This is a genomic window from Microbacterium luteum, from assembly GCF_015277875.1.
Classification (GTDB): Bacteria; Actinomycetota; Actinomycetes; order Actinomycetales; family Microbacteriaceae; genus Microbacterium; species Microbacterium luteum.
In genome coordinates this window covers 1,546,484-1,655,827 of the sequence record NZ_CP063814.1, presented here as the reverse complement: position 1 = coordinate 1,655,827, position 109,344 = coordinate 1,546,484, and the positions used below count along the sequence as shown (strand labels likewise).

The 109,344-nt window shown below is 68.0% G+C and carries 128 protein-coding genes, 4 tRNA genes and 1 pseudogene (1 of these 133 running past the window's edge); 43 read left to right on the top strand and 90 right to left on the bottom strand.

Going from position 1 to position 109,344, the window contains the following annotated elements:
- Positions 1 to 226 precede the first annotated feature (226 nt).
- Positions 227 to 844, top strand: a complete 618-nt coding sequence (locus tag IM777_RS08230; protein WP_071043320.1) for a vitamin K epoxide reductase family protein — start codon at positions 227 to 229, stop codon at positions 842 to 844.
- A gap of 63 nt (positions 845 to 907) precedes the next feature.
- On the opposite strand, the gene ndk is transcribed toward IM777_RS08230, so the two are convergent.
- From ndk to ileS, 4 genes are read right to left on the bottom strand one after another with little or no spacing between them, the layout of a single operon-like run.
- On the bottom strand, positions 908 to 1,321 hold the full coding sequence (gene ndk / locus IM777_RS08225) for a nucleoside-diphosphate kinase (protein WP_071043319.1): 414 nt from the start codon (positions 1,319 to 1,321) through the stop codon (positions 908 to 910).
- Positions 1,322 to 1,720: a DUF4233 domain-containing protein gene (locus IM777_RS08220; protein WP_071043398.1), complete on the bottom strand. Its 399-nt coding sequence runs from the start codon at positions 1,718 to 1,720 to the stop codon at positions 1,322 to 1,324.
- Positions 1,713 to 3,068 (bottom strand): bifunctional folylpolyglutamate synthase/dihydrofolate synthase, encoded by a 1,356-nt coding sequence (locus tag IM777_RS08215; RefSeq protein WP_194385247.1) that lies wholly within the window; start codon positions 3,066 to 3,068, stop codon positions 1,713 to 1,715. The genes IM777_RS08220 and IM777_RS08215 overlap by 8 nt, the downstream gene beginning before the upstream one ends.
- The gene (ileS, locus tag IM777_RS08210) at positions 3,065 to 6,412 is read right to left on the bottom strand and encodes an isoleucine--tRNA ligase (protein ID WP_194385246.1); all 3,348 of its coding nucleotides are present in this window, start codon (positions 6,410 to 6,412) and stop codon (positions 3,065 to 3,067) included. The genes IM777_RS08215 and ileS overlap by 4 nt, the downstream gene beginning before the upstream one ends.
- A 503-nt stretch (positions 6,413 to 6,915) precedes the next feature.
- On the opposite strand from ileS, the gene IM777_RS08205 reads away from it, so the two are divergent.
- The 3 genes from IM777_RS08205 (at position 6,916) to IM777_RS08195 (ending at position 11,147) form a co-directional block, all read left to right on the top strand.
- Positions 6,916 to 8,235, top strand: a complete 1,320-nt coding sequence (locus IM777_RS08205) for an MFS transporter (RefSeq protein ID WP_228481029.1) — start codon at positions 6,916 to 6,918, stop codon at positions 8,233 to 8,235.
- Positions 8,236 to 8,334: 99 nt separating this feature from the next.
- Positions 8,335 to 10,899, top strand: coding sequence for a valine--tRNA ligase (gene valS / locus IM777_RS08200; protein ID WP_194385245.1), 2,565 nt, complete (start codon positions 8,335 to 8,337; stop codon positions 10,897 to 10,899).
- Complete coding sequence (locus IM777_RS08195) at positions 10,899 to 11,147, top strand: hypothetical protein (protein WP_194385244.1); 249 nt, start codon at positions 10,899 to 10,901, stop codon at positions 11,145 to 11,147. Before valS ends, IM777_RS08195 begins: the two co-directional genes overlap by 1 nt.
- A gap of 35 nt (positions 11,148 to 11,182) precedes the next feature.
- On the opposite strand, the gene IM777_RS08190 is transcribed toward IM777_RS08195, so the two are convergent.
- Together IM777_RS08190 and IM777_RS08185 are read right to left on the bottom strand one after the other, a co-directional pair.
- The gene (locus IM777_RS08190; protein ID WP_194385243.1) at positions 11,183 to 11,398 is read right to left on the bottom strand and encodes a hypothetical protein; all 216 of its coding nucleotides are present in this window, start codon (positions 11,396 to 11,398) and stop codon (positions 11,183 to 11,185) included.
- A complete protein-coding gene (locus tag IM777_RS08185; protein ID WP_194385242.1) occupies positions 11,398 to 12,018 on the bottom strand; it encodes a winged helix-turn-helix domain-containing protein in 621 nt (206 codons plus the stop codon). The genes IM777_RS08190 and IM777_RS08185 overlap by 1 nt, the downstream gene beginning before the upstream one ends.
- 406 nt (positions 12,019 to 12,424) lie before the next feature.
- Between IM777_RS08185 and IM777_RS08180 the strand changes: the two are divergent.
- Positions 12,425 to 14,162: pseudogene (locus IM777_RS08180) on the top strand (M3 family metallopeptidase).
- Between the two features lie 50 nt (positions 14,163 to 14,212).
- Here the strand turns inward: IM777_RS08180 and clpX are convergent.
- From clpX to IM777_RS08155, 5 genes are all read right to left on the bottom strand, one after another.
- Positions 14,213 to 15,481, bottom strand: coding sequence for an ATP-dependent Clp protease ATP-binding subunit ClpX (clpX, locus tag IM777_RS08175; RefSeq protein WP_071043310.1), 1,269 nt, complete (start codon positions 15,479 to 15,481; stop codon positions 14,213 to 14,215).
- A 160-nt stretch (positions 15,482 to 15,641) separates the two neighbouring features.
- Positions 15,642 to 16,313: an ATP-dependent Clp protease proteolytic subunit gene (locus IM777_RS08170; RefSeq protein WP_071043309.1), complete on the bottom strand. Its 672-nt coding sequence runs from the start codon at positions 16,311 to 16,313 to the stop codon at positions 15,642 to 15,644.
- A gap of 29 nt (positions 16,314 to 16,342) precedes the next feature.
- Positions 16,343 to 16,930, bottom strand: a complete 588-nt coding sequence (locus IM777_RS08165; RefSeq protein ID WP_194385241.1) for an ATP-dependent Clp protease proteolytic subunit — start codon at positions 16,928 to 16,930, stop codon at positions 16,343 to 16,345.
- A gap of 146 nt (positions 16,931 to 17,076) precedes the next feature.
- The gene (gene tig / locus IM777_RS08160; protein WP_194385240.1) at positions 17,077 to 18,453 is read right to left on the bottom strand and encodes a trigger factor; all 1,377 of its coding nucleotides are present in this window, start codon (positions 18,451 to 18,453) and stop codon (positions 17,077 to 17,079) included.
- 67 nt (positions 18,454 to 18,520) lie between these two features.
- Positions 18,521 to 18,594 (bottom strand) — tRNA-Pro (locus IM777_RS08155).
- Positions 18,595 to 18,726: 132 nt separating this feature from the next.
- Between IM777_RS08155 and IM777_RS08150 the strand changes: the two genes are divergently transcribed.
- A tRNA-Gly gene (locus IM777_RS08150) sits at positions 18,727 to 18,800 on the top strand.
- A gap of 96 nt (positions 18,801 to 18,896) precedes the next feature.
- On the opposite strand, the gene IM777_RS08145 is transcribed toward IM777_RS08150, so the two are convergent.
- Genes IM777_RS08145 through IM777_RS08135 form a run of 3 tightly spaced genes read right to left on the bottom strand, consistent with a single transcriptional unit; the run spans position 18,897 to position 20,921 of the window.
- A complete protein-coding gene (locus IM777_RS08145) occupies positions 18,897 to 19,493 on the bottom strand; it encodes a type II toxin-antitoxin system VapC family toxin (RefSeq protein WP_194385239.1) in 597 nt (198 codons plus the stop codon).
- 6 nt (positions 19,494 to 19,499) lie between these two features.
- Positions 19,500 to 19,652, bottom strand: coding sequence for a hypothetical protein (locus IM777_RS08140; RefSeq protein ID WP_194385237.1), 153 nt, complete (start codon positions 19,650 to 19,652; stop codon positions 19,500 to 19,502).
- Between the two features lie 45 nt (positions 19,653 to 19,697).
- Positions 19,698 to 20,921, bottom strand: coding sequence for a site-specific integrase (locus IM777_RS08135; protein WP_473743252.1), 1,224 nt, complete (start codon positions 20,919 to 20,921; stop codon positions 19,698 to 19,700).
- A 189-nt stretch (positions 20,922 to 21,110) separates the two neighbouring features.
- Between IM777_RS08135 and IM777_RS08130 the strand changes: the two genes are divergently transcribed.
- Genes IM777_RS08130 through IM777_RS08095 form a run of 9 tightly spaced genes read left to right on the top strand, consistent with a single transcriptional unit; the run spans position 21,111 to position 24,624 of the window.
- A complete protein-coding gene (locus tag IM777_RS08130; RefSeq protein ID WP_194385234.1) occupies positions 21,111 to 21,443 on the top strand; it encodes a hypothetical protein in 333 nt (110 codons plus the stop codon).
- 13 nt (positions 21,444 to 21,456) lie between these two features.
- Entirely contained in the window at positions 21,457 to 21,591 is a 135-nt protein-coding gene (locus IM777_RS17420; protein WP_272872952.1) for a hypothetical protein, read from the top strand.
- Positions 21,588 to 21,848 carry a hypothetical protein gene (locus IM777_RS08125; protein WP_194385233.1) on the top strand — a complete coding sequence of 87 codons (261 nt, stop codon included), beginning with the start codon at positions 21,588 to 21,590 and terminating at the stop codon, positions 21,846 to 21,848. The genes IM777_RS17420 and IM777_RS08125 overlap by 4 nt, the downstream gene beginning before the upstream one ends.
- On the top strand, positions 21,845 to 22,585 hold the full coding sequence (locus IM777_RS08120) for a helix-turn-helix domain-containing protein (protein WP_194385231.1): 741 nt from the start codon (positions 21,845 to 21,847) through the stop codon (positions 22,583 to 22,585). The genes IM777_RS08125 and IM777_RS08120 overlap by 4 nt, the downstream gene beginning before the upstream one ends.
- Positions 22,582 to 22,857 carry a hypothetical protein gene (locus IM777_RS08115; protein WP_194385230.1) on the top strand — a complete coding sequence of 92 codons (276 nt, stop codon included), beginning with the start codon at positions 22,582 to 22,584 and terminating at the stop codon, positions 22,855 to 22,857. The genes IM777_RS08120 and IM777_RS08115 overlap by 4 nt, the downstream gene beginning before the upstream one ends.
- Positions 22,854 to 23,303 (top strand): helix-turn-helix domain-containing protein, encoded by a 450-nt coding sequence (locus tag IM777_RS08110; RefSeq protein WP_194385228.1) that lies wholly within the window; start codon positions 22,854 to 22,856, stop codon positions 23,301 to 23,303. Before IM777_RS08115 ends, IM777_RS08110 begins: the two co-directional genes overlap by 4 nt.
- A 3-nt stretch (positions 23,304 to 23,306) precedes the next feature.
- Complete coding sequence (locus IM777_RS08105; RefSeq protein WP_194385226.1) at positions 23,307 to 23,525, top strand: hypothetical protein; 219 nt, start codon at positions 23,307 to 23,309, stop codon at positions 23,523 to 23,525.
- Positions 23,522 to 23,938: a hypothetical protein gene (locus IM777_RS08100; protein ID WP_194385224.1), complete on the top strand. Its 417-nt coding sequence runs from the start codon at positions 23,522 to 23,524 to the stop codon at positions 23,936 to 23,938. Before IM777_RS08105 ends, IM777_RS08100 begins: the two co-directional genes overlap by 4 nt.
- Positions 23,935 to 24,624, top strand: coding sequence for a hypothetical protein (locus tag IM777_RS08095; RefSeq protein WP_194385222.1), 690 nt, complete (start codon positions 23,935 to 23,937; stop codon positions 24,622 to 24,624). The genes IM777_RS08100 and IM777_RS08095 overlap by 4 nt, the downstream gene beginning before the upstream one ends.
- Positions 24,625 to 25,074: 450 nt before the next feature.
- Here the strand turns inward: IM777_RS08095 and IM777_RS08090 are convergent, their stop codons facing one another.
- Positions 25,075 to 27,225: a phage tail tape measure protein gene (locus IM777_RS08090; protein ID WP_336510691.1), complete on the bottom strand. Its 2,151-nt coding sequence runs from the start codon at positions 27,223 to 27,225 to the stop codon at positions 25,075 to 25,077.
- Between the two features lie 622 nt (positions 27,226 to 27,847).
- Positions 27,848 to 28,384 (bottom strand): gamma carbonic anhydrase family protein, encoded by a 537-nt coding sequence (locus tag IM777_RS08085; RefSeq protein ID WP_071043306.1) that lies wholly within the window; start codon positions 28,382 to 28,384, stop codon positions 27,848 to 27,850.
- A 161-nt stretch (positions 28,385 to 28,545) separates the two neighbouring features.
- Between IM777_RS08085 and IM777_RS08080 the strand changes: the two genes are divergently transcribed.
- Positions 28,546 to 29,031, top strand: coding sequence for a Dps family protein (locus tag IM777_RS08080; RefSeq protein WP_071043305.1), 486 nt, complete (start codon positions 28,546 to 28,548; stop codon positions 29,029 to 29,031).
- A 75-nt stretch (positions 29,032 to 29,106) separates the two neighbouring features.
- Here the strand turns inward: IM777_RS08080 and IM777_RS08075 are convergent, their stop codons facing one another.
- From IM777_RS08075 to IM777_RS08060, 4 genes are all read right to left on the bottom strand, one after another.
- Entirely contained in the window at positions 29,107 to 30,603 is a 1,497-nt protein-coding gene (locus tag IM777_RS08075; RefSeq protein ID WP_194385219.1) for an amidohydrolase, read from the bottom strand.
- Between the two features lie 91 nt (positions 30,604 to 30,694).
- Positions 30,695 to 31,705 carry an Fpg/Nei family DNA glycosylase gene (locus IM777_RS08070; protein ID WP_071043301.1) on the bottom strand — a complete coding sequence of 337 codons (1,011 nt, stop codon included), beginning with the start codon at positions 31,703 to 31,705 and terminating at the stop codon, positions 30,695 to 30,697.
- On the bottom strand, positions 31,705 to 32,250 hold the full coding sequence (locus IM777_RS08065; RefSeq protein WP_071043300.1) for a ribose-5-phosphate isomerase: 546 nt from the start codon (positions 32,248 to 32,250) through the stop codon (positions 31,705 to 31,707). The genes IM777_RS08070 and IM777_RS08065 overlap by 1 nt, the downstream gene beginning before the upstream one ends.
- 23 nt (positions 32,251 to 32,273) lie before the next feature.
- Positions 32,274 to 33,485: a ferrochelatase gene (locus IM777_RS08060; RefSeq protein ID WP_390178082.1), complete on the bottom strand. Its 1,212-nt coding sequence runs from the start codon at positions 33,483 to 33,485 to the stop codon at positions 32,274 to 32,276.
- 126 nt (positions 33,486 to 33,611) lie between these two features.
- On the opposite strand from IM777_RS08060, the gene pepN reads away from it, so the two are divergent.
- The 4 genes from pepN to IM777_RS08040 all read left to right on the top strand — a co-directional run bounded on the left by pepN (position 33,612) and on the right by IM777_RS08040 (position 39,485).
- Positions 33,612 to 36,158 (top strand): aminopeptidase N, encoded by a 2,547-nt coding sequence (gene pepN, locus IM777_RS08055; RefSeq protein WP_071043298.1) that lies wholly within the window; start codon positions 33,612 to 33,614, stop codon positions 36,156 to 36,158.
- Positions 36,159 to 36,227: 69 nt separating this feature from the next.
- Positions 36,228 to 37,328 (top strand): mechanosensitive ion channel family protein, encoded by a 1,101-nt coding sequence (locus IM777_RS08050; RefSeq protein WP_194385218.1) that lies wholly within the window; start codon positions 36,228 to 36,230, stop codon positions 37,326 to 37,328.
- Positions 37,328 to 37,795 carry a globin gene (locus IM777_RS08045; RefSeq protein WP_194385217.1) on the top strand — a complete coding sequence of 156 codons (468 nt, stop codon included), beginning with the start codon at positions 37,328 to 37,330 and terminating at the stop codon, positions 37,793 to 37,795. Before IM777_RS08050 ends, IM777_RS08045 begins: the two co-directional genes overlap by 1 nt.
- Positions 37,796 to 37,820: 25 nt before the next feature.
- Positions 37,821 to 39,485: an FAD-binding dehydrogenase gene (locus IM777_RS08040; RefSeq protein ID WP_194385216.1), complete on the top strand. Its 1,665-nt coding sequence runs from the start codon at positions 37,821 to 37,823 to the stop codon at positions 39,483 to 39,485.
- A gap of 5 nt (positions 39,486 to 39,490) precedes the next feature.
- Here IM777_RS08040 and IM777_RS08035 read toward each other — a convergent pair whose 3' ends face one another.
- Positions 39,491 to 40,162, bottom strand: a complete 672-nt coding sequence (locus tag IM777_RS08035; protein ID WP_194385215.1) for a DUF8185 domain-containing protein — start codon at positions 40,160 to 40,162, stop codon at positions 39,491 to 39,493.
- Between the two features lie 58 nt (positions 40,163 to 40,220).
- Here IM777_RS08035 and IM777_RS08030 point away from each other — a divergent pair, with 58 nt between their 5' ends.
- Positions 40,221 to 41,120 (top strand): acyl-CoA thioesterase, encoded by a 900-nt coding sequence (locus tag IM777_RS08030; protein ID WP_194385214.1) that lies wholly within the window; start codon positions 40,221 to 40,223, stop codon positions 41,118 to 41,120.
- 12 nt (positions 41,121 to 41,132) lie between these two features.
- Here IM777_RS08030 and IM777_RS08025 read toward each other — a convergent pair whose 3' ends face one another.
- Genes IM777_RS08025 through ssb form a run of 4 tightly spaced genes read right to left on the bottom strand, consistent with a single transcriptional unit; the run spans position 41,133 to position 44,450 of the window.
- Positions 41,133 to 41,621, bottom strand: coding sequence for an acyl-CoA thioesterase (locus tag IM777_RS08025; RefSeq protein ID WP_071043289.1), 489 nt, complete (start codon positions 41,619 to 41,621; stop codon positions 41,133 to 41,135).
- A complete protein-coding gene (gene ettA / locus IM777_RS08020; RefSeq protein ID WP_071043287.1) occupies positions 41,614 to 43,293 on the bottom strand; it encodes an energy-dependent translational throttle protein EttA in 1,680 nt (559 codons plus the stop codon). Before ettA ends, IM777_RS08025 begins: the two co-directional genes overlap by 8 nt.
- 56 nt (positions 43,294 to 43,349) lie before the next feature.
- A complete protein-coding gene (locus IM777_RS17235) occupies positions 43,350 to 43,892 on the bottom strand; it encodes a DUF6993 domain-containing protein (protein WP_228481026.1) in 543 nt (180 codons plus the stop codon).
- A 36-nt stretch (positions 43,893 to 43,928) separates the two neighbouring features.
- Positions 43,929 to 44,450, bottom strand: coding sequence for a single-stranded DNA-binding protein (gene ssb / locus IM777_RS08010; RefSeq protein WP_071043286.1), 522 nt, complete (start codon positions 44,448 to 44,450; stop codon positions 43,929 to 43,931).
- Positions 44,451 to 44,675: 225 nt separating this feature from the next.
- Here ssb and IM777_RS08005 point away from each other — a divergent pair, with 225 nt between their 5' ends.
- Positions 44,676 to 44,927 carry a hypothetical protein gene (locus IM777_RS08005; protein WP_194385213.1) on the top strand — a complete coding sequence of 84 codons (252 nt, stop codon included), beginning with the start codon at positions 44,676 to 44,678 and terminating at the stop codon, positions 44,925 to 44,927.
- A gap of 18 nt (positions 44,928 to 44,945) precedes the next feature.
- Here the strand turns inward: IM777_RS08005 and yczR are convergent, their stop codons facing one another.
- On the bottom strand, positions 44,946 to 46,373 hold the full coding sequence (yczR, locus tag IM777_RS08000; RefSeq protein WP_194385212.1) for a MocR-like transcription factor YczR: 1,428 nt from the start codon (positions 46,371 to 46,373) through the stop codon (positions 44,946 to 44,948).
- Positions 46,374 to 46,434: 61 nt separating this feature from the next.
- Between yczR and yczE the strand changes: the two genes are divergently transcribed.
- Positions 46,435 to 47,055, top strand: coding sequence for a membrane protein YczE (gene yczE / locus IM777_RS07995; RefSeq protein ID WP_194385211.1), 621 nt, complete (start codon positions 46,435 to 46,437; stop codon positions 47,053 to 47,055).
- Here yczE and IM777_RS07990 read toward each other — a convergent pair.
- A complete protein-coding gene (locus IM777_RS07990; RefSeq protein WP_071043278.1) occupies positions 47,015 to 47,227 on the bottom strand; it encodes a methyltransferase in 213 nt (70 codons plus the stop codon). The genes yczE and IM777_RS07990 overlap by 41 nt on opposite strands.
- A gap of 62 nt (positions 47,228 to 47,289) precedes the next feature.
- Between IM777_RS07990 and IM777_RS17415 the strand changes: the two genes are divergently transcribed.
- The 6 genes from IM777_RS17415 (at position 47,290) to IM777_RS07965 (ending at position 49,682) form a co-directional block, all read left to right on the top strand.
- Positions 47,290 to 47,415 carry a hypothetical protein gene (locus tag IM777_RS17415; protein WP_272872951.1) on the top strand — a complete coding sequence of 42 codons (126 nt, stop codon included), beginning with the start codon at positions 47,290 to 47,292 and terminating at the stop codon, positions 47,413 to 47,415.
- Positions 47,412 to 47,678 (top strand): hypothetical protein, encoded by a 267-nt coding sequence (locus IM777_RS07985; protein WP_194385210.1) that lies wholly within the window; start codon positions 47,412 to 47,414, stop codon positions 47,676 to 47,678. Before IM777_RS17415 ends, IM777_RS07985 begins: the two co-directional genes overlap by 4 nt.
- A gap of 128 nt (positions 47,679 to 47,806) precedes the next feature.
- A complete protein-coding gene (locus IM777_RS07980; RefSeq protein WP_194385209.1) occupies positions 47,807 to 48,664 on the top strand; it encodes a tyrosine-type recombinase/integrase in 858 nt (285 codons plus the stop codon).
- A gap of 8 nt (positions 48,665 to 48,672) precedes the next feature.
- Positions 48,673 to 48,745, top strand: a tRNA-Arg gene (locus IM777_RS07975).
- A gap of 320 nt (positions 48,746 to 49,065) precedes the next feature.
- Positions 49,066 to 49,335, top strand: a complete 270-nt coding sequence (locus IM777_RS07970) for a hypothetical protein (protein WP_194385208.1) — start codon at positions 49,066 to 49,068, stop codon at positions 49,333 to 49,335.
- Between the two features lie 149 nt (positions 49,336 to 49,484).
- Complete coding sequence (locus IM777_RS07965) at positions 49,485 to 49,682, top strand: hypothetical protein (protein ID WP_194385207.1); 198 nt, start codon at positions 49,485 to 49,487, stop codon at positions 49,680 to 49,682.
- Here the strand turns inward: IM777_RS07965 and IM777_RS07960 are convergent.
- Both IM777_RS07960 and IM777_RS07955 read right to left on the bottom strand, forming a co-directional pair.
- Positions 49,679 to 50,029, bottom strand: a complete 351-nt coding sequence (locus tag IM777_RS07960) for a tyrosine-type recombinase/integrase (RefSeq protein ID WP_194385206.1) — start codon at positions 50,027 to 50,029, stop codon at positions 49,679 to 49,681. The genes IM777_RS07965 and IM777_RS07960 overlap by 4 nt on opposite strands.
- Positions 50,030 to 50,039: 10 nt before the next feature.
- Positions 50,040 to 50,579 (bottom strand): tyrosine-type recombinase/integrase, encoded by a 540-nt coding sequence (locus tag IM777_RS07955; RefSeq protein ID WP_194385205.1) that lies wholly within the window; start codon positions 50,577 to 50,579, stop codon positions 50,040 to 50,042.
- Positions 50,580 to 50,951: 372 nt separating this feature from the next.
- Between IM777_RS07955 and IM777_RS07950 the strand changes: the two genes are divergently transcribed.
- Both IM777_RS07950 and IM777_RS07945 read left to right on the top strand, forming a co-directional pair.
- Complete coding sequence (locus IM777_RS07950) at positions 50,952 to 51,152, top strand: hypothetical protein (protein ID WP_194385204.1); 201 nt, start codon at positions 50,952 to 50,954, stop codon at positions 51,150 to 51,152.
- Between the two features lie 114 nt (positions 51,153 to 51,266).
- On the top strand, positions 51,267 to 51,770 hold the full coding sequence (locus IM777_RS07945; RefSeq protein ID WP_194385203.1) for a hypothetical protein: 504 nt from the start codon (positions 51,267 to 51,269) through the stop codon (positions 51,768 to 51,770).
- Between the two features lie 116 nt (positions 51,771 to 51,886).
- On the opposite strand, the gene IM777_RS07940 is transcribed toward IM777_RS07945, so the two are convergent.
- From IM777_RS07940 to IM777_RS07870, 15 genes are all read right to left on the bottom strand, one after another.
- Positions 51,887 to 52,315: a serine O-acetyltransferase gene (locus IM777_RS07940; RefSeq protein WP_194385202.1), complete on the bottom strand. Its 429-nt coding sequence runs from the start codon at positions 52,313 to 52,315 to the stop codon at positions 51,887 to 51,889.
- A 19-nt stretch (positions 52,316 to 52,334) separates the two neighbouring features.
- Positions 52,335 to 54,872: a right-handed parallel beta-helix repeat-containing protein gene (locus tag IM777_RS07935; RefSeq protein WP_194385201.1), complete on the bottom strand. Its 2,538-nt coding sequence runs from the start codon at positions 54,870 to 54,872 to the stop codon at positions 52,335 to 52,337.
- Positions 54,873 to 55,005: 133 nt separating this feature from the next.
- Positions 55,006 to 55,413, bottom strand: coding sequence for a hypothetical protein (locus IM777_RS07930; RefSeq protein ID WP_194385200.1), 408 nt, complete (start codon positions 55,411 to 55,413; stop codon positions 55,006 to 55,008).
- Positions 55,410 to 55,598 (bottom strand): hypothetical protein, encoded by a 189-nt coding sequence (locus tag IM777_RS07925; protein ID WP_194385199.1) that lies wholly within the window; start codon positions 55,596 to 55,598, stop codon positions 55,410 to 55,412. Before IM777_RS07925 ends, IM777_RS07930 begins: the two co-directional genes overlap by 4 nt.
- A 47-nt stretch (positions 55,599 to 55,645) precedes the next feature.
- Positions 55,646 to 56,047, bottom strand: a complete 402-nt coding sequence (locus tag IM777_RS07920) for a hypothetical protein (protein ID WP_194385198.1) — start codon at positions 56,045 to 56,047, stop codon at positions 55,646 to 55,648.
- Entirely contained in the window at positions 56,044 to 56,319 is a 276-nt protein-coding gene (locus IM777_RS07915; RefSeq protein ID WP_194385197.1) for a hypothetical protein, read from the bottom strand. The genes IM777_RS07920 and IM777_RS07915 overlap by 4 nt, the downstream gene beginning before the upstream one ends.
- Positions 56,319 to 56,816, bottom strand: a complete 498-nt coding sequence (locus IM777_RS07910; RefSeq protein WP_194385196.1) for a hypothetical protein — start codon at positions 56,814 to 56,816, stop codon at positions 56,319 to 56,321. The genes IM777_RS07915 and IM777_RS07910 overlap by 1 nt, the downstream gene beginning before the upstream one ends.
- On the bottom strand, positions 56,809 to 57,234 hold the full coding sequence (locus IM777_RS07905) for a hypothetical protein (RefSeq protein WP_194385195.1): 426 nt from the start codon (positions 57,232 to 57,234) through the stop codon (positions 56,809 to 56,811). Before IM777_RS07905 ends, IM777_RS07910 begins: the two co-directional genes overlap by 8 nt.
- Positions 57,234 to 58,052, bottom strand: a complete 819-nt coding sequence (locus IM777_RS07900; RefSeq protein ID WP_194385194.1) for a hypothetical protein — start codon at positions 58,050 to 58,052, stop codon at positions 57,234 to 57,236. The genes IM777_RS07905 and IM777_RS07900 overlap by 1 nt, the downstream gene beginning before the upstream one ends.
- The gene (locus IM777_RS07895; protein ID WP_194385193.1) at positions 58,049 to 58,216 is read right to left on the bottom strand and encodes a hypothetical protein; all 168 of its coding nucleotides are present in this window, start codon (positions 58,214 to 58,216) and stop codon (positions 58,049 to 58,051) included. Before IM777_RS07895 ends, IM777_RS07900 begins: the two co-directional genes overlap by 4 nt.
- Complete coding sequence (locus IM777_RS07890) at positions 58,216 to 58,758, bottom strand: hypothetical protein (protein ID WP_194385192.1); 543 nt, start codon at positions 58,756 to 58,758, stop codon at positions 58,216 to 58,218. Before IM777_RS07890 ends, IM777_RS07895 begins: the two co-directional genes overlap by 1 nt.
- 20 nt (positions 58,759 to 58,778) lie before the next feature.
- Complete coding sequence (locus IM777_RS07885; protein WP_194385191.1) at positions 58,779 to 59,657, bottom strand: hypothetical protein; 879 nt, start codon at positions 59,655 to 59,657, stop codon at positions 58,779 to 58,781.
- Positions 59,654 to 60,841 carry a hypothetical protein gene (locus tag IM777_RS07880; RefSeq protein WP_194385190.1) on the bottom strand — a complete coding sequence of 396 codons (1,188 nt, stop codon included), beginning with the start codon at positions 60,839 to 60,841 and terminating at the stop codon, positions 59,654 to 59,656. The genes IM777_RS07885 and IM777_RS07880 overlap by 4 nt, the downstream gene beginning before the upstream one ends.
- Before the next feature lie 15 nt (positions 60,842 to 60,856).
- Positions 60,857 to 61,699, bottom strand: coding sequence for a hypothetical protein (locus IM777_RS07875; protein WP_194385189.1), 843 nt, complete (start codon positions 61,697 to 61,699; stop codon positions 60,857 to 60,859).
- The gene (locus IM777_RS07870; RefSeq protein ID WP_194385188.1) at positions 61,696 to 62,898 is read right to left on the bottom strand and encodes a hypothetical protein; all 1,203 of its coding nucleotides are present in this window, start codon (positions 62,896 to 62,898) and stop codon (positions 61,696 to 61,698) included. The genes IM777_RS07875 and IM777_RS07870 overlap by 4 nt, the downstream gene beginning before the upstream one ends.
- A gap of 187 nt (positions 62,899 to 63,085) precedes the next feature.
- Here IM777_RS07870 and IM777_RS07865 point away from each other — a divergent pair, with 187 nt between their 5' ends.
- The gene (locus IM777_RS07865; protein WP_135950160.1) at positions 63,086 to 64,492 is read left to right on the top strand and encodes an IS1380 family transposase; all 1,407 of its coding nucleotides are present in this window, start codon (positions 63,086 to 63,088) and stop codon (positions 64,490 to 64,492) included.
- A gap of 122 nt (positions 64,493 to 64,614) precedes the next feature.
- On the opposite strand, the gene IM777_RS07860 is transcribed toward IM777_RS07865, so the two are convergent.
- The 22 genes from IM777_RS07860 to IM777_RS07755 all read right to left on the bottom strand — a co-directional run bounded on the left by IM777_RS07860 (position 64,615) and on the right by IM777_RS07755 (position 79,238).
- Complete coding sequence (locus IM777_RS07860) at positions 64,615 to 66,120, bottom strand: phage tail tape measure protein (protein WP_194385187.1); 1,506 nt, start codon at positions 66,118 to 66,120, stop codon at positions 64,615 to 64,617.
- 6 nt (positions 66,121 to 66,126) lie between these two features.
- Positions 66,127 to 66,378 (bottom strand): hypothetical protein, encoded by a 252-nt coding sequence (locus IM777_RS07855; RefSeq protein ID WP_194385186.1) that lies wholly within the window; start codon positions 66,376 to 66,378, stop codon positions 66,127 to 66,129.
- Positions 66,379 to 66,452: 74 nt separating this feature from the next.
- The gene (locus IM777_RS07850) at positions 66,453 to 66,869 is read right to left on the bottom strand and encodes a DUF7426 family protein (protein ID WP_194385185.1); all 417 of its coding nucleotides are present in this window, start codon (positions 66,867 to 66,869) and stop codon (positions 66,453 to 66,455) included.
- A 69-nt stretch (positions 66,870 to 66,938) separates the two neighbouring features.
- Positions 66,939 to 67,706, bottom strand: a complete 768-nt coding sequence (locus tag IM777_RS07845; protein ID WP_194385184.1) for a phage tail tube protein — start codon at positions 67,704 to 67,706, stop codon at positions 66,939 to 66,941.
- The gene (locus IM777_RS07840; RefSeq protein WP_194385183.1) at positions 67,703 to 68,122 is read right to left on the bottom strand and encodes a phage tail terminator protein; all 420 of its coding nucleotides are present in this window, start codon (positions 68,120 to 68,122) and stop codon (positions 67,703 to 67,705) included. The genes IM777_RS07845 and IM777_RS07840 overlap by 4 nt, the downstream gene beginning before the upstream one ends.
- The gene (locus IM777_RS07835; protein WP_194385182.1) at positions 68,119 to 68,463 is read right to left on the bottom strand and encodes a hypothetical protein; all 345 of its coding nucleotides are present in this window, start codon (positions 68,461 to 68,463) and stop codon (positions 68,119 to 68,121) included. Before IM777_RS07835 ends, IM777_RS07840 begins: the two co-directional genes overlap by 4 nt.
- A 9-nt stretch (positions 68,464 to 68,472) precedes the next feature.
- Entirely contained in the window at positions 68,473 to 68,796 is a 324-nt protein-coding gene (locus tag IM777_RS07830; protein WP_194385181.1) for a hypothetical protein, read from the bottom strand.
- Entirely contained in the window at positions 68,796 to 69,161 is a 366-nt protein-coding gene (locus IM777_RS07825) for a hypothetical protein (RefSeq protein WP_194385180.1), read from the bottom strand. Before IM777_RS07825 ends, IM777_RS07830 begins: the two co-directional genes overlap by 1 nt.
- A gap of 21 nt (positions 69,162 to 69,182) precedes the next feature.
- Positions 69,183 to 69,371 carry a hypothetical protein gene (locus IM777_RS07820; protein ID WP_194385179.1) on the bottom strand — a complete coding sequence of 63 codons (189 nt, stop codon included), beginning with the start codon at positions 69,369 to 69,371 and terminating at the stop codon, positions 69,183 to 69,185.
- Positions 69,372 to 69,384: 13 nt separating this feature from the next.
- Positions 69,385 to 70,308, bottom strand: coding sequence for a phage major capsid protein (locus tag IM777_RS07815; RefSeq protein ID WP_194385178.1), 924 nt, complete (start codon positions 70,306 to 70,308; stop codon positions 69,385 to 69,387).
- A 19-nt stretch (positions 70,309 to 70,327) separates the two neighbouring features.
- On the bottom strand, positions 70,328 to 70,693 hold the full coding sequence (locus tag IM777_RS07810) for a DUF2190 family protein (RefSeq protein WP_194385177.1): 366 nt from the start codon (positions 70,691 to 70,693) through the stop codon (positions 70,328 to 70,330).
- Positions 70,693 to 71,958 carry a head maturation protease, ClpP-related gene (locus IM777_RS07805; RefSeq protein WP_194385176.1) on the bottom strand — a complete coding sequence of 422 codons (1,266 nt, stop codon included), beginning with the start codon at positions 71,956 to 71,958 and terminating at the stop codon, positions 70,693 to 70,695. Before IM777_RS07805 ends, IM777_RS07810 begins: the two co-directional genes overlap by 1 nt.
- On the bottom strand, positions 71,955 to 73,394 hold the full coding sequence (locus tag IM777_RS07800) for a phage portal protein family protein (protein ID WP_194385175.1): 1,440 nt from the start codon (positions 73,392 to 73,394) through the stop codon (positions 71,955 to 71,957). The genes IM777_RS07805 and IM777_RS07800 overlap by 4 nt, the downstream gene beginning before the upstream one ends.
- A gap of 17 nt (positions 73,395 to 73,411) precedes the next feature.
- Positions 73,412 to 75,136 (bottom strand): terminase, encoded by a 1,725-nt coding sequence (locus IM777_RS07795; protein ID WP_194385174.1) that lies wholly within the window; start codon positions 75,134 to 75,136, stop codon positions 73,412 to 73,414.
- A gap of 14 nt (positions 75,137 to 75,150) precedes the next feature.
- Complete coding sequence (locus IM777_RS07790; protein WP_194385173.1) at positions 75,151 to 75,684, bottom strand: hypothetical protein; 534 nt, start codon at positions 75,682 to 75,684, stop codon at positions 75,151 to 75,153.
- 90 nt (positions 75,685 to 75,774) lie between these two features.
- Complete coding sequence (locus tag IM777_RS07785; protein WP_194385172.1) at positions 75,775 to 75,954, bottom strand: hypothetical protein; 180 nt, start codon at positions 75,952 to 75,954, stop codon at positions 75,775 to 75,777.
- Positions 75,951 to 76,259 (bottom strand): hypothetical protein, encoded by a 309-nt coding sequence (locus IM777_RS07780; protein ID WP_194385171.1) that lies wholly within the window; start codon positions 76,257 to 76,259, stop codon positions 75,951 to 75,953. The genes IM777_RS07785 and IM777_RS07780 overlap by 4 nt, the downstream gene beginning before the upstream one ends.
- Positions 76,256 to 76,525, bottom strand: coding sequence for a YegP family protein (locus tag IM777_RS07775; protein ID WP_228481021.1), 270 nt, complete (start codon positions 76,523 to 76,525; stop codon positions 76,256 to 76,258). Before IM777_RS07775 ends, IM777_RS07780 begins: the two co-directional genes overlap by 4 nt.
- Complete coding sequence (locus tag IM777_RS07770) at positions 76,522 to 76,875, bottom strand: HNH endonuclease (protein WP_228481019.1); 354 nt, start codon at positions 76,873 to 76,875, stop codon at positions 76,522 to 76,524. The genes IM777_RS07775 and IM777_RS07770 overlap by 4 nt, the downstream gene beginning before the upstream one ends.
- Before the next feature lies 1 nt (position 76,876).
- Positions 76,877 to 77,065, bottom strand: a complete 189-nt coding sequence (locus IM777_RS07765; protein ID WP_194385170.1) for a hypothetical protein — start codon at positions 77,063 to 77,065, stop codon at positions 76,877 to 76,879.
- Positions 77,066 to 77,541: 476 nt separating this feature from the next.
- Complete coding sequence (locus IM777_RS07760) at positions 77,542 to 78,357, bottom strand: tyrosine-type recombinase/integrase (RefSeq protein WP_194385169.1); 816 nt, start codon at positions 78,355 to 78,357, stop codon at positions 77,542 to 77,544.
- Between the two features lie 449 nt (positions 78,358 to 78,806).
- On the bottom strand, positions 78,807 to 79,238 hold the full coding sequence (locus IM777_RS07755; RefSeq protein WP_194385168.1) for a hypothetical protein: 432 nt from the start codon (positions 79,236 to 79,238) through the stop codon (positions 78,807 to 78,809).
- Between the two features lie 60 nt (positions 79,239 to 79,298).
- On the opposite strand from IM777_RS07755, the gene IM777_RS07750 reads away from it, so the two are divergent.
- Positions 79,299 to 79,457, top strand: coding sequence for a hypothetical protein (locus tag IM777_RS07750; RefSeq protein WP_194385167.1), 159 nt, complete (start codon positions 79,299 to 79,301; stop codon positions 79,455 to 79,457).
- 5 nt (positions 79,458 to 79,462) lie between these two features.
- On the opposite strand, the gene IM777_RS07745 is transcribed toward IM777_RS07750, so the two are convergent.
- The 15 genes from IM777_RS07745 to IM777_RS07675 form a co-directional block, all read right to left on the bottom strand.
- Positions 79,463 to 79,858: a hypothetical protein gene (locus IM777_RS07745; RefSeq protein ID WP_194385166.1), complete on the bottom strand. Its 396-nt coding sequence runs from the start codon at positions 79,856 to 79,858 to the stop codon at positions 79,463 to 79,465.
- A 40-nt stretch (positions 79,859 to 79,898) separates the two neighbouring features.
- Positions 79,899 to 80,783, bottom strand: coding sequence for a DNA-methyltransferase (locus tag IM777_RS07740; protein ID WP_194385165.1), 885 nt, complete (start codon positions 80,781 to 80,783; stop codon positions 79,899 to 79,901).
- Positions 80,780 to 82,075, bottom strand: a complete 1,296-nt coding sequence (locus IM777_RS07735) for a helicase-related protein (RefSeq protein WP_194385164.1) — start codon at positions 82,073 to 82,075, stop codon at positions 80,780 to 80,782. The genes IM777_RS07740 and IM777_RS07735 overlap by 4 nt, the downstream gene beginning before the upstream one ends.
- A complete protein-coding gene (locus IM777_RS07730) occupies positions 82,072 to 82,971 on the bottom strand; it encodes a hypothetical protein (RefSeq protein WP_194385163.1) in 900 nt (299 codons plus the stop codon). Before IM777_RS07730 ends, IM777_RS07735 begins: the two co-directional genes overlap by 4 nt.
- The gene (locus IM777_RS07725; protein WP_194385162.1) at positions 82,964 to 83,305 is read right to left on the bottom strand and encodes a helix-turn-helix domain-containing protein; all 342 of its coding nucleotides are present in this window, start codon (positions 83,303 to 83,305) and stop codon (positions 82,964 to 82,966) included. The genes IM777_RS07730 and IM777_RS07725 overlap by 8 nt, the downstream gene beginning before the upstream one ends.
- Positions 83,289 to 83,939, bottom strand: a complete 651-nt coding sequence (locus IM777_RS07720) for a hypothetical protein (RefSeq protein ID WP_228481017.1) — start codon at positions 83,937 to 83,939, stop codon at positions 83,289 to 83,291. The genes IM777_RS07725 and IM777_RS07720 overlap by 17 nt, the downstream gene beginning before the upstream one ends.
- A gap of 333 nt (positions 83,940 to 84,272) precedes the next feature.
- A complete protein-coding gene (locus IM777_RS07715) occupies positions 84,273 to 84,671 on the bottom strand; it encodes a hypothetical protein (RefSeq protein ID WP_194385161.1) in 399 nt (132 codons plus the stop codon).
- Positions 84,668 to 85,138: a hypothetical protein gene (locus IM777_RS07710; protein ID WP_194385160.1), complete on the bottom strand. Its 471-nt coding sequence runs from the start codon at positions 85,136 to 85,138 to the stop codon at positions 84,668 to 84,670. The genes IM777_RS07715 and IM777_RS07710 overlap by 4 nt, the downstream gene beginning before the upstream one ends.
- Positions 85,138 to 85,887 carry a hypothetical protein gene (locus tag IM777_RS07705; protein ID WP_194385159.1) on the bottom strand — a complete coding sequence of 250 codons (750 nt, stop codon included), beginning with the start codon at positions 85,885 to 85,887 and terminating at the stop codon, positions 85,138 to 85,140. The genes IM777_RS07710 and IM777_RS07705 overlap by 1 nt, the downstream gene beginning before the upstream one ends.
- Positions 85,880 to 86,839, bottom strand: coding sequence for a PDDEXK family nuclease (locus tag IM777_RS07700; RefSeq protein WP_194385158.1), 960 nt, complete (start codon positions 86,837 to 86,839; stop codon positions 85,880 to 85,882). Before IM777_RS07700 ends, IM777_RS07705 begins: the two co-directional genes overlap by 8 nt.
- Positions 86,836 to 87,006: a hypothetical protein gene (locus IM777_RS07695; RefSeq protein ID WP_194385157.1), complete on the bottom strand. Its 171-nt coding sequence runs from the start codon at positions 87,004 to 87,006 to the stop codon at positions 86,836 to 86,838. Before IM777_RS07695 ends, IM777_RS07700 begins: the two co-directional genes overlap by 4 nt.
- Entirely contained in the window at positions 87,003 to 87,383 is a 381-nt protein-coding gene (locus tag IM777_RS07690) for a hypothetical protein (RefSeq protein WP_194385156.1), read from the bottom strand. Before IM777_RS07690 ends, IM777_RS07695 begins: the two co-directional genes overlap by 4 nt.
- 117 nt (positions 87,384 to 87,500) lie before the next feature.
- Positions 87,501 to 87,935: a hypothetical protein gene (locus IM777_RS07685; protein WP_194385155.1), complete on the bottom strand. Its 435-nt coding sequence runs from the start codon at positions 87,933 to 87,935 to the stop codon at positions 87,501 to 87,503.
- A gap of 405 nt (positions 87,936 to 88,340) precedes the next feature.
- A complete protein-coding gene (locus IM777_RS07680; protein ID WP_194385154.1) occupies positions 88,341 to 89,102 on the bottom strand; it encodes a phage antirepressor KilAC domain-containing protein in 762 nt (253 codons plus the stop codon).
- On the bottom strand, positions 89,099 to 89,329 hold the full coding sequence (locus IM777_RS07675) for a helix-turn-helix domain-containing protein (RefSeq protein ID WP_194385153.1): 231 nt from the start codon (positions 89,327 to 89,329) through the stop codon (positions 89,099 to 89,101). Before IM777_RS07675 ends, IM777_RS07680 begins: the two co-directional genes overlap by 4 nt.
- A 122-nt stretch (positions 89,330 to 89,451) precedes the next feature.
- On the opposite strand from IM777_RS07675, the gene IM777_RS07670 reads away from it, so the two are divergent.
- The 6 genes from IM777_RS07670 to IM777_RS07645 all read left to right on the top strand — a co-directional run bounded on the left by IM777_RS07670 (position 89,452) and on the right by IM777_RS07645 (position 91,686).
- The gene (locus IM777_RS07670) at positions 89,452 to 89,739 is read left to right on the top strand and encodes a helix-turn-helix domain-containing protein (protein WP_194385152.1); all 288 of its coding nucleotides are present in this window, start codon (positions 89,452 to 89,454) and stop codon (positions 89,737 to 89,739) included.
- 96 nt (positions 89,740 to 89,835) lie between these two features.
- A complete protein-coding gene (gene orn, locus IM777_RS07665) occupies positions 89,836 to 90,459 on the top strand; it encodes an oligoribonuclease (protein WP_194385151.1) in 624 nt (207 codons plus the stop codon).
- Between the two features lie 37 nt (positions 90,460 to 90,496).
- Positions 90,497 to 90,572: transfer RNA gene (locus IM777_RS07660), tRNA-His, on the top strand.
- Complete coding sequence (locus IM777_RS07655) at positions 90,573 to 90,923, top strand: metallopeptidase family protein (RefSeq protein ID WP_071043274.1); 351 nt, start codon at positions 90,573 to 90,575, stop codon at positions 90,921 to 90,923.
- The gene (clpS, locus tag IM777_RS07650; RefSeq protein WP_194385150.1) at positions 90,920 to 91,216 is read left to right on the top strand and encodes an ATP-dependent Clp protease adapter ClpS; all 297 of its coding nucleotides are present in this window, start codon (positions 90,920 to 90,922) and stop codon (positions 91,214 to 91,216) included. The genes IM777_RS07655 and clpS overlap by 4 nt, the downstream gene beginning before the upstream one ends.
- On the top strand, positions 91,213 to 91,686 hold the full coding sequence (locus IM777_RS07645; protein ID WP_194385149.1) for a DUF2017 family protein: 474 nt from the start codon (positions 91,213 to 91,215) through the stop codon (positions 91,684 to 91,686). Before clpS ends, IM777_RS07645 begins: the two co-directional genes overlap by 4 nt.
- A gap of 32 nt (positions 91,687 to 91,718) precedes the next feature.
- On the opposite strand, the gene IM777_RS07640 is transcribed toward IM777_RS07645, so the two are convergent.
- The 6 genes from IM777_RS07640 to gatC all read right to left on the bottom strand — a co-directional run bounded on the left by IM777_RS07640 (position 91,719) and on the right by gatC (position 97,338).
- Positions 91,719 to 92,312, bottom strand: a complete 594-nt coding sequence (locus tag IM777_RS07640; protein ID WP_228481015.1) for a nucleoside/nucleotide kinase family protein — start codon at positions 92,310 to 92,312, stop codon at positions 91,719 to 91,721.
- Positions 92,287 to 92,607, bottom strand: coding sequence for a hypothetical protein (locus IM777_RS17230; protein WP_071043395.1), 321 nt, complete (start codon positions 92,605 to 92,607; stop codon positions 92,287 to 92,289). The genes IM777_RS07640 and IM777_RS17230 overlap by 26 nt, the downstream gene beginning before the upstream one ends.
- A 44-nt stretch (positions 92,608 to 92,651) precedes the next feature.
- Entirely contained in the window at positions 92,652 to 93,917 is a 1,266-nt protein-coding gene (gene dinB, locus IM777_RS07635; RefSeq protein WP_194385147.1) for a DNA polymerase IV, read from the bottom strand.
- Between the two features lie 66 nt (positions 93,918 to 93,983).
- Positions 93,984 to 95,513, bottom strand: a complete 1,530-nt coding sequence (gene gatB, locus IM777_RS07630; protein WP_194385146.1) for an Asp-tRNA(Asn)/Glu-tRNA(Gln) amidotransferase subunit GatB — start codon at positions 95,511 to 95,513, stop codon at positions 93,984 to 93,986.
- On the bottom strand, positions 95,513 to 97,027 hold the full coding sequence (gene gatA, locus IM777_RS07625) for an Asp-tRNA(Asn)/Glu-tRNA(Gln) amidotransferase subunit GatA (RefSeq protein ID WP_071043264.1): 1,515 nt from the start codon (positions 97,025 to 97,027) through the stop codon (positions 95,513 to 95,515). Before gatA ends, gatB begins: the two co-directional genes overlap by 1 nt.
- Positions 97,028 to 97,038: 11 nt before the next feature.
- Complete coding sequence (gatC, locus tag IM777_RS07620; RefSeq protein ID WP_194385145.1) at positions 97,039 to 97,338, bottom strand: Asp-tRNA(Asn)/Glu-tRNA(Gln) amidotransferase subunit GatC; 300 nt, start codon at positions 97,336 to 97,338, stop codon at positions 97,039 to 97,041.
- Positions 97,339 to 97,402: 64 nt separating this feature from the next.
- On the opposite strand from gatC, the gene IM777_RS07615 reads away from it, so the two are divergent.
- Complete coding sequence (locus IM777_RS07615) at positions 97,403 to 99,100, top strand: long-chain-fatty-acid--CoA ligase (RefSeq protein WP_228481013.1); 1,698 nt, start codon at positions 97,403 to 97,405, stop codon at positions 99,098 to 99,100.
- 33 nt (positions 99,101 to 99,133) lie between these two features.
- On the opposite strand, the gene ligA is transcribed toward IM777_RS07615, so the two are convergent.
- The 3 genes from ligA to IM777_RS07600 all read right to left on the bottom strand — a co-directional run bounded on the left by ligA (position 99,134) and on the right by IM777_RS07600 (position 103,783).
- Positions 99,134 to 101,392 carry an NAD-dependent DNA ligase LigA gene (gene ligA, locus IM777_RS07610; protein WP_194385143.1) on the bottom strand — a complete coding sequence of 753 codons (2,259 nt, stop codon included), beginning with the start codon at positions 101,390 to 101,392 and terminating at the stop codon, positions 99,134 to 99,136.
- A gap of 67 nt (positions 101,393 to 101,459) precedes the next feature.
- Positions 101,460 to 102,557: a tRNA 2-thiouridine(34) synthase MnmA gene (mnmA, locus tag IM777_RS07605; RefSeq protein ID WP_194385142.1), complete on the bottom strand. Its 1,098-nt coding sequence runs from the start codon at positions 102,555 to 102,557 to the stop codon at positions 101,460 to 101,462.
- Positions 102,558 to 102,619: 62 nt separating this feature from the next.
- Positions 102,620 to 103,783 carry a cysteine desulfurase family protein gene (locus tag IM777_RS07600; protein ID WP_194385141.1) on the bottom strand — a complete coding sequence of 388 codons (1,164 nt, stop codon included), beginning with the start codon at positions 103,781 to 103,783 and terminating at the stop codon, positions 102,620 to 102,622.
- Between the two features lie 64 nt (positions 103,784 to 103,847).
- Between IM777_RS07600 and glgX the strand changes: the two genes are divergently transcribed.
- The 3 genes in view from glgX to glgB are tightly spaced (at most 38 nt apart) and all read left to right on the top strand, a layout consistent with a single transcriptional unit that may run on beyond the window.
- Entirely contained in the window at positions 103,848 to 105,947 is a 2,100-nt protein-coding gene (glgX, locus tag IM777_RS07595; protein WP_194385140.1) for a glycogen debranching protein GlgX, read from the top strand.
- 38 nt (positions 105,948 to 105,985) lie between these two features.
- Positions 105,986 to 108,067 carry an alpha-1,4-glucan--maltose-1-phosphate maltosyltransferase gene (locus IM777_RS07590; protein ID WP_194385139.1) on the top strand — a complete coding sequence of 694 codons (2,082 nt, stop codon included), beginning with the start codon at positions 105,986 to 105,988 and terminating at the stop codon, positions 108,065 to 108,067.
- Positions 108,064 to 109,344, top strand: partial view of a 1,4-alpha-glucan branching protein GlgB gene (gene glgB / locus IM777_RS07585; RefSeq protein WP_194385138.1) — the 5' portion only. It continues 900 nt past the right edge of the window; the window shows 1,281 of its 2,181 coding nt (coding positions 1–1,281); its start codon is at positions 108,064 to 108,066; its stop codon lies off the right edge, out of view. The genes IM777_RS07590 and glgB overlap by 4 nt, the downstream gene beginning before the upstream one ends.

The window sequence follows — 109,344 nt, the reverse complement described above, 5'->3', positions numbered from 1 at the left end:
TGGGAAGGGGCGTCCCCGCGAACTCACTCGGTGTGTCGTCGCGCCCGGTCCAGCGGGTTCCGCGACGACGATAGGGCGTTCATCGCCCGAAGTCTTCTGTCGATGCCCGTGGCGGCGCGGCCGCCGTGCATCGCCGTTCATTATCGCACTTTCGCTCCGATAATGCGCGACCGCGGCCGCAGTCGGTCCACAGCAGACCCATAGCGGACGATGAGAGGGTCGCCGTATGGCTTCGCCCTTGTCGCACACCCGCCCGACCGGCCTGGCGATCTGGCTGATCATCGCGGGGGTGATCGGGTGGTTCGCCGCCTTCAACCTCACGGTCGAGAAGATCGAGCGACTGGCGGACCCGAGCGCGTCGGCGTCGTGCGACTTCAGCGTGCTGGTGCAGTGCAGCGCGAATCTCGACTCCTGGCAGGGCAGCGTCTTCGGCTTCTCCAACCCGATCCTCGGCCTCACCGGGTGGGTCGCACCGATCGTCGTCGGCGCGGCGATCCTCGCCGGAGCACGCTTCGCGCGTTGGTTCTGGTGGTGCTTCTGGGCGGGCATGGCGTTCGCGTTCGGGTTCGTCGTCTGGCTGATCGCGCAGAGCATCTTCGACCTCGGCACGCTGTGCCCGTGGTGCATGGTGACCTGGGCGGTGACGATCCCGTCCTTCTACGCGGTGACGACCCACCTGCTGCGGTCAGGCGTGGTGCCGGTTCCTGCGCGCGTGCGCAAGGCCGCCGCAGGCCTCATGGCCTGGGTGCCGCTGATGGCGATCCTCAGCTATGCGGTCGTCGTGCTGCTGGCACAGGTGCAGCTGAACGCCCTTCCGAACATCTTCCAGACGATCTTCGGCTGAGCTGCAGCGCGAAGGCGCCGATCCCCAGGGGGATGCGGCGCCTTCGTCGGGCTGAGGAGAGGGTCAGAACCAGATGGCGAGTTCGCGGGCCGCCGACTCGGGGCTGTCAGACCCGTGCACGAGGTTCTGCTGCACCTTCAGGCCCCAGTCGCGGCCGAGGTCGCCGCGGATCGTGCCGGGTGCAGCCGTGGTCGGGTCGGTTGTTCCCGCGAGCGAGCGGAACCCTTCGATGACCCGGTTGCCGGCGACCCGGATGGCCACGGAGGGGCCCGACATCATGAACTCGAGCAGCGGCTCGTAGAAGGGCTTGCCCTCATGCTCGGCGTAATGGCGCTCGAGACGCTCGCGCTCGGGCTCGACCAGGCGCAGGTCGACCAGCGCGTAACCCTTCGCTTCGATCCGGGCGAGGATCACGCCGGTGAGACCGCGGGCGACGCCGTCGGGCTTGACGAGGACGAGGGTTTCTTCGGTGGCCATTCAGTCTCCGTTCGTGGGGTCCGCGTCTGCGGCACGCGAGGCGTTCCGGCGGTCCAGCGCCGCCCCCTTGATGGTCGCATACGCCCACATCGCTCCGAAAATGAGACCGACCAGCACCAGCGCGGGAACGAGGAATCCGCCGAGGACGACGACGACCTGGAGGGCCCACCCCAGCACGATCCCGGCACGGTACCGCAGCAGACCAGCGGTGACGACCATCGCCAGTGCGACGACCGTGCCGCCGACGATCCCCCACCACGGCGGGATCGACCCCGGGAGGGCGCGCAGTCCGAACACGACCAGTCCACCGAGGAAGACGATGATCGATTCGAATCCGAGCACCACCGCCCCGAGCGACTCGGCCGCTCCTCGCGAACGCCTCACTCGGGGCTCACGCATCGGCGCCACCGCGCTTCCATCCCTCGGCGACCGATACCGCGATCGCTTCGCCGGCGAGCACCACCGAGCCCGCGATGACCACTGCACGCTGAGCGGACTCGACCGCCCAGGCCCGGGCCTCGTCGGCGGCGGACGGAAGATCACCGTGCACGGTGACGTCCAGCCCCGCGGCCTCCGCGAGATCAGCCAGGGCATCCGGGTCACCGGCGCGGTCCGAGGCGGGCGCGGTCACGAAGACGCGCGTGGCGATCGGTGCGAGGGCCGCGACGATGCCGGCGGCATCCTTGTCGGCGAGCACGCCGAGCACCACGCCCCACTCCTCGAACGCGAAGGACTCGCGCAGCGCGGTGGCCAGCGCTGCGGCGCCGTGAGGGTTGTGGGCCGCGTCGACGAGCACGGTCGGCGCGGTGCCGAGCAGCTGCAGCCGGCCCGGAGAGGTGACGACGGTCAGCGCCTCGGCGAGCACGTCCTCCGCGATCGCCCGTCCGCCGGCACCGAGAAGCATCTCGACGGCGGCGATCGCCAGAGCGGCGTTTCGCCCCTGATGCGACCCGTACACCGGCAGGTACGCCCCCTCGTAGCGTCCCGCGAGTCCCTGCACGGTCAGCTGCTGGCCACCGACGGCGAGCCGAGCCTCGGTCAGGGCGAATTCGCGACCCTCGAACGCGACCCTGGCACCGCGCGCGATGGCCGCGGCGCGGATGACCGCCTCCACCTCGGGGTCCTGCCGCGCGGAGACAACCAGCGCGCCGTCCTTCACGATCCCGGCCTTCACGGTCGCGATCTCGGCCGGGGTCTCGCCGAGGCGGTCGGCGTGGTCCATGCCCACCGGAGTGAGCACAGCCACGTCGCCGTCGGCGGTGTTGGTGGAGTCCCACGAGCCCCCCATGCCGACTTCGATGACCGCCACGTCGACGGGGGCATCGGCGAAAGCGACGAACGCGAGCACCGTCAGGAGCTCGAAGAACGTCAGCGGGTCCTCCCCCTCGGCGACGAGTTCGGCATCGATCATCCCCACGAAGGGATCGATCTCGTCCCAGGCGTCGGCGACGGCCGCGTCGTGGATCGGCTCACCGTCGACCAGGATGCGCTCGGTGAAGCGGTCGAGGTGGGGACTCGTGAACAGGCCGGTGCGGAGCCCGTGCGCACGCACGAGCGCCTCGATCATGCGGGCTGTCGAGGTCTTTCCGTTCGTGCCCGTGATGTGCACCACGCGATAGGTGCGCTGCGGATTGTCGAGCAGGTCGAGCACCCGCTGAGTGCGCTCGATCCGCGGCTGCACCCATCGCTCGCCGGCGCGGTCCAGAAGCGCCGCGTAAACGGCGTCCGCTCTTTCCCGATCGGTCATCGAATCGCCTCCATCCGGGAAACGCGGACCGTGACGACGCCGGCGTTCGCATAGGTGCCCGCGGTCACGGTGGTCTCGAACTCCATCGACGATCCGGTCGCGGTGTCCCCGAGGACGTGCTCACGGGCGAGCGTCTCGCCGGCGACGTCGGCGATCTCGAACGCCGACTCCACCTTGGCCAGATCGCCCGCGTCGGCGAACAGCAGCTCCAGGCGGATGCGGTCGCTCACCTCGAATCCTGCCGCCTTGCGGGTCTCCTGAACAGCCCTGATCATGTCGCGGGCAAGCCCCTCGGCCTCCAGCTCGGGCGTCGTGACGGTGTCCAGCAAGACGAAGCCGCCGTCGGCCAGCAGCGAGATGGCCACGCCCTCGGCGACGCCTCCCGCCTCGAGCGTGAGGTCGAACTCGCCGCTTTCGAGCGCGATGCCGTCCACGACCACCGCGCCGTCGATCTCCTCCCAGACCCCGGCTCTGGCGCCAGCGATGACGTGTTGAACGCGTTTGCCCAGTCGCGGGCCGGCGGCTCGGGCGTTCACGCTCAGCCGACGGCTGATGCCGTACCGCTCGGCGACGGCCTCGTCGAGCTCGATCAGTTCCACGGCCTTGACGTTCAGCTCGTCGCGCAGAATCGCCTCGAACGGCACGAGCGCGACGGCGTCTCGCACGACGACCGTCAGCGCCGCGAGCGGAAGCCGCACGCGAAGCCCCTCGCGCTTTCGCAGGGCGTTCGCCGCGCTCGAGACCTCGCGCACGGCATCCATCGCCGAGCGGATGTCGGCCGCCGGGGCGAAGGCCGAGGCATCCGGCCAGTCCTGCAGATGCACGCTGCGTCCGCCGGTCACGCCCTTCCAGACGTGCTCCGACACCAGCGGCAGCAGGGGCGCCGCAACCCGCGCGAGGGTCTCGAGCACCGTGTACAGCGTGTCGAAGGCGTCTCTGCTGGCGGGATCGTCGGTCACGCCCACCCAGAACCGGTCCCGCGAGCGGCGGATGTACCAGTTGGTCAGCACCTCGGCGAAGTCACGCAGGCGCGCGGCCGCCGTCGTGGAGTCCAGTCCCTCGAGATCGTCGGCGACGCCGCGCACCAGGTCGCCGGTGAGCGCCAGAATGTATCGGTCGAGCACGTCGGTGCTGTCGGTGCGCCACGTCGCCTCGTATCCGCGCGCCCCGCTCGCGTTGGCGTAGGTGGCGAAGAAGTACCAGGAGTTCCACAACGGCAGCAGGAATTCCCGCACGCCGGCACGGATGCCCTCCTCGGTGACGACGAGGTTCCCGCCGCGCAGCACCGGACTGGACATCAGGAACCAGCGCATGGCGTCCGAACCGTCGCGATCGAAGACCTCGCTCACATCGGGGTAGTTCCGCAGCGACTTGGACATCTTCTGCCCGTCGCTGCCGAGCACGATGCCGTGACAGGAGACCCCGGTGAACGCGGGGCGGTCGAACAGCGCACACGAGAGCACGTGCATCACGTAGAACCAGCCGCGGGTCTGCCCGATGTACTCGACGATGAAGTCGGCGGGCGCGTGCTCGTCGAACCACTCCTGGTTCTCGAACGGATAGTGCACCTGCGCATACGGCATCGAGCCCGAGTCGAACCACACGTCGAAGACATCCTCGATCCGGCGCATCATGGACTGCCCGGTCGGGTCATCGGGATTCGGCCGCGTGAGGTCGTCGATGTAGGGCCGGTGTAGGTCGACCTCGCCCGCCTCGTTGCGCGGCAGCGCACCGAAGTCGCGCTCGAGCTCATCGAGCGAGCCATAGGCATCGACGCGCGGATACTCGGGGTCATCGCTCTTCCAGACCGGGATCGGCGAGCCCCAGTACCGGTTGCGGCTGATCGACCAGTCCCGCGCGCCCTCGAGCCACTTTCCGAACTGCCCGTGCTTGACGTTCTCGGGTGCCCAGGCGATCTGCTGGTTGAGCTCCATCAGCCGGTCCTTGATCTGGGTCACGCGCACGAACCAGCTCGAGACGGCCTTGTAGATCAGGGGGTTCCGGCAGCGCCAGCAGTGCGGGTAGGAGTGCTCGTAGCTGGCCTCGCGCAACAGGCGGCCGCCATCGCGCAGCAGGCGGATGAGCGGACGGTTGGCGTCCATCCAGAGCTCGCCGGCCACATCCGTCACGTGCGGCAAGAAGCGACCACCCTCGTCGAGCGAAAGGAGCGTCGGGATGCCGGCGGCCTCCGAGACACGCTGGTCGTCTTCACCGTAGGCCGGGGCCTGGTGGACGATGCCGGTTCCATCGCTGGTGGTGACGTAGTCGTCGACCAGGATCTGCCACGCGTTCTGAGTCCCCCAGGTCTCGGCATCCGCGTAGTAGTCGAACAGTCGGTCGTAGGAGACGGCAGCGAGCTCCGAGCCCAGGACGCTGCGCGAGACCGCCGCGCGGGCATCCTCGACACTCTCGTAGCCGAGGTCCTTCGCGTAGCCGGCGAGCAGGTCTTCGGCCAGCAGGTATTCGTGCGCGGTCGCCTCGACCGCGTCATCCGGCGCTCCGCCCGACGCGCGGTGCACGTCGGCCGCGCCGTTCGGACCACCCGGAACGACCACGTACCGGATGTCGGGACCGACCGCGAGCGCGAGGTTCGTCGGCAGGGTCCACGGGGTCGTCGTCCAGGCGAGCGCCCGGACCGCGGTGAGCCCGAGAGCTTCGGCCTTCGCACCGACCAGCGGGAAGGTCACCGTGACCGAGGGATCCTGGCGCATCTTGTAGACGTCGTCGTCCATGCGCAGCTCGTGGCTCGACAGCGGCGTCTCGTCGCGCCAGCAGTACGGTAACACTCGATAGCCCTCGTACGCGAGCCCCCTGTCGTAGAGGCTCTTGAAGGCCCAGAGGACCGACTCCATGTAGCCGGCGTCGAGCGTCTTGTAGCCGCGTTCGAAGTCGACCCAGCGCGCCTGGCGGGTGACGTAGTCCTCCCACTCCCTGGTGTACGTCAGCACCGACTCGCGAGCCTTCGCGTTGAACGTGGCGATGCCCATCGCCTCGATCTCGCTCTTCTCGGTGATGCCGAGCTGCTTCATGGCCTCGAGTTCCGCGGGCAGCCCGTGGGTGTCCCATCCGAAGACGCGATCGACTCTCTTGCCGCGCATGGTCTGGAAGCGCGGGAAGAGATCCTTGGCGTAGCCGGTGAGGAGGTGACCGTAGTGAGGTAGTCCGTTGGCGAAGGGCGGGCCGTCGTAGAAGACCCACTCCGGCGCACCGTCGCGCTGCGCGATCGAGGCCCGGAAGGTGTCGTCTTCGGCCCAGAAGGCGAGGGTCTGCTGTTCCAGGTCGGGGAATCGCGGGCTCGGCTGCACGTCGGCGGCCGGGCCGAAGGAGGATCGGGGGTAGGTCATCGCACTCTCGCAGGTTCTCGTCCTGCGGGGACGATCCACCCGTCGGGAGAACCGCGGTACCACCCCGCGTGCCGCTCGACCCGCGTGTCGCGAGCCGGGGCCACTCTCACAGCGGCTGTGACGGGCCTGACCCGCTCGGTTCTAGTGATCCCGCCGCACGATCGTGCGCGAACGGCGGAACGTTCTTCCGAGGACTCCCCGGTGATGGCCGGATCGATGTCTGTTCGGACATTCTACGCCGATCGGCGGCCCGCGTTTCGTCTCGTCGCTTCGCTCCTCGCTCAACGACCCAGGAGGGCGACCCGCGTTTCGTCTCGTCGCTTCGCCCCACGCTCAACGACCCAGGCGGGGCCGCCCGCGTATCGTCTCTTCGCTCAACGACCCGGAGGCGCGGCTTCTGGTCGTTGAGCGAGCGGAGCGAGACGAAACGCGGGTGAACCCTCCCGGACGCCGATCCTCTCCCCCGATGCCGCCTTTCTGGACTCGTGCCACAATTGACGCTCGTGACATCCTCCCCCGCATCCACAGCTCCGACCTCCACTCCGCGCCGCGTGGCGTGGGCCTCGATGGTCGGCACGTCGCTCGAATCGTTCGACTTCTACGTCTTCGCGTACTTCTCCGCCTTCTTCCTCGGCCCGCTCTTCTTCTCGCCGCTCGGCGAGTTCGGGGCTACGCTCACGTCGTTCCTGACGATCGCGCTCGCGTTCGTCGTGCGCCCCATCGGCGCGGTGCTCTTCGGCTACATGGGCGATCGCCTGGGGCGGCGCGCGACTCTGCTGTGGACCATCGGCATCATGGGCGTCGCGACGGGCCTCATCGGGATGCTGCCCACCTACGCGCAGGCCGGATGGCTGGGTGCGGCTCTCCTCATCGCGCTCCGCATCGCACAGGGCCTGTCGCTCGGCGGCGAGTGGGGCGGATCCATCCTCATCGCGACCGAGCACTCCTCCCCCGTGCGTCGCGCGTTCTTCGCGGCCATCCCGCAGCTCGGCTCACCGGTCGGGTCCATCCTCTCCGCCACCGTGTACATCGTGATGACCCAGGTGCTCAGCGCCGAGGATCTCGCAGCGTGGGGCTGGCGCGTCCCGTTCCTGCTGGCCATACCGCTCCTCGCCGTCTCGCTCTACCTGCGTCTGACGATCACCGAGACGCCGGTCTTCCGCGACGTGGTCGCCGAGGGTCGCCGCGACCGGGTGCCGTTCGTGACGATGTTCGCCCGGCGTCCGCTCGCGATCGTGGTCGCCATCGGCGCGGCACTGCTCGGCATCGGCTCCTACTCGCTGATGAACACGTACACGGTCAACTACGGTGTCGCCCAGCTCGGATTCGCCTACCAGGACCTTCTGGTCGCCACGACCATCGGCGGTCTGCTGCAGCTGGTCACGATCCCTCTCTTCGGGTGGTGGTCCACCCGCATCGGGTCCGCCCGTGTGGTGATGTGGGGCGCACTCGGCACACTTCTGATCACGTTCCCGATGTACTTCCTGCTGCAGTTCGCCACCTTCCCGATCCTCGTGGGCACGATGATCATCGGCGGCATCCTGCCGACGATGGCGTGGGCGGCACTCGGCGGACTCATGAACGACCTCTTTCCCGATCACTTCCGCTACTCGGCCCTCTCGCTGTCGTACGCCATCGCCGCGACCGTGAGCGGATTCGTGCCCGCGCTCACCCTCGCCCTGGGCGAGGCCACCGCCTATGCGTGGTGGCACCCCGGGATCGTCCTGGCGATCATGTCGGCGATCACGCTGCTCGCAGCATGGGTCGCGGCCCGGATGCCGACGGCGGCGCACGTCGCGGCTCCCGAGCCCGTTCAGGTGTGACTCGGCCTCAGCGAGGGGCCGTCCTGCGTCGGTAGACTGTGCGCACCCGCACATTCAGGCACGCTCACACAGTGCCGCCCATACCGCGCAAGGAGCACCATGGCCGAGATCCCCGACAAGCCCGCCCTCGAAGGTCTCGAAGACAAGTGGGATGTCGCATGGAACGCCGCGGGAACGTACCGGTTCGACCGCGCGCGGGCCGCGGCTGCCGGACGCGGCGGGGTGTACTCGATCGACACACCCCCGCCGACGGCGTCGGGAAGCCTCCACATCGGCCACGTCTTCAGCTTCACGCACACCGATATCACGGCGCGATACGAGCGGATGCGCGGCAAGGCCGTCTTCTATCCGATGGGCTGGGACGACAACGGCCTGCCCACCGAGCGCCGTGTGCAGAACTACTACGGCGTGCGGTGCGATCCCTCCCTCCCCTATGACGCGTCGTTCACGCCGCCGTTCGAGGGGACGACGAAGACGATCAAGCCCGCCGACCAGGTGCCGGTCAGCCGCCGGAACTTCATCGAGCTCTGCGAGCGTCTCACCGTCGAAGACGAGAAGCAGTTCGAAGCGGTGTTCCGCCAGCTCGGACTGAGCGTGGACTGGGATCAGACCTATCGCACGATCAGCGACGACACGATCCGCACCAGCCAGCTGGCGTTCCTGCGCAACATCGAGCGCGGCGAGGCCTATCAGGCGCTCGCACCCACACTGTGGGATGTCGACTTCCGCTCCGCGATCGCGCAGGCCGAGCTCGAGGACCGGGATCAGCAGGCGTCCTACCATCGCATCGCCTTCCACAAGAGCGACGGATCGGGTGACGTGCACATCGAGACCACGCGCCCGGAGCTGCTGCCCGCGTGCGTGGCGCTGGTCGCACATCCGGATGACGAGCGCTACCGGCCGCTGTTCGGCTCGACGGTGCGCACCCCGCTGTTCGACGTCGAGGTCCCGGTCCTGCCCCATCCGCTTGCACAGCCCGACAAGGGCTCCGGCATCGCCATGATCTGCACCTTCGGAGATGTCACAGACATCATCTGGTGGCGCGAACTCGACCTTCCGAACCGCACGATCCTGGGCAAGGACGGACGCCTGGTCGCAGAGGCCCCGGATGTCATCGTCTCCGACCGCGGCACGGCGGCCTACGCTGAGCTTGCCGGCAAGACCGTCTTCAGCGCGAAGAAGGCCGTCGTCGAGCAGCTCGAGGCCAGCGGCGAGCTCATGTCGGTGTCCGCGCCGTTCACCCATCCGGTGAAGTTCTTCGAGAAGGGCGACCGCCCCCTCGAGATCGTGTCGACGCGGCAGTGGTACATCCGCAACGGCGCCCGCGACGAGAGTCTCCGGGAGCGCCTGATCGCCTTCGGCCGCGAGATGTCGTGGCACCCCGACTTCATGCGCGTACGCTACGAGAACTGGACCGGTGGACTCACCGGGGACTGGCTCGTCTCACGTCAGCGCTTCTTCGGCGTGCCGATCCCGGTGTGGTACGGGCTCGATGCCGAGGGCGAACGCGACTACTCGCGTGTGCTCACCCCCGACCCGCAGAGTCTGCCGGTGGATCCGACCATCGACGTGCCCACCGGCTTCACCGAGGACCAGCGCGGGATGCCGGGCGGATTCGATGCCGAGCGCGACATCTTCGACACGTGGGCGACGTCTTCTCTCACCCCGCAGCTCGTGGGGGGCTGGGAGCGGGATCCCGAGCTGTGGGACCTCGTCTCGCCCTTCGACCTCCGACCGCAGGGCCAGGACATCATCCGTACCTGGTTGTTCTCCACGATGCTCCGAAGCGTGCTCGAGGACGACCGTGCGCCGTGGACCGATGCCGCCATCTCGGGCTTCATCGTCGACTCCGACCGCAAGAAGATGTCCAAGTCGAAGGGCAACGTGGTCACACCTGCCGACATCCTGTCCCGGCATGGTTCGGATGCGGTGCGATACTGGGCGGCTTCGAGTCGTCTCGGCGCCGACGCCGCCTTCGATCCGCAGAACCCGACGCAGGTGAAGATCGGCCGGCGCCTCGCGATCAAGATCCTGAACGCCGCGAAGTTCGTCCTGTCCTTCCCTGTTCCCGACGGCGCGCAGATCACCCACGCCCTCGACGCCTCGATGCTCGCCACTCTCGACGTCGTCGTCGCCGAGGCCACGCGCGCCCTCGACGCCTACGACCACGCGCGGGCGCTGGAGGTCACCGAGTCGTTCTTCTGGACCTTCTGCGACGACTACCTCGAGCTGGTCAAGGAGCGCGCCTATGACCGAACCGATGTCGGGCAGCCTTCCGCCGCGCTTGCCCTCCGCACGGCCCTGTCGACGTTGCTGCGCCTTCTCGCCCCGGTCGTGTCGTTCGCGACGGAGGAGGCGTGGTCGTGGTTCGAGGATGGATCCATCCACACCTCGGCGTGGCCCGAGACCGGCGACGGCGACGGCGACCCGGCGGTGCTCGCAGCGGTCGGGGCCGCGCTCATCGGCATCCGCCGAGCAAAGACCGAGGCCAAGGCGTCGCAGAAGACTCCGGTCACCCGCCTAGTTCTGGGGGCGCCTGCCGACCGGCTGGAGGCGCTGCGCCTGGCGGAGGGCGACCTGAAGGCTGTGGGACGGATCGAGGATCTGACCTATGTGGAAGCGACCGAGACCACGGTCGTCGAGATCGAGCTCAGGGAGGTCTGATGAGACTCGGAACACGATGGACCTCGGGAGAGGAACCGCCGGAGGCGGTCCCCGAGAGCCTGCGCGAGGGAATCGCGGGGGTGGATGCCACCATCCCCGTCGACGTCCTCGGCGCGCCGAGACCACGATGGACGCTGACATGGCTGGAGGGCAAGCCGATCGCCGAGCTGGCCAACGGCGTGCTCGTCGAGCTCGACGACGAGGGCAACGCCGTGGTGCGCCACGCGTCGGACGACGAGTCGCCCTGAGGCGCTCATCCGCCTGACGCGAGCGCTCACCACGCTCACCCGGGCGGGATGACGACGCCCGCGGACGCCTGAGCGCGCGCACGGAGATCGTGATGACGCGATTCGATCGCCACCGCTTCCGCGAAAGCGGCACGTTGCCGTCGCGCGATGCGCGCAGCCACGAGGGCGGCCAGGCGACGCGAGAAGCTCAGGAGCACGCGATCGACCGCGGTCGGTGCGGACGCGTGCGAGACCTCGACGAGAGTGGTCATCACGATTCCTTCAGATCGGTGAGCGGGAAGAGGTCGGCTCGGATGGAGACCAGTCGGACGCCCTCGCCGACCTGATCGCGATGGCGCTCGACGGCATCGTCGATCAGCTCCATGATCCGGTGCGACAGATCTCGCAGCTGCTCGGGCGTCAGACGAGCCGTGGCCGTGGAGACCATCGCTCCGTCCGCCCAGGCATCCTCCAGCGCGTCATCGGGCTTCATCACGAAGTCGAGCAGCCGCTCCTGCCGGTGGCGAAAGAATTCGCTCATCACCAGCTGCGTCGCGGACCGTTCGGAGGGCGAGGTGGCTCCGGCGGGGTTGGTGAACGACACTCCACCGATCGGTCGTTCCCACCACCGTTCGCGCGCCGATCCACGGTCGACGCACTCGCGGATGAGGTCGTGCTTCGCGAGCGCCCGCAGGTGATAGCTCGTCGAACCGGTTGACTCGCCGAGGTGTTCGGCGAGCGTGCTGGCGGTCTGCGGACCGTACTGGCTCAGAATGTCGTAGATCCGCACCCGGAGAGGATGGGCGAGCGCGCGGAGAGCACCGGCCTCGAGCACCCGGTCGTTGCTGTGGTGCGCCGGTGACCGGGTGACATCGGCCCTCTTGTCGTCCATGGCTCGAGCATAAAACCACCAAGACTTCTTTGCAAGCATCTCTTTGCAAATAAGTCTTGGTGAAGGGGTGCTGGCCGAATAGGGTGGATGAATGGTCCACGAGAATCCTCTGCTCTCCCCGTCCACGCTCCCCTATCGCCTGCCGGACTACGCACGAATCCGACCCGAGCACTATCTCGCCGCGTTCGAGCGGGCTTTCGCGGAGCACCTGCGGGAGATCGAGCAGATCGCGACCTCCGCAGCACCCCCGACCTTCGAGAACACCGTCGTGGCTCTCGAAGAGTCGGGACGCATGCTCGAAGACGTCGCTCACGCGTTCTACACCGTGGCATCAGCCGATGCGACGGCGCCCATTCAGCAGGTCGACGAGCAGTTGGCGCCGCTGATGGCCGCCCACGAGGACGCGGTGCGCCTCGATGCGCGCCTCTACGCGCGCGTGCGCGCCGTGCACGACCAGCTCCCACACGCTGACGCTGAGCCAGGAGGATCGCTACCTCGTGGAGCGACACCATCGGGAGATGGCGCACGCGGGCGCGGCGCTCGACGCAGGCGACAAGGCGCGGCTGTCGGAACTGAATCGGCGCCTGTCGGTTCTCACCACGACCTTCGAGAAGAACCTTCTGGCCGACACGAACGAGCTCTCCGTGGTCTTCGAGGATGCAGCCGACCTGGACGGGCTGTCCGAGGGTGAACTCTCCGCTGCGGCCGAAGCCGCCCGAGGACGCGGCCTAGACGGCGCCTACGTGGTGACGCTCACCCTCTTCACCGGCCACCCCTATCTGTCGTCGTTGACGAACCGCCACGCGAGGGAGCGGATCATGGCCGCGTCACGCAGCCGAGGTTCCCGCGGCGGAACGCACGACAACCGAGGCGTCCTGCGTGACATCGTGCGGCTGCGCGCCGAGCGCGCAGCGCTGCTGGGCTATCCGTCGCATGCCGCCTACATCACCGCCGACCAGACGGCCGGTTCCCCCGAAGCGGTCGAGGAGATGCTCCGCCGGCTCGCCGTCCCCGCAGCCCGGAACGCCGCGGCGGAGTATGCGGCGCTCCAGGAGATCGCCGACCGTTCCGACTCACCCCACCAGATCGCCGCACACGACTGGGCGTTCTACACCGAGAAGGTGCGCGCTGCGCGATACCACCTCGATCGAGCCGCTCTGCGGCCCTGGTTCGAGGCGGAGCGGGTGCTGAAGGACGGCGTCTTCCGTGCAGCTGAGGCCCTGTACGGTCTGTCCTTCCGGGAGCGCGACGACCTGGTCGCTTACCACCGCGATGCGCGCGTGTTCGAGGTGTTCGACGCCGACGGATCCGCGCTGGGTCTGTTCGTACTCGACCTTTACACCCGCGACAGCAAACGCGGGGGCGCATGGATGAATCCGATCGTCTCCCAGTCCGCGATGCGCGGCACGCATCCGGTCGTCGTCAACAACCTCAACGTCTCGAAGCCTGCAGCCGGCAGTCCGACTCTCCTCACCCTCGATGAGGTGACGACGCTCTTCCACGAGTTCGGCCACGCCCTCCACGGCCTGCTGGCCACCGTGACCTATCCGCACTTCGCGGGCACCAACGTCTATCGCGACTTCGTCGAGTTCCCGAGTCAGGTCAACGAGATGTGGATCTACTGGCCGGATGTGCTCGCGGCGTACGCACGTCATATCGACACCGGCGAGCCGCTCCCCGCGGAGATCGTCCAGCGCCTTCATGACTCCGAGGCGTTCAATCAGGGCTTCGAGACCAGCGAATATCTCGCGGCAGCCTGGCTCGACCAGGCCTGGCATCGATTGAGCAGCGGTGAGGCCGACGCCGAGATCGACGTCGCGGAGTTCGAGGCCGCCGCCCTTGCCGATATCGGACTCGACCACCCCGCGGTGCCCACCCGGTATTCGTCCGCGTACTTCGCGCACATCTTCTCGGGAGGCTACAGCGCCGGCTACTACTCGTACATCTGGAGCGAGGTGCTCGACGCCGACACGGTCGAATGGTTCCGCGAGAACGGCGGCCTGACCCGGGCGAACGGCGACCGGTTCCGCGCCCGCCTCCTGGGCGTCGGCGGGTCCAAGGACCCGCTCGAGGCCTACCGGGACTTCCGCGGCCGGGACGCCGAGATCACGCCGCTCCTGGCGCGCCGAGGCCTCATCGCCTGATACACGAGAGGACCCCACCGTTGCCGGTGGGGTCCTCTCGTCACGGAAGGTCAGGCGCTCTTGCGCTTCTCCCGCATGACCAGGGTGGGGGCCGCACCCTTCTCCACCGCGTCACGGGTCACGATGACCTTCTCCACGTTGTCGGCGGAGGGGATCTCGAACATGATCGGGCCCAGCACGTCTTCGAGGATGGCGCGCAGACCGCGCGCACCGGTCTTGCGCTCGACGGCGAGTTCCGCGATGGCCTCCAGCGAAGCGCGATCGAACTCGAGGGAGACGCCATCGAGCTCGAACATGCGCTCGTACTGCTTCACGAGTGCGTTCTTCGGTGCGGTCAGGATCTCCATGAGCGCCTCGCGATCAAGCGGCGAGACGGCCGCGACCACCGGGAGGCGACCGATGAACTCGGGAATGAGACCGAACTTGTGGAGATCCTCCGGGCGCACCTCTGAGAAGAGGTTCAGGTCGTCGCCCTTGGTGTGAAGCGGCGCGCCGAAGCCGACGCCGTGTTTGCCCACGCGCGAGGAGATGATGTCCTCGAGTCCGGCGAACGCCCCCGCCACGATGAACAGCACGTTCGTCGTGTCGATCTGGATGAACTCCTGGTGCGGGTGCTTGCGGCCGCCCTGCGGCGGGACGGACGCGACGGTGCCCTCCAGGATCTTCAGCAGCGCCTGCTGCACGCCCTCGCCCGAGACGTCGCGGGTGATGGACGGATTCTCGGCCTTGCGGGCGACCTTGTCGACCTCGTCGATGTAGATGATCCCGGTCTCGGCCCGCTTGGTGTCGAAGTCGGCCGCCTGCAGGAGCTTCAGCAGGATGTTCTCGACGTCTTCGCCGACGTAGCCGGCCTCGGTGAGCGCGGTCGCGTCCGCGACGGCGAACGGCACGTTCAGCCGCTTCGCGAGGGTCTGTGCGAGGTAGGTCTTGCCGCATCCGGTCGGACCGAGGAGCAGGATGTTGCTCTTCGCGATCTCGACCTCCTCGGCGCGCTGCTCCGCGGACTGGATGGTGCCGTGCGCTCGCACGCGCTTGTAGTGGTTGTAGACCGCGACAGACAGAGCGCGCTTGGCGTCCTCCTGCCCGACGACGTACTCCTCCAGGAATGCGAAGATCTCGCGCGGCTTGGGGAGATCGAAGTCGGCGACCTCGCCCGAGGACGACTCGGCCATGCGCTCTTCGATGATCTCGTTGCACAGCTCGACGCACTCGTCGCAGATGTAGACGCCGGGACCGGCGATCAGCTGCTGCACCTGCTTCTGGCTCTTGCCGCAGAAGGAGCACTTGAACAGGTCGGCGCTCTCTCCGATGCGTGCCATCCGGCTCCTCCTCAAACAGCGGGCCTCAGCCCCGGGTGTCCTTCGAGCCTAACCGTAGTCTGTGACATCGGTGGGAATTGCGACGGCGAATGTGCCGGAGACACCGAACGGACGACGCCCCGCCTCCCATCGGGGGCGGGGCGTCATCCGGACCGTCGCGTCAGGATGTGATCGCGGCGGGTGTGCGCTTGCGCGTGGTGAGCACCTGGTCGACGACTCCATACTCCAGCGCCTCGGAGGCGGAGAGGATCTTGTCGCGGTCGATGTCCTTGTTCACCTGCTCCGCCGTGCGGTTGGTGTGTCGGGCCATCGTCTCCTCGAGCCAGGTGCGCATGCGGAGGATCTCCGCGGCCTGGATCTCGATGTCGGATGCCTGCCCGTGACCGGCCTCCCCCACCGCGGGCTGGTGCATCAGGATGCGCGCGTTGGGAAGAGCCAGACGCTTGCCCGGAGCCCCCGCTGCCAGCAGCACCGACGCGGCAGAGGCCGCCTGTCCGAGCACGACCGTCTGGATCTCCGGCGAGACGTACTGCATGGTGTCGTAAATCGCCGTCATCGCGGTGAAGGATCCGCCCGGCGAGTTGATGTACATGATGATGTCGCGGTCGGGATCCTGGCTCTCGAGAACCAGGAGCTGCGCCATGACGTCGTCGGCGGACGCGTCGTCGACCTGCACGCCGAGGAAGATCACGCGATCTTCGAACAGCTTGTTGTAGGGATCCTGTCGCTTGTAGCCGTAGGCGGTGCGCTCCTCGAACTGCGGGAGCACGTAGCGACTACCGGGCATCTGCAGACCGGACGGGGCGGGGACGCCGTGTGTCGGGGTGTACATGTGCGGTTCTCTCTCTTTCGCCTGCGGACTCAGCTCGCGGTCCCGCCGCCGCCGGAGACGTCGGCGGCGTGCTCGCGGATGTGGTCGACGAACCCGTACTCCAGCGCCTCCGCGGCAGTGAACCACCGGTCCCGGTCGCCGTCGGAATTGACCTGCTCGACGCTCTTGCCGGTCTGCGAAGCGGTGATCTCCGCCAGGCGCTTCTTCATGTCGAGGATGAGCTGCGCCTGCGTCTGGATGTCGCTCGCGGTTCCGCCGAAGCCGCCGTGAGGCTGGTGCAGGAGGACGCGGGCGTTCGGCGTGATGTAGCGCTTGCCCTTCGTGCCGCTGGTCAGCAGGAGCTGCCCCATCGAGGCGGCCATGCCGATGCCGACGGTGACGATGTCGTTCGGCACGAACTGCATCGTGTCGTAGATCGCCATGCCCGCGGTGATCGAGCCACCGGGCGAGTTGATGTAGAGGTAGATGTCCTTCTCGGGGTCTTCGGCGGCGAGAAGGAGGATCTTCGCGCAGATCTCATTCGCGTTCTCGTCACGCACCTCCGACCCGAGCCAGATGATGCGGTCTCTCAGCAGCTTGTCGAAGACGCTCGTCGCGACAAGGGGTTCAGCGGCCATGTGTGCTCCTGATTCCTTGGGTCTGAGTCGAATCTACCGGCGCCCACTCGGCGCACCGCGCGTGTTCGCCGTGGGCAGATCGATCAGCGGACCGGACGACGAAAGGGCGGATGCCGCAGCATCCGCCCTTCATCACCCGAAGGCGATCACTTCGTGTCGTCGGCGTCCTCGGCGTCGGCCTCGGCGGCGCCGTCGACGATCTCCTCGGCCTCTTCGACCGCCTCCTCCTCGGCGGCCTCGTCGTCCTCCACCGCGATGAAGCCGGTGAGATCGACGGTGTTGCCGGCGGTGTCCACGACGGTGACCTTGCCGAGCGCGACGGCGAGGGCCTTGTTGCGAGCGACCTCGGCGACGACGGCCGGCAGCTGGTTCTGCTGCTGCAGGGCCTGCACGAACTCCTGCGGAGCCATGCCGTACTGAGCGGCCGACTGGACCAGGTACTGGGTGAGCTCCTCCTGCGAGACCTGGACCTCAGCCTGCTCGGCGATCGCGTCCAGCAGCATCTGCGTACGGAACTGCTTCTCGCTGGCCTCGGTCACTTCGGCGCGGTGCTCGTCGTCCTCGAGTCGGCTCTCCTGCTCCAGGTGCGCGTGGACCTCGTCCTCGATCAGCTGCGGCGGAACGGCGATCTCGACCTGCTCGAGCAGCTGCTCGACGAGCTTGTCGCGGGCCGCCGAGCCCTGCGTGAAGACGGACTGCTGCGAGACGCGCTCACTGAGGCTGTCGCGGAGCTCCGCGATGGTGTCGAACTCGCTGGCGATCTGCGCGAAGTCGTCATCGGCGTCGGGAAGCTCGCGCTCCTTCACCGCCTTCACCGAGACCGACACCTCGGCCTCCTGCCCGGCGTGGTCGCCGCCGACCAGCTTGGAGCGGAACGTGGTCTCCTCGCCGGCGGTGAGCGAGTCGATCGCCTCATCGATGCCCTCGAGGAGTTCCCCGGAGCCGACCTCGTACGACACGCCTTCGGCGCGGTCGATCTCGGCACCGTCGATGGTGGCGACCAGGTCGAGTTCGACGAAGTCACCGGATGCCGCGGGGCGGTCGACCGTCACCAGCGTGCCGAAACGCGAGCGGAGCTTGTCGAGCTCCTCGTCGATGGCGGCCTCGTCGACCTCGACGGCGTCGACCTCGATCGTCAGCCCCTCGTACGCGGGGAGGTCGAACTCGGGCCGCACATCGACCTCGACGTCGACCTCGAGGTCGCCGGAGAAGTCCTTCTCGGCGGGCCATTCGACCACCTCGGCGCTCGGACGCCCGAGGACGCGGATGCTCTCCGCCTCGACGGCCTGACGGTAGAACCCGTCGAGCCCCTCGCTGACGGCGTGCTCGAGCACCGCACCGCGACCGATGCGCTGATCGATGATCGGGGCCGGAACCTTGCCCTTGCGGAAGCCGGGGATCTGCACGTCTTTGGCGATGTGCTCGTAGGCGTGCGCGATGCTGGGCTTCAGTTCGTCGGGGGTGACCGTGATGTGCAGCTTCACCCGGGTCGGGGTCAGCTTCTCGACGGTGCTCGTGACCATGCCTGTTCGTTCTCCTCGCTGTCGACCGCGCGGTAGCGCGCGGCGGTTGAGTCTTGGTCGGTGGACGTCGGGGCGACAGGATTTGAACCTGCGGCCTCCCGCTCCCAAAGCGGGCGCTCTACCAAGCTGAGCTACGCCCCGGTTGGGTGCGCACACGCGAACGTGCGGCGATCGGCCCCGAGAAGTCTAGCCGACGCGAGGTCGACTCGCCTGCCGGTGTCCAGGCCACGACCGGATGTCGTCTAGACTGGTCACGCCGCGGCTTGCCGCTGCGGGGATGTAGCTCAATGGTAGAGCCTCAGTCTTCCAAACTGATGGTGCGGGTTCGATTCCCGTCATCCCCTCCACATCTTTATCCCCAGGTCAGAGCAGAAATCCTGCGCACCGTCCTTCGGGTGCTCGCCCGGCCTTGATGCCCGTTCGTGCCAGCCACGTGCCAGTAGTCATCGTCCGCCGCGGTGACGACGGCATGATCGGACGCGCGTCGCGTCCACCAATAGCGGTAGGTCTGCGGCCGGAACACGGCCGAATCCGGCGTCGGTAGTCACCAGCGCTCCAGCACCGACATACTGCGCGGTCAGGGAGTGCGCGGCGTCGTAGGACGCGAGCCCGTGCGCGGCCATGTGACGGGGCACGTCATCCGCGACCTCGTGCAACTCGACGCAGGCGTGAGGGAGCGTGGTCAGGAGCGCGTCCCACTCGTTCCTCAGCGACTTGGCGAGCCGCCCCGCCCTCCGCCGAACGCGCCCGTCATTCCTCATCTTGGGCCATCCGGCCTTGCCGTGTTGCTCCACGACGGCGATCTTGAACGCGACCTCCGCGAACTCAATCTCCAGGAGGCGGTTGTAGTAGACCACGACCTCCTCATTCACGAGCCGGAGCATGAACGCCCGTGAGGCGGTGTGGTGCTTCTCGGTGCTCACGAGCGCCTGGATCACGAACGACGTGTCGAGGGCGACTTCGGAGGGGATGACGAGCGCCGGGTCCTCGAATGAACGGACCTCCCGGACGAGCGCCGGGCGTCCCCGCGTGGGGGTCAATGCCGCCTATCGGGTGGAGGCGCGACGGACCGAGGAGGCCGAGACGGAGGTCTTCGTCTTGCTCATGGCCCGCGATGCGACCTGGACACGCTGGCCCTTCGCGACGGTGGCCTTGACCACGCGCGATTGCTTCGCCGCTTCGCCCAGACGCTTTGCCATGACTCGATGGTATCCGAGCGGGGGCGGTCGGCGGTAGAGCGAGAACTAGTGGCCTACGACCATCTCTAGGCTGAGCACGCCCTGGAGGCCCGTCACCCGCTCCGTTCCCGCGGGGCGCTCCTCCACGCGCGTCTGAAACGCCGCCCCCGCGAGCGCATCCATCCGGTCCGCGACGAGCACGCCGCGCTCCTCCGCCACGTGCTGATAGGTCATCGCCGCCGCCGTGGTGCGATGCCCGGCGCGGGCCATGAGTTCGCGCGTCGTCGCCCCAGCCTGCGCGGCGAGGGTGAGGCCAGCGTGCCGCACGTCGTGAACGTGGAACTGCGGGTGCCCTGCGGCCTTGCGCGCCTTCGCCCATGCCTGCTGGATGCCGCTGTGCGTGAGCGCCTCCCCATCGGGACGGGTGAACATGGGCGACTTCGGGAAGCCGCTCGTCGCGTCCAGGTGCTCGTCCAGGAGGAGGGCGAGGGTGCGGGGCACGGCGACGACGCGCTCCTCCCCCGTCTTGGTGGCCGTAACCGTGGGGATGCCGCGGACGATGGCGACCTGACGCTCGACACGGAGGAGCCCGTTGGCGTAGTCGCCACGCTGGAGCGCCACGAGTTCACCGAGGCGCAGGTGCGCGCCGAACATGGCGCGGATGGGCAGGTGGTAGCGCTCGGGCATCTTCTCCACGATGGCGGAGAGCACGTCGGGGGCCATGTAGGGGCGCTCGGGTGCGGACGCGATCCCGGCACCCTTGATCTGCGCCGGGTTGCTCCCGATCAGCCCGTCAGCGACGGCGGTGGCGAGGATGCTCCTCAGGAGGGCGTAGGACTGGCGCACCGCCGTCTCGCCTGACCCGCCACGGGCCTTCGCGGACGCCTGGAGCCCCTTCCGTGTCTTGGCGTACCAGGAGCGCACGACGGGCGGTGTGATGGAGTTGAGCGGCATCGGGGCGAGGGGTGCCAGGTGCCGACGCAACTGGTCCTCGTAGAGCGCGCGCGTCCGGGGGGCGAGTCTGCCCCGTGAACCACCGTTCGCGATCCACTCCTCCGCGTAGGGGCCGAACGGTGCGTCTCCGGCGCGGTGGTCGCGGTAGGTGCCCCGCATGCGGTCGGCACGGACTCCGGCGATGTGGTCGAGGGCGTCCCGCTTCGTCGCGAACGTCTGCGGTGCGGTCATGGGACGGCCTGCCGGGTCGGGATATCGGGCCTGGAAACGCCCAGACGGCAACTTTCTGACGTTCCCGAACGATGCTCGATTCGTCTTCTGCTTTGTGCCGCTCACCTGGGCTCCTCCTCCGCGACCGGTGACGGTTTATCACCTGTGACCTGCGGTTTCTTCCGCCAGTCTATCCCGTGTCCGTCCGTATCCGTGTGTTAGCGTTCATGCCACGGAGGGTCAGGCACTCTCCATCCATGCAGGGCAGGCCCCGGTGGAACCAGACGAAACCGTTTGCGATTCCCGGAGGCTCTCATGGCCGATCTTTCCCTCACCGTCCAGCGCGCGGCCCTGCTCCACGCGCTACGCACCTACCCCGTCGCCACCATCTCGGTTGACGACTACGCGCTCCTCCTCGGCATCGGCCGCGCGAAGGCATACGCCAATGTCCGCGACGGCAAGGTCCAGGTGTGGCGCGACAAGCGCTCCGTCGCCGTCATCACCGCGCCCCTGCTGGAGGCGCTCGGCTACCCCCTCACCCCTCCCGGCCCGCTGGCCGATGGTCACGGTGACTCGTCCATCGTGGGGGCCTACGCCTCGGCGCTCGGTGCCTCGGTGGACGACGTTCTCGCCGTCACCGCGGGCTGATCGGAGGCACCCGATGGAATCGACACCGACCCCGCACATGACCACCGCGACGCCGGGGCCTTTCGCCCCTCTGCTCGCGCTGATGGATCGCTTCGACGCTCACCTGGCCGAGTTCCAGGAGGCCGCGCGAAGGGAGGAGGCGGCATGACCGATGCGCGTCGTCGGATCGTCAAGACGCCGATCCCTACGCCCTTCATCGTGACCCGCGAGATGTGGGCGTGGGCGGAGGCTGAGGGCTACCCGCTCCCCTTCGTCCACCAGACGACCGAGGCGTTCGTGGCGTGGCACCGCGAGCGCGCGTCGAAGCGCTCCAGCCACCGCGTCGAATGGGCGGGGGCGTGGCGCAACTGGGTGCGTCGTGCGTGGGCACCCCGTCCTCTCAACCCTCCAGGAGGCCAGAGATGACCGATGCACGAGAGGGGTTCGCGCGCATCCCGGACTGGCTGTACCGGGAGGCGGTGCCCGCGCTCGGACTCACTCCGCGCGAGGTCGCCGTCTACGTCGTGCTCGTCGGCCGCTCCGACGCCGATGGGGTGTGCTGGCCGTCGCAGGACCTCATCGCCCATGAGGCGGGAATGTCCAGCCGTCGTGCTGTGCGTGACGCGCTGAACGCGCTTGCGGAGGCCCGTCTCGTCGCCGTGACGAAGGGGGTCGGACGCCAGGGCACGCGCTACCGGCTCATGCCGAAGCCGACGCTCCCGGACCTGGAGCCGTTCGTGGTGGAGTCCCGCAGGAATGGGGTCAATTCGTCCCCATTCGAGACGGCTGAGCGCGAGCAGGAATGGGGTCAGAACGACCCCGTAGATGCGCCGGAATGGGTACAAATCGACCCCACCAATGGGTACGAATCGTCCCCCGAAGTAGACACAGGAAGTAGACCCAATGAAGTAGACACATCTACCCCCACCGCGCTACGCGCGGCACCCCCCCAGAGGGGGGATGGAGCCGATGACGTGAATGCGGATGGTCAGGCTCGTCTCTCGGCTCTCCTCCCAGCGTTCAGCGTGCCGGATGAGCAACGACAGACGCCGACGCCTTCGCGCGCTCCTCGCGTCTCGGGTGCTCATCAGCACTCGTTCGATCCCCGATCCGGCTACTGCTCTGGATGCTCTGCACGTGACGACCGAGAGGAGAGCGCATGAGCGCCCCGACCACCTTCCCCGCCGACTTCGAGGTCACGATCCCGATGCGTCTCTGGGCTCGCGCTCGTGGGATGCGTCCCCGCTCCCGGTGGCTCGATGACCAGACCGAGAGGTTCGCCGCCTACTACGCGGACGGGCCGGAGGAATCCGCCGACTGGCCTGCCGAGTGGGCCGCGTGGGTCCTCCGCGCATGGTCCCAGCACACGCACCTGTTCAACCCCCGCGGCTACTGCATCTGTGGTCGCACCAACCGAGAGGAGGCGGCACGATGACCGCCAACAACAACACCACCACCGCCGACGAAGCCGCCGAGTACCTGCTCGGTGACAAGCCGCGCCGCTCCACCACAGCGCGCCGAGTGAGCCGCGCGACCCGGAAGCAGGAGGCGCTTTCCATGCGTCTCGCCGGGGCGCGCAACGACCAGATCGCGCAGACGCTGGGCGTCCACCCCCGCACCATCACCGCCTGGGTGTCGGACGCGATCAAGGACATTCCTCGCGAGGAGGCCGACGAGATGCGGCGTCTCGAACTCGACCGACTCGACGCGCTCCAGGCGGCGGTGTGGCGGAACGCGATGAAGGGCGACGCGCGGGCCGTGGATCGGGTCCTCGCGATCATGGATCGCCGCGCAAAGTACCTCGGCCTCTACGACGAGCAGGCGACGGGCCTGGAGCAGGTGGGGAGCCTCCTCGACCGGCTCGTGAACGGGGAGGGCTGAGCGATGGTCTACTCCCCGCCCCGCGAGTCCCCGTCGCTCGCGCTCGCTCTCCAGCGGCAACGCGACACACGCGGCCCGTACCACGAGGCCCTCCATCGGCTCTCGCCGAATGCGCGCGCCACCATCCACGCCTACACGCAGGCCCTGGCGGCGGAGGCGGCGGCACGTCGCGCCGAAGCGAACCGTCTCCGTGACGAACTGGGACGGGAGGGGCGGCGATGACCGCACGCACCTACGGCAGTGTCCACGAAGCCCTCCGCCGTGAGCGGGGCTCCGCAGTGGGGAAGCCCTGCGCGGCCCCCGGCTGCGGTCGCCCCGCCAACGGGTGGGGGCTCACGACACGGCCGACCTCGTTCAGCGCGAAGGCTGGCTCGGCGCTCGGCTACTCCACCGACCTCGATGCCTACGCCCCTCTCTGCGCATCCCACAACGCCCAGCGCGACCACGGCGGCGACTGGCACTCCTGCCCGCGCGGTCACGTCCGCCTGGTGTGGGGCACCACGAACGGCGGACACTGCCGCGGATGCCGCCGTGAGTGGAGCCGCGAGTACAACGCACGACAGAAGTCCCGCCGCCTGGCGGGGTCCACGCCCGAACCGGGCACCATCACCGAACAGAACGGAGGCCAGTCGTGACCGACACGGCCAGCAACATCTCTCTCGTCACCACCGCGCGCCGCGACCTCCTGAAGGTGGCGCAGACCCAGGACCCGCACCTGACGCCGGAGGGCCTCCGGGCACGCCAGCGCGCCGAGGTCGAAGCGATCCGGGCACGCCTCACCGTCGCCATGCCCGCCGAGCCCACCGCGCCCGACCGTCAGCCGGTCCTCGACGCGCTCGCGCCGAAGGGGGCCGACGACATCGCGCTCCAGGCTCACCAGTGGTCGAAGGTGCGTGCGCTCCTCGACGCCGGGCGTGACCTCCCGAGCATCATCCGGGACGCCGACCGTGTGCGGCTCGCCGCGATCCTCGACGCGCTGGAGACGATGCCCGAGGTCCTGGAGGACTCGCGCCCCGCCGAGGTCGTGGAGTTCATCCAGGGCGCGGTCTGGGATCGGCTCGTGCAGGTGGACCCTGCCGCCGAGCGCATCGCCGCCATCGAGCGCACGAACGCCCCAGCCGTCGCATGGCGCACCATCCTGGAGGGCCTCATCGCGACGGGTGAGATCCCGTTCGAGGGTCGCGTGCTCCTCAGCGAGGTCGATGCGGACGCGCTCACCCTTCTGGACGAGGGCGACTGGGAGGCGGTCCCTGCCGGTGCTCCCACGAACCTCGTCGCGTCGCTCGTGGAGGGCCTCGACCGGGCCACTGTGGACGCCTGACGCACCGCGACCACGCCGGAGGGGCGGGACCGGATCACCACCGGCCCCGCCCCTCACTCGTCCCTTGACAGTCTCCCCCCAGCGCCCCGTCGCGGGTGCTACTGGCACGAGGCTGGCACGAACGCCCGCGCTCGCAGTTCGTTGGCTCGACCCGAGGCCCGGCGTCCTGCCGCCCTGGGCTGGGGAAGCGCCCGCGCCGCGGATGACCGAGGGCCGAGTCGGACTGTCTGCTTATGAAGCAGGCGAGCGGCGTGCAGGCCGCGACTCCGAGCATGACCACGAACGCCGAGGGGCGGGATGGCCTGACCCTCCATCCCGCCCCTCGAACTCTGTGTGAGGCGCTCTCCGCCCGTCTGAGCACCTCAAACCGTCTCTAGGCCCTCTCACCCCACCCCGGCCCCGTTCGTCGTTCTGTGCGAGCCTCATGGCGTCCTGGAGGGTGCGAGTGTCCTACTTACCTCCGAATGGCGACCGCGGGGACCCGAGAGCCTCGAACAGCGCCTCCTCGGAGTCCAGAGACTGGTTCTCCGCCGCGTTGTACACGAACGTGTCGCCCCGGCCCTCCGAGACGGGGTAGCGGGCGATGAACTCCGAAGCCGTGTCGGGAACGCGAGCCATGTCCGACATCGCCGTCTCGACGCTCGGCGTCATGTGGTCGAGGCCCTGGATGAAGCCCTCGCCCACCCACACGCCCATCTGCCGCATGACCTTCGACGGGGACGCGATCCCGAAGATGCCAGCCACGGTGTCGATGATCCCGCCGAACGTGTCCTCGAACCATGCCGAGACGGATGCCCAGATCGACTTCAGCCCGTTCCACAGGCCCTGGATGATGTCCCGTCCGATGGAGTACAGCCACTGCCCGGCCCCGGAGAGGAGCCCGGTGATCGCGCCGGGGATGCCCTGGAAGAACGACACGACGTTGTTCCACACGTCCGAGATGATCCGCCCCACCCGGCTCCAGATCGAGTTCCACCCGTTCACGAACCCGGACGCGACCGACATCACCCAGGAGATGTAGCCCTGGAAGATGCCCCGCACGAGCCCGATGAACCCGTTCCACGTGTCGGAGATGAACTGCCCCACCCCGGCCCACAGGTCGTTCCACCAGGAGGCGAGCGCGTCACCGATGATCTGGAGCCCGAGCACGAAGTTGCTCCACGTGTCGGAGATGAAGCCGACGAAGCCCTCCCACACGCTCGTCACCCACGCACCGAACCCGGCCCAGAGGTCGTTCCACCATGCCGCGATGCCCTCGGTGACCTCCGTCAGCCAGGAGACGAAGCCGCCCCACACTTCGCTGATCCACGCGACCACCGTGTCCCAGTTCGCGACGAGGAGCACCAGGGCGGCGATGAGCGCGCCGATGGCGAGCACGATCCACGTGATGGGGTTCGCGAGGATGGCCGCGTTCGCCGCCCACTGCGCCACCGTGTAGATGCCCCACGCCACGGCCATCGCCCCGACCGCCGCCGCGACTGCGCCGAGCAGGGCCGGGTTCTCCGCCGCCCAGTCGAGGAGCGGCACGAGCGCCGGGAGGAGAGCACCCGCCACGGTCGTGACGACGCCCTCGAACGAGCGCTGGACCTGCTCCCACTTCGCCGCCACCGAGTCCCCGGCAGTGTCGGACATGGCCTGCATCGCGCCGCCCACGTCACCCAGCCCGCCCTCCATGTCGGAGAGGCTCGCGAGGAATCCTGGAATCTCGTTCGTGCCGAGGTCCTCCAGCGGGGTCCCGAACAGCGCGAGCGCCGCCTGCGACTGTGCCACCGGGTCCTCGATCCCGAGGAGGCCGTCCACGATCTGCTGGAAGCCCTCCGCGCCCGTCTCACCCCCGGCGAGAATCTTCGCCGCCATCTCCTCCGCGTTCAGCCCCATCGCCTCGTAGGCCGCGACGCTCGTGGCGCTCATGTCGGTGGAGCGGATCGACAGTTCCTTGATCGCGTCGCCGGTCTTGTCGATGCCGTACATGCCCTTCTCGGAGGCGGACACGAGAGCGCCCATCGCCTCCTCGCCGGAGAGCCCGATCTGCTGGAAGAACGGCCCGTACTCGTCCACGGCGTCCATCACGTCCTCACGCACCGCCGCAGGCACCTTCTGGAGCGACGCGGTGAGCAGGTCGAGGCCTTCCTCCGCGGACGACGCGAGCCCGGTGGAGAGCATCTGCCCCACCACCTGCGAGATGCGGTCAGCCTCGATGCCGAACGAGTCGGAGAGCATCTGCACGCCGGAGACGATCCCGCCGAGTTCCTCCACGGACGCCTCACGCATCCCACGGATCGAGGAGATGACCCCGGCCGTCGTGGCCTGCACGCCCTCCATCGACTCACCCCAGCCCGCCTGGTACGCCGCCGCCGCCGCGTCACCCGCACGCCGGGACTCCTCCTCGGTGAGCCCGAGTTGCGCGGCGACCTTCTGGTTCCCCGCCTCCACGTTCACCGCGTTCGCGAACGCCGCCCCGAACGCCGCCGCCGCCGCTGTGGCCGCGAGCGCTCCTGCCGCCGCCATCCAGCCGGGAATCTTCGCCCCTGCGCCCTTCGCGCCCTCCTCGAACTTCGACGTGTCGAGTTCCAGGTATCCGACGAGTGTGCCGATGTCCATTGCCACGATGGGCCCCTCCTCACGATGACCGTGAGCGCTCCGCGCTCCACGTGGCGGGGAGTCTACGGAGGTCGAGGAGAGGCTCAGCCAGGATGCAACGCCTAGGAGAATCTCGTGCTCGGCGTGTCGGGCGCACCCAACGGAGCCCTCGGTAGGAGGACGCTCCGTGCCGCGTTCTCCACAGGTGCGGGTGTGGCAGATGAGCCGTATCGGAGCGCGATGGAGGGGCTCTCGGCGTGCCATCTCCGTGCCACTAGGGGGTGATACGTGCCATAACTCGATGACACGGGCTGGCATGGAATGGACCTAGCGCCTGCGCGGTCCTGCGGGATTCCGGGGGTCGGCCACCACCCTCTGACCTATCTTCCAAACTGATGGTGCGGGTTCGATTCCCGTCATCCCCTCCACACCACTCCCCCCTCCGCCCATGCCGCGTCGGATCCGAGCCGCCCGCGCGGCACCGCTTCCGAGCCGCCCGCGCGGCGCCGCTTCCGAGCCGCCCGCGCGGCGCCGCTTCCGAGCCGCCCGCGCGGCGCCGCTCCGCAGTCACTTCCGGCGGGTGGTGGCCCTGTTCGACCCGCAGAAAGTGACTGCGGAGCGGAAGGGACCCGCGGGGCTCGGCTCAGCCGGCCGGGCGCGCGTCGCGGTGGGCGGCGAGGTGGGCGCGGTAGGTGTCCGCGTTCCGTCGGATCGCCGTCCGCTCCTCCTCCGTGAGCTCGCGCCGCACCTTCGCCGGCACGCCGGCCACCAGCGAGTTCGGCGGAACGACGGTTCCCTCCAGCACCACCGCTCCCCCGGCCACGAGACAGCCCGGGCCGATCTCGGCACCCGACAGAACGACGCTCCCCATGCCGATGAGCGACCCCTCGCCGACGGTGCAGCCGTGCACCACGGCGTTGTGTCCGACCGACACGTCGTCGCCGATGACGACCGGCCGGCCGGCGTCGACGTGCACCGAGACGTTGTCCTGGAGGTTGCTGCCCGCGCCGATCGTGATGGAGGCGCTGTCGCCGCGGAGAACCGCGTTGTACCAGACGCTCGCCTCCGGCCCGAGCGAGACCGAGCCGATGATGCGAGCGCCGGGGGCGACGAAGGCCGAGGGGTCGATGACCGGACGCAGCCCGGCCACGGTCAGGACAGAGCACTCTGAGGAGATCATGGGGCGAGGCTAGCGCGCGAGGTCGAAAGGGGTATGGATAGGCTCAGAAAAGCAAGCCCAGCCTGGGCTTGCTTGCGGAATACCCGACGCTGAGTAGCGTTGTCATCGACAGGGCGCAGAGCCGGCACACCCGCCGGAGCCGCCCGAATGGAGGCGACAACATGACGGACATCCAGACCACCCCGACCACCGCCGCCGACCCGACGGTCGCTGCCGGAACCGCACAGTTCCTCACCCCCGTCGCGCTCGGCTTCCAGGCTCTCGCCGTCAACGGCAAGCAGGCGCACTGGAACGTGCGCGGTGCGAACTTCATCGCGATCCACGAACTGCTCGACTCGGTCGTCGACCACGCGCAGGCGGGCGCCGACGAGGCGGCGGAGCGCATCGTCGCTCTGGGCCTGCCGATCGACGCGCGACTGGGCACCGTGGCGGAGAAGACCAAGGCGACCGCCGTTCCCGCCGGCTTCACGCAGTGGCAGGACATCATCCGCGCCGTGATCGCCGACATGGACGCTGTGATCGCCGACCTCCAGGCCGCGATCGACGGACTGGACGAGGTCGACCTCACCAGCCAGGACATCGCGATCGCCCTGAAGCAGTCGATCGAGAAGGACCGCTGGTTCCTCGTCGCTCACCTCGCTGAGTGAGATGACGGTCCTCGAAGCCCCCGGTGACACTCCTCGCCGGGGGCTTCGCTCATGCCGGCGGACGCCCCGCCGGGTTCACGCCAGGTGCGTGACGCGACCAGCCAGAACGGTGGCGGCGACCGTCGTCGCGCGCAGCTCCCATTCGTCGGCCGTCGCGGGATCGCGGTCGCAGACGACCAGATCCGCCACGGTGCCGGGCTGAAGCATGGACGGCGATGTCGAACCGCCCCGTGTCGAAGCTGCCATCGCGATCTCCGCCGAGACCCTCTCATCGGGCCGCCACGCTTCACGTCCATCACGGCTGCGGTGCACAGCCGATGCCATCGCGGCCCAGGGGTCCAGACGCGCCACCGGGGCGTCGGAGCCGAACCGAAGGTTCGCGCCGGCCGCCGACAACGAGCGCAGCGGATAGACGAGAGCGGTCTGATCACGCCACATGGCGTCGGTCATGTCGCGATCGTCGAGCGCGTGCTCCGGCTGCACACTCGCCGCGACACCGAGGCGTGCGAACCTGGCCAGATCGGCGTGGGCGACCAGCTGAGCGTGCTCGATCGTCCCCCGCGCCCCCGAGGCGGCGAACGCGTCCAGCGCGGCCGAGTTCGCGACGTCGCCGATCGCGTGGATCGCGCAGTCGATACCCGCTCCCGTCGCGCGCGTCATGAGGGCCAGCACCTCGTCGGGCGGGTAGTTGAGTGCGCCGACATTGCCCGGTTCTCCGGTGTAATGATGCGAGCAGGCCGCCGTCCTCGTGCCGAGCGATCCATCGGTGATCACCTTGAGCGGTCCGACCCGCACGAGGCCGCCGGATCCGGTGAGCTCGTCGCCGGTTCGGAGCCCTTCGCCGACGGCGCGCTCGAGGTGCTCGGGGTAGATGCCGAAATCCACGCGAAGGGCGTCGAACCCGCCCGCCACGCGGCGCTCCCACGCCGAAGCGTTCCATGCCATGTCGAGGTCGACGATCCCGACCACACCTCGGGAGGCGGCATCGGCGGCCATGGCGTCGACGGCGGCGTCACCGACCGCGGGGTCCACATCGTTGAGGCGCCGCGAGATCTCGAAGGCGGGCTCTTCCCGAACGAGACCGCTCTCGTCGGGGCGCATCCCCTCTCGCTCGAAGGCTGCGGAGTTCATCCAGACGCTGTGCACATCGGAATTGATGAGATAGGTCGGCACCGCACCCGTCGCCGCGTCGATCAGCTCCAGTGTCGGCGCGTCGCCCCAGAGCCCGTCGCGGAATCCGGTGCCGACGCGCCTTCCGTCGGAGAGCACCGGAGCCCACGCCATGATCTGCGCGGCATCCGCTGCCGAGGTCGCGACGTCGAGATGCTGACGCTGCGCGACGAGTGCCCACTGCATGACGTGCACGTGATGATCCCACAGCCCCGGGATGACCCACGCGCCGCCGGCGTCGAGGACTCGGCCGACGGGACGCACGGCGCCGGCGGGGGCGATGTCCACGATCACGCCGTCGGCCAGGAAGACATCGACCGGCCCCAGCGGGGCGAGGCTGCTCCCCGGTCCGCTCAGCCGGGCTGCCACGATGGTGTCGACACGGTCCCCGACGGCCGTCACCGATCACCTCTCGAGCTCACTCGTCGGGGGTGGCAAACGCGGGCACGCGAGACGGTCTGACGCACCCGGCCAGCCTACGCGGCGACACGGCTCACGCTTGACAGCGCGGACACCAGTAGAGCTTGCGACCGGCGGCCTCCTCGACCACGATCGCGGTTCCGCAGACCCGGCAGGGCAGACCCGCCCGATGGTAGACCCAATGCCGGTCGTCACGACTGGCCATCGCGCGACGGTAGTCCTCGGGCGCGAGGTCGTCCATCGTCATCATCTGGCCGGTCTCGACGCCGATGGCGAGCAGCCTCACCCAGTCGCGCCAAAGCGCTCGGACGATGTCCTCCGGCACCTCTCGACCGGGTGTGTGGGGATTCAGGCGGGCCCGGAAGAGCAGCTCGGCACGGTAGACGTTGCCGATCCCCGACACCACCGACTGATCCATCAGGAGGAGCCCGATCGCGGTCGGCTTGCGTCGCACGACCGAGACGAAGCGCTCTTCGCCGATCGCGGGGTCGTCCACCAGGGGGTCGGGGCCGAGCCGCGAGACGGTGGCCGCCATCTCCTCTCCGGTCTGGAGTGCGCAGGTGGTCGGGCCCCGCAGATCGGCGCAGACGGCATCGGTGAGCAGACGCAGCCGCACCTGCCCCACGACGGGTGGCGGCCAGGGGACATCGCCGTCGTCATCCAGCCCTGTTGTCTGCTCCGACATGCGAACGTGCACCCGAGTCCGCCGCGGTGCGCCGATCGACGAAAGCGAGTTCTCGCCGGCTCGGTCGAAGACGGGCATCTCGTCGCCATCGATCGCGGTGCCGCGCTGATTCGTCTGTCCCATGCGCCCGTTGGCGGACGCGATCGTGGAGTCGACGAGGATATCGCCGGCGAAGTCCCATGCCCCGTACATCCCGAGGTGCACTCGGAGCCACAGATCGTCGTCGAAACCGAGGAACATCTGCTTGCCGACGGCTCTCACCTCGTGCGGAACCCGCCCGTCGAGGACCGCCGCACCCTCGACGAACCTCCCTTGCGGGCTGGATGCCGCCACGGCACGGCCGACGATATTGCGGTCGAACTGTCGCGCGATGCGATGGACGGAATGCCCCTCCGGCATCAGCCGGCTTCGGGGTCGAAGGAACTGTCGTCCGCAGCGAGCACGTCGGGGGCGGCCTCATCGGCCCGCGGGTCGGGAAGCAGCGAGCCGTCCGCCTCGAACGCGGCGATCTGACCGATGCGGCGCACGTGGCGTTCGTCGTGGGAGAACGGGGTCGCGACGAATCGGTCGATGAAGGTCACGGCCTCTTCGAAGGTGTGCTGGCGTGCTCCGATCGCGATGACGTTGGCGTCGTTGTGTTCGCGCGCGAGCTCCGCGGTGGCGATGCTCCACACCAGGGCGGCGCGGATGCCGGCCACCTTGTTGGCCGCGATCTGCTCGCCGTTGCCCGACCCGCCGAAGACCACGCCGAGGGCCGGCACACCGGCGGCCTGGTCCGCCACGACTCCTTGAGCGGCACGGACGCAGAAGGCCGGGTAGTCGTCGAGCGGGTCATAGTCGATCGGACCGTGATCGACGACCTCGTGCCCCTCCGCGGCGAGGTGATGCTGCAGCTGCGTGGAGAACTCCAGGCCCGCGTGATCGGTGGCGATGTGGATGCGCATGGCGCCCATCCTATTGACGCCGATCACGGCGCGATGCCGGCCGCTGCCGGCTTGAAGCCGGCACGGACGTTCTCGCAGCATCCGGGGCGGCAGACGTCGTACCACGGACCGAGCGGCGTCTCATGCGGCCGATCGCCCGCCTTCGTTCCGGCCAGCCGTTCCTGGACGAGGTCGACCAGGCCGCTGACGTACGCCGGATCGACACCGGGGGTCTGGGACCGGATAGCGCGCAGGCCCGCCTCCTCGGCCGCCTCCATGGCCTCGGTGTCGAGATCCCACAGCACTTCCATGTGGTCGCTGACGAAGCCGAGAGGAACGATGACCACGGCTCTCGCCCCGCGGGCGGGGAGCTCCGCGATGACGTCGCACACGTCCGGCTCGAGCCAGGGCTGCGACGGCGGTCCGGAGCGCGACTGGTAGACGAGCTCCCACGGGATCCCGCTCGCGGCGGGCACAGCGGCGGCGACGGCGTCCATGACGACCTGAGCCACGGCGAGGTGCTGCGCGGCGTAGGCGCCCCCGTCGCCGAAGTCGACGTCCCGGGGCCCGGAACGCTGCGCATCGGCGGTCGGGATGCTGTGGGTGGAGAAGAGCACGTGCACGTTCTCGGGTGCGATGCCCTCGTCGGTGACGAACGTCGACACGGCCGCCTCGACACCGTCGACGAACGGCCGCACGAAGCCCGGGTGATCGAAGAACTGGCGCACCTTGTCGATCGTCACCCGCTCCCCCAGGCCGGTCTCGGTCAGCACGCGCGCGAAGTCCTCCCGATACTGACGACAGCTCGAGAAGGAACTGTAGGCGCTGGTCGCCAGCGCGAGCAGCGTGGTGTCCCCGGCCGCCGCGGCATCCTGCACGGCGTCTTCGAGGTAGGGCGCCCAGTTGCGGTTCCCCCAGTACACCGGCAGGTCGATGCCGCGTCGCGCCAGCTCCGCCTCGAGTGCCGCTTTCAGCGCTCGGTTCTGGGCGTTGATCGGGCTCACGCCGCCGAAGTGACGGTAGTGATGGGCGACCTCTTCGAGCCGCTCATCGGGGATCCCGCGTCCGCGTGTGACATTGCGCAGGAACGGGATGACATCATCCTGTCCCTCGGGTCCGCCGAACCCGGCGAGCAGGAGGCCGTCGTAGGAGACGGGCTCCTCGACGTGCTCCGGGCCGGAGGCGGCGAACGGTGAGGCGAACGGCACAGGACCGGACACGCCGGCGGGGTCGGATGCGGGAGAAGGCGTACTCACCCCACCATCCTCGCACCGCGCGAACACGCCGGATCCGCACCGCCGACTGGCGTAGGGTGGGAGGGTTGTCGCCGGCGCCAGCAGCGCCGCTCCGCGGCATCCACCCCAACCCCGGGAGCAGACTCAGTGCCAGGAGAGAACCTCACCCGCCTCGAAGCGCAGGAGCGCCGCGCGGTCGTCGACACCCAGTCGTACGCGATCACCCTCGACCTTAACCGGGGCGCCGAGGTCTTCGGCTCCCGCACGGTCGTGCGCTTCACGGCCACCGAAGGCGCATCGACCTTCATCGACCTGATCGCGCGCGATGTGCGCGAGATCACCCTGAACGGCCGGTCGATCGACCCCGCCGTGGCGTTCGCCGATTCGCGGATCGCGCTGGACGGGCTCGCGGCCACGAACGAGCTGGTCGTCGACGCCGACGGCGTCTACACGAACACCGGTGAGGGCCTGCACCGCTTCGTCGACCCCGTCGACGGCGAGGTCTACCTCTACTCCCAGTTCGAGGTGCCCGATTCCCGCCGCGTCTTCGCGGTCTTCGAGCAGCCCGACCTGAAGGCCGAGTTCCAGTTCACCGTGACGGCTCCGGCGGCATGGAAGGTCATCTCCAACTCCCCCACCCCCGAACCGGAGCCGGGCGACGACGGCACGGCGACCTGGACCTTCGAGCCCACACCGCGCATCTCGTCGTACATCACCGCGCTCGTGGCCGGTCCGTATGAGGCGACCTACTCGGAGCTGACCAGCGCATCCGGGCGCGTCATCCCGCTGGGGGTGTTCGCCCGCAAGAGCCTGTGGCAGCACCTCGACGCGGACTACGTGTTCGAGAAAACCCGCCAGGGCTTCGCCTACTACGAGGAGAAGTTCTCCTACCCGTACCCGTTCGCCAAGTACGACCAGATGTTCGTTCCCGAGTTCAACGCGGGCGCCATGGAGAACGCCGGCGCAGTGACCTTCACCGAGACGTACGTGTTCCGCAGCAAGGTCACCGACGCCGTCCGCGAACGTCGCGTGGTCACGATCCTGCACGAGCTGGCGCACATGTGGTTCGGCGATCTGGTCACCATGAAGTGGTGGAACGACCTGTGGCTGAACGAGTCGTTCGCCGAGTGGGCCTCGACGATCGCCACCGCCGAGGCCACCGAGTGGACGGCGGCGTGGACGACCTTCAACGCCATGGAGAAGACCTGGGCGTACCGCCAGGATCAGCTGCCATCCACCCACCCCGTCGTCGCCGAGATCAACGACCTCGAGGATGTGCAGGTCAATTTCGATGGGATCACCTACGCCAAGGGCGGATCGGTGCTCAAGCAGCTGGCCGCTTGGGTGGGGGTCGAGGCCTTCTTCGCGGGCGTCTCCGCGTACTTCACCAAGCACGAGTTCGGCAACACCGAGCTCACCGACCTCCTGGTCGAGCTCGAGGCCACCAGCGGCCGCGAACTGACGGCCTGGTCGAAGAAGTGGCTTGAGACCGCCGGCGTCAACACGCTCTCCCCCGCGATCACCGAGGGTTCCGACGGCACGATCTCGCGCTTCGCCGTCGTGCAGACCGCCCCCGCGGACTATCCCACGATCCGTCCGCACCGGCTGGGCATCGGCTTCTACAACCTCGACGGCTCCAGCCTCGTGCGCACGCATCACGTGGAGCTCGACGTGGACGGCGACCTCACGGAGGTGCCGGACCTCGTCGGCCAGAAGCGCCCCGATCTCGTGCTGCTCAATGATGACGACCTCGCCTATGCGAAGATCCGGCTCGATGAGCGTTCGCTGCAGACCGCGATCGACCATCTCTCGAAGATCAGCGATCCGCTCGCCCGCTCCCTCGTGTGGGGTGCAGCGTGGGACCAGACGCGCGACGCGGAAGCCTCGGCGAGCGACTACGTCGATCTCGTGCTGCGCAACATCGGCAGCGAGACCGAGTCGACGACGGTGCGCACCACCCTCGCCCAGCTGCAGCTGGCGGCGAACGCCTACGTCGCACCCGAGAAGCGCGAGATCACGCGCATCAAGGTCGCCGATGCGCTGTGGGATCTCGCTCTGGAGGCTCCCTCGGGAAGCGACAGCCAATTGCAGTTCGCCACGGCGTTCGCCGCCGCCGCGGCGACACCGTCGCAGTGGGAGAACGTGCGTGCGCTGCGCGACGGCGAGACCGCTCTCGAGGGTCTCGAGATCGACACCGACCTGTCGTGGCAGCTGCTGGTTTCTCTCGCTGCGGGTGCGGTCATCGACGTGCCGGACATCGAGCGCGCCCTCGCCCAGGACAACACGGCAAAGGGCGGTGAATTCGCCGCCCAGGCCCGTGCCGCCCTCCCCACGCCGGAAGCGAAGAAGGCCGCATGGGCTTCGCTGGTCGAGCGGGATGACCTGCCGAACACGATCGTGCGCTTCGCGGCCATGGGCTTCGTGCACCCCTCGGGTGCGGCACTGCTGCCGGACTTCGTCGAACCGTACTTCGCGATGCTCGACACCGTCTGGACCAGCCGCACGTACAAGATCGCCGAGTATCTGATCACCGGGCTCTATCCGAGCGTGCTCGCGTCGGTCGAGCTGCGCGACGCGACGCGCGCCTGGCTGGACACCCACTCGGATGCCCCGGCGGCTCTGCGCCGCATGGTCTACGAGAACCTCGCCGGTGTCGAGCGCGCGCTCGCGGTTCAGGAGCGCGACGCCTCGTGATCCCGCTCCGGTTGCCCCGGTGCTCGCCGCACAGCGAGCACCGGGGCATCCGTCGTTAGGATCGTCGCGATGAGCGCCATCGACTTCGCGCAGGACACGACCGAGCAGGTTCTGGAGACGGACCTGTGGACGGCTGTGCAGGCGTGGCTCTTGGAAGCCGGCACCCGCCTGCTGGCGGTGGCGGCGATCGTCGCGGTGGCCGTGGTCGTCGCGTGGATCCTGCGGATCATCATCCGAAGGGTGGTGGACCGCATCGTCCACGGCGCGAAGTCTCGCGCCAACGTGCTCGACACCCAGGCGCTGGAGAGGTCGCCGCTGGCCTCACTCCGACTCGTGCAGCGCACGCGCACCCTCGGCTCGATCCTGCAGAACATCGTCGGTGTGGCGGTGGTGATCGTCTCCGGACTGCTGATCGTGAACGTGCTCGCCCCGAACGCGCTGGGGTCCCTCACCCTCCTCACCGCCGCGATCGGAGCGGGACTGGGGTTCGGGGCGCAGAACATCGTCAAGGACGTGCTGAACGGCATCTTCATCGTCGCCGAGGATCAGATCGGCATCGGCGACGTGGTCGATCTCGGGCTCGCGACCGGCATTGTCGAGTACGTCAGCGTGCGCATCACCCACGTGCGCGATGTCCACGGCACCCTCTGGTATGTGCGCAACGGTGAGATCACGCGGATCGGCAACATGTCGCAGGGGTGGTCGCGCGTGGTCCTCGACATCGGCGTCGCGCGCGCCGCCGATGTCGACCGTGCCGAAGCAGTCATGCTCACGGCAGCGACCGACCTTGCAGAGGATCCGAAGTGGCGCACGCGCGTCATCGAGCCTCCCGAGGTGTGGGGTCTGGAATCGATCGGCGGCGATGCCATCGTCGTGCGCGTGGTCATCAAGACGCGCGCCGGCGCACGGGATGATGTCGGACAGGAGCTGCGCACACGCGTGCGGCGCGCGCTCGACGCCGACGGCATCGACGTTCCGCACCTGAGCACGGTGACCCTGACCGGCCCGGACGCGGCACAGCGCGTGCGCGGCGCGAACCCGCCCAAGACGAAGCCGAACCCGCTCGCACCCGCCACCGACGAGCTCCCCGCATCTCCGCGGTGGCGTTTCAAGCGAGGCGCCGACGCGCCTCCGACCCAGACGGCGGCGGACGACGAGGAGGAGAACTGATGACCGACCCCGCACCCGCCAGCTTCTACGACGAGATCGGCGGCCACGAGACCTTCGTGAAGCTGGTCGATGTCTTCTACGACGGTGTCGCGGGCGACGACGTGCTGCAGCCCATGTACCCCGAGGCGGATCTCGGTCCGGCGAAGGAGCGCCTCCTGATGTTCCTGGAGCAGTACTGGGGCGGCCCGACCACCTACGGGGAACGGCGCGGGCATCCGCGCCTGCGGATGCGGCACCGGCCGTTCCACGTCAATCCCGACGCGCGGGATCGGTGGCTGGCGCACATGCGCACCGCGGTGGATTCCCTGCATCTCGCGCCGCTGCACGAGGCCACGCTGTGGGACTACCTCGAGCGGGCGGCGCACGCGATGGTCAACACGTTCGAGCCGACCGGCATCGGCGCCGCCGCTGACGGTCGCGATCATGGCAACCTGTCGGTGACCGCCCAGGAGGACGCACCCTCCTGACGCGGGTCGAGGCGAAGGAGTCCCGATGACCGGAAACATGCAGCGCACCGACGTCCTGGTGATCGGATGGGGCCTTGCCGGCCTCGTCGCAGCCTCCGAGGCTCTCGCCGCCGGACGACATGTCACACTGATCGACCAGGAGCCCCGCTCCAATCTCGGCGGACAGGCGTGGTGGTCGTTCGGTGGGCTCTTCTTCGTGGACTCGCCGGAGCAGCGACGCATGGGAATCCGCGATTCCCCGGATCTGGCCCGACAGGACTGGTTCGGAACGGCGGGCTTCGACCGCGCCGAGGACGCGTGGCCACGGAAGTGGGCGGAGGCGTATCTGGAATTCGCCCACCGTGAGAAGCGCTCGTGGCTCCGGTCCAAGGGAGTGCGGTTCTTCCCCGTCGTCGGCTGGGCCGAGCGGGGCGGCTACGGAGCGACCGGCCCCGGCAACTCCGTCCCGCGCTTCCACATCGTCTGGGGAACGGGACCGGCTCTCGTCGCAGCCTTCCAGGCCGAGCTCGAGCAGGCAGAGGGCGAGGGCCGTGCCGTCATCCTCCCCCGCAGGCGAGTGCGCGAGCTCACCGTGGTCGAAGGCTCTGTCACGGGTGCCGCGGGCGACGTGCTGGCGCCCTCCGGTGCGGTGCGGGGCACCGCGACGTCCCGCGAGATCGTGGGAGAGTTCCAAATGGACGCGGCGGCGACCATCGTGGCATCCGGGGGTATCGGCGGAAACCACGACCTGGTGCGTCGCCGGTGGCCGGAGCGTCTCGGTCCCCCACCGGGGACGATGGTGACGGGTGTCCCGGCCTACGTCGACGGAGCCATGCTCGGCGTCTCCGAGACCGCCGGCGCACGCCTCATCAACGGCGACCGCATGTGGCACTACGTCGAGGGGGTGCAGAACTGGTCGCCGATCTGGCCGGGACACGGCATCCGCATCCTGCCCGGGCCCTCTTCGCTCTGGCTCGACGCGACCGGCCGCCGTCTGCCGGTGCCGCTCTACCCCGGCTTCGACACCCTCGGCACCCTTGCCCACCTGCGATCGACCGGTCACGACCACTCCTGGTTCGTGCTGTCGCAGAAGATCATCGAGAAGGAGTTCACCCTCTCCGGCAGTGAACAGAATCCCGACCTCACCGGAAAGGACATCAGCCTGCTGCTGCGCTCGCGCCTGGGCAGGGGCGCGAGCGGGCCCGTGCAGGCTTTCCTCGACCGTGGCGACGATTTCGTGGTCAGCCCCGACCTCGACGGCCTGATCGTGAAGATGCGTGAGCTTCCCGGCGGAGACGCGCTGGATTCCGCGCTCGTTCGTGCAGAGGTCGAGGGTCGTGATCGCGAGGTCGGAAACACCTTCACGAAGGATGCCCAGATCGCGATGCTGCGCTCCGCGCGCGCCTACCGCGGCGACCGGCTCGTGCGCACCGCATCACCGCATCGACTGCTGGACCCCGCAGCCGGTCCGCTCATCGCGGTCAAGCTGCACATCCTCACGCGCAAGTCCCTCGGTGGCATCGAGACCGACCTGTCCTCGCGCGCGCTCGGTGCCACCGGGGATCCGATTCCCGGCCTCTACGCGGCCGGTGAGGCGAGCGGTTTCGGCGGGGGCGGCGTTCACGGCTATCGCGCGCTGGAGGGGACGTTCCTCGGCGGGTGCCTCTTCTCCGGTCGCTCCGCAGGACGAGCGGCGGCCGCCGCGGTCTGAGGCGATCAGCGCGATCCGGTGGACCGAACGTCGGTCATGCCCACGCGGACCGGCCCCCGCACCACCACGTGGCCACGGTCGAGGGTGACACGCGTCCAGGGTCCGTTGATCAGCACGCGAGCCGCTTCTTCGCCACCGATGAATCCGAGCGCGAACGCGGCGAAAGCCGCGCCGAGGGGAAGCCCGCCGAGCGCGTCGTCCGGCTCGCCCCAGATCGTCGCCCGGACCTCGCGCACGATGTCCTCGCCCGGATCGACCGGCATCGCGTCCGCCACCGCGGCGATGCCGAACTGGGCGCGCGAGGCCAGCACCGACGCCGCCAACCCACCGTGGGCCTCCCACGATCCGCGCGGCGGCGAGACCCCGGCCCACGGCGCTGAGACGGCGGAGTCGGGCAGGATCAGCGCCGAGGAGGAGGCGTCTTCGCGATCGAGGGCGGACGCGTCCACCAGGAGATCGCACTCGAGTTCGGGATCGGCCTGAAGCATGCGCATCGCCAAGACCGTCGGGGTGCGGTCGAACAGTCCGCGCGGTGCGAGCGGGGCGGAGGTCATCACGAGCACGCCCGCCGACGCGCGAAGCCTCACCGCGCCATCGCCGAGGGCACGGGTGCGTCCGGCGAAGGTGAGGGCATCCGATGCGGCGTGCGGATCGGCAAGAAGAAGGCGCGGGGACATCCGACTTAGACTATCGACCAGCCGTGCTCCGACGGCGTGAACGGCATCCGGAGGCCCCATGACCGACGTCGCCCCGACCTCGCCCACCGCCGACCATGACCCGGTCGCGGCCATGCTGCACGTGCTGGACCTGTCGACGACGGCGGCCCGGACGACCGAGGACACCTTCACCGGCTCCTCCCTCGCTATGCCGCTCGGACGCGTGTTCGGCGGGCAGGTGCTGGCGCAGTCGATCGTCGCCGCGGAGCGAACCATCCCCGACGATCGCGCGGTGCACTCGATGCACGGATACTTTCTGCGACCCGGCGACTCCGCCCAGGGCATCACGTTCTCCGTCGATCGCATCCACGACGGCCGTTCCTTCTCCACGCGACGCACGCAGGCCTTCCAGGACGGTGTGCCCATCTTCTCGATGATCGCGTCGTTCCAGGTCGACGACCCGGGCTTCGAGCATCACGCGCCGATGCCGGAGGGTCTGCCTGGTCCGGAGGATCTGCCCCGCATCGAGGATCACCTTCCCGACGTCCACCCCATGTCCAAGAGCCTGTTCATCGATCGGCCGGTCGACCTCCGGCACATCCCCTCGCCGCTGTATCTGAGCGTCGAGGGCGAGCACAGCCCGAGCCAGGCGGTGTGGCTGCGGCTGCGACGTCCCATCGGCGACGACCCCCTGGTGCACCGAGCGGTCCTGGCCTACATGAGCGACCTGTCCATCCAGGAGTCCATCCTGCGCGCGCACGGCATCGCGTGGGCGACGCCGGGTCTGAAGGTCGCCAGCCTCGATCACGCCATGTGGTGGCACCGCTTCGCGCGCGTCGACGAGTGGCTGCTCTATGTGCAGGAATCCCCGAGCGCGCGCGGCGGCCGCGGTCTCGGCACCGGCCGGCTCTACACGCGGGACGGCGCCCTCGTGGCAAGCGTCGCCCAGGAGGTCATGGTGCGCGTCCCGGCATCGTGACGGGGGCGGGACTCAGCGCCGGTGGCCGAAGCTGATCGGATCACCCAGGAACGGCTCCCACGCGGACCTCTCGTCCGTCGAGAGCCGCATCGGACGGCCGGATGCGGCGTCCACCTTCACGACGACAGTCGTGGCCCGTGCGAACACCTGCGGCTCGGGGTCGGTGATCGGCCCGCACACCTCGTAGCAGACCTCGATGCTCGACCCGCCGAGTCTCCCGAACCAGATCTGCACATCCAGCGGCTCGCGTCGGTAGGGCACCGGCGCGAGATACTCGATCTCCTGTCGGGCGATGAGCGTGAGCACGCCGCTGTGCAGCCCGGAATCGAGCACGGCCGTCGACGGCGCGGTCTCGCCGGCATGCGGCAGCCAGAAGGCACGCACGCGCGCCTCTTCGAGGAGCTTCAGCATCGTCGCGTTGTTGACGTGATTGAACGCGTCGAGGTCGCCCCACCGTAGATGGATGGGGATGTGGAGCCGACCGCCGCCGGTCTCAGTCACGCGTGAGCTTGCGATACGTCGAGCTCGCCCGGTTGAGGGCGTCGGGCCCGAGACGCTCGAGCTTGTTCTGCTCGTAGGCCTCGAAGTTGCCCTCGAACCAGTACCACCGGTCGGGATCCTCATCGGTGCCCTCGTAGGCGAGGATGTGGGTGGCGATGCGGTCGAGGAACCACCGATCGTGCGTGATGACCACGGCGCATCCCGGGAACTCCAGGAGCGCGTTCTCGAGCGAGCCGAGGGTCTCCACGTCGAGGTCGTTGGTGGGCTCGTCGAGCAGCAGCAGGTTCCCACCCTCCTTGAGCGTGAGCGCGAGGTTCAGTCGGTTGCGCTCACCTCCGGAGAGGACGCCCGCCTTCTTCTGCTGGTCCGGCCCCTTGAATCCGAACTTCGACACGTAGGCACGAGAGGGGATCTCGGTCTTGCCCACGGTGATGATGTCCAGGCCGTCCGAGACGACCTCCCACAGCGACTTGTTCGGGTCGATGTTCGAGCGGGTCTGATCGACGTAACTGATCTTGACGGTCTCACCGACCTTCAGATCCCCGCCGTCGAGCGATTCCAGGCCGACGATCGTCTTGAACAGCGTGGTCTTGCCGACACCGTTGGGACCGATGACGCCGACGATGCCGTTCGGCGGCAGGCTGAAGGTGAGACCGTCGATGAGCGAACGACCGTCGAAGCCCTTCTGCAGCTTCTTCGCCTCGATCACGATGTTGCCGAGGCGAGGTCCCGGCGGAATCTGGATCTCCTCGAAGTCGAGCTTGCGGGTGCGCTCAGCCTCGGCCGCCATCTCCTCGTAGCGAGCCAGACGCGCCTTCGACTTGGCCTGACGGCCCTTGGTGTTCGAGCGGACCCAGTCGAGTTCCTCGGAAAGGCGTTTGGCGAGCTTCGCGTCCTTCTTGCCCTGGATCTCGAGGCGTTCGCGCTTCTTCTCGAGGTAGGTCGAGTAATTGCCCTCGTACGGATAGAGACGCCCGCGGTCGACCTCCGCGATCCACTCTGCGACGTTGTCGAGGAAGTACCGGTCGTGGGTGATCGCGATCACCGCACCGGCGTACTTCTGCAGGTGCTGCTCGAGCCACAGCACACTCTCCGCGTCGAGGTGGTTGGTGGGCTCGTCCAGCAGGAGCAGATCGGGCTTCTGAAGCAGGAGCTTGGTCAGGGCGACACGACGCTTCTCGCCTCCGGAGAGGTGCGAGATCTCGGCGTCGCCGGGCGGTGTGCGGAGGGCGCTCATGGCCTGTTCCAGCTGCGAGTCGAGATCCCACGCGTCGGCCGCGTCGATCTCCTCCTGCAACTGGCCCATCTCCGCCAGCAGTGCGTCGAAGTCGGCGTCGGGGTCGCTCATCAGCGCCGAGATCTCGTTGAAGCGGTCGAGCTTGGCCTTGATGGCGACGCCCTCCTGGATGTTCTCCAGCACGGTCTTGGTCTCGTCGAGCTCCGGCTCCTGCATGAGGATGCCGACGGTGAAGCCCGGGCTGAGCTTCGCCTCGCCGTTCGACGGCTGGTCGAGGCCGGCCATGATCTTCAGGATCGTCGACTTGCCGGCGCCGTTGGGGCCCACCATGCCGATCTTCGCACCGGGGATGAACGACATCGTGACGTCGTCAAGGATCAACTTCTCGCCCACGGCCTTGCGCGCGCGGACCATCTGATAGATGTACTCAGCCATAGCCGCTCCAGTCTATGCGGGTCCGCGAACCGCTTGCGCGCCGTAGCGGGACCTGCTCACCAGTCGATCGGACGCGTTGCACCGACCAGGCATCCCCCGTCGGGAAGCGCATCGACGACGACCGTGAACGGATCTCCCGTCGCCGGACCGACCTGTCCCACGAGGCATTCCTCGCCCCACGCGACCGAGAACTGGATGCTCTCAGCGGGGTTGCCGACCGTGGAGGTGTCCTCGGTGACCTGCATCGCGGACTTGTCGAAACCGGCGGCGGTGAGTGCGTCGATGTACGTCCTGCCGGCGACGGCACTCTCGCCCCCGGCCGCCCACACCTCTTCGACCACGAGGGTGAAGAACTCCAGGTTCTCCGCGGCGGTGCCCTCCGGACGGAGCGCCGGCTCCGCCGGTTCGGTGGGCGTCGGGGTCACCTCGATGGACACGGTCGGCGTCGCCGTCGGGCCCGGGTCCTCCGCGAGAGCGGTGCACCCGGTGAGCGCGACGACGCCGAACACCGCGAGTGCGGCGAGCGCGGTCCTGGCCGCGCCTCGCGTGGGCGTCACGGGCGGATGCAGGCGGCGGGAATCTCGCAGGCGCGGGGACACCCTGCCGAGTCTACGTGCGCCATGCTGCGCGCCCGGTCAGAACGGCGTGGCCTCCGCCTCGGGGGCCGGCGCACCCCAGTCCCCCGCCGCGCCGGTCGCCGGAGAGGCCGCGAGCGCTCCGTTCTCGGAGGAATCGCTCCCGCCCGGTGTCGCCGTCGTCCAGGTGTCCGATGCCTCGGAAGGTGTTCGCTCCGAAGTCGACCGCTCCTGGGGGCGGAACGACGTGACGCCGTAGCGGAGGTCGGGTCCGATCGCGTCGGCGTCGACCTCCGGCGACGTCCGCCATCCGTGCTCGGACTGCCACGAGCGCAGTCGCAGGCGCCCCGTCACGACGACCCTGCTCCCCTTCGTCAGGGACTGCGCCACGTGCTGGCCGAACTCCCGATACGCGGAGACCGTGTAGTAATTTGCGTCGACGTCGACGAAGCGACCGGCGCCGGTGTCGAACTTCCGCCTGCTCGAGGCGAGCCGAAAGCTGGTCACGGGCGTGCCGTCCGGGAGGTGCTTCGTCTCGGGTGGCGTGGCGAGGTTGCCCACCACGGTGATGGTGTCGTTCATGTCTCCTCCTCAGCGTGCGCGGGGGACTTCCCCACGATGTGAGCCGGCGGCCGCGTGCCCGACGACCGCCGGCACGACCAGCTTCACCGGCGCCGACGAGATGACGACCGTCCACCGGCTTCGCCGTGGACAGAGCACGGCGAGGCATCACCTGTGTAGGAAGGGTGAGCCCCCGATCGCGATGTCGGAGGTCGAAGCTACGTTCGAACTCGAGAGGAGAGAATCATGATCGTCCTGACCGACACCATCGCGCCGCACCTCACGCGACCCACCCCGCTGCGACTGCACCCGGCATCTTTCGGCCTGTGGCGTGTGCTCGACGCGCGGGGCAGGATCATCGGTCACCTCGAGCGCGTCGGAGACGACACGCTCGAGCGCTGGCGCGCACGTCGTCTCAACCCGCTGCGTCGAGAGTTCCAGAACCTGGGAGATTTCTGGTCACCCGACGACGCTCTCGAGTGCATCCGCTACGCATGACGAGGCCGCGTGCGGGCCTCACACGACGGTCGCGAGAGCGTCCACGCCGGCGTCCGGAGCGAGCCGCCGCACCTGCGGCCAGCGCTCCGCGAGAATGTCGGCCGCACGCACCAGGGCGTCGGGCGCACTCGTGAACGGGACCCGAAGGTGGCGGTCATGGCCACCCTCGATCGAGAAGCGCGGCCCCGCCGAGAGCAGAAGGCCCCGTGATCGCACATCCATCACCAACGCGGAGCTCAGCGGCGCATCCAGCCCGACCCACAACGAGACGCCTCCGCGCACCTCCGGCACGGCCCATTCGGGAAGCCGTTCGCGCAGCGCCGCCGTCACGGCATCGCGACCTTCCCCCAGCACGTGCGCCCGCTGGGTGACGATCTCGTCCAGGCGAGCGACGAGACGTCGAGCGATGTCCTGCTCCAGCTCCGGGGTGCCGAGGTCGCCCTCCGGCCGTGCCGCGACGAGTCGGCGCAGCAGCCCCACCTCGCCCCGGATCCATCCGACGCGCAAGCCGCCCCAGACGGTCTTGCCGACCGAGCCGATGCGCACGACGTGCGCGGGATCAGCGGCGCGGAAAGATCGCACGCCGGAACGGGGTTCCTCGATCCCGAGGTCCGCCGTCGTCTCGTCCACGATGAGGGTGGTGCCCGCTCGCTCGGCCTCGCGAAGGAAGACGGCCCGCTCCTCGTCGGACATCGACCGCCCGGTCGGGTTCTGGAAGTCGGGCATGAGGTAAGCGAGCATCGGCAGAGTGCGCCCGAAGGCCTGGGTCGCGCGATCGAGATCCCAGCCGTCGGACGTGGTCACCGGAACGCCGACCAATCGGGCTCCGGCGCGTCGGAAGGCGTCCGCGGCGTGCGGATACGTGGGAGTCTCCAGCAACACGCGGTCACCGCGCGTCACGAGCGTGCGCGCCAGAAGATGGATGGCGCTCTGCGCGCCGTTCGTGATCAGCACCTGCTCGGGATCGGTCGGCAGGCCGCGCTCGGAGTAGCGAGCCGCGATCCCGGCGCGCAGGCGCTCGTCGCCGACCATGTCGTAGCCGGATCGTCCGACAAGAGAGGCTGCGTCGGCCGCCGCCTCGGCGATCACCCCCGACAGCCCCGGCCACGCGGGCGGACTCGCCTGCTGCAGGTCGATCGCGCCCTCGTCGCCTCGAGTGTGGCCGGGGTCGTGTCGCCGGAGCGGCAAGGTGATCGAGCCGGATCCGCGCACGCTCGTGATGTGTCCGGACTCCCGCAGACTGCGGTACGCCGCCGCCACCGTGCTGCGGCTGAGGCCGAGCGCGTGTGCGAGCTCGCGCTCAGCCGGCAGTGCGGTTCGCGGAGCGATCCGGTTGTCCATGCACAAGAGCCGCACCCCGTCGGCCAGCGCTTCGTAGGCGGGCTCGCGCGACCGCCAGCCGCCGAGCGCAGATGACAGGGAACGTGCCGAGATCTTCGCATCCACGAAGCCACCCCTATCACATTGGCCCGTTTACCTCGAGCCAATCGAGGTATTGGATTGAGACATGACACGTCGCCTCGTGCAGCTCGTGGTGGGGCTGCTGCTTTACGGAGCCGGGTGCGCCCTGACCGTGCGGGCGGGCCTCGGCGTGGACCCGTGGACCGTCCTCGCCGAAGGTGTCTCCGGTCACATCGGCATCGGTGTCGGGGGGACGACGAATCTCATCGGACTCGGCGTGCTCCTGCTGTGGCTACCGCTTCGACAGCGACCCGGCGCCGGTACCGTGGCCAACATCGTTCTCGTCGGCACCTCCATGCAGGTCGTCCTCGACGTCCTGCCTCCGGCGGAGGGCACCCTGGGGCAGGTCGCCGCGTGCCTCGGCGGGATCGTGGTGGTCGCCGCCGCCTCCGGCCTCTACATCGGAGCGAACTTCGGTCCCGGTCCGCGCGACGGTCTCATGACCGGAATCCACCGACGGTGGAGGTGGCCCATCTGGCTGGCACGCGGCAGCGTCGAAGTCACGGTGCTTGCCGCCGGGTGGATGCTCGGCGGCACCGTGGGTGTGGGCACCGTGCTGTTCGCGGTGTTGATCGGTCCGCTCGTCCACGTCGCGCTACCGCTGACGGAGACCCGACGACGCGGCGTCAGTGTTCGCGGAACTGCGGCCAGTCCGACCCCGGCTTGAGATGGGCGTGCAGTGCGCTCTTCGCGACGTCCATCGTCGGGTAGGTGCCGATCGCCTCGTCTGCGCCGGCCATCGTGACGGTGTAGCCCGCGTCGTCCCGGCGAATGCTTCCCACCACGCCCGCGGGCCCGTAGGCGACCCACAGTCCGTGCATGGTCTCGGTCGTTGCCATGATGAACTCCTTCCGACGCCACCGACGGTACGCCCGTCATACACGGAACGGAAGGGGGTCGCGTGACCGATCAGAAGCGCCCCCGACAGGACTCGAACCTGCAACCACCGGATTACAAGGCCGCAGGTTCCGACGTCGTCCACGTCGACTTCGCCGCCCGCGCGGTCATCGCGGAGGTGGCGGGATGAGGATCGCGACCGAGGTCGTCAACCTCATCCCGACCAAGTCCGGACGCGTGCAGCTCGTCTGCCACATCTGCGGGCGCATCAGCGGCTCCCGCGACACGGCACGGTTCAGCGACATCCCGAACGGGTGGAGCATGGCCCCCTACCCCGCCGAATCCGTGCGCCCCGACGGGTCAATCGGAAGCCTCTACACATGCCCCACGTGCTGTGACCGTCGCGACTTCCCGATCATGACCCGCGCCTACATGCGCGACACCGCCGGCTGATCCGACAACGGGCATGCATCCCTCGCCCACACATGCCGTTAGGCGTACCTAATTTGTCTGAATCCACTTCCGAACCACGCTGGCTCTCCATAGTCTCGTCTCCACCATCTCGTTGGGGGGAGAGAGACATGGACGACGACGCCCTGCTCGACTACTGGGGTTCCTACCTGGCCGCATCCGGATCGACCAACAAGAGCATCCGAGAGCGACGCATCGCCCTCGCAGCCATGCTCCGCCGCACCGAACGCACACTCCTCACCGTCACCCGCCACGACCTCATCCGAGACCTCGGCCGCCCCGGCATCAAAGCCTCAACACGCTCCAGCTACAAGAGCACCTACCACGGGTTCTTCGCATGGATGCAGGAAGAGCAATTCCGCGCCGACAACCCAGCCGTACGCCTCCCGAAGGTCCGCGTCCCGAAAGTCGAACCCGACCCCGTCACCACAGACGACATCGAGTACCTCCTCGCGTCCGGCATCTATCGCCGCACTCGCATGTGGGTACTCCTCTACGCATATCAGGGCTTCCGCGCTCAGGAGATAGCCGCAGTGCACGGCACCCGATCCGTCGACTGGGACCGGCGGCGCCTCCTCTCCCTTGACGGGAAGAACGGCAAGGAGGTGTGGCGCCCGCTCCATCCCGTCGTCTGGGACCAGCTCGAAACCTGGCGCACGTCGGGGTGGCTGTTCCCCTCCCCGCGTGACCATGAGAAACACGTCACCGCGAACAACGTCTCCCGCGTCCTCTCCGCCGCTATGAAACGCGCCGGCATCGACCACCGACCCCACCAAATGCGCGCCTGGTTCGCCACCGAGATGATCGACGCCGGCACCCCGACCATCGTCGTCTCGGCCGCCATGCGCCACGGCGACACTCAGTCCATCGAACGCTACGTCCGCGTCAAGGACGAGTCGATCGAACGGGCCATGCTCGCGCTCCCCCGCATCACCGTTCCAGACCGATCCGGCCGCCGGGTAGCCTAGATCGGTCACCCCCCGTAGCTCAGTGGATAGAGCAGCGGCCTTCTAATCCGTCGGTCGGGCGTTCGAATCGCCCCGGGGGGACGGAAGCCACGGCAGGCTAGCGATCGCGTTATGAAGCCTGGCGCGATGCACCTCCGCCTCGAGTTCGTTTGCCGGCCAATCCTTCAACGACGCGGCGACCACATACTCGCTCTGGACCGTTTCGACAGGGCGCCCCATCTCACGCGCCGCCGCGCGCGCAGCAGTCCGCCATTCTTCGGCCTGTTCGTCAGATTCGACCACGTTCTGAGCGCTGCCCTGCAACCTGAGTTGTCGCTTGATCTCTTCGATGAGGTGTGCCACCCCGCCAGAGTAGTGCCCTCCTCTCGACCATCCCAGCGCAGGGACGCTACTCTTTCCGCATGGTAGAGCGGCAACAGGCTAAGTCATTCCCGATCAGCGTCACCGCTGTAGTCGCGCTCATCCTCGGCGTCGCGGCCCTGCTCCTCCTCCCGATCGCGGAAGGCATGCAGCCCATCGCGCTCATCCTCGCTGTCGCAGCAGTTCTGGTCGGTGTTGTCGGCGCGATCAACAGCGGGCGTCGCGGCGAGTCCGGCGCATGGCTTGGCTATGGCGGCGCCGCGCTGGGCGCGATCGCGGCCCTCATCATCGCCGTCACCCTGATTCTCTGACCGACCGCCCCCACTCGATCTCGCATGGACCCGCTTGATCTCCCGACCGTCGCCTGTCCGGCGTGTGGGACCGTGCTCGAGGATCCACGCTGGTGCCGTGCATGCAAACTCCCGGTGATCGTGTCAGTGGATGGTCGTAACCTCCACCCGTGACCGACTGGTACCCGCATCGGCAAGGCGTGAACGAACACATGGAACGCGTCTACCTCGCCGCAGGCACCGAACCCGAATGGGTGCGTGTACACCGCGACGGGATCGACATCACCGACCAACCCGACCTGTGGACCGATGAGGACCGGGCGCGCCGTGAAGCGTGGCTCGAACGACGCGCCCGATACGAGTCCTAGGCTGCCGCGCCAGCGAACACTCTCGCGGTGACGTGCGCACCGTGCTGGTCGAGTGTCAGGGGCCGGTGATAGTAGTGCGCCGTCGTCCTGATGTCGGCGTGCCCAGCGAACTCTTGCGCTTCATGCATCGGCACACCCGCGTCGACGAGAGCACTTACCGCCCCATGCCTGAGCGAATGAGGGTGCACGTTCTCCGGGAGCCCGGCACGCTTCGCGAGAGTCTTCACCCACACGTACGCTCCGTTCCTGGTCTGCTGGTTCCCCCGCTTCGTCACCACGATCGCCCCCACCGTGCGGCCACCGCGGGCACGTTCGATGATGCGCAGCAACGGCACCGGGACCGGCACGGTCGCTTCCTTACCACCCTTCCTCGTGACAGTCAGGGTCGTGTACCCGAGGTTGTCTTCCCGGGAGATCCTCGAGCCTGGCACCGCACGCCTCACTGACGCGCAGGCCGAGCATGCCCATGAGTGCGATCAACGCATGATGCGCCGGCGACGTCGCCTCAGCCGCGCGCAGCAGGCGACCCATCTCGTGCTTGTCGAGCCACGCGATCGTCGACCGGACAATGCTCCATTTCGGGAGCCGCACCATCCAGGTCGGGTCACGGTCGATCAGTTCATCCGCGGCCGCGAGCTTCAGGAACGACCGGACGGTCTGGAACCGGCGGCACGCGGAACGGGCTGTGTTGCCGCGCACGTTGATCTCGTCGTTCACGAACCGTTCGAGCGTGGACCGGCGGACCTGCAACGGGTCGATGTTGGCGGCGGCGCACCAGTCGAAGAAGATCCGCAGGTCTCCTTCGTAGAGCGCGAGGGTGCCGTTCTTGTAGTGGGCGAGGAAGTTGTCGCGCGCCTCGATCGCGAGCGGAGAGGCGGGCAGAGTACGATCGCTCATCAGCGACCTCCAATATCTAGCGTTGGATGTCGTCAGGCCCTCGCCCCGGTTGCCGCCGGCGCGGGGGCCGCTCCCATCTTCGGGAGAGAATTCATCCTAAGCACGCCCGCCGACACGTGGCGCCGAACCTACCCGCCAGGCCAGCTGTTCAGCACGCATGGCTGGCATCGATGCGTGCTATTCGCTCGAATGCACGCATTCCACCCAGCGCAGGCGACAGCGCCGACCAAAGACTGAAACGGCCCCGACGCTCCCTCTTTCGAGGGGAGGCGTCGGGGCCGTTCGTAAAACTCTTACCGTTGGGAAGGGTTCTGGTAGAATAGAGGGGAACCGGCAACCGCCGGGGACAACTCAACAGAGAGCGAGGCGCTTGTGAACAAGGACCTGAAGGTCCTGTTCCGGCGACTCGAAGCGCTGGGTTGGGTGATCCGCAAGACCAAAAAAGGTCAGTACGCGGTTCCTCCTGATCCGTCTCAGCGGCTTGTTCAGATCCACAACACGGCTCGGGGAAGCCGTTCGTGGGAGAACATGATGGGCCAGCTGAAGCGCTCCGGGTACATGGAGCGGGGCTAGAGCGGTTGGGGCAGTCACTTGGTAGGTGTGCTGCCCCAACCATACCCCGCACCTCTCGCTCTGATCATCAAAAATCAGGAAAAAATCAGAGAGAACATCAGAAAGGAGAATGACATGCAGACATGGCACGTCAGCGTCGAGTTCGTTGGCACGACCGCGTTCGACGAAGATGCACCCTTCGACATTGCGGAACAGCTCGGCGCGTACGACGCAGTCATGAGCGTGTCGTCGGACTTCACATCCGGTAGCGCACTCCTCACCATCGACGCGCCCACCGCTCTCGAAGCATCGACTGAGGCATCCCGTCTCACCGTTGACGCTTTGCGAGCATCCGAAGTTGAGGCAGAGGTCGTGTCCTTGCGGACACAGCGTCACGATGCATTCGAAGCGGATCTGCTTACCCCGATCTTCCCCGAGGTCGTTGGGTATGCAGAGATCGCTGAGATGGCCCACGTCACCCGTCAGCGCGCACGCCAGTTCGCGCAGACTTCCACCTTCCCGGAGCCTGTGATCGAGACAGCTCAGGGCCCGCTGATGGCGAAAGCTGCTGTCACGCGTTGGCTCGAGACTCGCAACACTCGCTCCGGCCGTCCCAGAAAGCTGGCCGCCACCGCGTAGATCCCCAACCGCTTCTAGCCCGAAGTGAGAATTTGAGGCCCCCGCCCTTGTACCCAGGGCGGGGGCCTTTCTCGTGTCTCCGGAGTTCACCTATCAGTGGGCAATAGGTGGGTGAATCAGTTGCGTGGCCGGTCAGCGATCTTCCGCGCAGGGACCCCGCCCCATACCTCCCAGTCGCCGGTGGACTTCGTTATGACCGCGTTGGCTGCAACGATCGTTCCCTGCCCGATCCTCGTAACGCCGTCTCCGCCGAGCACTTTTGCGCCGGGGAAAAGCACGGCGTCGTCACCGATCTCGATGTACTCCATCTTGGAATCGGCGGCCGGGAGGTGTCCGTCGCCGCGGCCGATCGTCACCTGATGGAAGATGCGCACTCGATCGCCGATCCTGGTGCGCGGATGAATCACCGTGCCGAGGCCGCGGTGGACCATACGGAACTGCTCGCCGACCTCCACCTCTGCAGGGAACTCGATGCCGTAGAGGAGCAGAAGTTCGCGCGCGATCCTTGAGCGTCGGCGGGCGACGAGACGTTCGGTGAGGTTCACACGCCCAGCATGCCACCCATCAAGCCGCCTCGTAGACGATCACGTCGTCCAGTCGCCATGCAGTGTCCGTGGCACTCCCGCAGGAGATCGCGGCGAACTGCGTCGGGAGCGCGTCGGGGTAGGTCATCGTGTCGACCGTGACGCCGTTTATCCGCAACTCGACAGCGCCCGTCCCGGCGTCCACGACACCCACCCAGACGGCGTCTCCCGGTGAGACGGGGAAGGAGGATGCTCCCAGGCTCGCCGTGCTGGCCACGATCGTCCGGAACCGTGCCGACATCACACCGCCGGTCGCGTTGATACGTGCACCGATTCCATGAGTTGCGCTATTCAGAGCGGTCCGGTTGGAGTAGATGTCCGCGACGATCCCGTCCGCGAGTGACGCGACAGCCTTGACCTGGATCGCCGCCCCGGCGACACCCGTCGGGAGGCCGATGACCGCAGAGGCTGGCTCTGCACCGGGACCGAGTTCGAACTCCGGCGTCACGGCGAACCGTGCCAGCCCGCTCCCGAACTGCCACGCAACTCCCGCGCCACCGAGCGCCGCATCAGAAGTGCGCGGATTAATTGCACCCGGGGTGCCAGTAAACGCGTCCGAGGTAAGCACAGTGAACTCCGGCTCCACCTCTCCCGCCCCGCTTAGCGTGCCTTCAAAATACGGCCAGAGCGACGTGCCCGGAGTGATCATCACACCGTCCACGTCGACGTCTGTCCCAGCGCCGGGGATGTCCGCGCCGACCGTGAAGTCGAGACGGTTTGCAGAGGCAGGGAGCACGACGGTGATGTGCACTCGCTGCCACTCGGTGGTGCATCGGAACCCGGTCGTTCCCCAAGATCGCGTGAGTCCGCCTGTGCCGTAGGCGCGAGCGGCCGTGCGGAGGACGGCGTTCGGGTTCGCGCAGCGAACCCACGCCGACAGCGTCCAAACCTTACCGCCGAGCGAGGCGTCCCCTGCGCGAGAGAAGACGCGGAGTCCGGCGGTGTTCGTGTTGATCGTGGTAGCCCGGAGGAAGGCCCCACCGAACGGGGTGTCTCCGACCACGCGCCGAAGGTTCGTCACATTCCCGTCGGCCACCACTCCGGTGATGTCAGTCTCGAACGACGGGTTCCCGGTAAGGTTCGTCATCGACGCGATGCTGGTCGACGTCAGGTTGTCGGAGATGCCGGAGCTGTCGAGTGTCTCTTTCTCGTTGAGAAGCCACCCGCCCCAGTTTTCCGTTACCCGGTTCTGACGAATCCACGGTGAAGCGCACACTGACTCCGCGCCGAGCAACTCCACACCGGCCCCGAAGTGCCCCTGGATCGTGTTGTTTACGATGCGCGGTTCGATCACATCACCGACTATCACGAGACCGCCCCGGTAGGTCGCGGCCTCGTCGTACCCATTCTCACGGACGGTGTTGCCGTCGAACTCCGGCCGTGTGAAAATCTGGGCTTCGATGGCGACGCCCGCACCGCTGTTCCGTTCGATGCGGTTGCCGCGGAAACGCCACCCCGCCCCTAGTCGCGCCGACGCCGGCGACCCGATCCCAGAGCCGACATTGTCGGTGATCTCGTTGTTCGTGAAGGTGTAACCGCCTGTGCCGGCGTGGCGTAGCAGCACACCACTCGATCCAGGCTCGCCGCCATTGCGCGTGATGACGCACATGTCGACGATGCCGTCCTTGCCGCCGGAGCGGGGCTGACCTGCTTCCGCAGATCCGGACAGGCAGAAGCCAGCCATCTCGTTGTCTGTGAGGTGGCAATCCGAGACGAGGAGTCCGTGTACACCAGCATCGTTGATGCCAGTGAAGTTGCCGCGCGCAGTGCAGCCGATCATCGTGTAACCGCGACCGTCAGTCTGATCGAGCATGTTCGCCAGGCGCTCGAAGAAGAAGCCGGACGAGTGGTTGTCGAGCGACCAGCAGTTGATGAACGTGGACGATTCGTTGGGGAACATCCCAACCCCGATGCCGAATCCAGCCCCGGCGCCCCAGCGGTAGGTGCCGCCGCGACCGCAGCCGATCGCGATGCAGTCCACGTAGGTCACGTCCTGCGAGAAGTCGTTCCCGAACCCGGTGCCCCACGACTCCCTGACGGTGACGCGCTCGAACAGCGCCCGCTGGAGATAGCGGAGGGAGAACCCCTTGATCGTGGCGGTGGGCGTAGACACCTGCGCGCTGCAGTCGATTACGAAGTCGCGGAACACGATGTCGTCGAGCGTGCCGGTGAAGTCTAGTGACGCCATCGCGGCAAGCTGAGCACTACCCTCCGGGAGGAAGACCGTGTTCGCACGACCCGCACCGACCAGGCCCACACTGGTCTTCCAGATCACTGGCGTCGTTAGCTTGAACCGACCTTCCGGGAACGTGATCGTCCTAGGCCCCGCGAACGCAGCCAGCGCCGAGAGCGTGTCCACAGCCGTCTGCAAGAGCGGACCGATGTCGGATTCCTCGTTCGACGGCAGAGTCTCGCCGGGGGCGAGGAACTTCCGGATGTCGACACTTGGCATCGCAGCGAAGGTGGCTCTTTGATGAATCGCGAAGTCGGAGTCGGTGTCCTCCGCGACGGCCTTCATGCGGGCGCTCAGCGCCGCGTCGGTACCGACGCGCTGGTCCAGCTGGTTCGCCTTCTGCGCGAGCGCGATGTGGTGCGCGGTGTGCCCGCCCTGACCGGCGGTGAGGTCCTCGTCGATGGCCATTGCAGTCCTCTCAGAAACGATCCAGCGACGTCGAGCGCGCGATGCTCTCGATGCTCTGCTGCAGGGTTGGGGTCAGCTCCACCGGAGCGAACAGGGTGGGGTCGACGATGGGGAGGTCGTCGAAGTCGACGGGCCCCTCGTCGGGGATGGATGTGAAGCGGACCGGTAGCTGATAGTTGCCGCCGCGGATGGTCCACCGGACACAGCAGTCCTCACCGGACGGCTCGAGGTCGATCGGTGAGGACGGTGCGCCGTCGACGATCGGCAGGCTCACCGGGGCGGGGAAGGTGATGGTCTGCCCGTCGACCTTCGTGTACGGCCGGTCACCCGCCCAGTACATTGCTTCGACGTGGCCCGACTTCACCGGCCCGGGCGCGCCGAGGAGGCGTTGCAGCGCGGTGAGGTTGATCACGGTCACGGTTCCACTCCTTCTTCCACCGGCGGCTCCGCGTCGGGTTCCGGTTCCGGTGCGGGTTCAGGCTCGGGTAGGGCGCCGACGCTCACGGCCGCGGCTTCGAACTGGGCGATGAAGGTCGACGGGGTGCCGGCCGGGTTCTCCTGCTGGATCACCGCGAAGACCTCATCGGCCTGTTCAGGAGTCATGCCATAGCTGCGCGCCATGGCGCCGGCGACCCACGCCGAGCTGTACCTCACGCGGCCAGCGCGGTCTTCTGCTGCTGCCCGTTCGCGAAGATCGCGATCCCGGACGACAGGACCGTGAGCCCCACCGAGATCCCGGTGAGAACCTGCGTGTTCGTCGCGTCGTCGTAGAAACCGAGGAGCACGAGCGCCGGCGACACGGTTGTGCCGAGCGCGTACACCGCGCCACGGACGATCGCCCACCCCTGGGTCGCCCAGTCTCCGATGCGGACGTTCACGAGGCTCAGCAGCGACCCAGCCGCGGCGAGCCCCGCACCGGAGATGATCAGCAGCTGCTCCCAGGTGCCCTCGGTGCCGTAGCCGAGCAGAATCGCGAGCGGGGCGAGGGAGGCGAGGAACGCTTGGATGAGCTGGCGCCGCTCCGCGGTGAACCAGGCTGCGATGGTCTTCATGATGATGGTCCCCTTCCGGGATCGTCGGTGTTGTCTTGCTGCTTGCCGAGGTAGAGGTCCCGCCAGTAGTCACGGTCGACCTCGAGGCGCTCATACGCGCGGAAGTCGATGTCGTCGTCGGCCGCCGCGGGGATGCCCACCTCGGGTGCTGGTTCCGGTGCGCTCTTCTTGCGGAGGGCGATGGCGTCGAGGATGACCTTCAGGAGTCCCGTGATGGCGACAATGAGCGTTGCTGCCACACCGAGCAGGGCTCCCCACTGCTCGAACGACATCAGCTCTCCTTCGGGTTGGCGATCGCCTCCACCCGTGCGATGTGGACCGGTCGAGCACTCCGCGCGCGGCGGTACTTCCACCGGTCCCACGCGATCTGCCCGACCCGGCCTGCGGCCGTGAGTCCGAGCCCGCCGATGATGAGCTGGGTGAGCGGGTTCGCGAGGAAGCCGTACTGGTCGACGAGCGCCCCGTATAGGATCAGATAGCAGAGCGCGACGATGCCGGTGGCCACCATCTCGATGCTCAGCACGTACTCCATGCGGCGCCCGTCGCCGAGCGTGTACTCGAGCAGCAGCGTCGCGGTCGCGGCGATCGCAGCGAACAGCAGCAGCACCCACTGCCACACGTCCGACAGGATTGGGCTGATCTCTCCGAGCGCGGCCGGGTCGTACACGCCGACCACCGCGAGCAGCGGGATCAGGAACGAGATCGCCTGCGCGCCGAGAGCCCAAGCGTTCGTCGGCGACGTCAGCCGAACAGGCTTGTGCTCACCCATTGCTCTCTTCCCTCCGGACCGTGCACGCGAACCCGGTCGTGATGGTCAGCAGCGAGATCATCCAGTACGCGATCGCCGCCGACGGTGCGAACCCGGGCACTGCCGCGATGGGCACTACCCAGAGCACCCACACCATGCCGAGCAGGAACGTGGGGACCGCGACGGCCTGACGCGAGGTGAAGAGAAGCGTGAGCATTGCGACGCTGAGAGCGACCATCACCAGCCCCCACCAGTGCGGCTCCACGAACGCGAACGCCAGAGCGAACGACGTGATGCCGGCGTAGAAGTCCGGCATGATCACAATCGTCACCCCGAACGCCAGAGAACCGACGGCGATGATGCTGGCGAACGTCTCCGGCAGGTAGGCGTGCGCGAGCTTGTCCCGCCACGAGGACGGGATGATCGCCGGCACAGCCATCACTCGCTCGCCACCGCGGTGATGGTGAGACTGTCGATGCCGCGGCGGAAGCCTTCGTCGACCGCGTCGGTGATCTCCTCCTGCGTGAGCCCACCCCCACCCGCGGACTCGATGATCCCCGCGATGACCTCCTGGAGGTCTTCCTTCGTGAGCTCGTCGCCCTGCGCGGCCTTGATCGCCCGGAGCCGGTTGATCACGTTCCCCCCGACGACAGCGCCATCCTTGAGGGAACCGCCCACGACAGTGCGGACACGGTCCGTGTCGGACTCGATCGCGCGGAGCAGGTCCGTGATCGACGGTCCCGACTCGTTAGACCCGGCTACGCGCTCCATGAGCCAGTCGACACGGGACACGACCCGGTCGAGCTTCTTCTCCTGGTCAGCATTCATGACGTCCTCCAGAGGTTGTGCGTTGCCGCCCGCGGGCGTGCCTTCGTGGCGGTGATTGTCGAGGTGCTCGAAGTATTCGAAGTGCCACTCCTCGACGAGGGTCCACACTCCGTTGATCCACCGGTAGACGGTGCGCCGCCACCCGTTGTCGTGCATGATCGCGAGGATGCGCTGCGCCTCATCGGAGTCGACCGCGCCGCCCTCCTGGTGCACGCTCGGCGTGTTCGGAGACAAGGCGATCGGATACCCGTCGCGGAGGTACTTCTGGTGCCACTCGTTCTGCCGTTCCCATGTGCGGCCAGCCTCGGTGATCTGGATTGGATGCCCGATCCGCTGGTCGATGCGGAAGATCGACGCGGCCGGTTTCCGGTCCAGCCAGCCGCGGCCGTAGCCGAGGTCAACGAACTCGCCCGGGTAGACGTACATCATGCGTCCTCGAACACAAGCTCGCCGGCATCATCCAGCCGGGCACGGACCAGGCCGTCACCGTCGAGGTCGGCGCTGCCGCCGATGTCGAGGATGATGTGCGGCGGCGCCCCGTCCGCGGTGAGGATCTCCCGGATCTGATCAGCACCGGGCAGTTCGGCGGCCATCACACCACGCTCCACGTGAGCGCCGCGTCCTGGCTGACACCACCGGAGAAGAACAGACCACCCGTCGGCGAGATCCGGCAACGCCCGATCGTCGAGTTGTCCGACATGATCACCGGCAGACGGGTGTCACGCTTCGGCCAGGACCATGCAGGAAGCTGCGCGGCGGCGCTGCTGGACGTGCCACCGTACATGCCGCCGTGGTAGGAGACCATGTACCCGTCACGGGATACCTGCGGTGACACCTCACCGGTGTTCGCGGTCCAGTCGTTCGTCGCTGCGAGGGTCGTCCAATCCACCAGGTACATCACGAACTGCCACGCGGAGCCATTCCAACGTTCCACCGCGCCGGTGGTGGTGTTCGACCACAGCATCCCGTTGACCGGCGTGTAAGCGTCGCGCTCCGCTGTGGTGCCCTTGCGCGTGTTGCCGCGCTTCACGGCGAGCCGCGCCACCTCCTCGAGGTCAGCGCCGGACGCGAGCGGCCCCTCTTCGGGGAATGCCGGCGCGTCTTCGTAGCCGGGCTGGAGTCCTTCTGAGGCCATGGCGGCACCTTCCGTTCAGGTCAGCGGGTGCCCGCGAAACGCAGCGCACCGGAGAGTGAGTGTTGGCCGGCGCCTGCCCACCGGTTGAATCCGGCACCGGAGGTGACGCCGATTCCGGCGTTCGGGTTGTCCCGCAGGTGGTTTCCCCACGACGACGGGAGGGTGACCCATCCGTTGCGTGGGGACAGGGTGACGGTGTCGGTGATCGTGGGGGCCCCTGACGGGATGCCCGAGTAGCCGTGGAGCCCGATGAACGCGACGCCGCGCTCCTCCAGCCGGGGAAGATACATCTCGGTCTTCGACACATCCGCCCCGTTGAGGGTGCTGAACCGGCCGCCGTAGACCCAGATGCCGTCGTTCGAATTGGACGCCCACACCTCGGCGCCACCCCACCAGTTGTTCCAGTCGTCGTCGTACTTTCCCGAGCCCGTCGGGTAGACGAGGAGGTTGCTGAACGCGGTCGGAGCGTCGGGCTTGTCTTCAGGAGTCGTCGGCTCGGGCGCGGATGCTTCCTCGCCCAGCACGTGCCCTGACTGCCAGTTGATGACCACGACCTCACCGACCATCGGCGAGTAGCCGGCCAGGACCGGCAGATCCCAGGATGTCCCGTCGACCTCGACGGTGACGGTGGTGGAGCCGCCCCCGACGGCGGTGACCGTGCCGCGTGGATTCAGCGTCTGGGCCGGGCCGGTGACCCGCATGATCCCCCCGACCGTGTCCACCCGCACGGGGATGTTCGGTGCGGGTGGGGAGAACCCGTCACATCGGATCCGCACGGTGGCGCCCTGCAGGTTGACCTTCGCGAGGCCACCGTCCATGCCAACGAACACGCCGACCGCGGTGGTCACCCGTGCGATGTCGGCGAGCTTGCTGTTGACGAGGTCTTCGTACGTCCTCACAGTGCCCTCCTCATCCGCACCGTGACCTGCATCGTCGCCTCGTCGGAGACACGCAGCCTCCGGACGACGCCGGACACGTTCTCTCCCGGCACGGTGACGTGGTCGCCGAGCTCGAGGAGCGGGTTGTAGATGCACTCGATTTCGACATCGATGTCCTGCGAGGTCGCGATCGCACCCTGCGCGGCCACCGCCGCGTCTGCCTGGCCCTGCGTCCGGACCGTGGATGATGTGTGGAAGCGGACGATCTCTCGCCCCATCACGGACGGTGCGAGGTAGCCGGGCGCCACCCACTCGGCGCGGAGCGGGACGCCGGCCTCGGTTTCGTAGTTCCCCACGATCACGTTCGCGAACCCGTCGGTCGTCAGCGCCGACGACATGTCCACGATCGTCCCGGTCTCCCCGAGGCGGATCTCCACCGTGGGCGTGTTGTCGTCTGCGAGCACCCACTGTCCGAAGGAGTCGACGACAGGGATTCCGCCGAGCGCGGTCGCGCACGCCTGGATGTCGTCGAGCCGTGATCCGTCGGCGGCAGGCCACACGGTTCGGGGGATCACCGCGTCCGCGCCCGTCTGGATCACCGGAAGGAGTCCGACCTTCCGCCATTCACTCCAAGCCGACGTCAGCGATGTCCTCGGGGACCGGAAAGATGCACCCAACGGCCGACTGTCCAGGGACACGATCTCAAGATCGACGATGGAAGCGACGACGATCTCGTGGGCGTTCCCCACCCAGCCGCCCCCGACGACGACGCTCTCCCCGGGGAACGTCTCCGTGAACACGTCCTCAAACAGGTCGTCGCTGGTCTCGACCTCGGTCTGCCACCGATGCCCGTACGTGGCGGTGATGTCTTCCGCATAGGGCACGTCGATCACATCGAACATGCCGAGCTGCACGCGGCGGGAGAACGACCCGACCTCGATGACCTCAGTGAGGATCAGGGTCGCCCGGAATGGGGAAAGGATGCCAGACTGCGGGGTCGGCACCCACGACTCGCCGTTGATCGAGCTGTGCACGATCCGCACGCGCCCGGTCGTCAGCGGATCTCGATCGGTGTTCCCGTCCAGATCCCACGACTCCGCGAACACGTTCGATGCGACCAGGTCAGAGCCGTGGAGGACGTCGATGAGGAGGTGTCGGGAGTACCCGTCGTCCAGGACAGTGGAGAGGCCGGAATCTTCCCGCATCCTGACCTCCCCCCGTCACGTACCGTCTGCGAATCCAGCGAGCGAGTAATCCCGGTTCGCGTCGAGGCGCGTGAGATACGCATCGTCGAACTCGCCCCGAGAGGCGTAGTACGCATCCACATCCATCCGCCGCAGCAGCGGGATAAACAGGCCCGGTGCTGGCCTGGCTGCCTCATCGCCGATGATGTGCTGCAACGTCCGCTCCCCGCCATAACGGAGGCTCACGTCATCCTCCGGAATGTCGAGCACTCCGAGGAACAGCGGCGACCGGATGCGTCGAAAGATTCCCGGGTAGTCCACTCCCACCCGGATGCAGATCACCGGCGGGAGGCGTGTCGTCTCGTCGCCGAGGAACGCTTGGATCCGGTCTGCGCTATCGAGGTCGGTGCAGTGCACGCTGAATACCACGTCACGCAACCCCTGCCGAGGGCTGGAAACCATCACCCCAACCCGACGCCCCTTGGGGCGCACTATTGCCCCCGGCACCGGACGAGACAGGCGTCGAACGGCTTCGGGCGTGAGACTCACCCGAACGGCCCCGGAAGGAGCAAACGGCGAATGCATCCACACGCCGGTGTACCCCAGCTCGATCGATGTGGGCTCAGTAAACCCCACCGACTCCCCGGCCGCGTCGAACAGTTCCACCTTGTACGTCGCCGCCTGGGCAGGGACCTCGTAGTCGATCCAGTTGCCAGCGCCCGCGACAGGCGCGTTGATCACACCCGATACCGGCTCTTCAATGCCACGGCTGAAGCGGTACGCCGTCACCGACGCGACCCCCGCATCAAGACCCGTCAGAAGAACCTCGACACGGGGAGCCCCACCGCTCTCGGTAATATCCGTGATCGTCAGGGTCATGGTTTGGTCGCCCTCCCCCGCCCATTCCGGATTTGCCTGCGCTCCCGTGCGAGCAGAACGCCCTCAACAACTCCCGTGATCCCGTTGCCGAGATCAAGAGTCCCCGAGATCGTCATCTGTTCCGGCGCACTTGCGGTAGCCACCGGCACCTCGCCCGCTCCAACTCCCATGCGGCGCATGGTCTCCGCCAGGATCGCGTAGGACCGTGCGGACCCGTCATGCGGAATGAACGACTCCGCGACATCGCCTCGATCACCAACGACCCGCCAAGTGCTCGGCGGAACTACCTGCGCGATCGGCTGCATCGGTGTTAGCCCGGGGATTCCGCCGGCTGCCATGAACTCAACGACGTTGCCGCGCGCGTTCGTGAGTGCACTGCGACCTCCGCCTCCGCCAGGGATGGCGTTGACGTACATGTTGAACGCCTGCCCCGCGTAGTCGCGAATGAAGTCATCAACCTCCGACCGCGCCGGCGTCGTGTTCGCCGTGACGCGGACCGACCCATCAGGCAGCGTCTCGATCTTGAAACCGAGGCGCTCAATCTTCTCCCGCTCCGGATCCGCGTTAGACGACACCTGCGTGTCGACCTTCTCCGGCACCTCAAGGTATGAGTCGATCAGCTGGTAGGCCTGCTCTTCGGATAACCCCATCGCCTGCAGCTGCTCAGCGAGAGCCTGCGTGGTGGTGTCGTACCGCTCCGACAGGTTCGACTGCGACTCCCCCGCCTGCGCGGCCGTCTCGATCTCCTGCGCGAGCGAATCCATCACCGCGCGAATCTGCTCATCCAGCTCACCGTGGGCTTCGATCGACCCATCGGTCGACTCCGTCCATGCGTCCGTGAGCTGCGTCGCGCCGTCGGCTGCGTAGCCGACCTGGTCGATGGACTGCGCAGTTCGGATGGCGATGTCGTTCAGGTAGCCGAGAGTTACCTGCGGCTCGTAGAAGTCGTTGAACTCGTCACGCATCGCCTCGAGCGACCCGACCGCGCCTTCCGTTGACCCGTCGAAATCACGCATGCTGTCGGCGAGATCAGTGAGCTCCTTCGGCTTTCCCTCGAATCCGTTGAACATGTCGATCACGGTCGCGAGTCCGTCGACGGTCTCAGCAAGCGGCCCAGAGACGAACTCGCCGAAGCTCTCCGTCCCCGCGATCGCGAAGTCGATCGCACCGTTGATCAGGTCGCCGAAGAACTCGAGCACCGGGCCACGGTTCGCCGACACCCACTCAGCGAAGTCGCCGAGTGGTTCGCCGAACGCGACCGCTAAACCTCGATCCACCGATGGACGGGGCGTTGAGCGAGCGTCGTGACGTAGAAATGCCCCTCTGATCAGGAAGAATAGAGCTTGCTTAGGGTTCTGTTCGTCTGGTCGGAGAGGCATCTCGTAGATGCAATTCAAGCACGCCCCCGCCGCAGTGTCTGCGGTGTTCGATGATCCGAATCTCGTGTCGGCCGCGGGGCTGGTGCCGATGCTCCGCCTGGCGCGTTCCGCGGGGTTGGACGAGCTCGCGCGTGAGCGGTTGAGCGTCCCGACGGATAAGGGCGCCAACGCGGGTGCGAAGGTGATGGCACTGGTCGCGGGCATGCTCGCCGGGGCGGACTCGATCGACGACATGAACCTGCTCCGCCATGGCGGAATGGGCCGGTTGTTCGACCGGACGTATGCGCCGTCGACGCTCGGGTCGTTCCTGCGGGAGTTCCGGTTCGGACACGTCCGCCAGCTCGACGCCGTCGCCTCCCGGGTGTTCGCGAATCTCGCTGTCGACGCGCCGCTGCTCCGAGCAGGCGATGGCGAGCGGGTGATGGTGGATCTGGACGACACCATCATCGAGGTCCACGGATACCAGAAGCAGGGCGCCGGTTTCGGGTACTCCGGCGTCCGGGGGCTGAACGCCCTCCTCGCCACGGCATCGACCACCTCGTCGGCGCCGGTGATCCTGGCCCAGCGGTTGCGGCAGGGGAAGACCGGGTCCCCGAAGGGGGCCGCGCGGATCGTCGGCGATGCTCTCGCCACCCTGCGCCGCACCCGCGCCGCGACCGGGGCCAGGCCGTTGCTGCGGGCGGACTCCGCGTTCTACGGACACGCGACCGTCGGCACCGCGATCAAGGCGGGCGCCGACGTGTCGGTGACCGTGAGGATGGACCCGGCGGTGAAGGCCGCGATCGCGACCATCCCGGATGATGCGTGGGAGATGATCGAGTACACCGACGCGATCCGTGACGAGACCACCGGGCAGCTGATCTCCAAAGCCGAGGTCGCCGAGGTCCCGTTCACCGCGTTCCGCTCGAGGAAGAAGGCGGAACAGGTCGCCGGACGGTTGGTGGTGCGGCGCATCCCCGATCTGAACCCGAGACAGGTGGAGCAGCCGACCCTGTTCGACGTCTACCGGCATCACGCGTTCTTCACCACCACAGCGAAGGAGGTGATGGACACGGTGGCCGCGGACAAGACCCACCGCGGTCACGCGATCATCGAGCAGGTCCACGCCGACCTCAAAGCGGGGCCGCTCGCGCACCTGCCCTCCGGGGTGTTCACCGCGAACAGCGCCTGGCTCGTCATCGCCGTGATCGCATTCAACCTCACCCGCGCTGCCGGTCTCGTCGCCGACCGAGCGGGACGGCTCGCGAGAGCAACGACCGCGACGATCCGCCGCACCCTGATCCACGTCCCCGCACGGCTGGCGCGCTCCGCGCGCCGAATCACGCTGCACCTGCCCGAGGCCTGGCCATGGCAGACCGCGTTCGACCGGCTCTTCACAGCCACGCACGCGCCACCGCCAACGGTGACCACCTGACCATCGCCGCAACGCGGCACGACCGAGGACCAAGTGGACGACCGGGATGCGACGCCCGGAACTCAACCCTGCCCTCGACGCGTCACCGCGCCCCGATCATGCCGCCCCGGCACACCCACGGCTCATCGGTGGATCGAGGCTAAAGCCCCCTTGACGCCGTCGGAAGCGACCTCGATGTTTCGGAACGCCTGCTCCACGCGGGTCGCATCGTTGTCGGCCAGGGTGTCGAACATGCGCTGAGCCGCGCCCGTGACGCCGTCCAGCTCGTCTACGGCGCTTGAGAGGTCCAGGGCGAACAGCGCGTCTCCGAGGTCTTCCGCCTTCGTGCCGAAGAGCTCCACGGCCGCCGCATTTCGCTCCACCGGGTCCTCGGTCTCGCGCAGCTTCTCCAGCACGAGCTGCAGCCCATCGCGCGCGGACTCGCCACCGGCTGCGATCTTCGCCGTCATCTCCTCGGCGTTCAGACCGATCCGCTCGAACCCATCCGCCGACGACTCGGATGCATCGGTCGCGCGGATCTGAAACTCCTTGAGCGCGTCCGCTACGACGTCGGTGTTCCGGGCTCCCGCTTCGAGCCCCTGGTTCAAGAGCCCCAGCATGTCCTTGCTGTCGATCCCGAGGCGGCGCAACACGACCGGGTATTCCGTCATCGTGTCGAGGAGGTCCTCGTTGCGGTTCAGTCCCTCGCGTGCGCCGGCAGCGAGGATGTCGTACGCCTCCTCGGCGGTCTTCGCCATGCCTGTGCGGAGCAGGGTGGTCACGGCCGTAGCGGTCGGCTGGATCTCTTCCCCGAGAACGTCGGCGATGCCGGCGAGCCCGGAGATGACCTTCTGCGCGTCGCGCGTGGTGGCCTGCTCGTCGATGAGGTCGAACTGGAGTGCGAGGCGGGCGGTGTCCATGTTGGACTCGATCGACTCGCCGAAGTTGTTGGCGTACGCCTCACCCGCTGCCCGCGAGATCCGTTCCGCGTCAGCCTCCTGCAGCCCCGTCAGGGCGGCGAGGCGGTCGCGGCCGAGCTCCTGCTGCAGCCCGTCGTTGAACGCACCGATGAGCGCCTTCCCGGCGGCATACCCGATGCCGACCACGGCCCCGGCGATCGGGATTGTAGCGAGCGCGGCAACGATGTTTCCGCCGAGCTCTTCACCGGCGTTCTTCCCCGCCTTCTTGCCCGAATCGGCGGCGTACCCCTCGACGTCCTGAAGCTTCTGGCGTGCCGGATCGGTCGATGCGTCGACCACCATCTCCGCTCGGGCGTTGACCAGTGCGTCGCGCTGACGTTCCAGTCGCTGCAGGCGCGCTTCAGCGCGCTTGATGTCGGCGCTCACGTCCATCGTGGTCTCGACGGAGCGGAGGTAGTCGAGTCGCTTCTGGGTCGAGTCAATGCTCTTCTCCGCCGAGGCGACGTTCGCGTTGATCTTGATCGCGGTGTCCTGGCTGACGAGCTTCTTCGCGGCGGTCTCGACACGGTCCATGCCGGCGAGAGCACCCTTCTCGTCGGCGTCGAGCTTCTGCTTGATCGGGTTGCGTTCGATCTTCTCGCCGGTGTCTTTGACGCCCTTCAGCTTCTTCTCGTAGTCGCTGTCGTTCGCGGTGAAGAGGAACTCGAGCACGCCGGCGCGAAGGGCCATCGCGGATCACCTCCGGGTGAGCACCGCCCGCAACCGTGTGTCGGAGTCGAGCAGCGAGAAGATCAGGGCGCGCACGCCGGGCCACGGTCGGTCGAGCACCGCGGGGTCGTAGAGGTCGATGCCGCGTTCCATGAGCTCGGCGATCACGAGGCGCCAGTTCGCGGTGACGGCGTACAGCGAGCCGTCGACCTCAACCGCTGGCTTCTGTGCGCGTGCCGCGCTGGGCATCTCGGGGCGCAGGTCTGCGGGGACGGGCACATAGTCCGAGTACCAGCCGTCTGCGTCGACGGTGGCGCCGGGTGCGGCGTAGGGTGCCCAGTCCTCCGCCGTGATCAGTCTTTTGGGGCTGGCTGCTCCTCCTCGGGAAGCTCACGCGGCGTCCACATGAGAGCGGCGAGCCGGTCAGCGTACTCGCGCCCTCGCGCCCAGTAGAAGACCGCGTAGTACGCCATCCGGTCGATGGTCACCACAGGCAGGTCGTCGGCGACCATCTGGGCGTATACCTCGTCAGTCAGGCCGGGGTGAGTGTCGCCGATGGTGTCGAGCAACTCCTGCACCTCTTCGGGCACTTCGGTGATCGGCGCGCCCGTCTCGTCCCGGGCGTACCCCAGATTGATCTCACCGCGAAGCGCCGACGCGAGGATCAGAGGAGCTCGGCGGACGGAAGGCGCCGGCACACGGTACTGCTTTCCCTTGTACGGCAATACCAGATCTTGCACGGCCCAGTCGGTGAAGTCGACGTGTCCCACAGGTTGCTCCTCGGGGTTTGGTCCGGAGGGAGCGGGGTATGTTCGCCCGCTCCCTCCGGTCTTTCAGCGTCAGGCTGCGCGCGCGTAGGTGAACGCGGACGATGCGCCGGTCGCGTTGGTCACCACGATGGGCACGTTGCCGGCGTCGCCGACAGGCAGCGCGATGACGATCGTGGCTCCGTTGACCACGTTGTACTCCGCCGGGTCGCTGTCCACGGTGACACCCGTGGTGCCGAGGAACGACGAGCCGATCAGGGTGATCAGGTCGCCGTCGCCGCCGTTGAGCGGTGCCGCGGTGGAGATGGTCGGTGCGGTGACCGACCAGCCCGCGAACGGGTTCGCGATCTTCGCGAACGTGCCCTTGCCGGTGATGGTGACGGTGAGGTTCTCGACCTCGCCGTTCGGGCCGACATTGGTGCGTGACACAGAGATCGTGCCGATGCCCTGCCGGGCGTCGTTCGGGTTCGGCTCGCCGGTTTCCGGCTTGTGGTACCAGCGGAACTCCGCGACCGCCGCCTCACCCTTCGCGTCGGGGTCCGATGCGCGCGCGAGGAGCGCTTCGATCTCCGGCAGGTACAGGCCGGTCGACAGGCTGCGGTTGACCTGCACGTTGAACGCGAGGCTCCACGACCAGCCGGTGACGTCGCTGTTCTGCGCGCCGAGGTCATCGTAGGTCTGCACGTCCTGCGTGGTCGGGGTGTACGTCGGCTGGACGCCACTGATGCGACGGATCGACTGCCAGTCCGGCGAGCCGGTGGTGCCGAGGTTGATGTCGACGCCGTACTCGAAGCTCTTTCCGAGCGTCGTGCCGGCGGGAAGGGGAACTGCCGTGGTCATGATGCTGTTACCTCCGGGTTGTCGAGGATGATGATGTAGTTCTCGGTCCGCTCTTCGCGGGCGTTGCCGTCCGCTCCGAGAGGAGCGAATGAGATGCGACTGGTGTCGCTGATCCCTCCCACCCGGGAGAGCCGTTGCATGGCGATGAACGCGAAGGAGCCGAGCTTGTCGGCGCTTCGCTTATCCCGCTGTTTGCCGCGGATGCGAAGCTGCACGTTCCGCCATGAGAGATGGAGGGGGTCTTGTGCGTCGTAGACGCTGACCCCGATGGCCTGGTCTGGACCGTCGGCGGGGAGGTCGCCGTAGTGGATGCCGACCTCGTCGACCGGGTAGGGCGTGGCGGTTTCCCACCAGTTCCACCCGGGCATGTGGCCGAGGGTCTCGCAGATGAGGATGGTGAGGTCGTCGTCGTTCATTTGAACACCTCCCGGACCGCGCGGGCCATGATCTGCTCACCCGGCCCGGCGGATACCTCGCTGGCGGCGCGTTCCAGGAACTTCGCCTCACCCCCGTTGGGGTGCTGATAATCGAGCCGCTCGTGCTGGAAGAGGGCGTGCCGTGCGGTGTACGACACCTGCGCGGAGAGATCGTCGACGCTGACGCTGCCGGACTTCTTCAGGTCACGGCCGTCTGTTCCCGGGTCGTCCGGCGCTTTCTGGTTGGAGCGGCGCAGGGTCTCGCGCGCCACCGCGCGGAGTCCCTTCTGGATAGCCTTCTCGGCTTCGGTGAGCAGTACGCGGGTGTTGATCTGCATCACCGGGCCGCCTTACTTCAGATAGAGGATCGTGAACTCGTCGAGCGGGTCGCCGTTCTCGTTCCGCGCGAGCGCGATCACTTCGGACGTCCGCTGGTGCGGAGTCCCCTTCCACGTCGTCACGAGTGCGCCCAGGCGGACCGTCGTGTCGAGAGGCACCGAGACCTGCGCTGATGAAACCGCCTCCGCGCCGTCAGGGGTGCGAACGGTTTCGATGCGGTCTTTCACCTCAGCGGAGACGGTGGCCGCGTCTGCGTAGCCACCCCCGAGCCCGCCGCCCCCGGTCGGGTTGGAGATATCGACCTCGTGGGGGTAGAAGAACTCTGGCCACGACATCAGGCGTCCTCCCCTGCCGGCCAAAGTCGGTTCACGACTCCGCCGGTGGGGAATGATCCCACCGGGGCGCCAGTCGCCACCGGTGGCGGCGTGCACAAGCCTCGGAGGGACTCGATCTCGTCGATCGTGAACATCCCGGACGCCTCGAACGACATTGAGGTGCCGTTGCGGGACAGCGTCCGGGTGCGGCGGGTGCCCGTCTTGGGCACCTCCGCGAAGACGGCCTGCAGGATCGCCTGGCCGTCTTTCCATTCTTCGCTACCTGCGGGGAGAGTGAAGATGCAGGGGGCGATGACCCGTGCGCGTGCGAGCACGCGACGCGCCTTGGGCTCATCCGAACCGATGTCGGAGTGGATGTAGGCCACGGATCATCGCCCCCTCTCGTCTTACTTCTTGGCCGTTGCGTTCGAGGCTTTCGCCTCGATCGGTTCGAGCAGCCCTGCGGACACGGCGTGCTTCACGCTGTCCTGGGTGTAGTCGTCCGACTCGACGATCGCCGGGGCGTAGAGATACACCCGGCTGCTCGACGCCGATGCGAGAACGACCGCGCCGTTGGTGATCTTGTGCTTCGCCATCAGCTCAGCCTCCTCAGAGTCCGGTCGAGGTGATCTGCACGCCGGCGTTCGGCTCGAGGACCACCGGAACGGTGATGCGGCGTGCGCCGACCGTCCACTTGTCGTAGCCGGTCTTGCGGTCCGACTGTGCCTCGATTCCGAACTCTCCGTAGGAGGTCCAGTCCGGCGAGATGCCGGTCTGGTCGGCCATGCCGCCGAGCATCTCCCGGTCCACGAACAGCGGGTTCGAGCCGGTGTAGAACGGCGAGGTTACCCAGTTGTACCCGTAGAGGTTCAGCGGGACACCGCCGGTGGTGGCGGGGTTCTGCGCCTCGCGGGGCAGAGCGCCGTCGTTGATGAACATGCCGATCAGGGTGGCGTAGTCCGACGGCGACAGGACGACCGTGTTCAGGTCGATGCCGAGTCCGAGGTTGGCCCGCTGAGTGCGGATGTCCGTGAGTGCTCGGACGACATCACCGGCCGAGTCCCACGCGCCGCCGGGGGAAGCGAACGTCGACGAAACGACGGACGAGATCACGCCCATCGTGACGGTGTCGACGTCACGGATCACCGTGTTCGCGAGGATGCGGAGAGCTCGGCTGAGCACCGACCCGCCGCGCTCGGCGAGCTTCTTGTCGGTGACATCCGTGGTGAGACCACGGGTCACCGCGCGGGCTGCCTCGATGGTGCCCTCGGGGAGGACGACCTTCGGGTACCCGGCGCCCGGCGCCACGATCTCCGACTCGGTCGGGGCGAACGCGGACTCGATGCTCTCGTAGAAAACACCGCCCGCGGCCGCGTCGAGGCGGTCCTGCAGCAGGTAGTCGCCGATGAAGGACATCTCCATGATGTCCGCGAGCGCGCGGGCGACGACCGCCGACGAGCCGAGAACGAGACGTGCTTCATCGACGGTGAGGGTTCCCGACGGGTGCCCCGTGGGGTAGGTGTAAGACGCCATAGTTTCCTTCTCCCTTGCGTCAGACGAACTGGACGTCGATGACGTCGTTGTCGGCGGAGGCGGCGGTCAGCGCGATCCCGATCGGGTTCTCGCCGGCACCGATGGTTGCGACCTTGCCGGTGGCGGCGGAGATCACCTGAGCGCCCGCTGCGATCGCCGCGGAGGCGACCAGGGGGTGCACACCCGTGGGGCGGGTGTAGACCGTCACGGCTTCGCCGTTCGCGGCGTCGAAGCCGGCGACCCCGACCACGTTTGCCGCATCGGCACCAGCGTGTGCGACGGTGTCGGCGCCCGAGGCGACGACGAGACGACCACCCGTGACAGCCGCCGAAGCGGTGCGGGTGACAGCGGTTCCCGGAGTGTGCCGGGGCAGGTAGTCGGCCATCAGGCCACCTCCTCCTTGGTCTTGTTCTTCCCGATCGTGCGGTTGTACAGGTCCTCATCGGCGTCGAGGACACCGTCGGACTCACCCTTCTCGGTGACGTTGACGGCGCTGCCGGCCGCCATGTCGGCGAGGAGCCCCTTGGTGCCTTCCTCGTCGCGGTCGAGCATGGTGCGCCACTTCTGCTGCGATGCGGCGGTGATCTTCCCCGCGCGCAGGGCGTCCTTGATCAGACCGTCGCGTCGGTCGCTGTCCTGCTGGGCGGCTGCGGCCTCGCCGCGGCTCGCCTTCGCCTGCAGCTCCTCCAGCACCGACTTGTCGATGGCGACGACACCCTCGGGGAGCGCGGAAGCCTGGGGCTCCGTTCCCTGCTCCTCGAGCACCTGGTCGAGCGCCTGGATCAGCGTCTCGTCCGAGGCGTCGGCATCGTTCACACCGAGCCGGTTGCGCATCTGCGCCTTCAGTTCGTCATAAGCCATGACGTCCTCCTTCTTCGGTTCACCCGGCTCGGTTGCCGGGAGCTTGTTGATCAGAGCCACGGCTGCGGCTCCGGTGAGACGGGTCGCGCGAGCATCCGCCGAGTCGTCCAGGTCGGGATCGAGCTGAATGATGACCAGGTCGTCCTCGTCGCCTGCTGTGCGGACCGGGCCGGCGTCCTTGACGATGCCCGTCCGATCGGCGAGCCCGAGCTCGACCGCTTCGGTCGGCGTCAGCCACGTGTCCGCGGCAAGGAGCGCCGCCCAGTCCTTCTCGCCCGCCTTCGCGGTGTAGATCTCGACGATGGAGCGCTCGAGAGTGTCGAGCAGGTTCGCGGTCTTCCGCATGTCCTCGGCGTTGCCCCACACGATCGACAGCGGGGAGTGGATCATCATCGCGGATCCGGGAGACATCACGGCCTCGTCACAGCCGGCCATGATGTAAGACGCCGCCGATGCGACCAGCCCGTCTCCTACGGCGGTCACCGTTGCCTTGTGTGCGGAGAGCATGTTGAGGATCGTCGACGCTTCGAAGATCTCCCCGCCGGGCGAGTTGATCCGGAGCACGATCTGCTCGACCGATTCGGGGAGCTCGTCGATGACGGCGGAGACGTCCGCCGCGCTGATGCCCCACCATCCGCCCCACGAGTCGATCGGCCCGTACATACGGATCGTCGCGATCGTGGCGCCCTCGGTTGTGGGCGAAGGCGTAGTGATGGCGTTGAAGAACTCCACCTTGTTCTCCGGCGGGGTGCGATCGCCCCAGTACCGGGTATCCCGCTTCTCGGTCATGCTGCCTCCTCTGGGGCGCTCTGCTGGCCGCCACGGCTCGGGACCGTTGCGGGGTCGATCATGGCTCCTGCCGACTGCAGGACCTGTCTGCCTTCCTCGACGCTCAACACCCCGTTGACCACGGCGAGGTAGACCTTCTGAGACACCTCAGCGACGAACCTCGCGGCCTCTGCCGGCGACATGCCGGCCACCTCGCCCGCGGCGCTCTGCGCCTTGACTGGCATCCCCCACCGCTCGCGAGTCCATGCCTCGAGCTTTTCGTCAGGCACGACAGCGCCGGCCTCGATGAGAGCTCGGATGGCCTCGGCAGTCGCTGGCTGTTCGGCACCGATCGCGTTGGCGACGATTCGAGGCGCCGGCACCTCAATGCCCCAGTTCTTGTCGACGATGTCCTCGACGACGTGCTGCTGCGTGACGTCGGCGATGTGCTGCGCCACAGCATTCAGCGAACCGGTGAAGAACTCCGCGAACGTGGTCCCGAGAGCCCACGATCCGGTCTCGGAGCCGAGGTTCAGGAAGTGGGCGAGCACCGCGCGAGCGATCTGCTCGTCGTGGTACTGGATCATCGGACCGGTGTCGGGGAGCTTCCCCGCCACACCGAGAAGCTCCATCTTCGCGCCATGAGGAATCGACGCCCCCGCAGTCTCCCCCGCGCGCAGCCCGCGCGCGATCCCGAGCCCGTCTTCCTGCTGGGTCTTGATCCATTCGTCGATCTTCGTCTCGTCGTACTGGTCCGGGACGGGGGCGCCGGTGTACACGGGAAGCCCGAGGCCGTTGCGTTCGGCGACGAGCGCCTGGATGCGCAGCAGGCGGTCCTTCAGGAGCCAGTTCTTGTACGCCGGGCGGAGCACGGAGCGGCCGAGCCAGTTTCCGCCTTCACGCTCGTTGACGTAGACGACCAGCTCATCGACGGTCAGCTTTACGAGCTTGCTGCCGTGAAAACCCTGCTCGATGTAGTCGAGCCCACCGTCGCGCTTCACGGCGATCTTCGAGATGGTACGCGGCGGACGGTAGGCGAGCTTGTGCAGCCGGTGCCGCCCGGATGCCTCATCGAACTCGTAGACCTGCTCGAAGAACGCATGTCCGAACACGAGACACAGCAGCGCGAGCCGCAGGTGTTCCGTCCACGAGAACCGTCCGCGGGTTCGCGGCTGCGCGACTGGATCTTCGCCCTTGATCGGCAGGTTCAGGTTTCGTGCGATGTCCTCGACGACTTCGCGTGGCGCTCCAGCAGGGTCGATCATCCACCCGGTGCGCATCACGGGAAGAGTGACGGCGCGGAGCACCGACCCGACCTGCGAGTCCTCGGAGCGCATCCGGTCGAACAGGATGTTGGACTTCGGCCACATCAACTCCGGGTTGGTCTCGTTGGTCTCCTCGACCATCGATGCCCATCCGGGGATCTTCGCGTCGACCTGGTAGCCCTTCTCCGGCACGCCGTTCACCTCCTCGACTAGAACGCCACGTCGACGAGGTTCACGTCGTTCGAGCGTGCGTTGGACTCCGCTTCGATCACCGCCGCGCGCGGCGGGGTCGACGGTGCGGGCTTGTTCTTCGGCGGGTCGACCGCCTCATGGACGTACAGGGCCTCGCTCATCGCGACCAGCCCAGCGATATCGACCGGCTTCGACCGGTTCCGGGACCAGATGTGGGACTCGTTGTATTCGCGTGCCGCGCCGCCCTCGAAGGCGAGGCGGATGCCGGGCTGCTTCACGAACACCACTTGCCGGTCACGGATGCGCTGGCCGATCATCGTGGTCGCCGCAGCCACCTCACCACCGCCAAGGCGGTGCACGATCAGCTTCTTCCCGCCCGCGAGAGTCAGCTTCTCCAGAGGCTCAGCGAGCTCTGCAGAGGGGACACCGATCGACGCCTGCAGCGCCACCTCGTAGAAACCCGACCGTTCGGCCAGATCCTTGAGATACTCCGGCACCCACAGCGTTCCCGCGCGAGCGATCCGCGCCGTCAGGAACGTCTTCCCCGACTCTGTCGCCACCGCCGAGGTCACCCACGACATCCCGTTGAACACGTCCACGCCCCACACGGTGCGGGCACCGTGGACGGGGCGAACCTGCGCCGCCGGCACGCACCGCGCGTCGTACTCTCGCGGGTCAATGTGCGATTTCACGCGAACCGTCACCCACTGGTTCAGCGACTCGGTGCGGTAGTCCGGCGTGCGGATGTCCGACAGCACCGTCTGCACCGTCATGGCGCCGTACCCGATCGTCGGATTTGCTGCGAGGATCGCGTCGACATCGTCGAGGTCGCATCCGTCGGGTGCTGACCATTCGAGGATGCCGAGCGTCACATCGTGTGTGTTCGCGAACTCTTCGAGGCGGCCTATACCCTCCTCGATGTACGCGCGCAGCTCTTCGTCGGCGGCGATCGCGTCCTTGCGCTGCTGCTTCAGCACCACAGCCGACGAGTCACCGGCGTTGGAGAACCCGACGAGCATGCCGTTCCAGAACGACTTCGTGGTGTGCGCTACAGCGTTCCATACCGACCAGTCCTTCTGCTCACGCATCTCGTCCATCAGGACGCGCGCCGCGGGCTTTCCGCGGGCGTTCTTCCCGGCACGGATCTCGTAGTGCGCTCGTGATCTCGCGATGATCGCGAGTGCCCCGTTCGTGTCGACCACCTTCGTGGTGGCCTCCTGCAACCACGGCAGCGCGAGCTCCTGATCTTCCTCGGTCTCCGGGTCCGGGTCGGCCCACATCTTCACCGTGTTCCACGGCTCTTTCGCGATGTCGAGGTTCTGAGCGATGCCGACGATCTTGAACTTGAACGGCGGGACACGGTCTTTCCGGCGGGCCGACTCGACGAACAGCCACCATGCCGCCAGCACCGAAGCCAGCAGCGTCTTGCCGTTCTGGCGCGCAACGCTGATCAGCACACGCCGGAACCGGTACGTGCCGTCCGGGTTGATCTCGAGACCCCGGATCAGCGCCGCCCGCTCCCACGGGTACAGCTGTACGTTCAGCATCTCGCTCGCGAAAGCGACCGCTTCGAACCCGAGCGACGTCGACGAGTCCAACGGACGCAACGGAAGCGACCCGATCCGAGGCTCCGTCACGCCGATATGCCGCGCACCATCCTCGGGATCGACCGCGTACACCACGTCGAGGTACTCGTCGGTCTGCCACCACTCCGCCGACTCGGGCCGCACGGTCGTCGCCACATGCCCTCCTCAGGTCAGCCGGCAACTCCCTGCCCACTGCGCCAGCTCTCCAGCGAGACCGGGTCGCCAGGCTTCCGCGACCGTCCAGCCACGCTCGGCTCTTCCGCCGCCCCTGGCGCCTCTCGGCTCGCCTGCGCCTTCTCACGCTCGGCTCGAAGACGAGCCGCCTCAGCCACCGCTCGGAGATCCTTCTGCGCCGACAGCATCGCGACCCGAAGCTGGTTCGTCGGCTCGGTATCGAGCGCGTCAGCCATGTCTCGGAGCAGACTGATCAGCACCGCCTCGCCCGGCATGTCGATAACACCCGTAGCCACCAACGCCCGCTCGACCGCGGCACGCTGCGGCTTGAACCCGTCACCAGGCGACGCCGCCGCACGGCACCACCCCCGCAACGTGTCCCGCTTGACGCCCTCCGCCTCAGAAATCCGCGCAACTGCCGCGTTCGACGACAATCCGGGCTCGACACGGCGCGCCTGCTGGACCAATCCGACGAGACGCTCCCGATCAGCCGCCGAGTACCGCTTCCGAGTAGCCATCGCGAGCACCACCCACCCCGATTGGAAATCACGCATCACTCCCGGGGAGAGAGGAAGCGATCCCCGGTGTCCGGTCCGGCCCTTAGGCCATCGCTGGATTTTTCACGGGATGGTGTTGGTCTGGTCTGGGTCGATGCCGAGACGTCTCGCGGTCTCGGCGATGATGGCCTTGCTGCGGTCGCTGTCGGGCTTGAGCGGTATGTACGCTTCCTTGCCGTCATGGTCACCGATGGTGCGGTGGGCAGACCCTGAGGTGACTCCCCCTCGTCCCGTGTCACTCATCGTGTCTCCTTGCTCTGCTCCCATGCGATGACGCGCTCAGCGATGCGTTCAGAGAAGGAGCGGGTCACGAGGTAGTAAGCGATGTCGCGGATGCGGAACCCAGACACGTACCCGAAGGCGGCGTCCCACGCTGCGCGGCGTAGACCGTACTGCGGGGTGCGCCAGACTCCCCTGCCGAGCCTCATGTCCGTGGTGACGGTGCGGAGGGTGCCGCCGAAGCCGACGTACTCGATCACGGGGCCAGGCGCTTCGACGATGCGGAGCGGCTTCAGGATGCGCGATCGACGCATTCGTATCCGGCTCATAGCGGGATGCGCGCGCCCTCAGTCGTGGGGGGTGCCGGCGGCGGGGGCGGTGTCTGGCGTTTCTTCGCCCGTCGCCCGTCGTTCACCGTCTTGATCTTGGCGCCGCGGTACTTACCGTTCACGACGTACCGCGCCATGCGTTCGCAGTCCGACTTGTTCTCGTAGCCCTGACCGCCGTCGTTCGAGATGATGCTGCCGTTCGAGGCGATGAGGCGCCAGGCGTACTTCCCGTCGGTGCGCGTGTAGATCTCCACCGTCGCGGTCATGATGTCTCCTCGTCCCACCAGTCGGGCACTACCTCCGTGCCGAGGCCGGCGCTCGGGGTCTTCGCTCCGCGGGTCTGGTTGCAGAGCTTGTGGGAGTGCTCGAAGTTGTCGGGGTCTTCCTGCAGCTCGGGGTGAGTCGAGACGGGGAAGCGGTGATCGAGCTCGTGCGAGTCGGGGGTGGTGCCGGGTTTCGCTTCGTAGTCGATCGGTTCGGTGCAGATCCAGCAGTTCGCGGCGGGATCTTCCTCGGCGGCGAGCTTCTTGCCCTGCTCGAAGAACTCCTGGCGGAGCATGTGCATGCGCCGCGAGTTGGATCGGCGTGCGCGCGGCTCCTGCTCTGCGATGGTCATGTCAGTCGACCCCTCGGTGGATGCCCGGCGCGTTCGGTCTCGGTTCGCCGTCGAGCTCGTTGCTGATCACGTCGCAGCACCAGGCGGCCTGCCACCGGAAGTGATGGCGCTTCTCGCAGTGCCAGCACTCGTACGGGCGCCGGTCGGGTGGGTCGGCTTGGTCGGTGACGATGTCCTCGATGCGGCTCATGTGATCCCCATGGCCCGACCGAGCTCGGCGAGGCAGTACGTGATCACGGTCAGGCCGATGACCCAGGCGCCGACGATCGCGAGTGCTCGGAGTGTGTCCACCGTTGGACCCCCTGAAGGATGTGGGGGCGGGCGTCCACGCCCGTACACCCGCCCCGGTATGCCAGACGGACCCGAGCCGTCGGCTGTGGTCGCCGTCACATGCGACCGTCCCTCGAGCTAGCCAGGACCAGGTCAACCGGCATGCCGAGGAAGTGGCTCCCACCGACGAGTCTGCGACCTGGCGAAGGCCCGCACGGTGTGTGTCGCGCTGCGATGGGAGCTGGTGTCGCCCCGGGCTGCACGATGCCAGGAACGACCGAAGCCTCTCACCTGTTGGGAGGTGGAGGCTTCAGTAGGGTCGGTGACCCCGCAGGGTCCACCCTAATCGAGAACTGTTCATAGGTCTGGGAAGCCGGCGATGCGACACGCCGGGTGTCATCCGCTGCCTGCCATCTCGTCGATGGCTTCGCGCATGGTGTTCCGGTCGTAGTCGACATACCGCTGTGTCGTGCCGACGCTGGCGTGACCGAGCGCTTGCTGCACCATCAGGATGTCGCGGCGTCTCGCGTAGAGGCGGGTCGCGAACCGGTGGCGGAGGGTGTGCATCGTGAGAGTGTCCGGGAGGAGTCGGGCGATCAGCTTCCCCAAGTATCGGGGCGAGAGGTGGCCGTGGTCCTTCCCTGGAAACGCGTACCCGTACGGGAGTGCGGTGAGCGCTTCGCCGAGGCTCTTCGGGAGCGGCACTGTCCGGTCGCGGTCTCCTTTGCCGTGGACCAGCAGGGACACACCTCCCTCGTCCTCGAAGAGGTCGTCGGAGTGGATCTTCGTGACCTCGGCTCGGCGGAGACCGACTTCGGCGGCGAGGCGGAGCGCGAGGAGCTCGCGCGGGTCGGCGCTGCGCAGTGCGGCGCTGTACGCCCGCTCTGGCGCCGGCCGCGGTCGCCCCGCCTTCATGGGCACCTTCGGGAGGCGTGCGGCCGGGCTGGTGTCCGTGTAGCCAGCTTCGATGGCCCAGTCGTAGAACCGGGTCAGGGTGGTGCGGCGGCCGCGGCGGGTCTCCTGCGCCCACTTCTGCGTCGCGAAGTAGTCCCGGATCTCGTCGACGGACACCGCCCATGGGTCGGGGCCGAGACGTCGTGCGGCGTGCTCGAGGTGATGCTTCCTGGCGCTCACGGTCGTCTCAGGCTTTCCGCCGGCGCGCTCGTTGCTCAGGAAGGACCGGATCGCCTGACGCCAGGCTTCACTCAGCATCGGATGTCCCAGGTCCGGTCGGTTGGGAGCCTCTTTCGCGGAAGACCTTCCTGTCCTCACGTCGCTCCCGCCGTTGTTGCCGCCTCGCGACTCGCTCCGCGCGCGAACGCGAGGCGAACAGCTTCGGCCCATCAGCCCACTCGTCTCCGGGCCACCTCCACTCTGTCCACGACCCGTAGAGATCCGACATCACGCAGAGCCGCCGCCCATCCGAAAGCTCGGGCTGGAACCGGAACTCATTGAGGTTGTTCTCATAGATGACAGCACTCATGACTCACCGTCCGTGTGGATGGTCGACAGGATTCGGTCCACGTCGCGCTCACACGCGCGTATCGCTTCGTCGTCGACCGGATCTGTTCCTCGCCCGGGGCCAACCCATCCGTCTAGGCCGTGGCAGGGATGATGGTGGGTCCGAGTAGGGCCGGGGTAGACCAGCAGGCTTGTCGCGTTCATGCTGCGTTTCCTTCTGCTCGTGCGATGTCGGCCCGGAGCTTTGCGATGATGCTCTGGAGCTCGACGACGCGGGAGACGTTCGTGTCGGACAGGTGCGACCGCTGGGAACGGACGATGGAGCCGTGCATGGCACCACCGACTGCGGCACGGTCGGCGATGGGTGCTGCGGTGCGACGCTCGTACTCGGCTTCGGCCTGCTCGAGCTGGCGACGCCATGCGGGGAGCCAGTGGGCGTTGCGTGCGAACCAGTCAGCCTCGGTGCGGGCATGGCGTGCCCGCTCCTTGGCGAGCTGCTTCTCGGCTCGAGCGAGCTGGATCTTGTAGTGCTTCTCGCAGAACGGGAGACGCTCGGAGCGGATGTCGGCGGCGTTGCAGCGGTGGCCGGTGGTGTCGTTCCCAACCCAGTGTGCGCAAGTGGTGGTCGCCATACTCATAGTCTACTTTCTAGACGGTGGCGTGTCAATAAAGTAGACGGTAGAGTTGCCCGCATGAAGGCACTCACCCAGCTCGAACGAATCGCCCGAGACATCGAACGGCGACCCGAGCTCATCGCGCAAGCCCGCGAAGAAGGCGCCACCTGGGAACAGATCGCCACCGCCCTCAACATGTCCCGCGCCGGCGTCATCAAGCTCCACAACTCCCGCTGACACGCTCATCCCTCTGCCCCCCTGTTGGCCTCGGGAGCGTCGAACTCTTCGAGGCAAGCGTCGTACAGATCGAACTCTGTGATGATGTCGAACTCCACACCAGCCACCCCGCGCTCCTCATCCACCTCGAAGCCGTAGAGCGGAGCATCCTCGTAGAAGCCCCAGAGCTTCTGCCGATACCAGACCCTCTTTCCGCGGTCACTCGGGCGGATGAAGAACTGGTAGTCGATGCCGCTGTTGAGCTCGTTCACCTCCGCCTGAGCGCGCACCCGCGCATCCGCCAGGTCGTGAGTGCCGAGAACGACGACCGCGTTCGTCTCGTCCTCGTTTCCGAGCAGCTGCGCGCGGATCTTGCGAGGCCGATAGACCGACCCATTCGGTCGAGTGATTCCAATGCTCATGATTCCTCCGACCCGCTGTTGGCCTGGTTGGTAGCCACGGTCAGGCGCTCTCGAAATCGAAGGCGGGCTGCGCGAGAGCGTGTTCGAGGTCGCGCAAGTAGTCGCATCCAGAACGCCAGTACGACGGCTTGAGCTCGATGCCGTGCGCACGGCGGCCGAGCTTCACCGCCATGTAGAGTTCCGAGCCCACGCCGCCGTACTTCGACAGGACCGTCTCTCCCGCGTTCGTGTAGAGGCGGATGCAGTTCTCGATGAAGTCGAGCTGCAACGGGGTCAGGTGACGTTCGTCGTCGTCCTCACGGGCGATCTTCGCGTTGAGGGTGTTGCCCTCCTGGATCTCGAGCCACACGGGTCGGGCGAGCTTGATCCATTCCTCGTTGCTGAGGTCACCGACGACCGGAACGTTGTTGTCGCCGGGCTTCTTGAAGATCAGCGCGTAGTCCGCCAGGGCGGGCCGGATCATGGTGCGGTCCTTGTTCTTCGTGACGAACATGAGCTGTTGCGCCTTGGTGCGGATCGCCTGAGCTTGCGGGTCCTTGTCGACCGTGACCTCACCCCAGTAGATGAACCCCTCGCGCTCGTGCGCGCGGATCACGTCGCCACGGAAGTCGACCATGCCGATGAACCCGTCGCGGCCCTTCATCTTCGTGGTCTGCTGCACGTGGACGACCGACATGCGGCCCGGCTTTAGCACCCTGAGGGTCTCGCGGATCATGTACCCGTACTGCTCGAAGAAGTCAGCGCGGTCGAGGGCGTTGCCCATGTCGCGCGGGCTGTTCGAGTAGGTGTAGAGCGACTCGAACGGGGGCGATCCGAGGTCCATGTCGATCGACTCGTCCGGGATCTCTGCCAGACGTTCGGCGCTGTCGCCGAGCCAGAATTCCCACATGTTGCCGCGGGCTTCATCGGTGATGTAGTCGCTCATGCGACCCTCCTTGTGGTGTTGCGGGCGATAAGCCCGTCGATTACTCGGTTCGCCTGCGATTCCTTACGGGCGACGTTCTCGGCGATCTGCGACTCGATCTCGGAGAGCACGATGTGCGCGTTGACCACCCGCGTCTGCCCGTACCGGAATGAGCGGCGGATGCCCTGGTAGTACTGCTCGTAGCTGTCGTTCAATCCAACGAACGCCATGCGCGCGGAGTGCTGGTAGTTCATCCCGAGCCCGGCGATCTTGAGCTTGGTGATGAGCACTCGGAAGTCGCCATGCGCGAACCCCAGGAGAAGGTCGGCCTTCTCGTCGGGGCTCATGGACCCGTGCACGTTGACCGACCCGGGGATCGCGTCGGCGATCGCGTCGGCTTCGTCATTCAGCCCGGTCCACAACAGCCAGGGCTCATCGGACTCTCGCTCGACGAGCTCCACGGCGCGGTCGACGCGAGCTGCGAGCGACTCGCGGCGCACCTTCGACCGGCCCTGCACGCCGCCGATCGTCATGGCGAACAGTTCCCCATCTGCTGGCTCGATCTCGACGTCGACCAGCTCGGGGATGATGTTCAGACCGGGCAAGTTGTAGCCGTCGTCGGCGTAGCCGAGGTCGGACGGGCGCCGGATCGCGATCGCCCACGTGCCCATCCAGTCGAGCATCGGTTCCACGGCGTGACCCTTGAGGCGCCACCCGTCCTGGTCGTGCACGAAATAGGCGGCGAGCATATTCGCCCGGGTCATGTGCCCGAGGAACTCGGCCTGATTGGTCAGCTCTTCCGGGTCGTTCGGTGCCGGCGTCGCCGTCCATGTCGACCGGTACTCGACGTTCTCGAAGTGGCGGATCAGCTTCGTGCGAGTCTTCCCGTCTGACTGCTTGAGGATGGAAGCCTCATCGAGTGCGACAGCCCCGATTTTCGACGGGTCGAACTGGTCGACCATCTCGTAGTTGGTCACGTAGACGCCGGGTCCGGTGATCTCGTCGCCGCTGCGCACGTACCGCGCATCGGTGTGGATCAGGGCCGCTTCCTCCGGCGTCTGGCGGGCGACACCAAGCGGCGCGACGATCAGCGACACGTCCGCCATGACTCGACACCACTCGAGCTGCATCCGGGTCTTGCCGAGCCCCGTATCCGCCCACACGGCGGGACGGCCCACGCGCGCCGCCCACCGGGTCACGTCGACCTGAAACGGCTTGAGGCTGTGGTGCAGGTCCCCCGGACCAACGTCGATGCCCACGGGCCGCACACGGGCCGCTCGACGCGCGATGAAATCGCTGTACGGGATGGTCATTCCATGCTCCCAACCTGATGATCAGATGAGGCGGTCGCCTCAGCCTTCTTGCCCTTGCGTGCCGCGACGGCTGCGGCGGCGGCGCGGACAGCGGCTGCCCGGAACCACGTCACCTTCCCGAGCGGTCCCCTCGTCGTCGCGACCGGATGCAGATCCTTCTCGCGGACCCATCGGCGCAGCGACTCTTCGGAAACTCCGACTTCGCGGGCGGCCTGTCGGCGGTCCCAGATCTCGTGCTCTGTGCCCCACTCGGTGACGCCTCCGACGGTGATCTCTTCGTCGTCTTCGTGGACCTCGACGAATGCTTCCGTGGGGCGTTCGACGTTCCACCGGTACATCGCGTCAGCTATCGACCAGCGCTCCCGGATCCCATCCACGGCCGGGTGGAGGTCGAGGGCGGCGGCGGTGAGGGCGATGATCATGTCCTGGTCGTTCGCGAGCTTCGGGAGCTCGTCGAGGATGACCGAGGCGTTCCCCTGTGCTTCCTCGTAGGCGTCGGCAGCGTCAGCGCCGGCGGGGAGGCCGCGGGAGTCCCATCCGCGGTGCTCGAGCATGGATGCCCAGGCGCGGAGAGTCCCGGCGATCGCGTCGCCGGCGTCGATAAGGTCAGCGGGGATCGGGGCGGGCGCCTCGACGTTCCGTGCGGCGCCTGATCCGACCTGGTCGTAGGCGCGGGCCTTCGTCGGGTCACCCAGGGAGCGGATGCGGCCGAGGAGGTCGGGGGCGTCGGTGATCATGCGGCGGGTGCGTCCGAAGCAGCGGTCGCAGATCCATGAGCGCTCGCGGGCTTCTGCGGGGACGCAGCCGCGGCAGGTGCCGTCCGTCTTGCCGTAGTCGGGGCAGTCGGCGAAGTGCTGGCGTTGCGTGCACCCACGGATGCAGACCCGGTCACCCATGAAGCACCGCCTCACCCTGGCGAAGCAGCACTGACCACTGGCCGGTCTGGGAGCGAGTCCACGCGGGCACGTCGGGGAACCAGCGCCGGAGCGTCGACCGGGCCACCCCGACCGTCGCGGCTGCGTCGGCGAACGACGCTCCATCGTCAAGGAGGCGCCGCGCCCGCTCCCGCACCGACATGTCCCGGACGTTCGCCGCCGGCGCGTGGCTACAGCCCGCGTCGTGACGCCACCGGGTCACCGTGCGAGTCGAGACACCGAGGATGCCCGCGATCTCCGCGGAAGACGCCCCGGACGCTTCGAGCTCCAGGAACCGGTCAGAACGGCTGTCCATCGTCATCCTCCATCGCCTTCGTGAGCTGGTCCTCGTATCGCTGCTGAGCGAGCCATCTGTCGTGCTGGCGGCGAGCAGTCCCGCACTTCCCGCAGTCCTCGAAGCGACCATTGGGGTGATCCGGGCATCCGATGGGCGGGGCGTCCAGTAGGCGGGGTCGCGGTGGCAGGGGCGTGCGCTCCTGCTCCTCGCGCCACTCGGCCCACTCCCCCGCGCGCTCCCGGTCCTCGTCTCGCATCCGCTCCCGCGCCCTCGCCCGCGCTCCCCCCACAGCCGCGAAGCTTCGCGAATGTTCGCGAATGGGCGGGTCGGGGCAGTTCGACCAGGCAGTGCGGGCGTCGAGCTTCAGCGGGCGTCGCAGTGCGATCCACTCCTCGCCGTCCGCCGAGTACATCTCCAGGAAGCCGGACTCCTCGAGCATCAGCAGGTGCTCGATCACCGTTTCGGTCGCGGCTTCGCCCGGGTAGATCGCTGCGGCGATCAGCTCCGGGATGAGTTGCCGGCGGCCGAGTCCGTCCGTGTGCAGCCACAGGCCGAGTGCTGTCGTCTTCGCCGCGTGTGGGGCTCGCAGGTACCCGGGGAACTCCAGATCCTGTGTCGTGATCTTCCTCTGGACGCTCTTCGTCGTTGACACCTTGCTCGTTCCCTCTCGCGAATCCCTCGATGCACAGGTCGACGGCGAGCTGTAGGTGGTGCTCGTCGACCTGGAAGCACTCCGACCAGCCGCGGCCCATCAGCAGGAGGCCGGTCGCTTCGGTCTCGTTGCGGAAGGCCTGCGGGAACCATCGGCGGAGTGTGCGGAGCGCTTCGCGTTCCCAGGTGGCGTCGGTGCCTCTGGCGAGGATGATGATGTGTCCGCCGGTGCGGGTCATCCGGTGGACGCGGTTGAACCTCCATGCGCGGCCGACCTTGAGCACGTTGTGCTCGGGCCAGAACACGACGTAGGTCATCGCGAACTCGGGCATGCTCATGCGGCTGCCCTCCACGTCTCGTGCTCGTCGCCGTAGACATCGCGCATCATCTCGTGCGCCGCGCCGGCGGTGATCCTCTCTCGGCGGGTGCCGACGAGCCGGAACCACTCGAATTCGTGCGGGTAGTAGACGGGCACGCGCGAGGGGTCTTTCACCCAGCGGCGGACCTTCCATCCGAAGTAGAGCGCTCGCGCTTGCAGCACGTGCTCGGCGCGGTTGTTGCAGAGCACGCAGAGGGTCAGCCCGTCCTCACAGGTGGGGCGGATCTTCGACCCGCCGTTACCGACCGCTCGGCGGTGCTGAAACGAGAGCGCGACTATGACGCCGCACGACACGCACCGGTGCATGTCCCGCTCGTAGGTGCTGTCGCGAACGGCCGTGGTCGGCTTGCTCATCGCTGCTCACCCCGCAGGTTGGCGTTCAGTGATCGCAGGATGTCGATGTCCCGGCCGATCATGCGGTCGAAGTCGCGGGCATACTCCATTTCCAGCCACGCCGTGTCGGCGGCGAGCTGTGCATCCTTCACACGGTCATCGATCGCGCGCGCGAGGTCACGGCGCTCCCCCATCGGCATCCGCGGGTAGACCTCGAGAATCTTCTCCGCTCCGAGTGCGAGCGCCACGGTCAGGTCGCGCTCTGCGGTCTTGAGCTTGCGGCGGTACGTGTCTAGCGCGGCGGGTGCGCGGCGGGCTACGTTGCGCGCGTACATGAGCGCTCCGGCGGCCTGGACGGGCGTCGGGAACAGCGCGATCAGCTCGTCCTCGCTCATGGCCGAGAGGTTCAACGGCACCAGTTCGGTGTCGGTGCCGGGGATGTGCTCCGGTTCCTCGACCTCGCCGGTGATCGGGTTCACGTCGGGCATCAGCGGCGGCCCTTCTTTCGCCCCGCCGCGCGGCGCTGTGCACGGTTCTGCGGGGGGCGGTGATCCTGCGGGGCGGCAATCCGGGCCGGGTCTCCGAAGAACGCGTGGTGCCGGTCGAGCTCATCGGGTGAGAGCTCCGGCGCCTCGGGGCGCCAGGCGGCGTCGATGAGCTGCTTGCGACGGTCGCGCCATGCACGGTGCAGCGCTGTGCCGTCCGCGTCCGGGGTGAAGGCCCGCGCGGCGCGTGCCCACTTTCCGAGGTCCTCGATCGCCTCGGGGGTGTCTGCCGCTTCGAACTCCGCGGCCCAGTCGCGCTCTACGACATCGGGCTCGGCGGGCGGCTGGTGCTCGTCGGGGATGCGGATGTCCCCCAGGAGGTCGCGGAACGTCTGCCGGAATCCGACCATGCGGGCGGTGCGGCCGAAGTGACGCATCGGCGAGCGGTGCCAGTTCTCCGACCACTCCTCGTTCTCGACAGGCACCTGCTCGTCCCACCGGATCGTGACCGTCGTGGGCACCCGGACGTCTTTGCGGTACACGGTGACGCGCGCGAACTCCGGGTGTGCTTGAACGACGCGGATCGGTTCGCCGTCGTTGCCGTCGATGACCGTGGGTGACCATGCCTCGCGCCAGCTCTCGCCGTCGTCGGAGAACTCGACCGCGGATGTGCCATCCCAGACGCCGGATGCGTGGACGATGCGCTCGACCTCGCCGATGGTCTTCAGCTCAGGGGTTTCGATGTCAGACACTGGTGGCCTCCTGGAATCGCAGTGACGGGCGGCGGGTGATCTTCGGGTAGAGGCGCTTCGCCTTCGCCTCGGCCATGGCGATGGCGGCGCGCGCCTGCTGAATCGCGGCGTGACCGGTGGGGTCGTCGTCCTTCCACCTCTCTTCGTCGATGGAGACGATCTCGGCGACGCTGAGCTGGAATCCCCCGGCCTCGCCCATGCCGACGGTTCCGAACCGCTCGACGTGCGGTAGGTCCGCGGTGGCTTTCCTGAGCGCCGCCGCTGCGGCCTTCTCGCGCTTCGCGAGCGCGTCGAGCTCGCGCTTGAGCGGCGCCCATTCATCGAGCGCGGAAGCGACGTCGTCCGGGAGGTCATCGACGGCCGGGCATCCGTCGTTGCGCCACGAGATGAAAGCGTCAGCTCGGTCGACGAGCCACTCGATCATTTCCTCGTCGCGGTCGACGCGAATCCACTGCGCTCCCTCGATCGGGGGTTGGTCGTCTTCGTCGCGGACCTCAAAGCCGTAGAGCGCATAGTCCGCCCCTACGACGTGCATCTGCCACTGGAGCTGCGCGCGGTGGTCTGCCGGGATGGTGGCGTGCTCCCAGCCCCACTCGTGAGACTTGACCTCGACGACGAGCAGGTTCCCCTCTTCGTCGGTGCCGATGCCGTCGGGCGTCGCGCGGTGCAGGTCGTTGTCGTGCGCGCCCCACAGCGCCGAGTTGGGCTCGATGCCGGGGATGATCTCCATCGCCTCGTCGAGCAACGCGGCCTCGCGTGCGCTGCCGGCCCGGGTGGCGGCGTTGCCATGGAACGTGGAGCCGTTCATCTTCCGCTCCGCGATCGCCTGGCGCGCCTTGAGCCCGCCGCGCGCGACCGCCAGAGCCTCGGACGCTGTGACACCTTCGCCGCGCTCCGCCGACCACAGCTCGCGGGGCGCGTCGCCGGGGACGATGATGTGTCCGATGTTCATGCCGCCACCTTTCGCGGGAGGTTCCGATGCGTGGTCGCCCACGTGCGCTTCGTCATGGTGTTCAGCGCCATGAGGCGGACCGGGTTCGGGCCACTGGGCATGACCGCGACGACCTGCCAGCGGATCTTGCCGACGGTCAGCGCGTCGCCCGCCTCCCACCGGTTCACTCGTTGCTCGCCTCGTCGTCATGGACGTACACGCCGGAGGCGGTGCGGAGATCGTTCGCCGCCTTCGCGAACGGGTCGGTGCCGACGCCGAAATCGAAATCGAGAGTGTCGTTCCCCGTGCGCTCCGCCCGCGCGCGGCTCATCATCTCGACGACGTCGTCGACGTCCGACTCGTCAGTGATCGGCTCGATGAACAGGGCGCCGGCGGTCGGAGTGAACTCGTCTTCGCCGTTGTGGTCGATCGTCGTGCGCACGCAGTCGACGACCATGACGACGACGTGGCGCCGCTCGGGCTTCTTCACGAGCTCCGCGGCGATGCGGTACATCCCGTTGCGGTCGATGTCGTTGGGCAGGGTTCCCGACAGCTTGACTGCCATGTCACTCTCCTTCTGCGGCGGTACGTCGCCGCGGTCTCATGTGGGTGTGGATGATGAGGGTCGCCAGGGCGAGGCTGACGACCGCGAGGGCGAATGCCGTCGCGTAGATCACGCCAATCACCTCAGCCGGCCGGTCGCGGAGGTCTCAGTGAGGACGAGCGTCGCGACCGTGCCGATGCGGGTCGTGTGCTGGATGATCACCGACGAGTCGTCAGGCCACCATGAGATGTGGAGGTCGTCTCGGGCGTGCGCGTCGAGCATCCTGTCGCCCCATGCGTTGCGGGCGAACTTCACGACATCGGACTTCGGGAGCCACTGATAGATCGCGGCGAGGATGTGGGCTTCCTCGTTGCGGTCGAGGTCGGTGGTGCCGTGTCCGTCGACGTACTCCAGCCAGATTCCGCGGGCCGCGTCGACCCGGTCGTTCGGCTCGAGCTGTGTTGCGAGGGTGGCGAGGGTGTTGATGCGCTGCATCGTCCAGGCGACGCGGGAGGCGCGTTCGAATGACTTCCAGAGTCCGAGGGGTGAGTCGTGGGTGGTGTGGTCCGTCATGATCGTGCCTTTCGTGACGGTGAGCGGGTTCAGGGGTGGGTTTGCGCGTTGCGTGGTGTGTGCGTGCCGACGCCGTCGAGGCGGTCCAGGCGTGACAGGCTCTCGCGGGGTGCTCGGGTGATGCGATCGCGCTGATCCAGAACTGGCGCTGGAAGGCGCCGATGCCGTAGAGCCAGGCGACTGCGAAGCCGAGGCCGATGAGGGTGATCCCGGACGGGAGGCCCGGGAGGCCTGCGGCGCGCTCGATCGTCATGCGGGTGATGTCCGCGGCGAAGAACGCGAGCGCCGGGAGGAGCGCGAGCAGGGTGGTGATGACGGTGGCCGCGCGGGGAGCGCGTTGGGGACGCTCAACGCGCGCGGCCACCTCCTCCGACTCGACCCGGGGCTGGGGTCCGGTCGAGGCGTTCACGAGACCACCGCCATCTCGACGGGCTTGAGGACACCGAGGCGCACCCGGAGCCGTTCGATCCCGCGGAGCGTGACGCGCACCTGCGGCGGATCGAGGATCAGCTCACCGGTGCGGGGATGGTGGTGGGACTGCGGCTTCTCCCGGAGGTAGCCGGAATCCACGGCGGTCTGCTTCGCAGTCCACTTCCCCTGCGTGCCGCGGTAGATCCATCCGAGGCCGTGGAGTTGGGAGAAGAGTCGCTGGCGGCCGGTCTCGACGCCGGCGCGGGCGAGGATCTTCGCAGCGTCGGCGACCTCGTAGTCGCCGTCCGCGGATGCGAGCTCGTCCCACGCTTCGGCGCGCGGGGTCAGCTCGGCGATGTGCTCGTCCTTCTCCTTGATCGCCTCGGATGCTTCGAGGACGGCGCGGGCGAGGAGCTGCTCGCGCGTCTCGGGCACGGCGTACGAACCGGTGCGGCGGATGCTGGGGAGCACCTCGTGCGTCACCCAGCGCTTGAACTCGCGCGCCTCGGGGATGCGCGAGCGGATCACGGCCGCGAAGAGACCCGGCTCGGAGATGGTGAGCATCTCCTGATCTCCACCAGGGGTGCTCACAATGTGAGTCCCCTTCTCGTCCTCGTCGAGCATGCGGGACATGTTCGAGGTGCGGTCGTATCCGAGGACGGCGGCGACATCGGCCCCCACGAACCACGGCTCGCCGTCGATCAGGAGAGCACGCAGGCCGTGCGCTCCGAATCGGAACGTCTCGACGGCGGTCATGCGACACGCTCCAGGGAGGGCTCCGGGAAGAACCGTGAGACCGGGACGTCCATCGCGGCAGAGAGCTTGAGAATCTCGTCCGCCGTGAAGGAGACCCGACCGGCGAGCCGCTCAGCTACGCTGCTGCGTGCGATGCCCAGCGCCTGAGCAATCGCGCCCTGGGTGAACCGCTTCTCAGCCGCGACGCCGCGTACTTTGTCCGCAATTCGTGAAGTGGTCTGCGTCATGCCGGAAAGCATGTCCCGATATCCGGACGCTGTCAACCTACGACACGCGGCATTTTCCCGATATCCGAATTCACGATCCGACTACTTGCACATAATGTCCGGAAACCCATACACTCAGTCACATGTCGAACATCTCCGAGCTTCGCCCGGCTGCTGACCACACGCGAGCCGCCCGTGCCGCCTACGTGCACGACTCACTGAAGGCCGAGCGCTGGTCCGTCCGCGCTGCCGCCCTCGCTATCGGCATCACCAACAGCGTCCTCGCGACGCGCATGAACGGAACGACCGCATTCCTGGCCGATGAGCTCGAGTCGATTGCTCGCCTGCTCAAGGTCGACCCGGTGCAGTTCTACGCCGGCTACCTTGCGGCCGGCGACCCGGAGACTCCGGAAGTGCGACCTATGGATTAGAAGGCCGATGCTCTATCCATTGAGCTACGAGGGCCCTTCCAGAGTAGCGAACGGCGCGCACGCGGCCGGTGTCGGCGCGATCGATAGGATGAGCCCATGGCCGGGAGCGAGAACGACAGACTCGTATGGATCGACTGCGAGATGACGGGTCTCGACCTTGCGGTCGACGAACTCGTCGAGATCGCCGTCGTGGTGACCGATTTCGAGCTGCGTGTGCTCGACCCGGGATTCCAGGTCGTGATCAAGCCGTCCCAGACCGCGCTGGCCAATATGAACGACTTCGTCACCTCGATGCACGAGTCCTCCGGGCTTCTCGACGAACTCCCCGCAGGCGTCAGCCTCGCGGACGCGCAGGCGCAGACTCTCGCGTACATCCGCCGATTCGCCCCCCTGCCGAGCAAGGCCCCGCTGGCCGGCAACACCATCGGAACGGACCGCATGTTCCTGGCGAAGTACATGCCCGACGTCGACGATTACCTGCACTATCGGAACGTCGACGTTTCCAGCATCAAGGAGCTCTCCCGACGCTGGTATCCCCGCGCATACATTCACGCGCCGGCGAAAGACGGCGGCCATCGCGCGCTCGCCGACATCAAGGAGTCGATCCGCGAACTGGCCTACTACCGCCAGGCGGTCTTCGTGCCGGAGCCCGGCCCGACGAGCGATCACGCACGCACCGCCGCGGCATCCGTCGTGTCGTCGTTCGCTCCGATTATGTGAGAGAATCTTCTGGTTGCCCGCTCGGCGGGAGGACATGGTGGCTATAGCTCAGTTGGTAGAGCACCGCGTTGTGGTCGCGGGGGTCGCGGGTTCAAGTCCCGTTAGCCACCCCAATGCGTGACATGGATGCCGAGACATTCGAGGCGCTCGTCGTGGACGAGCTCGACCGACTGCCCGACGACATGGTGGATGGTCTCGACAATGTCGTGTTCGTGGTGGAGGACCGCCCGGAGGACGGGAGTCTCGATCTGCTCGGCCTCTACGACGGATGGTCGCTGACCGAGCGTGATCGATACGGCATGGGCGAGCTGCCCGATCGCATCATCGTCTACCGCGAGCCCCACCTGGACCGGTGCGCCGACGAGCCGGAGCTGCGCCGCGAGGTGCACACGACGCTCGTTCACGAGATCGCGCACTTCTACGGGATCGACGACGAGAAGCTGCACGAACTGGGGTGGGCATGACGACGACTCCGACACTCCCAGAGATCGAGCAGTCCGTCACCGCTGGCCAGCACTTCGCACGCGTCTGGCAGACCGTGGTCTGGAACGACCCCGTGAATCTGATGAGCTATGTGGTGCACGTGTTCCGCACGTACTTCGGCTATCCGCGGGATCGCGCCGAGCATCTCATGCTCGCCGTGCACCACGACGGACATGCCGTCGTGGCTGAGGGAGCGCGCGAACAGATGGAGCTTCACGCGCAAGCGATGCACGACTACGGACTGTGGGCGACCGTGAGAGAGGCACCGGAATGACCGACGCCAAGACCGTGATCCTCGAGATCACTCCACTCGAGGCGACGCACCTCACCGACCTCGTCACGCAGTTCGACGAGCTGCTTCAGGCGTCACGACCGACGGAGGACCCGGCGGTCGCGCGACTGGTCCCCGATGCGTACACCGACGACCCGCAGGGCTCAGCCGAATTCCGCCGCCTCACCGAGCCGACCCTCCTGGAGCGGCGCAGCGACGACGCCGCGATGGTGGTGGCGTCGTTGGCGCCCCTGCTCGCGGAGGATCCGACCGACCTCGAGCCGGTGGGACTTCCCCTGGATCCGCCCACCGCGGCCGCGTGGGTACGCTGCCTGGCCGCCCTGCGACTCGTGCTCGCCGAGCGCCTCGGGATCCGGACGGAGAGCGACGGCGAGGTCGATGATCCCCGCTTCGGCGTCTACGAATGGCTGGGATTCCGTCTCGACGGCCTGATGACGGCTCTCGACGACTGATATCGCCGAGCGCGGATCACCTCACGGCGTGATCAGGGCACGGGGAACACGTGCGTCGCACGGGACGCCGGCTCGTCTTCGGCGAGGTGGCGGTCCTCCTGCGCCGCCCACCGTTCCCAGTGCGGACGGTAGGTCTCGCCGTCGCGATCGAGCGCGCGGTGCCGACGGGAGGCCGCCGGAGACTCGAGCCAGACGCGGACGTCGCCCAGCGGCGCCGTCCCGGGAGTGAGAAGCCCGGCTCCCTCGACGATGAGCGGCAGCGCCGGGTCGACGGCGTGGGCCGCATCCCACCCGTCGCGCTCCCAATCCCAGCTGCGCCACACGCCGATGACACCGCGAGCATGAGGGATCAGGATCTGCTCTCGCGCGAGCTCGACACCCTCGCGCAGCCCGTCCCATCCGGGATAGAGCGCGTCGAGGGCGACAGCCTGCACGCGACCGCGCATCGGCCAATCCCGTATCAGACGTCGCGCCAGTGAGGACTTTCCTGCCCCGCTGCGACCGTCGATGAGCACGACCGGATTCGCCGCAGCGGTCGCCGCAACGGCATCCCGCACGACGGAGGCCGCACGGGCGAGGGCGAGATCGACCGGGTCGCGACTACTTCTTGAGGATGCGGATGACACGGCTAAGCGAGCGACCCGCGACCCACACGAAGGGGATCGCGACGGCGAGCAGCGACACGATGTTCGGCTCGAAGCGGAGGTCGTCACCGCGGCGGATGTACGCGCCGAGCGGGATCGCGTAGCCACCGCCACCGCCACCACCGTTGCCCGCGTCGTCGCTGCCGCCACCGAATCCCGACCACGACAGGGCGACGGGAACGATGCGGACGCCGTCGACGTCCTGCTGTTCTCCATACGCGCTGTTGACGCCGAAGGCCGCCGACTGCTTGCCGAGTTCGAGTGCGATGTTGGGCATGTCGTCCACGCTACCCGCATCCGAGCCGCGGGGACAGATCCCGATCAGTGTGCGGGCGGGTGGTCGGCCCGCGGATGCGACGGCGCGGCACCACCGGCTCTCGCGGGACCGAGAAGGGTGGCCCGTGTCACAGCGCCCTTCCCGAACTTCGCCGTCGCGCCGTCGAGCGCGTCTTCGACGCGCCGCCAGTCCTCATCGTCGTCCCAGAGCGCCAGCGCTCCGCTGCCGGACGAACGGAGCTTTTCTCCGCGGACCCCGATCAGGCGCACCGGCAGATCCCGCGCCACCGTCTCGAACAGCTCGATCGCGGTCTCCCCGATCCGCTGACCGACGGACGTCGGCTCAGCGAGAGTCTGCGATCTCGACAGGGTGGTGAAGTCGGACAGACGCACCTTCACCGCGACGACGCCGGCCTCCCACCCGTGCGATCGGAGCCGAGCCGCCACACGATCGGCGAGGCGCCGGAACTCGGAGCGGAGCACGCGCGGGTCGTCGATGTCTTCGCCGAAGGTCTCCTCGTGCCCGACGCTCTTCTCCACCCGCTCCGTCGTGACCTCGCGGGGGTCGATCCCGCGGGAGAGGTGCCACACGCGGTGGGCCATCGCGGAGCCGAGAGCGTGCTCGAGCACCGATGTGGGTGCGTCGAGAACGTCGGCGACGGTGCGCAGTCCGCGCGATTCGAGCGCTTCCGCCGCTTTGGGCCCCACGCCCCACAGCGCGCGTACCGAGCGGGCAGCGAGGAAACGCTGCGTGTCTGCCTCGGCCACGATGAGCAGCCCGTCGGGCTTGCTGATCGTCGACGCCATCTTCGCGACGTGCTTCGTGGCCGCTGCGCCGATGCTGCACGTGAGGCCGGTTTCATCGCGGACCTTCCGCCGCAGCATCCGTGCGATCTCCCCAGGTCTCCCCCAGAGTCGTCGCGCCCCGCGCACGTCGAGGAAGGCCTCGTCGATGGACAGCGGCTCGACAAGGGGCGTGACATCCCGGAAGATGTCCATCACCTGCCGCGACAGGGCGATGTAGCGCTCGAAGTGCGGCGGGACGACGGTCGCCGTCGGGCAGAGGCGCAGCGCCTGCCCCACGGGCATCGCCGAGCGCACGCCGAAGCGCCGGGCCTCGTACGACGCGCTCGAGACGACCCCGCGCCCCTTCGGCGCACCGACGATGATCGGCTTCCCGGCCAGGGAAGGGTCGTCGAGCACCTCCACCGCCGCATAGAACGCGTCCATGTCGACGTGGAGGATTCCCGCCCCCGTGTCATCCGCGCCCGCGGCGGACACGATGCGCCCCGAACCGTCCCCGCGTCCCATGCTTCTATCGTGCTCCCGGCCACCGACACGCCGCCCGCAGCCGACGCCGGTCGGCTGACCGGCTGATCACTGCGCGGCGCGCTCCAGGATGAGCTCCCGCACCCGTGCGGCGTCGGCCTGCCCCCTCATCGCTTTCATGACGGCACCGATGATCGCTCCGGCGGCCTGTACCTTGCCGTCCCGGATCTTCTCGAGCACGTCGGGCTGTGCGGCCAGGGCTTCGTCGATCGCCGCCACGAGCGCGCCGTCGTCGGAGACGACGGCAAGACCACGTGCGTCGACGATCTCCTGCGGTGTGCCCTCGCCGGCGATCATCGCCTCGAGCACCTGCCGTGCGAGCTTGTCGGTGAGGGTGCCGGCCACGACCAGCGCCTGCAGGGCCGCGACATCGGCCGGCGTGACGAGCGCTCCCGGCTCGGCACCCTGCGCGTTCGCGATGCGGCTGATCTCACCCGTCCACCACTTGCGGGCGGCAGCGGGCGCACACCCGGCGGCGACGGTCGCCTCGACCTCCGAGAGCAGTCCGCCGTTGCGGACGTCCTGGAATTCCAGGTCGGTGAACCCCCACGCGGCCTTCAGGCGACGACGATGCGCCGCCGGCGCTTCCGGAAGGGCCGCGCGAAGCTTCTCGACCAGGTCGGGCGCCGGCGCGACGGGCAGCAGATCCGGCTCGGGGAAGTAACGATAGTCGTCCGCGTCGGACTTCGGGCGCCCAGGTGACGTGGTGCCGGTGTCCTCGTGCCAGTGGCGGGTCTCCTGCACGATCGCGCCGCCATCGGCCAGGATCGCGGCCTGTCGCTGGATCTCGTAGCGCACGGCGCGCTCGACCGAGCGCATCGAGTTGACGTTCTTCGTCTCGGTTCTGGTGCCCAGCGGCGCCACCGGCTGTCCCGCTGCGGCCCGCGGCCGCAGGGAGACGTTCGCGTCGCAGCGCAGGTTGCCGCGCTCCATCCGCGCTTCCGAGATGCCCAGCGATCGCACGATGTCGCGGATCGTGGCGACGTAGGCCTTCGCGATATCGGGCGCGCGGTGCTCCGCACCGAAGATCGGCTTGGTGACGATCTCGACCAGCGGAACGCCGGCGCGGTTGTAGTCGACCAGCGAGTATTCCGCCCCCTGGATGCGGCCCGTGGCACCGCCCATGTGGGTGAGCTTTCCGGCGTCCTCCTCCATGTGCGCACGCTCGATGGGGACCTCGACGATCGTTCCGTCCTCGAGCTCCACCTCGACTCTCCCCTCGAAGGCGATGGGTTCGTCGTACTGCGAGATCTGGTAGTTCTTCCCCAGGTCGGGATAGAAGTAGTTCTTGCGTGCGAATCGGCTCGACGGGGCGATGGAGCACCCGAGCGCCAAGCCCAGACTGATCGATGAGCGGATCGCCTGCTCGTTCACCACCGGCAGTGAACCGGGAAGCCCCATGTCCACGGGAGCCACCAGGGTGTTCGGCGCGGCGTCGTGGTTGTCGGGGTGGGCGGGATTGGGCGCACCGGAGAACATTTTGGTGCGGGTGTTCAACTCGACGTGCACCTCGAACCCGAGCACGGGCTCGAAGCGCTCGAGCGCCTCGTCGAAGTCCATCAGCTTGCCACCGGCCATCAGCGTGCCCCTCCTCGGACAGGTGCGCGGTCCAGAAGCGGACCTCCCCATGAATCGACAAGACGAGCCTCGAGTGCGGCCCCGACACGGTACAGACGGGCGTCCTCGCGAGCGGGCGCGAGGAACTGGATGCCGACGGGCAGGCCGTCCTCCGCCGCGAGGCCGGCCGGAATCGAGATCCCCGGCACGCCGGCGAGGTTCGCCGGGATCGTCGTGACGTCGTTCAGGTACATCTGCATCGGGTCGTCGAGCTTCTCGCCGAGGCGGAACGCCGTGGTGGGCGCGGTCGGGGTGGCGATGACGTCGACCCTCTCGAAGGCGGCGTCGAAGTCGGACTGGATGAGCGTGCGCACCTTCTGCGCCGAGCCGTAGTAGGCGTCGTAGTATCCGGCAGAGAGGGCGTAGGTGCCCAGGATGATCCGCCGCTTGACCTCGTCGCCGAACCCCGCATCGCGCGTGGCGGCCATGACGTCTTCGACCGTCGCGCCCGCGCGAGGGCTCACGCGCATGCCGAAGCGCACGGAGTCGAACTTCGCGAGATTGCTCGATGCCTCGGCGGGCAGCACGAGATAGTAGGCGGCCACGCCGTATTCGAAGTGAGGAGCGCTGATCTCGACGATATCGGCACCCGCGGCCTCCATCGCCGACAGCGACGCGCGGAATGCCGCGGTCACGCCGGGCTGGAATCCATCCTCCCCGAGCTCGCGGATCACGCCCACCCGCAGACCCCGGAGCACATCGCCGCGCGCGCCCTCTCGGGCGGCTTCGGCGAAGGACGGCCAGGAATCCGTGAGCGACGTGGAGTCGTTCGCGTCATGACCGCCGATGACATCGTGCAGGAGTCCGGCGTCGAGCACCGTTCGGGTGACAGGGCCGACCTGATCCAGGCTCGATGCCAGGGCGATCGCGCCGTATCGGCTCACGGCACCGTAGGTCGGCTTCACCCCGACCGTTCCCGTGACATGCGCCGGCTGCCGGATCGAGCCCCCGGTGTCGGAGCCGAGCGCGAGGGGCGCTTCGTAGGCGGCGACCGCGGCGGCGGAGCCGCCGCCCGACCCGCCGGGGATGCGTTCCAGGTCCCACGGGTTGCGGGTCGGCCCGTAGGCGGAGTGCTCGGTGGACGAGCCCATCGCGAACTCGTCCATGTTCGTCTTGCCGAGCGGAACCAGGCCCGCCGTACGCGAACGCGCGACGACGGTCGCGTCGTACGGCGACATGTACCCCTCGAGGATCTTCGATCCGCTCGTGGAGGGCATGTCCGTGGTCACGAGCACGTCTTTGATCGCCACCGGCACGCCGGCGAGAGCATTGAGGACCTCGCCGGACGCGCGACGACGGTCGATGTCCGCGGCGACGTCGAGTGCATGGTCGCTGACGTGCAGGAAGGCATGGATGTCGCCGTCGACGGCGGCGATGCGATCGAGGTGGGCCTGTGTCGCCTCGACGCTGGAGATCTCGCCGGCAGCGAGGCGGTCGGCGAGCGCGGCGGCGGAGAGGTTGGTGATGTCGGTCACGGATCCGTCCTCTACTGCTCTTCGCCGAGGATCGCGGTCACGCGGAAACGGCCGTCGGCGGCATCCGGAGCGTTCTGGAGCGCCTCGTCGACGGTGAGCGTGTGCCCCACCTCGTCGGCACGGAAGACGTTCTGCAGCGGGATGGGATGGCTCGTGGCGACCACATCCGGTGTCGCCACCTGCGACACCTTCGCGATGTTGTCGACGATCGCATCGAGCTGCCCGGTGAGGCGGTCGACCTCCTCGTCGTCGAGCTGGATCCTGGCGAGCACACCGAGATGGCGCACGAGATCGGGGGTGATTTCAGACACCAGACCATTGTAGGCGGGTGTCTCCGTCCGTCCCGGGGCACGCGACCCGTCTAGGCTGATGCCCGTGTCAGCGACCTACGACCCGCCGCGTCCGTGGATCCACAGCTACGCCGAAGGAGTTCCGGAGGACCTGGCGGAGGTCTCGGGCTCGCTCGTGGACATCGTCGCCGCTTCGGCGCGCACCCACCCCGATGCTCCCGCGCTGGAGTTCTTCGGGCGCACGACGAGCTATCGGGATCTGGAGGTGCAGATCTCTCGAGCCGCCGCCGGGCTGAGGGAGGTCGGGGTGACCGCGGGCGAACCGGTCGCGATCGTCCTTCCCAACTGCCCGCAGCACGTCGTGGCCTTCTACGCGATCCTGCGCCTGGGTGCGGTCGTCGTGGAGCACAATCCGCTCTACACGCCGGTCGAGCTGGAACGCCAGTTCGCCGATCACGGCGCGAAGCACGCCATCGTGTGGTCCAAGGTCGCGGCGACGGTGCAGGCGTTCTCCGACGAGGTACGCGTGGATTCCCTCGTCTCGGTGGATCTCACCACCGCGATGCCCTGGCACACCCGACTGGCGCTGCACCTGCCCATCCGAAAGGCGCGCGAGGGGCGTGAGGCGCTGACGGCGCCCACCTCCGGGACCATCGCCTGGGACGACGTCGTCAGCGCCACCGCCTTGGATGCATCGCATCCGCGACCGGAGACGGACGACCTCGCGCTCATCCAATACACCAGCGGCACGACCGGGTCACCGAAGGGCGCCCGCCTCACGCACCGGAACCTTCTCGCAAACGCGGCGCAGGCCCGAGCATGGGTTCCCACGATCACGCGCGGCGAAGGCTGCGTCGTCTACGCGGTGCTTCCGATGTTCCATGCCTACGGCCTCACGCTCTGCTTGACGTTCGCCATGTCGATGGCGGCCCGCCTGGTGCTCTTCCCTCGCTTCGATCCCGACATGGTGCTGTCGGTCACGAAGAAGCGGCCCGCGACGTTCCTCCCTCTCGTGCCGCCGATCGCACGACGCCTGCTCGCCTCGGCCGAGGAGCGGGGAGTGTCGCTGGCGGGAACCGGCATCGCGATCTCCGGCGCCATGGCGCTCTCACACGATCTGGTCGTGCCCTTCGAGGCGGCCACCGGCGGCTATCTGGTCGAGGGGTACGGCCTGTCGGAGTGCTCCCCCGTCCTGATGGCCAACCCGGTCGCCCCCCACCGCGTCCCTGGAACCGTCGGACTCCCCCTCCCCGGCACGGAGTGCCGCGTCGTGGATCCCGAGGATCCCGGCCGCGACATGCCCCCGGGAGAGGCGGGTGAGCTGATCGTGCGCGGACCGCAGGTCTTCGACGGGTACTTCCGCAAGCCGGAGGAGACCGCCGCCGTCTTCGCGGGCGACTGGTTCCGCACCGGGGATATCGTCACGATCGACGATGCCGGGTTCGTCCGGATCGTCGACCGCATCAAGGAGCTCGTGATCACGGGCGGCTTCAACGTCGCTCCGACCGAGGTCGAGAACGCGCTGCGGCGGCATCCGAGCATCGCCGATGCCGCCGTCGTCGGTCTGCCCGATGATCGTGCCGGTGAACAGGTCGTCGCGGCCGTCGTCGCCGCCGCCGGACAGCGGATCGACCCGGAGGCGATCCGGGCCTTCGCCCGCGAGGAGCTCACGCCCTACAAGGTGCCCAAGCGGGTCGTCGTGGTCGACGAGCTGCCGACATCATTGATCGGCAAGGTGCTGCGGCGGCAGGTGCGCGATCGACTCCTTGCGGACGACGTCTGAGCCGGGCGGCCGTCGCCGGACGGACGTCCGGAGTCAGGCCGGTTCCTCCAGCGCGGAGGGACCTTCGGTGACGAGCAGGTGGAACTGAGCGGCGTCGATCACCCGCACCCCGAGCTGCTCTGCCTTGGCGAGCTTGGACCCCGCGCCGGGACCGGCCGCGACGAAGTCGGTCTTCTTGGACACGCTCGAAGCCGCCTTGCCACCCGCGTTGACGATCGCCTCCTGCGCTCCCTCGCGCGTATAGCCCTCCAGCGTCCCCGTCGCCACCACGGTGACGCCTTCGAGCACGCCCCCCGCGACGGCCGCCGCCCCCGGTCCGGGGTGACCGGGAGTCGCCAATCGCGCGCCGGCCGCGGCCCATCGCTCGACGATGTCGCGATGCCAGTCGACATCGAACCATGCCTGCAGGGAATCCGCGATGATGCCGCCGACGCCGTCGACCGCCGCGAGCTCGTCGCGGGTCGCTGCCCGGATCGCATCGACCGATCCGAACCACTGCGCGAGGGCGCGGGCGGCGACCGGACCCACATGCCGGATGTTGAGCGCAACGAGGAAGCGCCACAGCTCCTTCGACCTCGCGCCGTCGAGATTCGCGAGCAGTGATGTCGCCGCGGCGGAGAGGATGTGCTCTTCGTCGCCGTCGAAATCGCCGCCGTCGTCGAACGCGGGATCTGTGCGTTTGCGACGCCGCCGGAACGGCGACCGTGTATCGGGGGTGCCGTCTTCGAGCAGTCGAGGGAGACCGGTCTCGGCGTCGCGCACGACCACATCGATTCCGAACAGGTCGCGCGGAGTGAGGTCGAACAGGCCCGCCTCGGTGCTCAGCGGGGGTTCCTCGGGGCGCACCGGCTGCGTGAGGGCGGCGGCGGACACCTCGCCCAGTCCTTCGATGTCGAGCGCACCGCGCGACCCGATGTGCTCGACGCGACCGCGCACCTGAGCCGGGCACGACCTGGTGTTCGGGCAGCGCAGGTCGATGTCGCCCTCCTTCGCGGGGGCGAGCGGTGAATCGCACTCCGGGCACCTCGCGGGCATCACGAACGCGCGTTCACCGCCGTCCCGCAGCTCGACGACCGGCCCCAGCACCTCGGGAATGACGTCGCCGGCCTTGCGGAGCACGACGGTGTCGCCGATGAGAACCCCCTTGGCCTTCACGACATCCTGATTGTGGAGGGTCGCCTGACGCACGACCGAGCCGGCGACCTTCGCGGGCTCGAGGACGGCGAAGGGCGTGGCGCGCCCCGTGCGTCCGACCGAGACCACGATGTCGAGCAGCTTGGTGTTCACCTGTTCCGGCGGATACTTGTAGGCGATGGCCCAGCGCGGGGCGCGGCTGGTCGCCCCGAGCTCCTCGTGCATCGCCAGGTCGTCCACCTTGACGACGATGCCGTCGATCTCGTGCTCCACGTCGTGGCGGTGCTCGCCGTAATGACGGATGAATGCGGCGGCCTCGGCCGCGCCGGGGACCACGCGGAAGTACGGGCTGACCGGAAGACCCCACGACGCCAGCAGGCCGTACACCTCGCTCTGGGACGCGACCGGCGGATTCGGCCAGGCCCCGATCCCGTGCACCGTGAGCCGCAGCCGCGACAGCCGCTCATGCATCGCCTGCAGCTGACGCTCGTTCTTGCCCTCGCGCTTCTGGCGCAGCGATCCCGACGCGGCGTTCCGCGGGTTGGCGAACAGGCGGTCGCCCTGCTCCTGCTGGAAAGCGTTCAGCGAGTCGAAGTCGGCGACTGTGAAGAAGACCTCGCCGCGCACCTCGACCAGGGGCGGATGCCCGTCTCCGTGCAGCGCAGACGGGATGCCCGCGATGCCGCGCACGTTCTCCGTCACGTCTTCGCCGACGCGACCGTCTCCACGCGTGGCGGCACTGGTCAGCCTGCCGTGCTCGTAGCGAAGCGACAGCGCGAGGCCGTCGATCTTGAGTTCGCACAGGAACGGCACCACGCGGCCGGCATCGCGCTCCACGCGTGCCGCCCACACCCGGAATTCGTCCTCGCTGAAGACGTTGTCCAGGCTCAGCATGCGCTCGGCGTGCGTGACCGGCGCGAACAGCGTGCCGGAGGCCGCGCCCACGGTGAGCGTCGGGGAATCCTGTCCCTGCAGTTCCGGGTGGAGCCGCTCGAGCTTGTCCAGGCGCTGCATCCAGCCGTCGTAGGTGGCGTCGTCGACGATCTCCGCATCGTCGCCGTAATAGGCGTCGCGCGCGGCGCCGATGCGGTCGGTGAGGGCTCTCACCTCGTCGCGCGCCTGGTCGAGAGTCAGCTCAGCCCGTTCACCTTCAGCCACCCCGTCAGTCTATGGACGCCCGCCGACACGACGGTCGGACGGGGCCGGAGCGGGATCGCGGCCACCCTCATGCGTCGACGGGAACGGCTGATTCCGTCCGGTCGATCGTGAACTGGCCGAGTACGCGCGTGCCGTCGTAGAGCACGGCCGTCTGTCCCGGGGCGACGCCGTCGAACGGCGTCTGCGGCTCGACGGTGATCACGTCGTCCTCGATCCACGCCAGCGCCGGCACCGGCTCCGCGTGAGCGCGGATCTGCACGTGGCAGGAGAAGTCCGACTCCGTCGGGGCCGCGCCCGCCCACGAGCGGCGCACGCCCGCGATGCGCGCGCACGCGAGCGCCTCCTTCGGTCCGACCACGACCGTGTTCGACACCGGCCTGACCTCGAGCACGAAGCGGGGCTTGCCGTCGGCTGCGGGCACGCCGAGTTGAAGTCCCCGACGCTGCCCCACGGTGAACGCGTGCGCCCCTTCGTGCGATCCCACGACCGCGCCGGCGCGATCGACGATGTCGCCCTTCTCCGCCCCGACCCTGTCGGCCAGCCACCCTCGGGTGTCGCCGTCGGGGATGAAGCAGATGTCATGACTGTCGGGCTTGCGGGCCACGGTCAGCCCCCGCTCTTCGGCTTCGGACCGGACGAGCTCCTTCGAGGGCGTGTCGCCCAGGGGGAAGTACGTGTGCGCCAGCTGATCGGCGGTGAGCACCCCGAGCACATACGACTGGTCCTTCGCGGCGTCGGATGCGCGGTGCAGCTCGAGTCCCCCCTCACCCTCGACGAGCGTGGCGTAGTGCCCGGTGCACACCGCGTCGAAGCCGAGCTCGAGAGCGCGCTCGAGGAGAGCGGCGAACTTGATCTTCTCGTTGCAGCGCATGCAGGGATTGGGCGTTCGACCGGCGCGGTACTCGGCGACGAAGTCATCGATGACGTCATCGCGGAAGCGCTCGGAGAAGTCCCACACGTAGAACGGGATGCCGAGTGAATCCGCGGCGCGACGGGCGTCCATCGCATCCTCGATCGTGCAGCAGCCGCGACTGCCGGCTCGGAGCGTGCCGCCTGCGCGCGACAGCGCCAGATGCACGCCGACGACGTCGTGACCGGCCTCGACCGCCCGGGCGGTCGCCACCGCCGAGTCGACACCGCCACTCATCGCCGCAAGGATCCTCATGCGAACCAGTCTAGGGACGGCGGACTGACCGGCGCCTGACCGCCGGTCCTCACCCGGCCTGCTCAGCGGGCGGCGCGAGCTCGCGACACCGCTTCCGGAAGCGCCGCGGACAACGCGTCGACGTCGTCGACGGTGCTCGTGCGACCGAGAGTGATGCGAAGCACCTGTCGCGCCGCCCGCTCGTCGAACCCCAGCGCCTGCACGACGTGGGACGGTTCGGGCACGCCCGCCTGGCACGCCGAGCCGGTGGAGACGGCGATCCCGCGTTGATCGAGCAGGAACAGCAGGGACTCGCCCCCCGCTCCCGGAAGATGCAGGTGCAGATTGCCCGGGATCCTGTCGATCGGATCTCCGAGGGGAACGACATCGGGGATGTCGCGGCGGATGGCCGCGAGCGCGCGCTCGCGCAGCGCGGAGAGGCGCCTGGCTTCCTCCTCCCGTTCGGCGACGGCGAGTTCGGCGGCCACGGCGAAGGCGGTCGCTCCGGCGACATCCTGCGTTCCCGCCCGCAGGGAGCGCTGCTGTCCGCCTCCGTGCAGCAGCGGCGTCGGCTCGGCGTGGCGCGACACCACGAGCGCGCCCACCCCCACGGGCCCTCCGATCTTGTGCGCCGACACGCTGAGTGCCACCAGCCCCGTTCCATCGCGGACATCGCCCCGCCACCGAGCGAAGTCGACGGGCACGTGCCCGAAGGCCGAGACGGCGTCGAGGTGGAGAGGCGTCCCCGCGGCGACTGCCTCCGCCGCGAGTGCCGGCGCGTCGTTGACGGTGCCGACCTCGTTGTTCGCGACGAGTGCCGTGGCCAGGGCCGCACCCGGGAGGGCCGCCCCGAAGGACGCAGGCGGGATGCGCCCCAGCCGGTCCAGCTCCACCGAGCGGACACGGGCCCCGCGGCGGGCTGCCAGCCATCCCACCGTGTCGAGGGTCGCGTGATGCTCGCCGTCGGGGAGGACGATCGCATCCCCCTCACCCCCGCGCGCGTCCCACAGGCCCTTGATCGCCAGGTTCACCGCTTCGGTGCCTCCCGACGTGAACACCACCTCGATCGATCCGCATCCGAGCACCGCTGCGAGCCGTTCGCGCGCCTCCTCCAGGAGGCGGCGCGCGCCCTGGCCGGCGGCGTGGATCGCCGACGCATTGCCGACGCGCGTCTGCACGTGCACCCAGGCGTCGCGCGCCTCGGGGCGCAGCGATGTGCCGGCGGCGTGATCGAGGTAGACGACCATCCCCCTCCTTCGACGGTCTCGCGTCCGAGTGCTGCCTTCTCGCGGCGTCACTACTCTAGATCGCATGTCCCCCGCCCCCTCCACTGCGCCCGCGCCGGCTCTTTCCTCGCCCGCTTTCGACGATCTGGGAGTCACCCTGCACGACGGCGGCGGCACCCTCCGCGTGTGGTCAGAGGACGCGGATGCGATCGAGCTCGTGGTCTTCGATGACGCCGACCTCGACTGGAGCATCGCGGACATCCCGCTGGAACCGGTCGGTGACGGCGTGTGGAGCGTGAGCAGCGATCTGCTGCGGCCGGGTGCGCGATATGCCGTGCGCGCGGACGGCCCACGCACGCCGGGGGCCACCTTCAACCGTGGCACGCTGCTCATCGAACCGTACTCCCGGGGCCTGGCCACCGGTGACGGGTACGAGGACTGGCGGTCGGTCGTGGTGGATCGGAGCTTCGACTGGGGAGGCGTCACGAAGCCGCTCACCCCCATGGATCGCACCGTGATCTACGAAGGTCACGTGAAGGGACTCTCCAAGCGCCACCCGGGAGTGCCGCCCGCGCTGCACGGCACGTATGCAGGCCTCGCGCATCCGGCGATGATCGAGCACTACCAGCAGCTCGGGGTGACCGCCCTGCAGCTGCTGCCCATTCATGCATTCGCCACGGAACCTCGGCTCCTGCAGCACGGGCTGGCCAACTACTGGGGCTACAACTCGCTGAACTTCTTCACCCCCCACGCCGCGTACGCGACCGAGGAGAACCGTCGCCGAGGCCCTGACGCGGTCCTGCGCGAGGTGAAGGGAATGGTGAAGCTCCTGCACGAGGCGGGCATCGAGGTCATCCTCGACGTCGTCTACAACCACACCAGCGAAGAAGGTCTCGGCGGACCCCGCACGAGCCTGCGCGGTCTGGACAACCGCCACTACTACCGGCAGCAGGACGACGGCACCTACATCGACGTCACCGGGTGCGGGAACTCGCTGAACACCGCAACGGACGCCGCCGCCCGTCTCGTGCTGGACTCGCTCCGATACTGGGCGCAAGACGTGCAGATCGACGGCTTCCGCTTCGATCTCGCCGCCACCCTGGGCCGCGACGCCGCCCACGCCTTCACCCCGGACCATCCCCTGCTCCGGGGGATCATCGCCGATCCGGCTTTGGCAGGCGTGAAGAAGATCGCCGAGCCGTGGGATGTCGGAATGGGGGGCTGGCAGACCGGCAACTTCGGCGACGGCTGGCACGAGTGGAACGACCGCTACCGCGATCGCGTGCGCAACTTCTGGCTCAGCGACATCGATTACGCGCGCCGGGCCGACGTCACGCCCGTCGGAGTCGGCGGCGTCGCCACGCGACTCGCGGGTTCCTCCCACACGTTCTCCGCCGAGCGCGGGCCGCTCGCGAGCGTGAACTTCGTCACCGCTCACGACGGATTCACCCTTCACGACCTCGTCTCGTACGACGTGAAGCACAATCTCGGCAACGGCGAGCAGAATCGCGACGGCGCCGACACGAATCGCTCGTTCAACCACGGTGCTGAGGGGCACACCGACGACGCGGGAATCCTCGCGACACGACGCAAGGCGATGCGGAACCTCCTCGGAACCCTCTTGCTGTCGGCGGGCGTGCCGATGCTGACGGCGGGCGACGAGTTCGGGCGCAGCCAGCGCGGGAACAACAACGCCTACTGCCACGATTCCCCGCTCACGTGGCTGTCGTGGGAGCACGCGGGCTGGCAGGAGGACCTGCAGGCTCACGTCGCGCGCCTCATCGCACTGCGTCAGCAGAATCCGGCCCTGCGGCCTGTGCGCTACGCCAAGCGCGGGGAGCACGTTCCGTCCGCGTCGGTGATGGAGTGGTACGACGAGCACGGCGAGACGATGTCGGATGAGCGGTGGAACGACTCCTCCAAGCGCACCCTCCAGTATGTCGCGGCCTCGACGCCCGAGCACGAGGCCCGCAATCGCATCCTGCTCGTCGTGCACGGGTCCGAGCGTCCGGTGACGGTGACCCTCCCCGAGATCGACGACGCGCAGCGCTTCGTCCGCCTGTGGTCCAGCCTGGACGAACGACCCGCGCAGGAGGCCTCCGCCCACGCGCCCGGCGAGCGCATCGACCTGCCGGGGACCGCTATGGAACTGTTCCGCGTGGAGAGTGTCAACCCCCACCCCTGACCCTGTATCCCTCCACGCTGTCGCGATAGGTTCGGACCGTGGTCACGTCGCGCACAGCACAGCCCCAGCCCTGGCGGAGCGCCGCCTCGATCCCCGTCCGGCCTGCGTCGGATGCGCAACCCGCGCGGGATACCGCGATCGGGCGCATCCCCACCACGGGATCCTCTCCCACCGTGCCGGGGGGCGACTTCCGCCCCAAGGCGTTCGTCGGCGAGGTGGTGCCGTTCGAGATCACGGCGTTCCGCGACGGGCACGACCGGATCGGCGTTCAGGTGCGCCTCACGTCGCCGGGGGGAGACCAGTCCCTCCATCGGTTGAACCCGCTCGACGGCGGGATGGACCGGTGGAGCGCACTCGTATCGGTTCTCGAGCAGGGCGTGTGGCGCTTCCGCTTCGAGGCGTTCTCCGACGAGTTCGCGACGTGGCGCCATGCCGCCGACGTGAAGATCGCCGCGGGTGTGGACACGGCGCTCATGCGGGAGATCGGTGCGCGGCTGTTCACGCGCGGCGCCGAGGAGCGATCCCGGCCGGCAGCCGAGAAGCGGGCGCTCACCGCCGCCGCGGCCTCTCTGCGCGACGACCAGGTCGACGATGTCGCGGCACGCGGCATCGTGCTCGACGACGAGATCGCGGCGATGTTCTGGCGGCGACCTCTGACGGCCCTGATGACGCGCGGCGACGAGCAGGAGCTGCTGGTGGAGCGCGAGCGGGCGGGCGTGGGTGCGTGGTACGAGTTCTTCCCCCGGTCCGAAGGCGCGACCGTCCTCGAGGACGGGTCGATCCGCAGCGGCACGTTCGCGACCGCGACCGAGCGCCTTCCCGCCGTCGCGGCGATGGGTTTCGACGTGCTTTACCTGCCGCCGATCCATCCGATCGGCCGCACGAACCGCAAAGGCCCGAACAACTCCCTGGATGCCGGGCCCGCCGACCCGGGCTCGCCGTGGGCCATCGGTTCCTCCGACGGCGGACACGATGCCGTCCACCCCGATCTGGGAACCCTCGCAGACTTCCGTGCGTTCGTGCAGGCGGCCCGCACCCACGGCGTCGAGGTGGCGCTCGACCTCGCCCTGCAGGCCTCCCCCGACCACCCGTGGGTCACCGAGCACCCGGAGTGGTTCACGACCCTCCCGGACGGTTCCATCGCCTACGCCGAGAACCCGCCGAAGAAGTACCAGGACATCTACCCGATCAACTTCGACAACGATCCGGCGGGCATCCGTGCCGAAGTTCTGCGAGTGGTCCGGCACTGGATCCAGCAGGGGGTGCGGATCTTCCGCGTCGACAATCCGCACACCAAGCCGCTGCAGTTCTGGGAGTGGCTCATCGCCACGGTGAACGCGGAGGAGCCCGACGTGGTCTTCCTCGCCGAAGCCTTCACGCGGCCCGCGCCGCTGCAGGGACTCGCCAAGGCGGGATTCCAGCAGAGCTACACCTACTTCACCTGGCGCAACGAGAAGGCGGAGTTGGAGGAGTTCCTCGGCGGTCTCGCCCACGAGACGGCCGATTTCCTGCGGCCGAACCTCTTCGTGAACACGCCCGACATCCTGACCGAGTTCCTGCAGTTCGGCGGCCGACCGGCCTATGCGATCCGGGCGGCGATCGCAGCGACCGCCGCCCCCGTCTACGGTGTCTACGCCGGATACGAGCACTTCGAGAACGTGGCGCGGCCCGGCTCGGAAGAGAACATCGACAACGAGAAGTACGAGTACAAGATCCGCGATTGGGAGGGTGCCGTCGAGACCGGCGACTCGCTCGCGCCGTTCCTCACGCGCCTCAATGAGATCCGTCGAGGGCATCCCGCCCTTCGTCAGCTTCGCAACTTCTCCGCCCACTGGAGCGACGACGATTCGGTGCTGGTCTACTCCAAGCATCTCGACGCCGCCCTCAGCCCCGACGGCGTCGCCGACACGATCATCGTCGTCGTCAACGTCGATCCGCACTCGGTGCGGGAGACCACCGTGCACCTGGACACGCGGATCTGGGGCATCGCCCCGGGCGACGCCTACGAGGTCGAAGACCTCGTGACCGGGGCTCGCTGGACATGGACCGACCACAACTACGTGCGACTGGACGCGTTCACCGAACCGGTGCACATCCTCCACGTGAAGGAGGCGCGATGACCTACCCCGACGAATCCCTGCTCGACGCGATCGCGTCCGGCTCCCACCACGACCCTCACTCCGTCCTCGGACTTCACGCCACCCGCGACGACGAGGGAGCCTCGGTGTGGACCGTGCGGGCGCGGCGCCCCCTCGCATCGAGTGTGACCGCCGTTTTCGACGACGGCACGCGCGTTCCGCTCGAACACGTGCGCGGTGGCGTCTGGGAGGGATCGCGCGGGGGCGATGCGGCAGCGTACGAGATCGTCGCATCCTACGATGACGGGCCCGACTGGATCGTCGACGATCCGTATCGACACCCGCCGACGATCGGCGAACTCGACCTGCACCTGATCGGCGAGGGCCGCCACGAGCAGCTGTGGCTCGCGCTCGGCGCGCACACGCGCGAGTCCGGCGGCAGCACGGGCACCGCGTTCACCGTGTGGGCGCCTAACGCCCAGGCCGCGCGCGTGATCGGCGACTTCAACGGGTGGGACGGCGCCGCGCACGCGATGCGATCGATGGGTTCCAGCGGCGTGTGGGAGCTGTTCGTCCCGGGCGTCGAAACCGGCTCGGCGTACAAGTTCGAGTTGCGCACCAAGAGCGGTCACTGGGTCGAGAAGGCCGACCCGATGGCGCGCTGGGCGGAACTGCCTCCAGCAACCGCATCGGTGGTCGTCGACACGTCCTACTCGTGGCAGGACGATGCCTGGATGACCGAGCGCGCCCAGACGCCGGCGTTGTCGCGGCCGATGTCGATCTACGAGCTGCACCTGGGATCCTGGCGCCCGGGGCTGTCCTACCGCGAGGCGGCCGACCCGCTCGTCGAGTACGTGACCGCGCACGGATTCACGCACGTCGAGTTCCTCCCCCTCGCCGAGCATCCCTTCGGCGGGTCCTGGGGGTATCAGGTCACCGGCTACTACTCCCCCACGCGGCGCTTTGGGCATCCGGACGACCTCCGCTATCTCATCGACCGGCTCCACCAGGCCGGCATCGGCGTCATCATGGACTGGGTCCCCGGTCACTTCCCGAAGGACGCCTGGGCGCTGGCGCGATTCGACGGCGAGGCGCTGTACGAGCATCCCGATCCCCGGCGAGGTGAGCACAAGGACTGGGGCACCCTCATCTTCGACTACGGCCGCAACGAGGTGCGCAACTTCCTCGTGGCCAACGCCCTGTACTGGCTCGAGGAGTTCCATGTCGACGGTCTGCGTGTCGACGCCGTCGCTTCGATGCTCTACCTGGACTACTCCCGCGAAGCCGGGGAGTGGGAACCCAACGTGCACGGCGGTCGC

Coding starts and splice junctions, on each gene's coding strand:
- IM777_RS07865 (WP_135950160.1), top strand. CDS start 63,086: ATGCAATTCAAGCACGCCCCCGCCGCAGTGTCTGCGGTGTTCGATGAT.
- IM777_RS07730 (WP_194385163.1), bottom strand. CDS start 82,971: ATGGGTGACCGGGTCTGCATCCGTGGGTGCACGCAACGCCAGCACTTC.
- IM777_RS07920 (WP_194385198.1), bottom strand. CDS start 56,047: ATGAAGACCATCGCAGCCTGGTTCACCGCGGAGCGGCGCCAGCTCATC.
- yczE (WP_194385211.1), top strand. CDS start 46,435: ATGACACGTCGCCTCGTGCAGCTCGTGGTGGGGCTGCTGCTTTACGGA.
- IM777_RS07680 (WP_194385154.1), bottom strand. CDS start 89,102: ATGACCGCCGTCGAGACGTTCCGATTCGGAGCGCACGGCCTGCGTGCT.
- valS (WP_194385245.1), top strand. CDS start 8,335: ATGGCCGAGATCCCCGACAAGCCCGCCCTCGAAGGTCTCGAAGACAAG.
- IM777_RS08085 (WP_071043306.1), bottom strand. CDS start 28,384: ATGATCTCCTCAGAGTGCTCTGTCCTGACCGTGGCCGGGCTGCGTCCG.
- IM777_RS07685 (WP_194385155.1), bottom strand. CDS start 87,935: ATGACGGACCACACCACCCACGACTCACCCCTCGGACTCTGGAAGTCA.
- IM777_RS08005 (WP_194385213.1), top strand. CDS start 44,676: ATGATCGTCCTGACCGACACCATCGCGCCGCACCTCACGCGACCCACC.
- IM777_RS07775 (WP_228481021.1), bottom strand. CDS start 76,525: ATGACCGCGACGGTGGAGATCTACACGCGCACCGACGGGAAGTACGCC.
- IM777_RS07845 (WP_194385184.1), bottom strand. CDS start 67,706: ATGACCACGGCAGTTCCCCTTCCCGCCGGCACGACGCTCGGAAAGAGC.
- IM777_RS07980 (WP_194385209.1), top strand. CDS start 47,807: ATGGACGACGACGCCCTGCTCGACTACTGGGGTTCCTACCTGGCCGCA.
- IM777_RS07880 (WP_194385190.1), bottom strand. CDS start 60,841: ATGCGGGAAGATTCCGGCCTCTCCACTGTCCTGGACGACGGGTACTCC.
- IM777_RS07735 (WP_194385164.1), bottom strand. CDS start 82,075: ATGACCATCCCGTACAGCGATTTCATCGCGCGTCGAGCGGCCCGTGTG.
- IM777_RS08065 (WP_071043300.1), bottom strand. CDS start 32,250: ATGCGCATCCACATCGCCACCGATCACGCGGGCCTGGAGTTCTCCACG.
- IM777_RS08110 (WP_194385228.1), top strand. CDS start 22,854: ATGACCGCCAACAACAACACCACCACCGCCGACGAAGCCGCCGAGTAC.
- IM777_RS17230 (WP_071043395.1), bottom strand. CDS start 92,607: ATGCCCAACATCGCACTCGAACTCGGCAAGCAGTCGGCGGCCTTCGGC.
- IM777_RS07710 (WP_194385160.1), bottom strand. CDS start 85,138: ATGCCCGACGTGAACCCGATCACCGGCGAGGTCGAGGAACCGGAGCAC.
- IM777_RS07690 (WP_194385156.1), bottom strand. CDS start 87,383: ATGGCAGTCAAGCTGTCGGGAACCCTGCCCAACGACATCGACCGCAAC.
- IM777_RS07985 (WP_194385210.1), top strand. CDS start 47,412: ATGAGGATCGCGACCGAGGTCGTCAACCTCATCCCGACCAAGTCCGGA.
- IM777_RS08190 (WP_194385243.1), bottom strand. CDS start 11,398: ATGACCACTCTCGTCGAGGTCTCGCACGCGTCCGCACCGACCGCGGTC.
- IM777_RS07725 (WP_194385162.1), bottom strand. CDS start 83,305: ATGGACAGCCGTTCTGACCGGTTCCTGGAGCTCGAAGCGTCCGGGGCG.
- IM777_RS08220 (WP_071043398.1), bottom strand. CDS start 1,720: ATGCGTGAGCCCCGAGTGAGGCGTTCGCGAGGAGCGGCCGAGTCGCTC.
- IM777_RS07815 (WP_194385178.1), bottom strand. CDS start 70,308: ATGGCGTCTTACACCTACCCCACGGGGCACCCGTCGGGAACCCTCACC.
- IM777_RS07875 (WP_194385189.1), bottom strand. CDS start 61,699: ATGACCCTGACGATCACGGATATTACCGAGAGCGGTGGGGCTCCCCGT.
- tig (WP_194385240.1), bottom strand. CDS start 18,453: ATGGTCACGAGCACCGTCGAGAAGCTGACCCCGACCCGGGTGAAGCTG.
- IM777_RS07770 (WP_228481019.1), bottom strand. CDS start 76,875: ATGACCATCGCAGAGCAGGAGCCGCGCGCACGCCGATCCAACTCGCGG.
- IM777_RS07600 (WP_194385141.1), bottom strand. CDS start 103,783: ATGGTCGTCTACCTCGATCACGCCGCCGGCACATCGCTGCGCCCCGAG.
- IM777_RS08165 (WP_194385241.1), bottom strand. CDS start 16,930: ATGGCCGCTGAACCCCTTGTCGCGACGAGCGTCTTCGACAAGCTGCTG.
- IM777_RS07645 (WP_194385149.1), top strand. CDS start 91,213: ATGACCGACGCCAAGACCGTGATCCTCGAGATCACTCCACTCGAGGCG.
- IM777_RS08080 (WP_071043305.1), top strand. CDS start 28,546: ATGACGGACATCCAGACCACCCCGACCACCGCCGCCGACCCGACGGTC.
- IM777_RS07925 (WP_194385199.1), bottom strand. CDS start 55,598: ATGACTCCTGAACAGGCCGATGAGGTCTTCGCGGTGATCCAGCAGGAG.
- IM777_RS07820 (WP_194385179.1), bottom strand. CDS start 69,371: ATGGCGAAGCACAAGATCACCAACGGCGCGGTCGTTCTCGCATCGGCG.
- IM777_RS08045 (WP_194385217.1), top strand. CDS start 37,328: ATGACCGACCCCGCACCCGCCAGCTTCTACGACGAGATCGGCGGCCAC.
- IM777_RS07805 (WP_194385176.1), bottom strand. CDS start 71,958: ATGACCGAGAAGCGGGATACCCGGTACTGGGGCGATCGCACCCCGCCG.
- IM777_RS08105 (WP_194385226.1), top strand. CDS start 23,307: ATGGTCTACTCCCCGCCCCGCGAGTCCCCGTCGCTCGCGCTCGCTCTC.
- IM777_RS07785 (WP_194385172.1), bottom strand. CDS start 75,954: ATGAGTGACACGGGACGAGGGGGAGTCACCTCAGGGTCTGCCCACCGC.
- IM777_RS08030 (WP_194385214.1), top strand. CDS start 40,221: ATGACCGACGTCGCCCCGACCTCGCCCACCGCCGACCATGACCCGGTC.
- IM777_RS08040 (WP_194385216.1), top strand. CDS start 37,821: ATGACCGGAAACATGCAGCGCACCGACGTCCTGGTGATCGGATGGGGC.
- IM777_RS08215 (WP_194385247.1), bottom strand. CDS start 3,068: ATGACCGATCGGGAAAGAGCGGACGCCGTTTACGCGGCGCTTCTGGAC.
- IM777_RS07860 (WP_194385187.1), bottom strand. CDS start 66,120: ATGGCCCTTCGCGCCGGCGTGCTCGAGTTCCTCTTCACCGCGAACGAC.
- IM777_RS07890 (WP_194385192.1), bottom strand. CDS start 58,758: ATGGCCTCAGAAGGACTCCAGCCCGGCTACGAAGACGCGCCGGCATTC.
- IM777_RS08090 (WP_336510691.1), bottom strand. CDS start 27,225: ATGGACATCGGCACACTCGTCGGATACCTGGAACTCGACACGTCGAAG.
- ssb (WP_071043286.1), bottom strand. CDS start 44,450: ATGAACGACACCATCACCGTGGTGGGCAACCTCGCCACGCCACCCGAG.
- clpX (WP_071043310.1), bottom strand. CDS start 15,481: ATGGCACGCATCGGAGAGAGCGCCGACCTGTTCAAGTGCTCCTTCTGC.
- clpS (WP_194385150.1), top strand. CDS start 90,920: ATGACGACGACTCCGACACTCCCAGAGATCGAGCAGTCCGTCACCGCT.
- IM777_RS08115 (WP_194385230.1), top strand. CDS start 22,582: ATGAGCGCCCCGACCACCTTCCCCGCCGACTTCGAGGTCACGATCCCG.
- mnmA (WP_194385142.1), bottom strand. CDS start 102,557: ATGAGGATCCTTGCGGCGATGAGTGGCGGTGTCGACTCGGCGGTGGCG.
- IM777_RS07765 (WP_194385170.1), bottom strand. CDS start 77,065: ATGAGCCGCATCGAGGACATCGTCACCGACCAAGCCGACCCACCCGAC.
- ileS (WP_194385246.1), bottom strand. CDS start 6,412: ATGACCTACCCCCGATCCTCCTTCGGCCCGGCCGCCGACGTGCAGCCG.
- IM777_RS07740 (WP_194385165.1), bottom strand. CDS start 80,783: ATGAGCGACTACATCACCGATGAAGCCCGCGGCAACATGTGGGAATTC.
- IM777_RS08070 (WP_071043301.1), bottom strand. CDS start 31,705: ATGCCGGAGGGGCATTCCGTCCATCGCATCGCGCGACAGTTCGACCGC.
- IM777_RS08140 (WP_194385237.1), bottom strand. CDS start 19,652: ATGGCAAAGCGTCTGGGCGAAGCGGCGAAGCAATCGCGCGTGGTCAAG.
- IM777_RS07915 (WP_194385197.1), bottom strand. CDS start 56,319: ATGTCGTTCGAGCAGTGGGGAGCCCTGCTCGGTGTGGCAGCAACGCTC.
- dinB (WP_194385147.1), bottom strand. CDS start 93,917: ATGGGACGCGGGGACGGTTCGGGGCGCATCGTGTCCGCCGCGGGCGCG.
- IM777_RS07675 (WP_194385153.1), bottom strand. CDS start 89,329: ATGACGCAGACCACTTCACGAATTGCGGACAAAGTACGCGGCGTCGCG.
- IM777_RS08100 (WP_194385224.1), top strand. CDS start 23,522: ATGACCGCACGCACCTACGGCAGTGTCCACGAAGCCCTCCGCCGTGAG.
- IM777_RS07745 (WP_194385166.1), bottom strand. CDS start 79,858: ATGAGCATTGGAATCACTCGACCGAATGGGTCGGTCTATCGGCCTCGC.
- ettA (WP_071043287.1), bottom strand. CDS start 43,293: ATGGCTGAGTACATCTATCAGATGGTCCGCGCGCGCAAGGCCGTGGGC.
- IM777_RS07910 (WP_194385196.1), bottom strand. CDS start 56,816: ATGGGTGAGCACAAGCCTGTTCGGCTGACGTCGCCGACGAACGCTTGG.
- IM777_RS07900 (WP_194385194.1), bottom strand. CDS start 58,052: ATGATGTACGTCTACCCGGGCGAGTTCGTTGACCTCGGCTACGGCCGC.
- IM777_RS08230 (WP_071043320.1), top strand. CDS start 227: ATGGCTTCGCCCTTGTCGCACACCCGCCCGACCGGCCTGGCGATCTGG.
- IM777_RS07760 (WP_194385169.1), bottom strand. CDS start 78,357: ATGCTGAGTGAAGCCTGGCGTCAGGCGATCCGGTCCTTCCTGAGCAAC.
- IM777_RS07750 (WP_194385167.1), top strand. CDS start 79,299: ATGAAGGCACTCACCCAGCTCGAACGAATCGCCCGAGACATCGAACGG.
- IM777_RS07935 (WP_194385201.1), bottom strand. CDS start 54,872: ATGAAGGCCGTCGCGGAGGACACCGACTCCGACTTCGCGATTCATCAA.
- IM777_RS07810 (WP_194385177.1), bottom strand. CDS start 70,693: ATGGCCGACTACCTGCCCCGGCACACTCCGGGAACCGCTGTCACCCGC.
- IM777_RS07955 (WP_194385205.1), bottom strand. CDS start 50,579: ATGAGCGATCGTACTCTGCCCGCCTCTCCGCTCGCGATCGAGGCGCGC.
- IM777_RS07970 (WP_194385208.1), top strand. CDS start 49,066: ATGGTAGAGCGGCAACAGGCTAAGTCATTCCCGATCAGCGTCACCGCT.
- IM777_RS07945 (WP_194385203.1), top strand. CDS start 51,267: ATGCAGACATGGCACGTCAGCGTCGAGTTCGTTGGCACGACCGCGTTC.
- glgX (WP_194385140.1), top strand. CDS start 103,848: ATGTCCCCCGCCCCCTCCACTGCGCCCGCGCCGGCTCTTTCCTCGCCC.
- IM777_RS07670 (WP_194385152.1), top strand. CDS start 89,452: ATGTCGAACATCTCCGAGCTTCGCCCGGCTGCTGACCACACGCGAGCC.
- IM777_RS08050 (WP_194385218.1), top strand. CDS start 36,228: ATGAGCGCCATCGACTTCGCGCAGGACACGACCGAGCAGGTTCTGGAG.
- IM777_RS08185 (WP_194385242.1), bottom strand. CDS start 12,018: ATGGACGACAAGAGGGCCGATGTCACCCGGTCACCGGCGCACCACAGC.
- IM777_RS07990 (WP_071043278.1), bottom strand. CDS start 47,227: ATGGCAACGACCGAGACCATGCACGGACTGTGGGTCGCCTACGGGCCC.
- IM777_RS07755 (WP_194385168.1), bottom strand. CDS start 79,238: ATGGCGACCACCACTTGCGCACACTGGGTTGGGAACGACACCACCGGC.
- IM777_RS07895 (WP_194385193.1), bottom strand. CDS start 58,216: ATGGCCGCCGAACTGCCCGGTGCTGATCAGATCCGGGAGATCCTCACC.
- IM777_RS07715 (WP_194385161.1), bottom strand. CDS start 84,671: ATGAGCAAGCCGACCACGGCCGTTCGCGACAGCACCTACGAGCGGGAC.
- IM777_RS07830 (WP_194385181.1), bottom strand. CDS start 68,796: ATGTCGTGGCCAGAGTTCTTCTACCCCCACGAGGTCGATATCTCCAAC.
- IM777_RS08170 (WP_071043309.1), bottom strand. CDS start 16,313: ATGTACACCCCGACACACGGCGTCCCCGCCCCGTCCGGTCTGCAGATG.
- IM777_RS08125 (WP_194385233.1), top strand. CDS start 21,588: ATGACCGATGCGCGTCGTCGGATCGTCAAGACGCCGATCCCTACGCCC.
- ndk (WP_071043319.1), bottom strand. CDS start 1,321: ATGGCCACCGAAGAAACCCTCGTCCTCGTCAAGCCCGACGGCGTCGCC.
- IM777_RS08120 (WP_194385231.1), top strand. CDS start 21,845: ATGACCGATGCACGAGAGGGGTTCGCGCGCATCCCGGACTGGCTGTAC.
- IM777_RS07655 (WP_071043274.1), top strand. CDS start 90,573: ATGCGTGACATGGATGCCGAGACATTCGAGGCGCTCGTCGTGGACGAG.
- IM777_RS07700 (WP_194385158.1), bottom strand. CDS start 86,839: ATGAACATCGGACACATCATCGTCCCCGGCGACGCGCCCCGCGAGCTG.
- gatB (WP_194385146.1), bottom strand. CDS start 95,513: ATGGCCGGTGGCAAGCTGATGGACTTCGACGAGGCGCTCGAGCGCTTC.
- IM777_RS07905 (WP_194385195.1), bottom strand. CDS start 57,234: ATGGCTGTGCCGGCGATCATCCCGTCCTCGTGGCGGGACAAGCTCGCG.
- IM777_RS17420 (WP_272872952.1), top strand. CDS start 21,457: ATGGAATCGACACCGACCCCGCACATGACCACCGCGACGCCGGGGCCT.
- IM777_RS07780 (WP_194385171.1), bottom strand. CDS start 76,259: ATGAGCCGGATACGAATGCGTCGATCGCGCATCCTGAAGCCGCTCCGC.
- orn (WP_194385151.1), top strand. CDS start 89,836: ATGGCCGGGAGCGAGAACGACAGACTCGTATGGATCGACTGCGAGATG.
- IM777_RS08035 (WP_194385215.1), bottom strand. CDS start 40,162: ATGTCCCCGCGCCTTCTTCTTGCCGATCCGCACGCCGCATCGGATGCC.
- IM777_RS08130 (WP_194385234.1), top strand. CDS start 21,111: ATGGCCGATCTTTCCCTCACCGTCCAGCGCGCGGCCCTGCTCCACGCG.
- IM777_RS08195 (WP_194385244.1), top strand. CDS start 10,899: ATGAGACTCGGAACACGATGGACCTCGGGAGAGGAACCGCCGGAGGCG.
- IM777_RS07840 (WP_194385183.1), bottom strand. CDS start 68,122: ATGAACGACGACGACCTCACCATCCTCATCTGCGAGACCCTCGGCCAC.